The organism is Afipia sp. GW823-FHT06G09 (assembly GCF_058794875.1).
On the sequence record NZ_JBXAHF010000003.1, the window covers coordinates 284,680 to 399,540 of the forward strand.

Genomic DNA, 114,861 nt, shown 5'->3' on the forward strand with positions numbered 1-114,861 from the left:
TGCGGGAAGCGGATCCAGCCGCCCGGCGAGAAACCGCGTGGCGGCGCGCTCGGCTTCGCGCGCGTTCTTGAACACGCGGCCGTCGAGCGGATTGAATTTATGCACAGCCGCGAAGAACCGGAAACCGGACTTCTCGCGAACGACAATACCTGCGGCTTCCGAGCTGACTTCGATGATGTAGGTGTCCGACATGTTTCTTATCCCGTGCCCCTTGGGGTTCCTCACGCGCAATAACTCCGAAGAGCTGAAAAGGTTTCAGCCCTGAATTGTCCAACACATCACTCGTCGTCCTCATCGCTATGCACATCCCGGGCCAACACCTGAAGCCGGTATTCGGCCCAAAATGACTCAAAAGCGAACCTCCAGTGACTCCGGTCTGTGCAGACCGCCGAACCTGTAGGCGCTTCGCGCGACAGTTTTATAACTGGAATGTAGAGGCCGGAAGATCGTCGGCCATGCCGCGACAAAATAGCAATGCCGGTTCCGTTCAACGCGTCGAAACGGGACGAACGAAGTCGTGCAACCGTCACAGTTGCGAAGAATTACCTAACACGTTGAGGAATCACCCGTCAGACGCTGACGGACTGCACTTGTTGCCGGATAAGCTGCGGACGGCCCGCGTCGTCGATCGCAACGTAGGTATAGTTCCCGTCAGTCACGAGAATCAGTTGCGATTCGTTTCGGCGTTGCACCCACGCCTCGATATGCACGGTGATCGAGGTGCGCCCGAGCCGGACCGTGGTGCAAAAAACCGACACGACGTCGCCGACATTGACCGGCTTGCGGAAGGTCATGGCTTCGATCGCGACCGTAACGGCACGGCTCTGCGAAACCTTTGATGCGAAGATGCCGCCCGCAATATCCATCTGGCTGAGCAGCCAGCCGCCGAAAATATCACCGTTCTGATTGGTGTCCGCCGGCATCGCCATGGTGCGAATGGACAGCTCGCCTTCCGGCGCGGCCGGTGCTGGCGCAGCGTGAACGGGCGTGTCTGCCATTGATGCAATCCATCAAATGATACCGAACGAGAGTCTACTCAGGCGAACGTATCCCACCCGGCATCCGGTTTAAAGCGGTCGCCGAACTTTGCCTCCAGGGCTTTCAGTGCAGCGGCGACGTTGGCACCGCCACGCGTGCGCGCATAATTGAGCGGCCCGCCGCGGAACGGTGCGTAGCCGGTGCCGAAGATCATCGCGCCGTCCACCACATCGCCGTTCTCGACAATGCCTTCGCGCAGACAGGCGACGCAGACGTTCGACATCGGCAGGATGAGGCGGTCGATCATCTCCTCGGTGGGCTGCACCGGCGACGGCAGCTTCACCGCCTTGCCGTCCTTCCACTCGTAGAATCCCTTGCCGGTCTTGCGGCCAAGCTCGCCCTTCTTGACCTTGTCGCGCAGCCAGTCCGGCGCTGGCGGGAGCGCGGCTTCGCCGAACTTCGAGCGCAGCATGTCGCCGACCGCCAGACAGATATCGAGCCCGACCTGATCGGCGAGTTCGATTGGCCCCATGGGCATGCCGAACTTCTCGGCGGCGGCGTCGATCACCGCCTTGTCCACCTTCTCGTCGAGCATCACCATCGCTTCCAGCATGTATGGCGTCAGCGCGCGGTTGACGAGGAAGCCCGGCGAACTCTTCACCGGCAGCGGCAGGCGGTCGATAGCGCCGACGAACTTCACGGCCGCCGCCAGTGCATGCGGATCGACCGAGTCGTGGCTCACCACCTCGACAAGCTGAAGGCGCGACACCGGATTGAAGAAATGCAGGCCCAGCAGCCGCTCGGGATTCTTCAGCGTGGTGCGCAGGTCCTGCAACGGAATGCTGGATGTGTTGGTCGCAAGGATTGCACCGGGTTTCATGACAGGCTCAAGCCCGGCATAGACCTTCTGTTTCAGTTCGAGCTTTTCCGGCACCGCCTCGATAATGAGATCGGCGTTGCGCACGCCCTCCCCGGTTATGTCCGGCATCAGCCGGTCGAGCGCATCGCGCAGATCGGTCTTCCTGCGGATGATCTTGCCGAACAGATCCGCCGCCCGCTTGATTGCCCCGGCAATAGGCTCGGCCTTCATGTCGGCCAGCGTCACGCGCAGGCCCTGATAGGCGCACCACGCGGCGATGTCGCCGCCCATCGCACCCGCGCCGATGACATGAACATGCTTCACGGTGTTGCGGCCATCGGCGAGCTTCTTCATCTGCTCGCGCAGGAAGAACACGCGGATCAGATTCTGCGCGGTCGGCGTCACCATCAGATTGGCGAACGAGACCTGCTCCGCCGCCAGCATCGCCTTGCGATCGCCGCCGTGCTTTTCCCACAGATCGATCAGCGCGTATGGCGCGGGATAATGATCCTTCGGCGCGGTCTTTGCCGCCTCGCCGCGCATCCTGTTGGCAAGAAGGCCGCGCACCGGGCCGAGATTCATCGCTCTCGCAAGCAGGCGCTGCCTGTGCGGCCGCAGCCGCCCGAAGATCGCGTCCTTCACCGCATTTCGGACATGCCGCTCCTGCGTCACCGCATCGGCCAGGCCGAGCGACTTCGCCTTGCGGGCATCGATGGTCTTGCCAGTCAGCATCATCGTCATCGCCTCGAGCGGACTGACGAGATGGGTGAACCGCGCGGTGCCGCCAAGCCCCGGATGCAGGCCGAGCATCACCTCGGGAAATCCGAAGCGTGCATTGTCGATGGCGACGCGCGTGTTGCACGCCAGCGCCACTTCAAGGCCGCCGCCGAGACAGAAGCCGTGGATCACCGCGACGCTCGGAACCTTGAGCGCTTCCAGCCGGTCGACCACCGCATGGGCACGCGCCATTTGGCTTTCGACCTCGCGCGGATCGGTCACACCGCGAAATTCGTTGACGTCTGCACCCGCGATAAAGCCCGACGGCTTCGCCGAGCGAATGACAATGCCTGCGGGGCGGTCCTGCTCCAGCGCGGCGATGACGGTCTCGAACTCTTCGAGCACGCTCGCAGACAGCGTGTTGGCGCTGGTGCCTTCGCGGTCGAACAGCAGCCAGGCGATACCGTCGCTGTCGCGCGTCAGTTTGAAGTTCCTGTACGGTCCAGCCTGCGGCTCAGGTCCGAGTTCGAGGACACGGTCCTTGAGAACATCCATGATGCGTGAGTCCATGTCCGTTCCCTTACACTGTCTCGATCAGCATCGCGCCGCCAAGACCACCGCCGATGCATTCGGTGGCGATGCCGCGCCGGGTGCCGAGCCGCTTCATCGCGTTGACCAGATGAAGCACGATGCGATTGCCGCTGGTGCCGACCGGATGCCCGAGGCTGATCGCGCCGCCATCGACGTTAAGCTTTGTGCGGTCGATCTCGCCCGCCGCGCCTTCGAGACCGAGCACCTGCCGGCAGAACTTGTCGTCGTTCCATGCCGCCAGACACGCCAGCACCTGTGAGGCGAACGCCTCGTTGATTTCCCAGGTCTCGATGTCCTGCAATTTGAGCTTGTTGCGTTTCATGAGTTCGGCCGACGACAGCACCGGGCCGAAACCCATGATGCTCGGATCGAGCCCCGCCCACTGGCTGTCGACGATGATCGCCTTCGGCTTGAGCCCGTATTTGTTGACGGCATCTTCGGACGCCAGGATGGTCCAGCATGCGCCGTCCGTGATCTGGGACGAATTGCCCGGCGTGACCTGCCCCCATGGACGCTCGAAGGCAGGCTTGAGCTTCGCCAGTTTGTCCATGGACGAATCCGGACGCACGCCGTCGTCATGGTCGTAGAACTTGCCGTCGCGCGCGAACGAGGTCTCGACCTCGCCTTTCAGGAATCCCTGCTCCTGCGCATTCGCCAGCCGCCGGTGACTTTCCACCGCATAGGCATCGGCCTGTTCGCGCGTCACGCCCATCAGATGCGCGACGACTTCGGCGGTCTGCCCCATGTTCAGATCGGTGATCGGATCGGTCAGCCCGCGCTCCAGCCCGATGATCGGCTTGAAATATGCCGGTCGTGCTTTCAGGAACGCGGTAATCCTCGAGAGGGTATCCTTCGCAGTTGCAAGCTTCGCGAACCAGCGTACGCCTGACTGCGGAAACACCAGCGGCGCGTAGCTCAGGGCCTCCGCGCCGCCTGCCAAGATCATGTCGGCCTTGCCAGCCTCGATATAGCGGTACGCCGTATCGATCGACTGCATGCCGGAGCCGCAGTTGATCTGCACCGTGAACGCCACCATGCGCTCACCCATGCCGAGACGCAGCGCGGCGACGCGCGCCGGATTCATCTCGTCGGCGATGACATTGACGCACCCGAGAATGACCTGATCGAACGCATTGGGTGCAAACGGCTGCCGGGCCAGCAGCGGCCGCCCGGCCTGAACTGCGAGATCAACCGGGGTGAATGGCCCCGGCCCGCCTTGTGCTTTCAGGAACGGCGTGCGTGCGCCGTCAACGATATAAACCGGACGCGCCATCAGCTTGCCGCCCGGTCCGGGGAGGTCTGCTTGAGATCTGGTTGTTTCAGGTCCTGCCGCTTCCTGTAGATCGGCGACAGCGCTTCGGGCGCGAAATCATCGACTTCGATCACCAGCGCAACCGCATCATGCGCCGCCTTGAGCTTGGCGCCCTCATCTGCGGTGATGACACCTTTCTTCACAGCTTCGCTCCAGTCGCGGATTTTTGCGGCATGCATCTTCTTCTCGATTGGCTCGTTGGCGGTGACCAGCAGGAACGCGCGCTCAAGCCGCGCCAGCGGACTATCGTCGTTGGCATGATAAAGTCCTGCCGTCAGCCGGTCACGTACCGCGCCCGGCGCGAGGATCAGTTGCGCGCAGCGGCTCACAACCTTGTCCGACGGGCCCAGCGGATTGGCGCCGAGCGGCTGAATCAGGAATTTCAGGATCACGCCGACGAAGCGGTTCGGCAGATTGGCAATCACTTCCGCAAGACGGTTCTCAATGGTGCGGATGCCGTTCGCCATCACCCATTCGAGCGCGGCGAAATCGGCGTCCTGACGGCCCTCGTCTTCCCAGCGCTTCAATGCCGCCGACAGCAGATACAGTTCGGAGAGAATGTCGCCGAGCCGTGCCGACAGCATTTCCTTGCGCTTGAGCGCACCGCCGAGCGTCAGCAGCGCCATGTCGGAGCACAGCGCAAACGCTGCCGAATAACGCGAGAGCTGGCGGTAGTAACCGGTCGCGGCGCCAGCCTCGGGCGCCGGAGCAAACGCGCCGCCGGTCCAGCTTCGGCCCCAGGCCCGGAATGTATTGGTGATGGCGTGGCCGACATGCTTCCAGAACGACGCGTCGAAATCGGCCAGACCCTTTTTCCGGTCGGGATCGCCGATCGCATTCATTTCGCTGAGCAGATAAGGGTGCGCGCGCACCGATCCCTGCCCGAACACAATGAGATTGCGGGTCAGGATGTTGGCGCCCTCCACCGTGATGGCGACCGGCACCGAGCGGTAGAGATTGCCCATGTAGTTCTGCGGCCCGTCGATCACGGCCTTGCCGCCATGAATATCCATCGCGTCATCCACCGTGATGCGCAGCCGCTCGGTGGCGTGCAGCTTCATGATGCCCGACACGACGGCCGGATGAATGCCCTGATTGAGCGCGGCGCAGGTCAGCCGGCGCGCGGCGTCGAGCTGATAGGCCGTGCCTGCGATGCGCGCCAGCGGCTCCTCGATGCCCTCGAACTTTCCAATCGGCACATGGAATTGCTCGCGGATGCGCGCATAGGCCCCGGTGGCGCGCGCGCAATACGCAGCGCCAGCGGAGGACTGCGACGGCAGCGAGATGCCGCGGCCTGCGGCTAGCGCCGTCATCAGCATCTTCCAGCCCTGACCGATGCGCTCCTGTCCGCCGATGATGAAGTCCATCGGAATGAAAACGTCCTTGCCCCAGTTCGGACCGTTCTGGAACACCTGCATCGCCGGAAGATGGCGATGACCGATGCTGACATCCGGCAAATCGGTCGGAATCAGCGCCACCGTGATGCCGAGTTCTTCCTCGCTGCCAATCAGGTGATCTGGATCGTAGGCCTTGAACGCAAGACCAAGCAGCGTCGCCACCGGCCCGAGCGTGATGTAGCGCTTGTGCCAGTTCAGCCGCAGGCCGAGCGTCTCCTTGCCGTTGAACGTGCCCTTACAGATGATGCCGGTGTCGATCATCGACGCGGCGTCGGAGCCGGCCTCCGGGCTGGTCAGCCCGAAGCAGGGAATCTCACGCCCCTCGGCAAGACCGGGCAGCCACTTGTCACGCTGCTCCTTGGTGCCGAAGTGCATCAGGAGTTCACCCGGCCCGAGCGAGTTGGGCACCATCACCGTGACCGCCGCGGTCACCGACCGCGACGAAATTTTCCGCACCACTTCCGAATGAGCATAGGGCGAGAAGCCGAGGCCGCCATAGTCCTTCGGGATAATCATGCCGAGGAATTTCTTGCGCTTGATGAACTCCCAGACTTCGGGCGGCAGATCGCGCCATTCCCAGTTCACCTTCCACTCGTCGACCATCTCGCAAAGCTGCTCGACCGGGCCGTTCAGGAAGGCCATCTCTTCGTCGGTGAGCTTTGCTGGCGCGAAGGCCAGGAACTTCGACCAGTCGGGATTGCCGGTGAACAGATCGGCGTCCCACCAGACGTCGCCGGCCTCGAGCGCCTCGCGCTCGGTGTCGGACATCGGCGGCAGCGCCTTGTGCGCCCACGCGAAGATCGGACGGGTGATGAGATCGCGGCGGAAGGAGAAGCTCATGGGACGATCCTTTTGCGGAAAGGCCAGCGTGACCACGGGGCTGAAATGCTAGGGCATGAACCCGAAATGCGGTAGGGGATTTCGTTTAGATCATGCCTCAACCTTAGTAATCCGGTTCTGACATTCGTATCGCATCTTTCGCAGGCACCTTTACGAATGTCAGAACCAAAGGATCACTAGAAATCATATTTTGCTAGTGTCCTTCGTATTCGACGTTTGCACGGGAGGCGCCGCAAGATGAAGCAAACGTCGGATACGGGGCACTAGCGGCGGCAATGCTGAAAACCAGCTTCGGCGGTGTGTCGCGTTTGAAGCGAAAGCCCCCCAAAAATACCTACGTTTCAATAACCTGCACGGCGGCGCAACGTTCCGCACCGGCCAGCTAAACAATCGGCAAGACTTAAAAAATCACCAAGACTTGAGCCAAAATGCCGCTACCGCGGCCGGATCATCTCGAACATCATGTCAGGCCGGATCTGGGCATAGTCGCCCATTCGCCCGGCGCGCAGGATCGGATAGGCCTCGGCGGTCTGGTAGACGCCGTCCCTGATCAGGCTCTTGTCGATATGGACTGCGACAACTTCACCGAAGGTGACCCAGGCGTCGGCCTTTTTACCGTCGGCGCCCTCGAGCTGGATCATCTGGGTCAATTTGCACTCGAACGAGACGAGACTCTCGCCGACTCGCGGCACGTCGACCTTGCGCGACGGGGCTTTGGTTAGTCCCGAAATCGTGAACTCGTCGGTCTCGTGCGGCACGCTCGCCGACGTCATGTTCATCTGCTCGGCGACGTGCTTGGTCACCAGATTCCAGGTGAACTCCCTGGTCTCCTGGATGTTGGCGACGCTGTCTTTCCAGCCGGTCGAGGAAAAGCCGATGATCGGCGGCACATAGCAGAAGGCATTGAAGAAGCTGTAGGGCGCGAGATTGACGTGTCCCTTGGCATCCTTCGATGAAATCCAACCGATCGGCCGGGGACCGACAATGGCATTGAAGGGATCGTGCCGGAGGCCGTGGCCCTGGGAAGGTTCGTAATAGTGAAAATCAGCCATGACCTGCTTTGCCTTGCCTGGTGGAGTGGATTTGACATTCGCGCCCCGCTGGCAGCGAGTCCCCAAAGCGAATGTCAAATCCTAAACTCCACCAGAAACTCATATTTTGCTAGTGGTTCTTTGATTCTAACATTCGCAGGAATGCCTGCTGAAACGCGATGCGAATGTTAGAATCGAACCACTAGCGCTGGCCACCCGAGAGGTCGGGGGTGCCCAGCGTAAGGCCAGCGATAATAAAGTCTATCATTTGATCGAGGCTCGGCCCCGGCTTTTTCGCGCTCTGCTCGATCATCTGCGGATGGAAGAACCGCAGCATCCCGGCGCAGACACACTTGGCGGCCAGCTCGACATCCTTGACGTTGAACGCGCCGCTTTTTGTGCCGTCCGCGATCACTGCGCCGATCGCCATGACGATGCGCTGGATATGCGCATCGCAGACGTCCCAGCTCTCCTCCATCGCGATGGCGACCATCTCGTGGATCTTAGAGTCGCCGACGAAGCGCTCGGCATTCATGATGCTGACCGTGGCGAGCAATTCCTTCATCCGCTCCCGCGGCGGCGTCGGTTTGGCGGCGATCGCATCCGCAGCGTCCTCGACCTCGGCCATCAGCCGCCGCGCCACGCCTTCATGGATCGACTTTTTGGAATCGAAGAAGCGATAGATGTTCGCCGGCGACATCTTGAGCGTCTTGGCGATATCCGCGACCGTGGTCTTGAGATAGCCGACATCGCGAAACAGGCGCTCCGCAGTCGCGAGAATGCACGCCTTCTTTTCGGAATCGGTATCGTTGTCGTGAAGCAGAGTCATGTCAGTGTCATACTCAAGGTTCGATTATTCGGCAGCGGTCGCCAGCGGCGGCGCGTGCCGGATCTGGTCCGGCTGCGCGGGCGCCGGAACCACGCCCTCACCCCGTTCGTCCAGACTCTTCCTGAACCATAGCGCATAGAGGCCGGGCAGGAACAGCAGGGTCAGGAATGTTGCAACGAACAATCCCCCCATGATGGTGATGGCCATCGGGCCCCAGAAGGCCGACCGCGACAGCGGAATCATCGCCAGAATCGCAGCCAGCGCCGTCAACACCACCGGCCGCGCGCGGCGAACCGTCGCTTCGACGATGGCTTCGCGGCGGGTCAGGCCATGCTCGACGTCGGTTTCGATCTGATCCACCAGAATCACCGAGTTGCGCATGATCATGCCGGCCAGCGCGATCAGGCCGAGCAGCGCCACGAAGCCGAACGGACTGCCCGCGACGTTGAGGCCCAGCGAGGCACCGACGATACCAAGTGGCGCGGTCAGGAACACCAGCACCAGCCGCGAGAAGCTCTGCAGCTGGATCATCAGCAGCGTCAGCATGCCGATCACCATCAGCGGGAACAGCTTGTTGATCGACGCATTGCCCTTTTCGGACTCCTCGATCGCGCCGCCGATCTCGATGCGGTAAGCCGGTTGCAGGCTCTTGCGGATGCCTTCAAGCTTCGGCCAGATCGCATTGGTGACGTCCGGTGCCTGTACGCCGTCAACGATGTCGGCGCGCACGGTGATCGCCATGTCGCGGTTACGCCGCCACAGGATCGGCTCCTCGTGGGCGTATTCGATCTTGGCGATCTGCGACAGCGGCACGGCAACGCCGCCCCGCGAATAGATCGTTAGATCGCCGACACGGCCGAGATCGAGCCGCTCCGACGGCACGGCGCGGGCGACCACACCGACCTTCTCGATGCCGTCGCGCAGCGTCGTCACCTGCACGCCGGAAATCAGCATCGCCAGCGACTGCGAAATGTCCTGCGGCGTCAGGCCGAGCGCACGGGCGCGATCCTGATCGACGGCAAGCTTGAGGTATGGGGTCTGTTCGTTCCAGTCGAGATGCGGATCGACCACCTTGTCGTTGCCGCGCATGACCTCGCGCACCTTGTAGGCGATGTCGCGCACAGTCGTTGTGTCCGGGCCAACGACACGGAACTGAACCGGGAAGCCGACCGGCGGGCCGAAATTGAAGCGGTCGACGCGCACACGCGCTTCAGACAGCGCGCCATCGGCCACGGCCTTCTCCAGCCGCGCCTTGATGCGCTCGCGCGCCGCGACGTCCTTCGAAACGATCACCGTTTCCGAGAACGCCTCGTTCGGAAGCTGCGGATTGAGGCCGAGCCAGAAACGCGGCGAACCCTGACCGACATAGGTCGTGTAGGTGGCGATGTCCTTGTCGTCCTTGAGCAGCGCTTCCGCCTTCTTCACGCTCTCCTTGGTGACGTTGAACGCGGTGCCTTCCGGCAACCGCAGTTGGAGGAACAGCTCCGGCCGCTCCGACAGCGGGAAGAACTGCTGCTGCACATGACCGAAGCCGACGATCGACAGCGCGAACACACCGACCGTCGCCAGCACCACGGTGCCGCGGCGACGCACACACCATTCGATCACGCGGCGCAGGCCGCGATACATCCGCGTCTCATAGATCGCGTGCGGATCATGGTTATGCTTGCCATGATTGAAGTTCGGCAGCAGCTTGACGCCGATATAGGGCGTGAAGATCACCGCGACGAACCATGACGCAATCAGCGCAATCGCCACCACCCAGAAGATGCCGCCGGCATATTCGCCGACCGACGAATTGGCAAAGCCGATGGGGAGGAAGCCAACGGCCGTGACCAGCGTTCCCGTGAGCATCGGAAACGCGGTAGATTCCCAGGCAAAGGATGCCGCCTTCACGCGGTCCCATCCCTGCTCCATCTTCACCACCATCATCTCGACCGCGATGATCGCGTCGTCGACCAGAAGGCCGAGCGCGATGATCAGAGCGCCGAGCGTGATGCGATGCAGGTCCATGCCCATCGCATTCATCACGATGAAGACGATCGCCAGCACCAGCGGCACCGACAATGCAACGACGATACCGGTGCGCCAGCCGAGTGCGAGGAAGCTGACGAACAGCACGATCGCCAGCGCCTCCACGAACGAATGCACGAACTCGCTGACCGCGTGCTCGACCACCTTCGGCTGATCGGCGATCTGCTCGATCTCGATGCCCTGCGGCACGGCCGCCATGAATTCCGCGGTCGCCTTCTTGATGCTCTCGCCGAGCTCGAGAATGTTGGCGCCCTTCGCCATCACCACGCCGACGCCGATCGCGGGCTTGCCTTCCTGGCGCACCTGATAGGTCGGCGGATCGACGAATCCGTGGGTGACCATGGCGATGTCGCCAAGGCGGAACACGCGGCCATTGCCCTCGACCGGAGTCTCGGCCACGGCCTTGACGCTGTCATAGGCGCCGGTGACGCGCAGCGGCACGCGCTGCGACGACGTTTCAACCGTGCCCGCCGGAACCACTGCGTTCTGCTTGGCCAGCGAATCGAACAGCGCCTGCGTCGTGATGCCGAGCGTCGCCAGCTTGGCGTGGGAGAATTCAACGAACACGCGCTCGTCCTGCGTGCCGTACAAATTGACCTTGGTGACGTTCTCCGTCTTGAGAAGGCGCTGGCGCAGGCCTTCGGCCACTTTCTTGAGCTGGGCATAGTCCGTGCCCTCGCCCGTCAGCATATAGAGAATCGAATCGACGTCGCCGTATTCGTCGTTGATGTTCGGACCGATCAGGTTCGGCGGAAGATCGTTCCTGATGTCACTAAGCTTCTTGCGGAGCTGATAGAAAAGCTGCGGCACTTCCTTCGCAGGCGTGTAATCCTTGAAGGTCAGGGTCATCGCGGTGAACGAGGGCTTGGTGTAGGTCTGCACCTTTTCGAAGTACGGCAGTTCCTGAAGCTTCTTCTCGATCGGATCGGCGACCTGCTCCTGCATTTCCTTGGCCGTCGCGCCGGGCCACATCGCGTTGACGATGACCACCTTGATGGTGAACGACGGATCTTCCGCGCGGCCGAGCCGCTCATACGAGAAGAAGCCCGCGATGCCGAGCATCACGATGAAGAACAGGATCAGCGTCGGGTGCGCCACGGCCCAGGCGGAAAGATTGAATCGCTTCATCGGACCCTCGGTATGTCTGTGCGTTAAATCAGAACGACAGCGACGAAACGACACGGACCTTCTGGGCCGGATCGAGCTTTTGCACGCCGAGCACCACGACCTTGGCGCCTTCCTCGACACCGCTGGTGATGATGACGTCGTTGGTCTCATAGGCCTTCACCGCCACCGGCTTCAGCGAGACAGCGCCGGTCTTGGCGTCGGCGACATAGAGTGAGGGTCCGTCGCCTTGACTGAAAAGCGCCGACAGCGGAAGCCGCGCCACGCGCTCGGTCGCGGGATCGGCCAGCGTCAGTGTCGCCGTCATGCCGAGCGAAACCGCATCATCCGCGCCGGGCAGCGAGAACTTCGCCAGATAGGTGCGCGTCGCAGGATCGGCGTTTGGCGCGATCTCGCGCAGCTTGGCGACATATTTCTTGTTCGGCTCGGACCACAGCGTCACGCTGGCCTCGCCGGTCTTGGCAAAGCTGACCATGGTTTCCGGAATCGCGACAACCGCTTCCTTCTCGGCGGAGCGCGCCACGCGGATCGCGGTCTGACCCGACGCCACCACCTGACCCGGCTCGATCAGCGTCGCGGTGACGACACCGCGCGTATCGGCGACCAGATGGGCATAGGACAGGCTGTTCTTGGTGAGTTCGACCGAACGCTCGGCGCGGTTGAGACGCGCCCGCGCCTCGTCGGCTGCCGCCTTCACCTGATCGAGTTGCGCTTCGGTGGACCAGCCCCTGGCGCGCAATTCCTTGGCGCGGCCCTCGGCGGCGCTTGCCTGCGCCAGCACACCGGTCGCGGCGCGGAATTCAGCCTCGGCCTGTTCGGCCTGCAATTTGAGATCGACCTCGTCGAGGGTCGCCAGCGGCTGGCCGACATCGACCATCTGCCCGACCTCGACGAGGCGCTTGGCGACCTTGCCGGGGACGCGGAAGCCCATGTCGGTTTCGATGCGGGGGCGGATGGTGCCGACGAAGCTGCGCTCCGGCGACTGCGACTGATAGTGGACCGTCGCCACCAGAACCGGGCGCCCCTTCTCGCCCTCCTGGGCCTGCTCCTTGCTGCAAGCGCCGAGCGCCAGAGCTGGAATAATCAAGGCGAGAATGGCCAAGCCATTGCGTTGGCTTGCGAATTCGGAGATGCGGCGCATCGGAAGCTCCCTTGGGATTATCCTGAGAGCTTCTAGTAACGACTGACGATTGTCAATATTCGTCAGTAGTCAGAATGTCGCACTGCAAACGTCTGGCCTCAAAGGCGTTTTCGGGACCGCCACGGAACCGCCTTTTTTGTCCATCCCCTGATACCGGTGATTTCAAGCCCTTTCCGCAGGGTCGCGGTGAATCGGATCGACCCACAGAACGGTCTCCGGCTTTTCGACCGGCTCGATGTCGAGATTGATCGCGACAGCCTCGCCGTCGCTGCGCACCAGCACGCATTCGAGCACTTCATCCGAGCTCGCATTGATCTCCTGATGCGGCACGTAAGGCGGCACGAAGATGAAATCGCCCGGCCCGGCTTCCGCAGTGAACTGCAGATGCTCGCCCCAGCGCATGCGCGCCTTGCCCTTCACGACATAAATGACGCTTTCCAGATGACCGTGATGGTGCGCGCCGGTCTTTGCATCCGGCCTGATCGTCACGGTTCCCGCCCACAGCTTCTGCGCTCCGACGCGCGCGAAATTGATCGCGGCCTTGCGGTCCATTCCGGTGGTGGATGGGACATTCGTGTCGAGCTGATTGCCCGGAATGACGCGCACGCCATCATGCTTCCAGCGCTCGTCGTCGTGCGCGTGGGAGTGATCGTGCGGATGATGATGATCGTGCGATCCGGACATGTCTTTCCTCTGGTCTTTATGCTGTGAGCACTGGCGCGCGATGTTGCCGGCACGTCACCAGATATGTCAGGTGTCGTCAACGTATCGGTGCGTCTTGCCAAGTCCCGCCCCGTGCATGGCACGAACGCTCAATATGACTTGGGCAACCCAAGCACTTTCTCGCCAATGAAGCTGAGAATGAGCTGCGGGCTGATCGGCGCGATACGCGGGATCATCACTTCGCGCAGATAACGCTCGACATGATATTCCTTGGCGTAGCCGAAGCCGCCATGGGTCATCACCGCCTGCTGGCAGGCGTCGAAACCCGCCTCGCCCGCGAGATATTTCGCGGCATTCGCGGCGGGGCCGCACGGCAATCCCTGATCGTATTGCCACGCCGCCGACATCGTCATCAGCCATGCCGCTTCGAGATCGATCCAGTTTTTCGCCAGCGGATGCTGGATCGCCTGGTTCTGCCCGATCGGCCGGTTGAACACGACGCGCTGCTTCGCGTAAGCCGCCGCACGATCCAGCGCGAGCTTGCCGAGACCGACTGCTTCGGCCGCGATCAGCACCCGCTCGGGATTCATGCCGTGCAGGATGTATTCGAACCCGCGGCCTTCCTCGCCGATGCGGTCCTCGACCGGGATCTCGAAATCGGCAAAGAAGAGCTCGTTGGAGTCGATCGCCTTGCGGCCCATCTTCTCGATCTCGTGCACCTTCACCCGCTCGCGATCGAAGTCCGCATAAAACAGACTGAGGCCGTGGGTCGGATTCTTCACTTCCTCCAGCGGCGTGGTGCGCGCAAGCAGAAGAATCTTGTTTGCGACCTGCGCGGTGGAGATCCAGACCTTCTGGCCGTTGACGACATACTTGTCGCCCTTCCGAACCGCGCGGGTTTTAAGCTGCGTGGTGTTGAGGCCGGTGTTCGGCTCGGTCACGCCGAAGCAGGCTTTCTCGCGGCCCTCGACAATGCCCGGCAGCATGCGTGCCCGCTGCTCATCGTTGCCGAACACCACCACCGGATTGAGACCGAACACATTCATATGGATCGCGGACGCGCCCGACATGCCGGCGCCGGATTCCGAGATCGCGCGCATCATGATCGCAGCTTCCATGATGCCGAGACCCGCACCGCCGAATTCCTCGGGAATGCAGATGCCGAGCCAGCCCGCCTGCGCCATCGCCTCATAGAATTCGTGCGGGAAGCCGCCCTTGCGGTCTTTCTCCAGCCAGTAGATGTCGTCGAAGCGGGCGCAGATTTTCAGGATCGCATCGCGAATGGATTCCTGTTGCTGGCTAAGGGCAAAGTCCATTGTGATTGATCCTCCCGATTGCTAGAAATCCTTACGGCCTAAGCAGCCCTCCGGACAATCCCAAAAAGAACAGGCGAGCCGTGCGTATCGACATCTCGAAATTTTCCGCAACCATGTTTGGCATGGTGCTCGGCATCGGCGGGCTCGGCGCAGGCTGGCGCGCTGCATCCCATGTCTGGGGGGTGCCCGGCATCATTGGCGAAACACTTGCCCTGACGGCCTCCGCCATCTGGCTGATCTGGTTTTCGGCATACGTCCTGAAATGGATTCAGACGCCCGAAGCCGCGATGGCCGAGATCGTTCATCCCATCCAATCCTTCTTTGTCGTGCTCATTCCCATGACGACGATGATCGCCGCTTGGTCGATCGCGCCTTATCTGCCGCGCATTGCATTCGGCTTGTTTATCTGCGGCGTGGCCGGACAGCTTGCGTTTACTGTCTGGGGTGTCGGCGGGCTGTGGATCGGAGGCCGGACCACCGAGACCACAACGCCGGTGCTTTACATGCCGACCGTTGGCGGCAGTTTCGTCAGCGCCATTGCCTGTGGTCTGTTCGGTTATCCCGATGCAGGATTGCTGTTCTTTGGCGTCGGCTTCTTTTCCATCATCGTGATGGAATCGGTCATCCTCACGCGGCTGCTCGCACACGGGATTCCGGTCGCATTGCGGGCCACGATGGGAATTCACCTCGCTCCGCCCGCGGTTGGCTCGGTCGCCTATCTCACCGTGACCAGCGGACCGCCGGACCATCTCGCGCACATGCTGTTCGGCTACGCACTGTTTCAGGCCCTGGTGATGCTGCGGCTGATTCCATGGCTACGCGAACAGCCGTTTTCGCTGGCGGCCTGGGCCTACAGCTTCGGCGTCTCGGCCTTGCCGCTCGCCGCGCTGCGCTTTGTCGAACGCGGAGAAACCGGTATCATCGCGAACCTAGCGCTGCCGATCTTCGCTCTCTCCAACCTGATCATCGGCTGGCTTGCGCTCCGCAGCCTGCTGATCGGATGGCGCTATGTCTTCACACTGGCGGGATCGAAAGCGAAGCCGGAAAAGGAGGTTTTGCCATGAATTCGGATCACGACATCCTCACCGCGCTCAACCGCGATTATATCAACTCGGTGCAGACCTGCGACGTCAAACGCTTCGATGAAATTCTGGCGCCGGACTTTTACTGCTCGAATCCCGATCGCTCGCTGGTCGATCGCGCTGGATTCCTGGAGCAGACGGCCAGGGCGATCGCGATCAGGAATCTCAAGGCCGAGGACGTGCTGATCCGGATCATCGGCGACGCGGCCATCATCCACGCGCGTACGAGCTATGTAATGCCGGACGGCAGCGCGGGCGGCGGGCGCTACACTGATGTGTGGGCAAAGATCGGCGGCCAGTGGCTCGCCGTCTCAGCGCATGTGACGCGGTAGCGCCTCGAGATAGATTCTACGCCCTCACCCCAACCCTCTCCCCACGGGAGAGGGAGTCAGATCGCATTTGCAGCGCTTCAACAGGAGGGCTCTGCTAGTGAGAGAACTTTGCTTCCATCGCGCGGCGGAAAGCGACGGCATCGTCCTTCACGTCGATTTCCACGTCGGCCCATCGGACCACCGCGCCGTGCGCGACATCGTTGGTGAGCTTGACGCGATGCGCGAGGCCGATCGGCAGTGCGCCGGTCTTGAGGCTTTCAGCCGCCGGCATCAACTTGCCCCAGACGGTGTAGCCGCCCTCGCCGTCGAGCATTTCGCCAGCGCTCAGATTTTTCTTGGCGACAGCCGCGACGTCACCACGGAAACCTTGCGGCTGGCCGGTCGGTTCATTGCGCAGCGCCGCTGACAGCACCGAGATGTTCAGCTCAAGCCCGATCAGATGATACGGCTTGTACATCGCGGCATAGCGCCCCGAGGAATCGGTCTTCAATCCATACTGCCGGAAGCAGTCGGCGGCGTAATCGTTCGGCGCTTCCAGCACCACATAGACGCCCCAGCGCAGATCGCGGAACACGGGACGGCCATCCCGCTCCAGTGATGAAACGACTTCGACCACGCCGGACTTTTCCAGCACACCGCCCTTGTCCTTCGGGCGCATCACATGCGGCAGATCGTCGACACCGCAGGGCGGAAACAAAAGGCCCGTTGAGGGCACATCAAGTCCGGTGGCGTTTGCAATCGCCGCCATTTCAATGGCCGACTTGGTGCCGTCCAGAAACGAGTTGAACATCTGCGGATTCATGCCGGCCGACTGCGCCTCGGCAGCGGTCAAACCATAGTGACCCCACACCCCGGCGGGCGTCACGTCGTGATAGATCGGCAGGTACTTGGTGCCCTTGCCCGCAGCGACAACCTTGAAACCGGTGGCGCGCGCCCAGTCCACCATCTCGGCGGTGAGCGCCGGCTGATCGCCATAGGCGAGCGAATAGACCACGCCCGCCTTGCGCGCTTCGTCCGCCAGCAGCGGACCCGCGAGCACGTCGGCTTCGACATTGACCATCACGATGTGCTTGCCCGCCGCAATCGCCGCGCGGGCATGGCGGATGCCGACGGACGGATTGCCGGTCGCCTCGACGATCACTTCCACATTGCCTGCGATCGCTGCGGCGCCATCTTTGGTGAAGGTGGTGGCGGCGATCCGCGCATCATCCCAGCCCACCGTGCGGCAGGCGTCCCGCGCGCGCTCCGGATCGAGATCGACAATCACCGGCACTTCGAGGCCCGGCGTATGCGGCACCTGAGAGAGAAACATCGAGCCGAATTTTCCGGCGCCGATCAGCGCGACACGCACGGGCTTTCCCGCCACGCGGCGCTTTTCGAGAAGGTGATGCAGATTCATGGAGACGAACTCTCGGAAGAAAGATGGCCGTCACCTTGTCATTGCGAGCGAAGCGAAGCAATCCACTCTCGAATTGACTGGATTGCTTCGTCGCAAATGCTCCTCGCAATGACGAGGAGTGCTATTCCGCCGCCTGACGATGGCTGCGCGCGTAGCGAACCAGCGCGTCGTCATCAACGGTCTGGATCGGCGTGAAATCGCGATGCGCGATGAACTCCGGCCGCGTCGGCGTGCGGATGTAGTTCGAAACCGAGTTCAGCGTCAGGTACACGATCTTGCGCGGATACGGCGTGATATTACCCGCCGAGCCGTGCACCAGATTGCCGTGGAACATCAGCATGCCGCCCGGCTTGCCGGTCGGCGCGACAATGCCGCCCTCCTTGACGAGGCGGGTCACGGTCTCCTCATCAAGAGTCCACAGCGGATAGGACGTGGTCGCAAGATCGTGCGAGGCCTTGAGATCGCCGGCGTTCTGGCTTCTCGGCACCAGCATCAAGGGGCCGTTGATCGGCATCACTTCATCGAGGAAGACCGCGATGTTCATCGCAAGCGGCTGTGGCATGCCGTCGTCGCGCTTCCAGGTGCCGTAATCCTGATGCCATTGCCAGACGTCGCCGGTGAACGCGGACTTCGCGTTGATCTTGTACTGATGCATGTAGACCTTCTCGCCGAAGATCTGCTCGACCGGCTCGATCATGCGCGGATGCGCGCCGAGCAGGCGAAACGCCTCGTTGTAAAGATGCGCGGCAAAGGCGGTGCGCGGCGCGCCGCTCTTCTCGCGCCAGACCTCGGGGCGCTGTTCGTCATAGATCGACACGGCTTCGCGCCGCAAGACATCGACTTCCTCGGCGTTGAACAGCTCAGGCAGAAACAGCCAGCCTTCGGTACGGAATTGCTCGAGCTGCTCGGGGGTCAGTTTCATGACGATCCTCCTTGTTTGTTTTCAGTTCGTTTCCCGGATCTTGTTTTTCGTCCCGGAGCGCTTGCTGCGCCCTCGGCCGTCGGCGGTGCGAACCACCCCACGGTAAGTCAGTATTGCATTCTGAATTCAGTATTCTAAACTCAGGATGCGGCTTGCATCCATCTCTGTCAAGCGGCCACCATGGTGCCGCGCAGCGATGATTCCATCGGAGGAGAAGTGCTCGAGTCCCTGGCCCCGCCGAAAAGTCTGGTCGATCAGGTCTATGAGGTGATCCTCGATGCCCTGTGCGACGGCACGTTCAAGCCGGGCGAGCGCCTCACCCAGGAGAACATCGCCGCGCGCCTGAATGTCTCACGGCAGCCGGTGACGCACGCGCTGGCGGTGTTGAAGGCGCAGGGATTTCTTGCGCAGGGGCGTCAGGGATTGACCGTCACCGCGGTCGATCCGGATTTCTTCGAGGCGATCTACCAGATCCGCTCGGCGGTCGAACCGCTTGCGGTCAAGCTGGCGACGCCGCGCCTGACCAGGGAATCCATCGCGCGCGGGCGTGCACTGGTTGAAAACGGCCGCAAGCTGGTGGCCGCCGGCGACAGCCGCGCCAGCCTTCAGGCCGATATGGACTTCCACTCATTCATCTACGATCTCTCCGGCAATCCCCTGATCGCCGAAACGATGCGGCTGCACTGGCGGCACCTGCGCCGCGCGATGGGCGAAGTGCTGCGCCATCCGGGCATGTCGATCAGCGTCTGGAAAGAACACGGCCGCATTCTCGAAGAGATGATCCGCGGCGACGGCGACGCCGCCGCCGAACTGATGCGCCGTCATCTGGTCGAAGCCTATGAACGCGTCGGAAAGACCGGCCGGTAGCGGGATCGTCCGCATCGGCGTGAACTGTCATCTCAACTGAAGCGAGTTCACGCTTCCTGATCGGCTTTCAGAAGCGAGCATCCGGTAATCTTGATGGTCCCGTCCGGCTGCTGCTCCAGTGTATAGAGCGCCTCCCACGCCACCCCGTCGCTGTCGACGATGTGCACATGCTGCGCGATCTTTCCGTCGGACCCGGCCGACTTGCCGAACTCGACGCGTTTCGGACGAACGAGCGGCGCATAGCTTTGCCGGACCATGCTCATGAAAATGTCCGGCCCGGTGAAAAGTCCCTGAATCGCCGGTGCCGCGTGGGAATAGGCCGCCACAGCGTCGCCACGGCCGATCGCCTCGAGCTGGGAACTGATGACCGCTTGCGCGGACCCGGCATCGTCCGCCGCCCGCACGCCCGGCACGCCGTTGAACAGAAGTGCGATCGCAAAAATAAACGCGCGCATGAGAACGATCCTGACCGGCGGCTATCCTCGCAGGGATCGCACACCGTGAACAGGATACGCGTCAGCGGCGTTCAGGTTTCAGGAACAATCCTCGCCTAGACGGGCTCCAGGCCGAGCGCCTTGGCGCTTTCCATCCAGATCGGCAATTCCTGCTGATACAAAGCGTTGGTTTCCTTGAAGCCCAGCGCCGGCTCCAGCACGAAAGTCGCGAGAACTTCCTTCACCTTCGGATCGCTGTTGGCCGCCACGCAGAGCTGCGCCAGCGGATCGACGATCGGTTGCGGCGTGGCCTTCGGAAGCGCCCAGCCGGTGAAGCCACTGACGGTGAAAAACTTCGAGGTTGCACCCTGTTCAGGCAACGTCTTGACGTTCGGAAGCGCGTCGACCTTCTTCGAATGCACTGCGAATACAGTGCCGCGATCGCTTTGCAGGACGGGTTGCGCGGCCGTGAAGCTGCCCATCGCGACATCAAGCGTGCCCTCCATCAGCCCGGTCCACATCGGCGCTTCGCCGCGATAGTGAATCGGCTCGATGTTGAGGCCATACTGTTGGTTGAGTTCGTTGATCGTCATGTGCGGGGCAGAGCCCGCGCTGTAGGTGCCGAAGTTCACCTTTCCGTTCTTGCGCGCGAAGGCGACGAAATCACCCAGCGTCTTGACACCGGACTTCTGGCTCGCGATCAGGAGCAGCCCGGCACCCGGAATAACACTGACAAGCGTCAGGTCCTTGTCCATGTCGTAGCCCGGGGTCTTCATCATCACCCGGTTCATCACATAGGTGGTCGAGATCGAGCAGAGGATGGTGTGGCCATCGGGCGCCGCGCGCGCCACCTCCGCTGCGCCAATAGAGCCTGAAGCGCCTGCCTTGTTCTCGACAACGACGGTCTGCCCCACCTGCTTGCCGATGAACTCGCCGAATGCACGGGCGAGCAGATCGGTCTGGCCTCCGGCCGGGTAACTGCAGATCATGCGGATCTGCCGCGACGGCCAGGCGGTCTGCGCCGAAGCCCCGCGCAAGATGAAAGGCGTCGCGGCGGTTGCCGCACCTGCTGCTATGAAATGACGACGGCTGAATTTCTTCTCTGACATGATCCCCTCCCTAAAATCTTTTAGGAGGGCATCTCATTGGTCCCTCCTGAATTTTTCCAGAAGGCTATCCCATCGCCGCGGCTTGTCCACGGCGAAAGACGGGACAGATTGGCGCATTGCCGCGCGATATCATCCCGCGCTCAATCTGCATGCTAAAGTTCAACCCGTCTCTTCTCACATCGCCCCAATCAATAACCACGCTGGCGATCGACAACGTTTTGCAGCGGTCGTCCTGCCTCAAAGCCCAGTATCTGCGCGGCAACATATGAGGCGATAGAATCTGGATCGGTATCCGCGGCATTGTGCGGAGAAATAGTAACTGCGGAGTGCGCCCAAAGAGGACTGGCGGATGGCAACGGCTCCCGTTCGAACACATCAAGCGTCACGGCTTTCAGCGTCCCGTCGTCAAGACAGGCGATGATGTCGCTCTCGTTCTGGAGTCCGCCACGGCCCGCATTGATGACGACGGGGCCTCCAAGAGGGCCGTCACTTGCAAGCTGCACGAAAAGCTCGCGCGCCAGAAAGCCTCGCGTTTCGGAGGTCAGCGGCAGAAGAACCACAAGAATATGGGTTCTCGCCAGAAAAGCGGCGAGCTGACTTGATCCCGCATAGCACTGAATGCCATCGATCGACTTTTCGCTTTTGCTCCAGCCTGCGACCTGAAAACCCAGGTCGCGAAGCGCAAACGCGGCGTGCCGGCCCAGCACTCCCATCCCGAGGATGCCGACGCGAACGGCCCGGGCCGGCCATTGAAAGCGGGGAGCCCAGACACGCCTTGCCTGGCAGTCGGCGAGATAAGCCTGCTGCCGATGATGCATCAGCGTATGCATGACGATGTACTCTGTCATGCGAGACGTCAGATCGTCATCCGCGACGCGGACGAGGGGAACGGCGGGAAGCCGGGGATCTTGCAGGACCGCATCCACGCCCGCTCCCAGATTGAAGATCGCTTTGAGATGCGGGAAAGTTTGAAGAAGACCCGGCTCCGGCTGCCATACAGCCGCATAATGCACCGAGCCGGGGTCAACTGCGTCAGCCGGAAACAGGGCAACATCCCGGTCCTTGAGCTGCTGACTGAACCGTAACTTCCAGCGATCGGGAGCCCAGTTATCAGTCCCGCCGCTGATCAACAGCGCTAACGCACCTTTCGACATCTGAAACTCCAAACAGCGCTGTGAGACATTCAGCTACACGCGAAGCGCTGCCTGAGATCGATATCTCAAGCTTCTGGAACGCCCGGCATCCGGGTTATAAGGAGCTAATTGATTTTATCATAGCTTTCGGCGAAGCCGGAAAGCACGAAAGCAAGGTTCACATTTTCCTTGTTGAGGTTCTGAAAAATCACGGAAAGCCGTTTTCCTGCTTTCATCGCGCTCAACAATTCAGCCGAGATCGTCGTCGCGGCGTAACACCCCTTCAGATCGCACGTCTGGATCACGAGCGCCTGCGGCTTGCTCTCGTCGATCTGCAGATTGACGCCGCCCGGAAGAAACAATCCTACCGGCAGCTGAATCATCATCACGGGCTGGCGGGTTTCGGGAGGCAGCTTCACATTGACGGAAGCCACCAGTTGTCCGGTTTTTGTAATGAACAGACTCTGCTCGACCTCGCAGAGCAGAGCTGTTTTCCTGCCATCGCTGGAGCAGCGCGACGTCCAGACCGGTTGAGGCGGCGCATTGCCATCGGCAGGAACTGCCTGCGCCGTCGTGCCCGATGCGGCGGGTGCCGCCGATGACTTCGACGGTGCGGCTGGCTTCGTTGGCTTTTGTTGGGGTTGCTGGGCTTCAGCCGAATTCATCAGGGCAATACTGAAGATGCTCGCAATCAGAAGAAACGCTCGCATTATCTTGCTCACCATCTCACCGCCGGACTCTCTTCTCGCAATCATCGTGCAGGCTACCACGCAACCTTCATACCGGCCATGCCGGAGTAAGCCAGACTTTGCGATGCCACCTGAGTTGCCAGCGAACTGAACAGCGACACCTTGCTGTCGACGGCAAGTTCACTTCCCACAACGATTTGAGCCGAGTCCGCCAATGCGGACGTTCCCACCGTGTTGAACAGAAAGCCCGGCGCGACAACAAACGACGCGGTGATGTGCCGGTCAGGTATAAACTCGTGGACCCAGGCAGCCCGCAGATAGGGCGTCCATGTCATGCCGTTTTCAAGCGTGAGCTTGCTGTCGAACTGGACACCAAGAGAAGACGGCAGGGACGTCGTCGACTGCGGCTGATAGGTCAGCCCCAAAAGGCCGGCAGGGCCGCCGTAGGTGGGTGTTTCGGTGTAGCCGCGTTGCCATATATTCGCGAACTGTATCGCTCCGAAGGGTGTCACAGCTACGCGCCCGACCGTCTGCCGCCATCCGAGTTCGAAGCGTCCGGAGATCTGATCGCTGGCAAACCGTCCCGAGACGAATTCGCTCGGCAACCCCGCCGCACTGATCGAGCGCGTTGCGCGATTGTCGAACCGGCCGTAGCCCAGGCTGCCGCTGAAATACAGCGGACCGTCGCGGTATGCGCCATAAACACCCAGATGCCCGCCTTCGATGCGGCCGGTCGTCGAGCGATCGGGTACGGAATAGGTCGAGCCGCTGCCGCCGACGCTGAATCCGAAAACCGCATTGTCGCCGAGCTGCCGTTCAACGCCGAAGCCGCCGCCGACGCTGGTCACCGCAGCGCCGGGCGTTCCCAGCGCCGCGTTGCTGTCTATCGTCTGCCGCGAACCAAAAGGCGCAGCCCAGGCCCGCCAGCGGTCCGAGAATGCCAGAGGCGCGGGCTTGCGGAAGGCGGAGTTTGCAATCACGTCAGCGGGCGACATAGCAGCGTAGGCCAATGTCCTGTCATCGAAGACAACGCCATTGCTGCTTGCAGACCCCGCAACCCACGCGCTCATCTGATCGAACATCAGGGATGTGAAAGCCGTGCCTGCACTGAACGAAGCCTGTTGGGTGGCTGCCGTACCGCCTCCGCCCACGGCATTGTAGAAGGCCGACAGCGCCTGCTGATCCGGCAGATCAAACAACGCGGATGCAATCGGAGCGAATCCCGGCGAGTTGCGCGCGGTCTGGATGGCGTTGATGGCGTTGCCGATCGACGCAAATTGCGATGGAAGACCGACAGGATTGAACGAGACGCTGTAACCCAGCACGATGTCGTTCGGATTGGGATAGAGCAGCCCGTACGTAACAATCGCCGACGACGCCACATTGAGGCTCAAGCCCGGATGAGAGACGCCTCCGCCCGTGGAGACAATCGTCATCTGGTGATCGCCGGGCAGAACGAGATACTTGTTGAGGAAGTTGATCGCGACCTTTCCGGAAATCGATCCGGTGCCCGTTGCATTGATCCGGTCGGCCGTATTCGGTCCAAAATCAAGATCGAGCTGATAGGTCGCGCCTGACGACTGAACGATGTTTCCGGTCACTGCGCTCGTGAACACATTGTTGATCGCACCCGGAGACATCGTACCGTCGTTAGTGAAGAAGTTTCCGGTGCCGACCATGACATTGGCGCCCATATTGAAAAGCGCGGCCGCCTTGTTGTTGAACGCATTGAGGCCGGTGCCGAGATCCACCGAGCCGGTCATGATGCCGAAGTTATCGACCGTGTCGTTGCCGGTCGTCGCCGTCATCGCGTTGCCCGCTATCTGATTGATCGATGTGATCCTGCCGTAGTTGGTCAGAGTGTTTGTCGCGCCGTCGAGGAAGCCGACACCCGCACCCGTCCCACTGCCGCCGGTGATCGTCGTCCCGGCTGTGACAGTTAGCTCGATATTGCCGTTGCCCGTGCCACCGGCACTCTGGAGCAGCAAAGCGACCGAGTTCAGGCCAATGGCAGCCACGTCGCGGTCCTGTATCAGCGAGACGCTTGCGCCGGTGCCGGTGCCTCCCGCCGTGCCCTGGAACATGGGATCGAGGCCGAGCAGATCGCCGGACTTGCCGACAACGCCGCCGCCGCCGCCGACGCTCTGCACGAAGACACCGGCGGCATTGTCGCCGGTCATGATGATGGAGCCGTGGTTTTCCACGGTGACTGTGCCGCCGTTGCCATTGCCCTGCGCCTGAAGGGCGAACGTCGCCGCTCCGTCAGCCGTCGCGATGCCGCCGCCGCCGCCGACACTCTGTGCGAAGAGGCCGACCGACCCCGCGCCCGTCATGATGATGGTTCCGGTCGACGTGTTGGTGATGGTCACGTCGCCACCGCGGCCAACCGACCCTGTCCCGCCGCCGATCGGCACGACCGCACCGATCGTTGCCGCGATCGCCGAGCCGCCCGAACCGCCGCCGCCGCCGACACTCTGCGCAAAGATCGCGACCGAGTTGATCCCTGTTGTGGTGATGGCGCCGTTATTGGTGACAGTGACGGTGCCGCCGTTACCGCCGTTGCCGCCCGTACCGCCTACGGCAACCGTGCCGCCACCCACATTGCCTGAGACCGTCAGCGCAGCACCGCCGTTGCCGCCGCCGCCACCGACGCTCTGCGCGAAGATCGCGGTCGAGCCCGCGCCTGTTGTCGTGATCGTTCCGGTCGCGCGATTGGTGATCGTGATGTCGCCGCCATCGCCGCTCGAACCGCCGCCGCCGCCAACGCCGATACCCACCGGCGCAACGGCGCCGTAGCTTCCGGACGTGCCGCCATTGCCGCCGCCACCGCCGATGCTTTGCGCGAAAATGCCGAGGGAGATCGCGCCGTTGGTGCGGATCGATCCATTGTTATCGATGGTGATGGCGCCGCCATTACCTGACGATGCACCGTTGCCGCCGACCGAAATCGAGAGTCCGATACCGCCCGACACGACATTGCCGCCACCACCGCCGCCACCGCCGACGCTCTGTGCGTAGATGCCGTAAGCCATGTCGCCCGATGTCGTGATGGTTCCTGTCGCGGAGTTGGTGATGGAGACCGCGCCGCCATCGCCGCTCGAACCACCCGATCCGCCAAATGCCATCAAACCGTTGGCCGCTGCACCGCTGCCACCGCCCCCGCCGACGCTCATGGCCATGATGCCGTTCGCGCCCGCTCCGGTTGTTGTAATGGCGCCGGTGTTGGACACGGTGACAAGACCGCCCGAACCGGAATTTCCACCGGTGCCGCCGATGGCAAGCAAACCAGATGAGGCACGTGCCGAACCGCCGCCGCCGCCGATGCTTTCCGCCATGATGGCGTGCGACTGTGCGCCGCTGGTCGTGATGGATGCGTGACTGGTCACAGTCACCGCGCCGCCATCACCGCTGCCGCCGCCATCGCCACCGACCGTGATGATGCCGAGCAGATCGCCGCCACCGCTGCCACCGCCGCCGCCAATGCTCGATGCATAGACGCCGCGCGAATTGCGTCCGGTGGTGACGATGTTGCCGGACTCAACAGTGACGGTGACCGTTCCGCCGCTGCCGCTGGAGCCGCCTGCACCGCCAATGCCAAGCAGACCGACGATGCCGGGCGATGCATTGCCGCCGCTGCCGCCGCCGCCGCCGATGCTTTGCGCCATGATGGCGTCGGAGTTGACGCCGCTCGTCGTGATCGCGCCCGAACTCGTGACGGTGACTGTGTTGCCAGCGCCGGAGTTTGCGCCGGTGCCGCCGATGGCGATCTTCGGGCTGAGCGGCGTCGCATTGCTGATCGGAATGAGGATTGTGCTCGGATCGACAGGAAGCGGCGTGAGGCCACCACCGAGGCCTACCGATCCATTGCCGCCCTCGCCGCCGCCGCCGCCGATGCTCTGTGCGAGAATGCCGACGGAGTCATCGCCGGTGGTGGTGATCGCGCTGTGATTGTTCACATTCACAGTGCCGGCATCGTTGCCCGTGCCACCGTTGCCGCCCACCGAAATCGCGATATTGACGTTGGTGCCGCCACCGGGCGACGGACACACGGGAAGTCCGCAGGCCGCGCCTAGAGCGAATGCCAGCGAATTCGCCCGCCCGCCAACACCGCCGCCACCGCCGATGCTCTGCGCAAGAATGCCGTGCGCCCCATCGCCGGTTGTCGATATCCCACCGGTCTGCTCAATCGTAACGTTGCCACCGACATTGCCAGACCCGCCATTGCCGCCGACCGCAACCGATGCGTTGACCGTGTTGCCCGGGCTGCCTGCGGCAAATCCGACAACGGCGCTGATCGTTCCGCCGCCATTGCCACCGCCACCGCCGATGCTCTGCGCCTGGATGCCGTAGGCACCATCACCCTGTGTGCTGAGCAAACCGTTGTTGGTGACATTGACCGTGCCGCCAATGCCGCCCGTGCCGCCCGATCCACCGATCGAGACGCCCATGTTGACGCTCGTCGCCGTGCCACCCACGCCGATCGCTGTGGCGACGGAAAATCCGCCGTTGCCGCCACCCCCGCCAATGCTCTGTGCGAGAATGGCCGTGGAGTCCGCTCCACGCGTCGAAATCTGGCCGGTGTTGTTGACGGTGACAGCCTGGCCGATGCCGCCGAGGCCACCCGTACCGCCGAGCGCGAAGTTCACGTTGAAAGAATTGCGCTGGGCGAAGCCGCCTGCAAATGCGAACCCGCCGCCGCCGCCGCCGCCACCGATGCTCTGTGCGAGAATTCCGAAGGATAGAGCACCTGACGTCGAGATGTTGCCATTGCGGGTGACGCTCACGATGCCGCCGTCGCCGCCCGCACCGCCCGTGCCTCCAATGCCCAATGCGAGGCTCAGATTGGTGTTGCAACCGCAGTCTGGCGCAGCGGTCAAGGAAGCCGCAGCGCCAAAGCCGCCTGTGCCGCCACCGCCGCCAACACTTTGTGCAAAGACCGCTGCCGAGGTGTCGCCAACGGTCGTGAGCGCGCCGGTGCTGTTGACCGAGACGGTGTTGCCGTCGCCGCCGCCACCACCCTTTCCGCCGACGGACGCCGTAAGCGCTCCCGACATCGCGGCGGTGTTGAACGCAAGGGCCATGCTCTGACCGCCGTCACCGCCACCGCCACCAATGCTTTGGGCCATGATCGCGTTCGAGCCCTTGCCGCTGGTGTAGATGTTGTCCACGCTGGTGATGCTGACCGTACCCGCCTGCCCCGCCGTGCCAGCCGAGCCGCCAACGCTGACGCCGACATTGACAAACGTTCCACTCGTGCCCGCCGACAGCGCTCCGCTGAAGCCGCCGCTACCGCCGCCGCCACCGACGCTTTGCGCATAGATCGCGGACGCATCATTGCCTGCGGTGCGCATGGTCAGGGTCGTGCCGAGCGTCGCTCCGACATTGCTGTTGACCACGACACTGCTCGCGTCCTGGCCGCCGCTGCCGCTGCCGCCCACACTGACACTCCCGGCACCGGGACCGGTCGTCATCGTTCCGGAAACACTGAATCCGCCATCACCGCCGCCACCGCCGATGCTCTGGGCCTGAATGGCGCGCGCACGATCTCCATCCGTCGAGACCGTTCCGGTATTGGTCACCGTCACCGAACCCGCTGTTCCGCCGAGACCGCCCGAACCGCCGACACTGACACCCACCGCGCCGGTTTGCGCACCGGCGGCGGAGATGCTGAATCCGCCATTGCCGCCACCGCCGCCAATGCTTTGCGCGAGGATCGCGGTCGATCCGGCGCCGTGTGTCACAACGTGGCCGTTGCTCGACACGCTGACATTGCCGGCGTTGCCACCGCCCGCGCCACTACCGCCGACACTGACGGCCGCCGCGCCGGTGACACCGGCTCCCGCGGAGAATGCACCGGATGCGCTAAAGCCACCGTTGCCGCCGCCACCGCCGATACTTTGCGCGATGATCGCCTGCGCGTTCTCGCCATTGGTCGTGATGTTGCCGGTGCTCGAAACCGACACCGCAGCGCTTGTCTGCCCGGCGCCGCCACTGCCGCCAAGACTGATGCCCACCGAAGCAGCGCCCGGCAGGCCCGGCGGCGCAAAGCTGAATGCGCCGGTCACGGAGAAGCCGCCGTTGCCGCCGCCGCCACCGATGCTCTGGGCCACGATGCCGCGCGACTGCGAACCAAACGTCGTAATCGCTCCGTTACTTGTCACCGACACGATGCCAGCGGTACCGCCGCCGCCGCCACTGCCGCCAAGACCCACCGCCGCCGAGATGAGACCGCCGCTGCCTGCAACCGAGAAACCGCCGTCGCCACCGCCGCCGCCAATACTCTGCGCGATGATGCCGTTAGAATCTCTGGCCGATGTTGTGATCGATCCGGTGTTGCTCACCGTTACATTGCTGGCTGCACCGCCGCTGCCGCCCTTGCCACCCAGTCCGACTGAAACGCTGACGCCTGACAAACTGGCTGCAACGGCGAACCCTCCATTGCCGCCCCCTCCGCCGATACTTTGTGCGGAAATGCCACTCGATTGCCGGCCACTTGTGGAGATGGTTGCAGCGGTCGTGACGGTCACAGCCGCACCTGCGCCGCCGCTTCCGCCGGTGCCACCAAGAGCAACTGCGGCCGAGAAATCCGTCGGTCCGGACGCACTGACGGCGAATCCGCCATTGCCGCCGCCGCCGCCAACGCTTTGCGCGAGAATGCCGGATGCGTAGTTGCCAGACGTGTTGATGTTGTAGGCCGGACTGCCGCTCGTGCCTTGCACGATCACAGTGCCGCCGGCACCGCCAGATCCGCCACTGCCGCCCATTGAAAGACTGAGCACGCTTGTCGTGAACGCGACGGAGTTGCCGCCATTGCCGCCGCCGCCGCCAACGCTCTGCGCCTGAATGCCGACCGAATTGACGCCCTGCGTGGTGATCGAGCCGCCGTTGCTGACGGTGACATTGCCGCCAATGCCGCCGCCGCCACCCGTGCCGCCGAAGGAGAACGAGCCACCGGCTGTGCCGCCATTGCCGCCGCCGCCGCCAATGCTCTGGGCAAGAATGCCTTGCGAGTCCGCGCCCTGGGTGCTGAGCGTTCCCGTATTGCTGACGGTGACTGTGCCGCCCGGCGTGGTCGAGGCGCCGTTGCCGCCAAGCGATACGAGGCCGCCGGAGTTGCCGCCGTCGCCACCGCTGCCGCCGACGCTCTGGGCAAAGATCGCGATCGAATTCGCAGCGCTGGTGGTGATGGCGCCGCTGTTGGTCACCGAGACGTTGCCGCCGTTACCGCCGCTCGATCCGCTGCCGCCGAGCGACACGAGGCCGCCGGAGCTTCCGCCACCTCCGCCACCACCGCCAATGCTCTGCGCGAAGATGCCGTAGGATCGCGCCGAATGCGTTGTGATCGAGCCTGCGTTATTGACCGTGACCGTGCCGCCATCGCCGGCGCTCGCACCGCTGCTGCCAAACGCGACGACGCCGTAGGAACTTCCGCCGCTTCCTGCGAAGCCGCCGATGCTGGCGGCGTAGATGCCGTTGGAATAGGTGCCGAAAGTTTCGATGGCGGAGCCCGCAAGGGTCGTCACGTTGACAGTGGAGCCGTAAGCTGCGCCGCCACCGCTGCTCGATCCGCAATAGATTCCGGAGCAGTCCCCCGCTGAGCCACCCGCGCCACCGCGGCTTACCGCGCTGATGCCGTTTGCATCCGAGCCGCTGGTCCGTATCGATCCATTGAGCGTCACCGACACCGCGCTGGCATGGCCGCCTTCGCCGCCGTTACCCCCGCTTCCGCCGACGCCGGCAGAGTCCCCGCCATTGCCGCCGTCTCCGCCGACACTGGCAGCAACAATGCCCGCTGCACCGTTGCCGGTGGTCGAGATCGCGCCGGTCGCCGAAACCGTAACGGTGCCACCCGCACCACCATCGCCACCGCCACGCCCATTGCCTGCGACGTAAGCATCGCCGCCGCTGCCACCATTGCCACCGCGCGATGTGACGACAATGCCCGCTGCATTGGTGGTGACAACCGCGCCGGAACTTCCCACCGACGGATTCGCGCCCGGCTGCGAATAGGTCAGGGTCAGATTATTGGCGTCATTGCCATTGTCGCCGGGATCGGTCCCAATCCCGACACCGCCATCGCGACCGTTACTGCCGTCATCAGCACGCGCGGTCAGGCTCAACCCGGATACGCCACTCGACGGCGCAACGTTCGTTGTCAGGGAATTAACGTTGAGCGTGGTAACGGAGTTGCCGTCATAGCTGACTCCGCCCGAGATGTTCCCGGTGCAGTTGACGACGCCATCACAGGCGGCTGAGGCCGGGGCGACCGGCACGCACAGAAAGGCGCAGCCGAAAAAAGCCGCCAGCAGCCCCCGTGCTGATCCGCCGCCCAAGCCCAAAATGTCCCCAACGTCGCGTGACGTCCCTGTGTTGACAGGTAGGCCCCGTCAAGCAGTGTGATTCTAGTCATTTCAACGGATTCTGTCGTCTCAACGCGCGCACGCTGCGATTATTTTGATCCCGCGTCGCACGATGATTCCCCGCGCCGGATTTGATGAGATGCCTCGAAAATCCGCGGCGCAGTCGCGGCCCTACACCACGGCATCATGCAAGAAGGCTATCGAGCGGATGACGGCAAAGAGCGAACGCCCGACCCGAACGAATCCGTGATGCATCCTCGTTCCACAACGATGGATGTCGAATTCGGGGGCTCTGCGGGAATTTGGTAGCGAGAGAGGGACTCGCTGCTCCAATCCGAATTGGAATAATGCCCTTTGAAATCAAATAAATAGCTGGAATGGAGGAGCGATACGCCCCGTGATACATCTCACTGAGGTGTATCACGGGGAGCCGTTCGCCCAGTCAGGCATGGTCCATGGCTCGTCCCGGCTATCTAAGCCCCCGCGACAGGGTTTATGCGACACTTGGTCCCCCAATCACCGAGCGTAGCGTTACCGAACGCACCTCCTACGCGCGCGGACCTCACGTTTTACGGGACACGTCACTTAATGGCTGACTGGCGTGACAATGGGACGGTCGCGCAAAGAACGCGGGATAGAATTCTTGGACATGTGAGCGATGTTCGTGGTCGTTACGGCCGAAAGGGATCGCTTAGCTCCGAACAATCGGCAGCAATCGAGGCTTTCGAACCGGAAGTGATCAAGAAAATGCGCAGGCTTCTGATGGAGGCGAAAGATAAAGCCGACCACCGAGAGCTGGTGATTCTAAAGCCTTGGATTGCGCCGCAACGTTAAACAGTTCGACAGGACACAAATCTTTGCCCCCAGATTCGTAGTCTGGGCTGAACCACTGAATCTATTGAGATCCGTTACTGTAACAACCACTCGTTCCTGCGATAACTCTGGAAATGCGCATAGCCAAGCTCGCGAGTCAGGTGATCGTCCACCATCAGATGTGTCACGATGGCTTTGAGCAACAATGACCGTGCAAACACGAAATCAGACAGTCTAAGGCGGAAGAAGGGAGTTTGGTCTGCTCGCTAAGTTGGTCTCCTAGACTTAGCAGGAGACCAACATGATCAAGGCGGAACTGACGAGCGAATTGAACAAGAGTGCGAACCTGGATATTCCCGCATCTCTTCGGGCCTTACTCGACGAAGCAACAAGGTTTGTTCAAACACAGTTTGATGCAAAGACTCATCAACCTGCAGTTTCCTTTTCAGGAAAGGGGCTCGATCGCCGCCGACTGATCCGGGTGCTGGACTACATCGAGACAAATCTTGAAAACGATCTTGATCTTGATCGTATGGCTTCGGTTGCATGCCTTAGCCGGTTCCACTTCTCCCGAAAGTTCAAGCAGGCTGTCGGGTGTTCTCCCCTTCGCTATGTCAGCAAGCGGCGTTTCGAGCGGGCCAAGGCCTTGCTCAGCCAGGGCGATCGATCCTTGATCGATATTGCGCTTTCGTTCAGATTTTCCAGTCAGGCCAATTTCACGCGCGCGTTCAAGCGCGCGACGGGACTGGCTCCCGGCCAGTATCGTCAGCAATTCGGCTGGCGGCAGGGACTTTCGATTGCCGAAGCTGTGGTGTGGTAACGGCAAACCTGTTCGCGAGATGCGGACGGAGAACATCGCAACGGCTGGTTTCTCGGAAATTTATCCGACAGACCTAACTGCGGCCTGACTTTCTAAATCATCTCGAAGATCACATCTGATTTCGAAAGTCAGCGACGAGACAGCGGTAAATGACTGGACAGATCGAACTTACTGGGACCGCTGTGGATGCCCGTCCGCCAATGCGTCTTCCAGACACCGTATGATTTCATCACCGCTCGCAGGCTTGCTGAGATAGCAATAGGCGCCTGCCTCCATAACGCGCTTCCGCACGGACTCCGTCGGAAAGGCAGTCATGAAGATGATCGGAAACCGCCGGCCGGCCGCTATGAGCAGCGCCTGCATCTCATCGCCCGTCATCACACGCATCTGAATATCGGCAATCATGCAGTCTGGATCGAGCGAATCTCGCAGGAAATGAACGCCGGATTGATACGTCCGCGCATGATAGCCAAGCGAGCGCACCAGGCTCGCCAGGGAAGTACGAACTCCTTCGTCATCGTCCACAATCGCAATTGTCGGGGCTTTGGGCATGGCAAGCATCCTGACCACCATACAATGCACGAGCGGACCATCGTGCGGCGGGTCTCTCCCTTCCTTTATGCATGGATGCCTGATGCGCCGAAACTATACTCAGGTTTGGTCTTCGGTTCCGCCCTTGCGAGACAACCCCAGCGCTTCCGCCTTTCGCACAAGATCCGCCAACGATTTGACGTTCATCTTGCGCATCACGTTGCCGCGATGGATTTTAACCGTGATCTCGCTAAGCCCCATGAGGCCGGCGACCTGCTTGTTCATCAATCCGGACGTAACATGCCCCATGACCTCGCGTTCGCGAGCTGTCAGCGCTGCATATTCTGCGAGGAGTTCCCCCCTTGCCGTGGCGATACTACGGCGTTGAACATCGCGTTCCAGTGCCGCTGTGACGGCATCCAGAATGTCCTGATCTCTAAACGGCTTTGCAAGAAAGTCTATCGCGCCGGCCTTCATGGCCCGTACCGACATCGGGATGTCACCGTGCCCGGTCATGAAGATGATCGGAAAATCGAGTCCCTGACGGGCCAGTTGGCCCTGGAGATCAAGCCCGCTCACGCCGGGAAGCCGGACGTCCAGAACAATGCAGCCCGGGCCGGCCGGCATTGCACCAGCCAGCAGTTCGGCCGGAGAGCCGAACAGGCGGGTCGAGAGGCCCACGGAGCGAAACAGGCTGTCCAGTGACGCGCGAATGGCCTCGTCATCGTCCACGATGATAACCGTGGTCGGTGAAGACCACGTCTCCGTATTCTTGCTGTCGATCGGTAGCTTCATTGCGGAGTTGGAGGTTGGATGGCTGGCAGCCTCAAACGAAAGGTCGCCCCAAGACCGGATGAACTCTCGGCAGTCATCTGTCCCCCATGAGCTTCCATCGTCGTGCGACAGATCGCAAGCCCCATTCCCATGCCTCCGTGCTTCGTCGTGAAGAAAGGCTCAAACAGCCGCGTGAGATCGTTCATCGCGATGCCAGGACCGGTGTCCGTTATTGCAATGACGATGTCATCGCCATCTGTCGTGTCCGCGGCAACAGAGATGTGGCGAGTCGTATTCTGTCCAGCCATCGCCTGGGCCGCATTGATAAACAGGTTCACAAAAACCTGCTGGAGCTGAACTCGATCGCCGCGGATTTGAGGCAATTCCTGCGATGCAGTGAATGACAGGGCAACCTCGCTCTTCGCAAGCTCACGCTCAACCAGTAAGGCCGCGTCCGCGATGACGTCGCATATCTTCAACGTATCATTCCGCGCCGGGACCTTCTCAACAAAGCCTCGGATACGGGTCACGATCGCTCCGGCGCGCCTGCCCTCATCTACAACTCTGGATATCGCAGCGGACACTTCTTCCAGATCGGGCGTATCCCGTTGAAGCCACCGTAAGCCGGCTTCGCCGCTCGTCACAATTGCTGCGAGCGGTTGATTAACCTCATGAGCGATGGATGCACTGAGTTCACCCAGGGTTGCGGCGCGTGCAGCGCGGGCAAGCTCCGATTGAGCCGCCAAAAGAGCGTCCTGCGCCCGTCTGCGCTCGGTCACATCGACGACGAAAATCAGCACGTTGCGGTCATCGTCGGGCGGGAAGGTGATCGTAAAAATCGCCGGGATGCGATGACCGTCGGCGCCGATCATCTCGGTTTCCCCTTCAAAGAAAGGTTCTTTCCTTGCAAAGGACAGCAATGCGTGAATAAAAGTCCGGTCGCAGTTCGGCAGGATCCGATCAACGCACCCCACATAATCTGAAGAGCTCTCAGCTCCTACCATCGCTTCGAGCGCCGGATTGACCTTCCTGTTTCTCGCCAGCAGTCTGGCTTGCTGAACGAAGCCGGGATGCCGCGTCAAATAATCGGCCAACCCAGCGCCATCGACCTCCAGAGAGTTCAGTGCCTGCCGAACCTCGGTCCAGTCCTCTTCCGCGACACCGACACGGCTGGCATCGAACATCCGCCGATAACGCCGCTCGCTTTGCACCAGGGCGTCATGCGCCGCGATACTCTCCGTGATATCGGTATAGCTCTCCAGCACGCCGATCGCCTCACCGTAACGGTCGCGCTGCAAGACCCATCGAGCGTCCACTGTCAGTGTCTCACCCGCTCTCGTTCTTTGCTTGACCTTGCCCTCCCAACGCCCTGCATAGAGGAGCACGGCCTCAATCGCACTCCTCTCGGCGGAATAGGCCGTCTGCAGCAGATCGTCCGCCACCCGGCCTATCGCGAGTTCGCCGGACCAGCCGTAGGTCTCTTCCGACGCCCTGTTCCAGAAAGTGATGATCCCTTCCCGGTTTCTGACAAAGATCATGTCATGTGAAAGATCGAGCAGGCGCGCTTGATCAGAAAGCCGCTTGGTTGCCGTCTGGTTCTGCAAGACGAGCGCCAGCGTAATGCCGATGGCGGCGAAGCTCATGAGCAACCGTAACGCAGCAGAATCGAGAGCAAGGTTGTGGGCCGACAGATAGGCTGAGATCGTGAGGATGACAGAGCCTAATGCCGCAACGAGAACATCTGCGCGTTGCATCGTTCTCGCCGCCAGGAGGATGACGACGACGTAACCAACAGCAACGGCGCCCTCCAGCGGAGTGAGAACATCGATAAGGAAAACCACGCCCGCAAGGACGGCCGCAGATATCCGGTACGCTGCACGGCTCATCGAGAAATCCCTCGCCTGGCGGCCTCACCGAGATGCGCAATTTGACATCGCAATTGATAACAATATAGCAGCCGCCCCAGGTCGCATGAAGGTTCGCCCCCCAAGAAAGCTCGGCCGCATACCAAGGTATGATGCGGCCAAACCTACAACCTAAACCCATCAACCACCCGTAGAATGGCGGCTGGTGGACGATGAAATATCCTTGCAAGCGCGGCTTTTGAACAGCCCTGAGGTAAGGAAATTCATCATGGTGCTGCAATCGCTTCCTGCGACGCAACAGGCAACCAGGGTTGACCCGCGGTCGATCGAGATCCTCCAGATCAGTCGCACGCCGGCGAAAGATCACACCAGTCGGCCAACGTCCGGCGACGTCATTCTTGCCCTTCAGAATCTGGATATTGCGCTCTCGATCAAGGCAGACCAGCTTATTGGAACCGAGACGGGCGAAGCATCCCGGGACAATGTGATCAAGCGCCTCACCGAAGCGCTCGTCGCAGCGGAAGCCGCGCACGACACCTATTCCGGCATATGCGCTGATGCGCTGCGTCTTGCAATCGTTACTTACCAGGCGACCCGGCAGGCAGAACAGCCGTCCAATCGGGGACGCAACGCGCGATCACTTCAGAAATGGCGGCTCAAGCGCGTGCTCGAATTCATCGACCACAATCTTGCGAAAAAGATCGGCCTGGAGGACCTGGCCGCCGTCGCCGGTCTGAGCAGGATGCACTTCGCTGCCCAGTTCCGGGTCGCGACCGGGCAGCGCCCCCATGAACTCCTGCTGAGACGGCGGATTGAGCGGGCCGAAGATTTGCTGAGGCAAGGTGACATGCCGCTGGCGGAGATCGCGCTGGAGGTCGGCTTCCAGACGCAGGCGCATTTTACGACGACGTTCAAACGTTTTACCGGCGACACGCCTCATCAATGGCGCTGTGCTCATCTCGCGATGTGCGGCCCCCTGCCTGCCAAGCGCGCAGGACTCTCGTAACCGGCTGCAATAGGCAGACATCAAGCGCACGGAGCGACCCCGCAGAGACCTCCGATGGGACGCGGGCGCTTCGCGCGCCGCACGAAACTCCGCCTGGTTGACACGGATGCCGCTGACCAAGGTCAGAGCATCCGATTGGCACCAAGAAATTCATGGACGGAACGGCAACTCAGACAAGGGAATGGCTGTTGGCGGCCCGCCCCGAGAATCTTGAAAGACAGGCGCCTTTGGAGCCGGTCATTTTGCCGGCTCCGCCTAGGTTCGGTATTTTCCGCCGGTCTCGGCAGGCGACCACTAAGCCTGCTTGAGCTTGGTCACCGTTGACTGCGGCACGCCGGCGAAGTTGTTGCCCAACAGGTAGCGCGGGCTGGATTGCACCCACTTGTTGAGTTCAATCTCCTCGAACTTGCCGTTGTCCCAGGTCTGCACGATCTCGAGATCCTCGTTGCCGATGTTCCTGATGGCGTGCCCATAGCCCTGCGGGATGTAGGCCACGTCTCCCGGGTTGAACTCGGCGATCTTGCTGCGTCCGCCCGAGCCGAACATCACCACTTGCGCCTTACCGCGCAGATAGTAGTGCCATTCGTTGGCGTTCACGTTCCAGTGCAGCTTCTTCATGCCACCGGGCTTGATGGTCATCACGCCGCCAGACATGGTCTTGGAGACCGGCCATTCATCGACCGTTGCGAGCCTGAATGTTCCGCCATCGAAATCGCGCACGGCCCGGTTGTCGTGCAGCAGACTGAATTTGTGCGTCGACTCCTTGGGCCAGGGCGCGTCGAGCGCGTCCGAGATCGGCACTACCGGCCCTGCCTGAATGTAAACCTCACCCTTTGGGAAGGCGTCGAAAACGTCTTTCGGCAGGCCGAAGTCGAGGGCCAGGAGATCCTTCGGCGTCACGTCGATCCAGTCAGTGATGGAAAACGTGCCGTGTTCGGAGAACGCGCCGTTATCAAAGGACAGGATGAAGTGGCAGGGCTTGTCGCCGATGGTCTGAATCGAGTGACCATGGCCCTTCGGGAAGTACCAGAGATCGCCCGGCCCGTAATTGTTGATCTCGCTTGCCCCCGACGGATCGAGAACCACCGTCTGGCAGCGGCCCTCGATCACGAAGGCCCATTCCGCTGCGATCGCATGCCAGTGCAGTTCGCGCGACGCACCGGGATCGAGGAACATGTGGACGCCCGCGATCCCCTTGCTGATGGGGAACTGGTGGACGGTGGCTTCCTTCGCCCAGCCGCCCGAGGTCACCTTCGGAACGTTGCCGTCGAGGGAGAAGCGGAAATCGGGAAGCGCTGCCACATCCTTCGGATCATGGTAGGTGACTTTTTCGCCCGGCGGCAGTTCGACCGCTTGCCGTGCAGTTCCCCCATCACCCGGCTTGAACTGCGACGAGGCGGCTTGTGCATTTGTCAGTGCAGACGCCGTCAAAAGACCTCCGGCGCCGGCAGCAAGGACATGGCGGCGTGACATCGGATTCATGACATTCTCCTTCAATCGTGGGACCGCAACTGCGGCATCTTTTCCATCAGGAGACCATAGGCGGTTGAGCGATCAACGCCTTTGCTCGGCATGCTGTCGCTTTGTCATTTCTTGCCGGCCTGATCGCTGACGGCGCGAGAGCGGACCTCGAGAGCGTATCAGGATCCACCGCCAGCCCAGTCACAATAATCCTCGACAGCAATTGGCGACAACGGCCCGGCAATTTGTGCAAAGCCGCGGCAGAAAAGACCTCACATATACGAACGACCGAACCATTCGATCGCCGGCCGATCATGCCAGGAGATAGTCGTGTCGTTCCGAGCCAAACACGAGCGCGCCGATCGAATTCGCATCTTCACGCGCTGCATGCAGAGCGACCTGATCTGTTCGATCAACGCAGTCTTGGTTGCCATCCAAATGAGGGATGTCGCCAGCTTGCTCGTTCTCGCAGCCCGCGTGATGAGGCTTGCAACATCCCTGGCGATGCCGCGCCGGAACCCCACTGGGCAGGATCGCTCTGCGTCCATGCAGCCTGCTCTCGCTCATTCGCCAGTTTTGCTCACAGCCAGTTCCGGACCAGGAGATATCCATGACTACGAACTCGAACAATGAAGTTATCAATCACGATCGCCGCCGGCTTTTAGGGACCGCAGCAATCGGCATCGCATCCCTCAGCGCCTCAAGCCTGCTTTCGTCCGGAAAATCTGCCGTCGCGGCCGAAGCCAGTGAAACCGTCCGCCCGTTCCGCATTGACATTCCGGAAGAACAGATTGCCGGCCTTCGGCGGCGTATCGCAGCCACACGATGGCCGGACAAGGAGACGGTCGCTGACGATTCCCAAGGTGTGCAGCTGAAGACCATTCAACAGCTCGCACAATACTGGTACGCTCACCATGACTGGAGGAAGGTCGAGGCGCGGCTCAACAGCCTGCCGCAGTTCGTCACCGAAATCGACGGGCTCGATATCCACTTCATCCACGTTCGCTCGAAGCATTCGAATGCGCTGCCGATGATCGTCACCCATGGCTGGCCGGGCTCGATCATCGAACAGATGAAGATTATCGAACCGCTGACCAACCCGACGGCCCATGGCGGGACCGCGGCGGATGCGTTCGACCTCGTCATCCCCTCACTCCCCGGACACGGCTTCTCCGGGAAGCCAACCGAACCTGGATGGACTCCCGTTCGCATTGCGCGTGCGTGGACAACTCTGATGCGGCGTCTCGGCTACAAGCAATTCGTGGCGCAGGGCGGGGACTGGGGCAATGCCGTCTCGGAAACGATGGCCTTGCAGGAGCCGGTCGGGTTGCTCGGCATTCACACTAACATGCCGGCGACGGTGCCGCCCGCGGTCTCAAGAGCCCTGTCGTTCAACCAGGCGCCGCCTGCCGACCTTACCGGCGAGGAGAAACGGGCATGGGATCAGCTCGACTTCTTCTACAAGAACGGGCTGGGTTACGCCATCGAGATGTCAAACCGCCCGCAGACCCTTTATGGCCTAGTCGATTCACCGATCGGCCTGGCAGCCTGGATGCTCGATCATGATGCCCGCAGCGAGGAAATGATCACCCGCGTTTTCGACGGACAAAAGGAAGGGCTCTCGCGCGACGACATCCTCGACAACATCACGCTCTACTGGCTCACCAACACCGCCGTCTCTTCGGCGCGCCTTTACTGGGACACGCATCGGGTATCGACTGGCGGCTTCTTCGATATCAGAGGCGTCAAGATTCCCGTCGCCGTCAGCGCATTCCCGGACGAAATCTACACCGCGCCCCATAGCTGGTCCAGGGAGGCCTATTCCACGCTCATTCACTACAACAGGATGAGCAAGGGCGGGCACTTTGCCGCGTGGGAGCAACCCGAACTCTTCGTCGCCGAAATGCGTACGTCGTTCCGTTCGCTCCGAAATGCTTCGTAGTTCAACCGGCGGCGCGAGAAAATTTCGCCGCCATTTCACACGTGTTCCGTCATGAACCGGATTTCAGCATTCTGCGCCCGACATGCAGCGCTCGCTTTCGCGCTGAGAACATTTGCGGCTGCAATGCTGGCATTCTCTCTGGCGCTTCTGCTGGAAATGCCGCGCCCCTACTGGGCGATGGCCTCCGTCTACATCACATCGAACCAGCTCGTCGGAGCGACGTGGTCCAAGGCCGTCTATCGCATGCTGGGGACACTGATCGGCGCAGCAGGGACGATCCTGCTGATTCCGAACCTCGTGAATGCCCCTGAACTGCTCAGCGCAGCCATCGCGCTCTGGGTCGGCGTCTTCCTCTACCTGTCGCTGATCGACGGGACACCGCGCAGCTACATCTTCATGCTGGCGGGCTACACGGTCGCGCTTCTTGGATTTCCCATCCTTTCCACACCACAACTGGCTTTCGACATCGTGTCCGCCCGCGTGCAGGAAATCCTGCTCGGCATCATCTGCGCCAGCGTTTTCTCGATACTAGTGCTGCCGCGAACCGTCGCCGCCACGATTACAACGCAGGCGGACGCGTGGCTCGATAGCGCACGTCGGCTTGCCATCGATACGCTAACTCGCCGCGACAACAATCAGGAACGCGATAGCCAGCGGGTGAGGCTCGCGGCATCCGCTTCAGAAATCGATCAGCTCAGTCGGCACCTAGGCTACGAGGTTTCCACATCCGCAAACATCGCGCGCGGCTTGCAACGGCTTCAGCAACATATGCTGTGGCTTCTGCCGCTGCTGGCGGCCATCGAGGATCGCCAGGCCGGGATCGCCGCTCACGCGGAAGCCTCCGCTCGCATGGCTGCGCTCAGCGCGAGAGTCGCGGACTGGCTCGTCAACGGCGGTCAGGCAGGAGATGAAGCAACGGAGTTACGCAGCTCGCTTGATAAGGAGCATTCGCAACTCGATACGGACGCCACATGGGTCAACGCCATGACAGCGGCATACGCTCTGCGGCTGCTTAATCTCATGGACATCACACTGGATTGCCAGCTTCTGCGCAATGCGATTGCCAATGGCGGCGATCCGGACTTCCTGCCGCTCGCCTTCATTCCCGACACATGGACCGCTTCCGTCCAACACCGCGACTACGGACTTGCGCTGTGGAGCGCCGCCACGGCCACATTTTCGATCCTCGCCTGTTGCACATTCTGGATCGCCACCGGCTGGAGCGACGGCGCATCCGCAGCGATATTCGCCGCCGTCCTCGGCAGCCTGTTTGCCGGCATCGACGATCCTCTTCCGGCATACCGCAACTTCTGCAAGATCATCTTTCTGGTCATCGCGGTCAACGGAATCTACATGTTCGGCATCTTGCCGCGGATCACAACTCTCGAGATGCTGATCGCCGCGCTGATGCCGACATTCGTCCTGTTCGGCTGGATGTCGGCACGCCCGGCCACTGCACGCGCCGGCTCTTTTCTTGCCATCTTCACGTCGGTGCAACTGGCGCTGAGTTCATCGTATACCAGCGATTTCGCCTCTTTTGCGAACGGCAGCGTGTCTCTGTTTCTGGGCGTCGTGCTCACCGCCATTGTCAGCGGAGTTATTCGTCTGTCCGTTGCGGAGTGGGTTGCAGAGCGTCTGCTCTCAAGCAACTGGAAGACGCTGGCCACGGTCACCGAGGGCCGGACATGGCAGCAGGGCGTGGCCATCGCCAGCCTTATGCAACATCGTCTGGCCCTGCTGGCCTCGCGGATCGCGGTGGTTCCTGCCGAGGCAAGAAGCAACGCCGCCCACCTTCGTCAGCTTCGCACTGCGTTGAACATCATGGATCTCCGGCGAGCGAATCCTGACCTGTCATATCACGCAAGGCGGATGGTCGATGCCCTCCTGGATCACCTCGGATCCGTTTTCCGGACTCAAACCGCCGGGCGGCTTTCGATTGAACTGGTTGGTCCGCTCGATGACACGATTGCGATCACTTTGCAGGAAGCCGCGAGTCCGGCGCGCGATGAAGCGCTCATCGCTCTCACCGGCATGCGTTTCGGACTATTCCCCGAAACGCCGGAGTATGAGCCGCATAAACCCCACGACAGGAGACTGGTCGCATGAAGTACGAACTTGATCTCTTCGGCGTCGTCGTTCCCAGCCTGCTTTTCTGGGGTATCGTTGCCGGCATTCTCACACGCTTCATCAGCAAGGCACTCATGCGGGCCGGTGTCTACCGAATGGTCTGGCATTCCGCGCTGTTCGATTTCGCACTCTATGTCTGCTTGGTCACCGGTCTTGTGTTCGTTTCCAAGGAGTTTCTGTCATGAACGTCCTTATGACTCTGCTGCGCCGCTTCGCACTGACGGGGGCGATGATGGCTCTCGCGCTCTGGTCCGGCTACAAGCTGTGGGATTACTATTTCGACGAGCCCTGGACCCGCGACGGTCATGTTCGCGCCGACGTGGTGCCCATTGCTCCCGATGTCTCGGGCTTCGTCACCGACGTCCTTGTCAAGGACAACCAGAGGGTCCGGCGGGGCGATGTGCTCTTCCGGATAGATCGGGCGCGGTACGCCATTGCACAGGCCCAGGCAGAAGCCGTGCTGGAAGGCCGGCGCGCAATGCTCGAACAGGCCAATGCCGATCTGAAGCGCTACAGCGCGCTCACGCCCGACGTCGCCGTCACCAAGCAGAAGCTGGATCAGGTCGTCGCCACACAGGGTTCGGCAAAAGCAGCCTACGACCAGGCCGTTGCGGACCTCAACCTTGCCAAACTCAACCTTGAGCGCAGTGAGGTACGGGCGTCCGTCAATGGCGTCGTCACCAACATGGAATTGAGGCCGGGCACTTATCTTGCTTCCGGAAAAGGTGTGATGGCATTGCTCGACTCGGACACGCTGCACGTCGAGGGCTATTTTGAAGAAACCAAGCTGGCGCGAATCCGCGCCGGCGACGCCGCCAATGTGCGGCTGATGGGCAGCGACCATACCCTGCGCGGAAGCGTGGAAAGCATCGCCGCAGGCATCGAAGACAGGGATCGCACCGAAGGCAGCACCCTCCTTGCCAACGTCAATCCCACGTTCAACTGGGTGCGGCTCGCGCAACGTGTTCCGGTCCGGATCGCGCTCGATGACGTCGCGCGCAAGGAGTTGGTGTCCGGAGCGACCGCGACAGTGGAAGTGCTCGGATCGAGCGACGGCGGCCTAAAGCCCGTCAAGGTTCGCGCCGACCGGTGCGAACCGCATTCGGGCCACAGCCGGATTGTACCCGTGCGGCTGGATCAGGTCATGAGCACCGACCAGGAGCGCTAAGCCAACGGAACGCCGAACAGTTCATTCGTCCTGCACACAGGACATGTGGACCGCCGCATCGCGTCAGAGACCCAGAGGAACCAGCCATGACACGCACAGTTGCAGATCAGTTCGCCGAAACGCTTGCCGCAGCAGGGGTCAAGCGCATCTACGGCATTGTCGGTGACAGCCTGAACGGCCTCACCGATTCGATTCGCCGCCAGGGAAAGATCGAGTGGATTCACGTCCGGCATGAAGAGGTCGCGGCCTTCGCCGCCGGCGCGGAAGCCCATCTGACCGGAGAAATCGCCGTCTGCGCCGGAAGTTGCGGACCAGGCAACCTCCATCTCATCAACGGCCTGTTCGATTGCCATCGCTCGCGCGTGCCGGTGCTGGCGATCGCCGCGCACATTCCATCCGCGGAGATCGGTGCATCCTATTTTCAGGAAACCCATCCCGAGTCCCTGTTCAAGGAATGCAGCCATTATTGCGAGCTGGTCTCCGGCGCCAATCAGATGCCGCGCACGCTCGAAGTCGCGATCCGCGAGGCGGTCGGCAAGCGCGGCGTTTCTGTTGTGGTGATTCCGGGCGACATCGCGCTGCAGCCCGCCACCGACGTGCCGCTGTCCAAGGCCGCAGCACTTCTCCCGCCGCAGCCGTTGACGGTGCCGCCGGCCGCCGATCTCGATCGTCTGGCAACCATGCTGAATGACGGCGCGCGGGTGACAATTCTCGGCGGCTCCGGTTGCGCCGGCGCGCATGACGAATTGCTGGCGGTTGCCGAAAGGCTGCAGGCTCCCGTCGTCCATGCCCTGCGCGGCAAGGAGCATATCGAATGGGATAATCCATACGATGTCGGCATGACCGGCCTGATCGGCTTTTCCTCGGGCTACTATGCCATCCGCGACTGCGACGTCCTTCTAATGCTCGGCACGGACTTTCCATATCGGCAGTTCTATCCGGAAGGAGACAACGTCCAGATCGCGCAGGTTGACATTCGCCCCGAGAATCTCGGCCGCCGCGCGGCGGTCGACCTTCCCGTGGCCGGCGACATTCGCACGACCCTGCAAGCATTGCTGCCGCGTCTCGACCAGAACTCGGACCAACACCATCTCAAACAGGCTCAAAAGCACTACGCCAAGTCGCGTCGGCAGCTTGATGAATTGGCCGACGTGAAATCGGGGCGACGACCGATCCATCCACAGCAGATCGCAAAGGCCATCAGCGACCATGCAACGGAAGATGCAATCTTCACTTGCGATGTCGGCCTGCCTACCGTCTGGGCGGCTCGCTATCTGACAATGAATGGCAAGCGCCGGCTGCTCGGCTCGTTCTGGCATGGCTCGATGGCCAACGCCATGGCGCAGGCCATCGGCGCGCAAGCTGCATTTTCCGGCCGACAGGTGATCTCGCTGTCCGGCGACGGCGGCTTTTCCATGCTGATGGGTGATTTCCTGACCCTCGCGCAGCTCGGATTGCCGGTGAAGGTTGTGGTCTTCAACAACAGCGCGCTCGGCTTTATCGAACTGGAGCAGAAGTCGACCGGCTTCCTGAATTTTGGTACCGATTTCAAGAATCCGAATTTCGCCGTCATGGCGGAAGCGATCGGCATACGCGGCATTCGCCTCGAAGATCCATCGGAGGTCGAGCAAGGTATCGCCGAAGCGCTCGCATATGATGGGCCTGTTCTGATCGATGCCGTGGTCAGCCGAACTGAACTCGCCATGCCGCCCTCCATTACGATCGAAATGGCAAAAGGCTTCTCGCTGTACATGGCCAAGGCGATCATCAGCGGCCGCGCCGACGAAGTCATCGACCTCGCCAAGACAAATCTGTGGCGCTGAGAATTTGACTATGGGTCGCGAGGCCGCGAAGCAAGCGCCGCGAATTTAAACCGCCGCCAGCTACAGTAACGTGATGGACGCCGGCAGTTGCTCTCCTGCCGGCGTTTTCAATAGCTCGCTCCAAAATAAAGAACCCGCCCAGCAGGAGCTGAGCGGGCCAAGTCTAGGGAGGGACGCCAGTTGGGGACTGGCGGGAGTTAAAATACCGACTCTATTGCTTCTGCCAAGTCCAGCGCGAGATAGTGAGCAATTCGTGCAAACGAAGCTGACGCCTGAGCAAACAAGGACAACGGCCATTATCGATATCTCAACTTTAAGGACCGGAGCAATGCCATGGAGCTGACGATTGTCACGATCTTGGTCGCCTTGGCCGGCATATTCCTGATCGCGTTCATGCGCGGCGCATTCGGCGGCGGCTTCGCCATCATCGGCATTCCACTGCTGTCGCTGGTCATGGACCCGGTCACCGCCGGCGGTCTGCTCGCGCCGCTCTTTATCGCAATGGATCTGTTCGCACTGCGCTACTGGAAGCCCTCGACCTGGTCGAAGCCGGATCTGATGATCCTCGTGCCGGCGCTCGTGATCGGCATCGGGTTTGGCTATCTGCTGTTTCGCATCCTTGACCATCGTGCCATCGCAATCATGATGGCCATCATTACGCTGGTCTTCGTCGCTCTCTGGCTACTGCGGGGGGCGGACGTGACAACGCAGCCGCGGTCGACGCCAAAGGCGATCGCGGCCGGCTTTACATCCGGAATCACAACCATGGTGGCCCATTCGGGCGGACCGCCGCTTGCGATGTATTTGCTGCCGCTGGGCCTCAGCAAGGCCATATACGCCGGCACTACAAGCATGTTCTTCACCGTCGGCAACGCGATCAAGGCGGTGCCGTGGCTGCTGATCGTGAAGCCGACGGAAAACGTCTGGATCCTGATGGGAATCTGCCTGTTTGCGATTCCACCAGGAATCTGGGTCGGATGGCGGCTACATGGTGCGCTGGATCAGCGGCAGATCTATCGGGCCTGTTATGGATTATTGACCGTTACGGCGCTGAAGCTGCTATGGGACGGCGTGTCGGGTTATCTCGTGTGATGGCCCGTGTCCTGCTCGCGTCACATGTGCGCTCGCGCCGCGAAAGGCCATCGGGCCGGACGATCGGGTCGTCATTCAGATAGCTAAGCTACCGTAAGTTCCCGTTCGTCGGCCCAGGACGTACCGATCATCACGCGCCGTGTATGAAAAGCGCTGAGTTCCGCACGATGAGCGACGCTAATGATTGTTGCCTTGCCCATCTCCGCATGAAGAAGCTGCATCATCCGTCCCTGGGTTCGAACATCCAGAGCCGATGTCGCCTCGTCCAGAACAATGATATCCGGCTGATGCAGGAGAAGTCTTGCAAAAGCCAGACGCTGCCTCTCGCCTCCCGACAGGATCTGATCCCAGGGCAAATCAGAATCAAGCTGGGACTGCAGATGCCCCAACTCGACCTTGTGCAACACATTGCCTAGCTGCGATGCCGACCATTTGTCCTGCGCCGCCGGATAGGTCACGGCCCGTCTGAGTGTGCCGTAAGGCAAATAGGATTTTTGCGGGAGCAGCAGCAAACGCCCGGGGCCGACGCCGACATGTCCGCGTCCCCAAGGCCACAGTCCCGCGATCGCGCGAACCAGGGTGCTCTTGCCGACACCCGATTCACCCTCGATCAGAACGCGCTCGCCATGGCCGACCGAAATGCTGAAATCGTCCAGGACTGTCTTGCCGTCATCCAGGGCGACCGACACATTTTCCAGACTGACCGCCGCGGGACCGGTTGTGGTTTCGTGGCGAATGCGATTGTCGGCCTCCTGGCCCGCCGCTTCGAGGCGGTCCATCGACATCATGAGCGACGCCACGCGCGACGCATTGGCCGTCCAGTCCGCAAATCTCGGATAATTGTCCACCAGCCAGCCGAATGCGCTTTGAACAAACGCGAACGCGGACGCCGCCTGCATCATCTGCCCCAGCGTCATGCTGCCCTCGAGATATTTCGGAGCGCACAGCAACAAGGGTACGATCGGGACGATGAGACTGGAGCCCTGAGAGACGACTGTTGCACGAACATGCTGACCGGCAAGCAGCGACCAATGACGGATGACAGCAGAGAGCGAACGATCCAGCGCCTGGCGCTCCTCTTCTTCCCCGCCGAGAAGCGCAATGCTTTCGCTGTTCTCCCGCACCCGCGTCAAGGCATAGCGATATTCGGCCTCGACCTGATTCTTCCGCTCGACAATGGATACGAATCTTCGGCCGATAAAGATCATGACGCTGCTGGCCACCACCGCATACAGAAGCGCGGCAACCACAAGAAAACCGTGAACTGTGATTTCCACGCCGATATTGAACGTCACTTGTCCGCCGATCGTCCACAGAACCGCAATGAATGTCGTCGCGGAAAGAAACGCGGAGATAATGCCGGCGACGAAATCAATCGGCGCGTCGGTCGCAATCCGCAGATCGTCGGCGATACGATATTCGGGGTTCTGGTGATTTCCGCGTGCAAAATTGAGCTGATAGTGACGCCGGTCAGCCAGCCATCGGGCGGTCAGCCGCGATGTCATCCACGCCCGCCATCGCCGCTGGAGACCCATGCGGATCGCCACCTGGGTCACGCCAAACAACAATGCGCCGCTGACAAGCGGAACGAATATCAAGGTCAGCTGCACGACTGACGCGTGATCCTTCCGCTCGACCGCATCGAACAGCGACCGGTTCCAGATGTTTATTCCGTAGTTGAAGCCGAGTTGAACGAGAATAAGAATGACCAGGCCCGCGCTCATCCATAGCGCGTGGCGGTCGCCCTCGCGGAGATCCCAGAATCCCCGGGCACTCCGCCAGAAGCGGAGAAGAAGCTCTTTGCGATCGGCCGTATTGTTACTTGAATCAGGCATCGGTCTCACCTCAGCCAGAGAACGCAATCTGCGGCTTTGAAGCCGCAGGTCAAATCTCACCTCAGAAACTTGCCGTTGAGCAATTCAGCATCGGCCTGGGGCACGAACATGTAGTCGCACTCATTCGCGTTCTCCCAGGTCCAGATCTTGTTGGGAATCTCCGGCATGGTGGCCAGTCCCGCAAATCGCTGATCGTCCGCGCTCTTCAGCACATTCAGGCAGGAATAGCCGACGCGGGAGAGCCACGAAGCAAGAGCATCAAGACGCTGCTGATGATCCACCGCCCCAACCTTATGGTCTCTATGCAGCACCTCACACAGAACCCACGGCTGATCTGTCTTGATGCTTGCTTCCATGCCCTGGAGCGCCGGAATCTCCGCACCTTCGACATCCATCTTGATCAGTCCGATCTTCCGGATTTCCAAGGCGGCGCGAATATCATCGAACCGGTAACACGCTGCAAACTGCTCCTTCCAGCTTCGGCCGGGGCGCAGATGCATATCGAGGCTTGCGGACGTATCCAGCTTTTCCTCTGGATCAAGCAGAAGTTTTTGAAGGACATTTCTGTCGGAGAGACCGGCCGGCACAATTCGACAGTCCTGCCTCCGTGTCGAGGCGATGATGTCACTCACCAGACTGGCGCAATAATAATTGGGCTCGAAGCCCACATAGCCCGACGTGCGAGGCACGGAAAGATAATCCAACAGGGTTTGGCCTCGATTGGCCCCCACATCAATGAAGGCCTCGTTGCGCAGCACCAGCAACCTTGAAATGAGGTCCGTTTTCCAGTCTGGCCGCCAGTCGGCCATGGCGGCGGTCGCGGAAAGCCCGGAGAATGAAAGAAATTCACCCTCGACCGGGTCGAGCACGTTCTTCCCAATACCGTTCGTATTCACCAAACGCTCCTCGCCAGAGTTGTCCGGTGCCTTGATCGTCGCATACCTGCGCCGGCATCAGGGTCGATGCATTCCAGCATGTGAACGCCGAAAAAACTACAGCAATTCTGGAGAAATCGCAGCGCAGGCATCCGGCACCATCCGTGAAAATGCCGCTCGATCCAGTCGATCGAACGGAATACGTCTCGCAATCGCCCATCCATGCGCCGCTACCTTTATTTGCTGCGGTCTCCTTACTGTCCTGCAATTGGACAAGTCGTCTTTCGGAAAGCATTGCCGCTTTTCAACTTTGCACGCCACGCCATTGACCCGCCCTTCAACGAACGACGAAATCTGGCTCCCCGGCGGGCATTGGCAGCAATTTGCGCCGGCGACCGGCGCCTTCGATTCTCAAAACTGTTGCGTGGTAACTACGGCAATCCGCTCGAAAGATGCTGATGGAAATATCGCAACCGCTGCGGCAAGGATTCCATGATGAAGGCAAGCGCAAGCGAAGCAATGAGTCAGCATAGGTCAGGGGCTGATCGTGCCGTTGGTCCAGCCGCCCTCGCCACAACCGAGGAACTGCGAGGCCCTTCGTCCTGAAGCGCATCCCAGTGCTCGGCGGGCTTGCCGTTCTCCATGCGGGCGACGTCAGCCGCAATCCATGCCGCAGGGCAGCCATGGCCGGAGAACCGTGCCGGCACGCGCCGCTCGAATTACCAGAAGCCGTTCCGCTTTGTCAGATACTCGCTCGCGAGTTCCCCATGTTTGACGCGATGTTGGACGTTATCGTCGCAATCGGAGCTCGGAATGTTAATGAAACGAAAGAAACGCCAGATTTATGAGGGTTTCTTGCGCAAAACTGTCGTGCGCCCAAGTTATCGACGGTTTCTTCCTGACCAATAACGTCCCCATTGATTCCTCATGGGTTAGGTCTGCTTCAACAACGCAGGATCGACCGGCATCTTGCGCAGCCGCTTGCCCGTCGCCGCGAAGACGGCGTTCGCGATGGCGGGCACAACTCCCGACGTCCCCGTTTCGCCCATTCCGCCGGGCGGTTCGGAGCTTTGCACGATATGGACCTCGACGGCCGGCGCCTCGTTGATTCGCAGCATCTGATAGGTGTCGAAATTGCCTTGCTCGACACGTCCATCCTTGAGCGTGATTTCGCCGAAAAGCGCCGCAGTCGCACCGAAGATGGCTCCGCTCTGCACCTGCGCCCGCACGGTGTCGGGATTGACAACCGAGCCGCAGTCCATCGCACAGACGATCCGCTGGATACGGACGGTGCCATCCTTGGCCACTTCCACTTCGGCAACCTGTGCGAGATAGCTGCCGAAAACGAACTGCAACGATACGCCGCGTCCGCGTCCTTTCGGCAACGGTCCTCCCCACCCGGCCTTCGCCGCGGCAAGATCCAGCACGGCTCTGGCGCGCGGTGACTTGGCGAGCAGCGCGCGCCGATACTCGACCGGATCCTGCTTGGCGGCCGCGGCCAGTTCATCGATGACGCTCTCCGTCACGAAGACGTTGTGAGAGGGGCCGACGCTGCGCCAGAACGCGGTGGGAATGCCGGGCGGTTCGACCTGGACATACTCAACATGGAAATTCGGGATATCGTAGACGAGTTCGATCGCGCCTTCGGTCGTATCGGGATCGAGGCCTTTGTTGAATGCCGGAGGCAGCCATCGCGCGATCACCGAAGAGCCGGCGAAGCGATTGTTCCAGGCGACCGGCTTGCCCGTCTTGTCGAGGCCCACCGAGATCCGATCGAACCAATAGGGGCGGTACATGTCGTGCTGGATGTCTTCCTCGCGCGTCCAGACCACCTTCACCGGCGACGCGACCTGCTTCGCGATTTCAACCGCGCGAATCACGCCATCGACTTCCAGTCTACGTCCGAACCCCCCACCGAGCAGATGATTGTGCACCACCACCTTCTCTAGCGGCATGCCCAACGCGTTCGCAGCCACGGCCTGCGCACGTCCCATCACCTGACTGCCGACCCAGATTTCGCAACCGTCCGGCCGGACATGAACCGTGCAGTTCATCGGCTCCATGGTTGCGTGTGCCAGGAACGGCACCTGATAGGTCGCTTCGACCTTGGTCGCCGCGCCCGCCATCGCCTTGCCAACGTCGCCAATATTCTGCGCGACAGCACCGGACTTGGTGGTAGCGCTTTCGAGCTCGCGTGCGATATCAGCCGTCGCGAGCTTCGCATGCGGCCCCTCGTCCCATTCGATCACGAGCGCCGCCAAGCCCTTCTTGGCGGCCCCCATGTGGTCTGCCACGACGGCAACGGCGTCATCGAGCCGGACAATCTGCCGAACGCCCTTGACCGCCTTGGCCGCGGTGTCATCGACACGCTTTACCCGCCCGCCGAATACAGGTGACTGCGCAAGCGTTGCAACTTTCACACCGGGCGGCCGTGCGTCGATGCCATACAGCGCCGTGCCGTTAATCTTGGAGGGCGTGTCGAGCCGTTTCGCGGGCGTTCCGATCAGCTTGAAATCGGCCGGCTTCTTCAACGCTACATTCTCGGGCACAGGCACCTTCGCCGCATCGGCGGCCAGCGTGCCGTAACCAAGGCGACGTCCTGATGCCTGATGATGTACTTCGCCGTTTTCAGCCCGGCAGGAAGCCGGATCAACATTCCAGCGCTTCGCCGCCGCCGCGATGAGCATTGTTCTCGCGGTCGCGCCGGCCTTTCGCATCGGCTCCCAGGCGCCTCGGATCGCATTCGAGTTGCCGGTCGCCTGAACACCGAGCAGCGGATTCATGTAGATCTTGTCGTTTGCCGGAGCATGTTCCAGACGCACCTGATCGAGCCCTATCTCAAGTTCTTCGGCGATCAGCATCGGAATCGAGGTGTAGGTGCCCTGTCCCATTTCGACATAGGGCATGGTCAGGATGATTTTTCCGTCGCCGCCAATCCGGATGAAAGCATTTGGCTCAAAGCTGTTGGCGTCCGACGCCTCGCTTTCGCCAATTGCGCACGGCAAGCTCACGCTGAGCAGCAAACCGCCGCTCGCGAGTGCGCTGGCACGGAGAAAATGACGCCGCGACAGGTCGGCTGCTGAACGTTCGAACATCATCGACTTGAGCATGATTAGCCTCCCGATTGCGCGGCTTGCTTGATGGCTTCGCGAATGCGGCTATAGGTGCCGCAGCGGCAGATATTGCCGGACATCGCGTCATCAATATCGGCATCGGTCGGCTTCGGCGTACTCATCAGCAAGGCTGAGGCCGACATGATTTGCCCAGACTGGCAATAGCCACATTGCGGGACTTCGTGATCGAGCCAGGCCTTCTGAATTTTCTGACCCGCCAGCGTCTTGCCGATCGCTTCGATGGTCGTGATCTTCGAGTCCCCAACACTGTCAACCGACGTGATGCAGGAACGGACGGCGGAGCCGTCGACATGAACAGTACAGGCGCCGCATAGCGCCATGCCGCAACCGAACTTCGTGCCGGTCATGCCGAGCACATCGCGCAGCACCCATAGCAGCGGCGTGTCCCCGTCGACATCGACGGATTGGCGGTTTCCGTTAATCGTGAGTTCGAAAGCCATCAGGACCTCCTCGATAACTACGTTGATTCAGTTTTGACCCGCTGCGCAAACTGCGCGTCATTCCAGTCGTTGAGCGCAATCGGCGGCATTTCGAAGCGATCGCGCGTTTTGGTATACCAGGGGCCTTCCATGCGGCCGATCAGGTCCAACTTGTTGGCATCGACATATAGGCGTTCCGCATCGATGACCGCCTCATCGCGGACGTGAACCATCACGATCTGGCCAAGCTCAGTCCGTAGCTACCGAGCGCGATCTCCTGCATGAACAAACATTCCATCGAAACCGGGGCCTGCGCAAGGCCCGGAACGGCAATACGTTCGGATGGTGCGAGGGACAGCCCCGTCTCGGCTGGCTTTTCAACGCCTCTCGGAAAAGCGATGGACGCAACACGCATCTGCTGCGCGAGGCGAGAACGGCACCAGATTGACAACAAACTGCTCGGCTTCCCGGATGTTGGTGCGGGTGTCCGGGCGGACTATGGATTGCTGACGCTGACGGCGCTGAAAAAATTGTGGGACGGCGTTTCCGGTTATCTCGGATGATGCGATCACATCGCTTGGCCCTTCACGCCGTTCGGCATCCAGGTCACCAGGCCGATAACTAAAGTTCATCACCAGGAGTGTAGCGGTCGCTTAACGTGCGCATCCCTTCAGGAAAAGCCGGGCGACGGTCCGCGCGCGCCGTTCGATCTCCTTGTGGCCGGGAACGGCCGCATGACCGAACATCGCCGCGCGCTGCGGCTGGAACGCGAACATGCCGAGCAGCATACCGGCGGTATCCGCGGCATTGCCGATCTCGATCCGGCCGCGTTCGGCTTGCGTCTTCAGCCAGCCGGCAAGCGTGTTCTCGGTACGCTTGATCGCTTTGTTGTAAAACGTCTCTGCGATCTCGGGAAATTGTTCGCTCTCGCTCAGGACCATTCTTTGCAACGCGATCACGGTGTCGTCGAGAACCAGTTCGCCGAAAATGACCAGCGCTTCGGTCAACGCGGCCTCGATGTCGCTGCCGTCGCACGCGCGCAACCGGATTCGCGCGGTGAACTGATCGAGGCCATCGGTGATGATCGCCTCGAACAGGGCGGCCTTGTTGGGAATGAGCCGGTAAAGTGTTTTGGTGGACACGCCGGCGCCACGCGCCACGCTCTCCATGCTGGTGGAGGCATATCCGCTGGTATCGAATTCTTCCCGGGCCGCGGCGATGATCACGGCGCGCGTTTCGTCGTCGGAACGCACCTGCGGCCGTCCGCGGCCGCGCCGCACTCTCCCCGTTTCTCCCGGTCTTGTGATCGCCATCGCAAGCCATGCCTTTAAATGATGACTGTCATTCCATTGACAGTCCCAACATGGCCCCTATTTAAGAAAATATCAAGTTTCCTAATTGTGAGGCTCGCCATGAGCACCCAGACAACCGCATTGAAGGCCGTTGAAAATCTTCCCCCGGAACCCACTCAAAAGGCCGTTTCAGCTCCGGAAACAGCCAACCCCGCGGACGCCTCAGCCGCAAAGTCCGGGACAAGGGGCCGGGTCCGGCGCGCCCTGATCGCCGGGGCTGCGGTCGCCCTGCTCGCCACCGCCTCCTGGTACGGCTGGGACTGCTGGACTGTCGGCCGCTTCCTGGTCTCGACCGATGACGCTTATGTGAAGGCTGACAACACCACGATCGCCCCGAAGGTGTCCGGCTATCTCGATCTGGTTCCGGTCCGTGACAATCAGCAGGTAAAGGCCGGGGATGTCTTGGCGCGGATCGACGACCGCGACTTCAGGGTCGCGCTCGATCAGGCCAAGGCCGATGTCGCTGCCGCGGATGCTGCGGTGGAAAGCAAGCGCGCGCAGCTCGACGTGCAGCAGGCGGTGATCGACGCGGCAGAAGCGACGCTCAATGTCGACATCGCGACGCGGACCTTCACCGCTCAGGAAAACAAGCGATACAGCGATCTCGCGGCAACAGGCTTTGGCAGCGTGCAGAATGCACAGAACGCGCAGGCCCGGGACGGCACAGCCATTGCGACCATCGCGCGTGACAAGGCGAACCTGACCTCGGCACAAAAGCAGGTCGAACTGCTCAAGGCCGAACTCGCGCAGGCGATTGCAGCCAATGCACGCGCCAAGGCGCAACAGCGGCAGGCCGAACTCAACCTGTCCTATACAACGATCACCGCTCCGATCAGCGGCGTCGTCGGCAATCGGACCCTTCGTGTCGGACAGTTCGTGCAGGCCGGCACGCAACTGATGTCGCTGGTACCTTCGCACGGCGCTTACATCATCGCGAACTACAAGGAAACGCAGCTCGGCAATGTGCAAGCCGGCCAGCCGGTCGACGTCGAAGTCGACATGTTCCCCGGCAAGGCTGTGCATGGCCATGTCGACAGCCTCGCTCCGGCCAGCGGCCAGGAATTCGCACTGCTGCCGCCCGACAACGCCACCGGCAACTTCACCAAGATCGTGCAGCGCATCCCTGTGAAGATCGTCCTCGACAGCGTCGATGTCGACCTGAGGCCCGGCATGTCGGTGATCCCGAGCATCCAGACCAAGGCCACGATCGAGGCCGGCCTGAAGCCCGCGACCCGTCAGTCCGCCAAGTCAGAGCTGGTTTTGAACAGGTGACGTCATGTCCAGCCTCACCCTCTCCGGCTCTGCGCCCCAAGCAACTCCCGCACCGGCTGTCCTAGCCGAACGGGCCAGCGCCACCGTTTGGGTTGCCATCCTCGCCGCCATGATCGGCGCGTTCATGGCGATTCTCAATATCCAGATCACGAATGCCTCGCTGCTGAATATCGAAGGCGGCATCGGCACCGGCGTCGATAACGGATCCTGGATCTCGACGTCCTATCTGATCGGCGAGATCGTCGTGATCCCGCTCACCGACTATCTCAGCCGCGTATTCTCCTTCCGCAACATCATGCTGGGTTTTGCCAGCCTGTTTGCGGTTTTCTCCGTGGCCTGTGCGTTCGCCACCGACCTGCCGACGATGATCGCGTTTCGCGCGTTTCAAGGCTTCTTCGGCGGCGTGCTGATTCCCATGGCCTTCACGCTCGTGTTCACCAGGCTGCCGAAGGGACAGCAGCCGATCGGCCTTGCGATGTTCTCGCTCGCGGTAACCTTTGCACCGGCGATCGGCCCCACCATCGGCGGCTATCTCACCGAGAACTACGGCTGGCAAACCATCTTCTTCGTCAATGTCATCCCCACAGCGGTGATGGTGACGACGCTGTATCTCACGCTCGAACCGCAGCCGATGAATCTCGGACTGCTGCGCGAAGGCGACTGGTTCGGCATTGTCACCATGGCCGTCGGCCTCTCGGCGCTGCAATCGGTGCTGGAAGAAGGCAACAAGGACGACTGGTTCGGCTCGCCCTTCATCGTCAAGCTGGCCGTTGTAGCCGCCGTCAGCCTGTCGCTGTTCGTCGCCAACGAATTGCTGGTGGAAAAGCCGCTCATCCGTCTGCGCCTGCTCAAGATCCGCAGCTTCGGGCTTGGCACACTTGCCGCGGTCTTCATCGGCTTCGCGCTGTTCGGTTCGATCTATCTGTTGCCGGCCTATCTCGGCCAGGTACAGCGTTACAACGCAGAGCAGATCGGCACGGTGCTGGCATGGACCGGATTGCCGCAACTGCTGCTCATTCCGCTGGTGCCGAAGCTGATGCAGCGCTACGACATCCGCTTCATCGCCTTTGCCGGCACCGCCATCTTCGCCGCGAGTTCTTTCATGAACACGGCGATGTCGCTGGACTATTCGGGCGATCAGCTCTTCGGACCGAACGTCGTTCGCGCCGTCGGTCAGGCACTGCTGCTGACGCCACTCAGCGCGATTTCGCTAGGAAGCGTGGCGCCGCAGGATGCGCCCGCGGCTTCCGGCATTGCCAACATGATGCGCAATCTCGGCGGCGCGGTCGGCACCGCAATGCTTTCGACCATCGTCACCAAGCGCGAGCAGTTTCACTCCAACATTATCGGCCAGTCCGTCGATCTCGGCCGTGAGGAGGTTCGCCAGCGGATCGCAACGATGACCGACTATTTCATGGCGCACGGCATGACCGATCCCGCCGGTGCGCGCCATCAGGCGATCATCGCGCTCGGCAAGACCGTCAAGCAGCAGGCGCTGATCATGGGCTTCAGCGACACATTCGCCGTTGTCGGCCTGGTGCTGGTGCTGGCCGGAATCGCTCTTCTCCTGACCGGCAAGCCGAAGGGCGCCGCTGCCGCCGGCGGGGCTCATTGAGGCTGACTGTAATCCTGAAAGTGATCCATCCAACCAGGTAACACGGAGCATACAATGTCCACGATCCATCTCCACCGCACCACCCGTTTGACGCCCGAGCAGTATGTCGCTGGCCTGACCGATTTCGGACCGGGCCGGTCAAAACTCTTTGGCAACAGCGCCGACGAGTATCTCAAGGTTCATCATCATGGACGCACCACAGCCGACGTTACCGAAGGTTCAGGCGGTGTCTGGGAACGCCTGCACTATGACTGGTCCGACCCCAACCGCGCGGTCCTGGTAACGACCGACTCCAATGTCTGGGGCGGCGCATCCGGTCATACCTATACCTTCACACGCCGCATCGACGGCGCGACCGACATCGACGTTGTGGTCGTCCGCCAGGGCAAGAACCTCAAAGGCCACCTGCTCGGCTTCGTGCTCGGAACCATCGGAAAGCGCGTCCTGAGCACCGCGTTTGAAAATTCCGTCAAGGCGATCGAAGAGAGAGATCATGCCGATAGGCTACTCGACAGGGCTCATTCAAACCTTGATGCATAAGGAATCGCAGTCGCATCAACACATCACGATGCTGAAGCAAATGGTTGGAAAGGCCGCGCGAACGAACTGGAAGGGGCAATGTCGAAAAAGGACGCGATCATTGCGGCACAGGCTGCTGAACTCGAAGCAGCCACGGTCGTACTGCGGGAGAACGGTCTCGCGCAAAATCTCGGAATCTGACGGGCAAGAATTTGCCATGCATCCGCGGATGTATCCGTGATACATCCCTCGTTCCGCAACAACGATTAGCTAAATGTATGATTTCAAGGAGTTATGCGGGAATTTGGTAGCGAGAGAGGGACTCGAACCCCCGACCCCAGGATTATGATTCCCGTGCTCTAACCAGCTGAGCTACCTCGCCACATGTCCAGACCGCCTTCGCGGTCGCGAACGGCGGCATATAAGAAGTCACCCAAATGCCTGTCAAGCAACGATGGCTGAAAGCGCCATCTGATTGGCCTTGCATGCGCATTCTCCGGGAAACAGCACGCGCGAAAGCGGAAAAACCTTACTTTGGCCGCACCGATGGATCGCCTCCGGGGCTCCCGGGCGGCGGAATCACCGGCATGGTCCCGCCCTGAGGGGTCGGCACGTGCATCTCGGGGTCGACACCCGGCGGAGGGCACAGCACGCCATCAGATTTCGCCAGCCTGTCGCCAAGGGATTCGGGGGCGCGCCCCGTCGTGGTCCCGCGCGGCGCGACGGTCCCTTCGTGCGGAACAGCCTCGGTCGGCGTGCAGTTCGACGCTGCGCGATCGGGGTTTGGCGGCGCAGTTTGCGCCGGCGGCGTCGCTGGCGCGGGCGGCGCCTGCGCAAAGGCCACAGCAGGCAACACCACCAGCGCGGCGCTTATGGCAATCGGAAGTTTCATCGTCATGGATCGGAAACGGCGTCGCGGCGCGGATGTTCCGGGCATGATCCCGAAAAGCGGGAACCGGTTTTCGGATCAGATCATGCCCGAAAAATAGAAAGCGACCGATATCAGGTCGGGTGCCGATCAGCCCTTGCGATAGCGGATCAGCGAAAAGTGCCCCATCGGCGCCATCGGACGGCGCTCGACCAGTGTCACGCCGCCATGTTTCGCAGCCCAGTTCACCAGCCGTGCCCACGGAAATTCTGGCCGCCAGCCAAGCCGCCGCGCCAGCGGCGCGAACGCAAGTTCGAAGATCTTGCGCGGGCCGCTTTCCGCGCCGATGTGATTGACCAGAATAAGTTCACCGCCCGGCTTCAGCACGCGCATGAAATCGTCCAGCGTCGCTTCCGGGTCCGGCACCGCCGTGATGACATATTGCGCCACGACCGCATCGAACGTGCCGTCCGGGAATGCGAGGTTCTTCGCATCCATCACCGACAGCGTTTCGACATTGGTGAGGTTTTGTGCGCGCACGCGCTCCTGCGCCTTGCGCAGCATCGGTTCGGAAATATCGACGCCATGGAGCTTTGTGGTGCGCGAATAATCCGACAGCGACAATCCTGTTCCGACGCCGACATCGAGCACGCGGCCGCCGATCGCATCGGCCACCGCGATGGTCGACTTGCGGCCCTCGTCGAACACCTTGCCGAACACCATGTCGTAAACCGGCGCCCACGCGGCGTAGGCCTTCGCCACTCCGGCACGATCGATGTCGTTGGTCATGTCCCCGCCCCGTTAGGCAACACTTGTTCTTGTCCGGCACGATCAGCCGGAAGTCCCTTATTCTTGAAGGACCAGACGTTATCCGGCAAGGGCTTCGCGCTGACGCGGCACTGACACAAGGTCGCGCGGCGCGGCGCTGATGAAACCGCCGCCGAGCACGCGCGCCTGTCCCGCAGGCGCATCGTAGAACACGCAGGCCTGCCCCGGCGACACGCCTTCCTCGCCGTCCACGAGTTCGACTTCATAAACCCCGCCGACGCGGCGCAGCCAGGCCGGCTGCGCCGGACGGGTGGAGCGCACCTTCACGAACATCTCGAGGCCGTCGCCGATCGCAGAATTCAGATCGCCGCCGCCGATCCAGTTGACATCACGCAACAGGATGCGCCGCACGTTCAGCGCCTCGCGCGGACCGACCACGACACGGCGCGTCTCCGCATCAAGCTGCACAACATACAGCGGCGCATGCGCCGCGATACCGAGGCCGCGGCGCTGGCCGATGGTGAAACCGACGATGCCCTGATGGCGGCCGAGTACACGGCCTTCGAGATCGACGATATCGCCCGGCTCCATCGCCTTCGGCTTCAGCCGCTCGATCACATCGGTGTAACGGCCGGTCGGCACAAAACAGATATCCTGGCTGTCGTGCTTGTCGGCAACCGACAATCCGAAGCGGCGCGCCAGTTCGCGGGTTTGCGCCTTCGTCATGTCGCCGAGCGGAAAGCGAACGTCGGCAAGTTGATCCTGCGTGGTCGCGAACAGGAAGTAGCTCTGGTCACGGTCGGCATCGGCCGCGCAGACCAGCGCGCGCGATCCATCCGCCAGACGGCGCGACGCGACATAGTGTCCGGTGGCGAGCGCCTTGGCGCCGAGTTCGCGGGCGGTGCTCAGCAAATCGCGAAACTTGATCGAGCGGTTGCACTCGATGCAGGGCACCGGTGTCTCGCCGTGCACATAGCTCTCGGCGAAGCTCTCGATAACCGACTCGCGGAAACGGCTCTCGTAATCCAGCACGTAATGCGGAATGCCGAGACGCGCGGCGACATCACGCGCGTCGTGAATGTCCTGGCCCGCGCAGCAGGCGCCCTTGCGGTGGGTCGCGGCGCCATGATCGTAAAGCTGCAAGGTGATGCCGACCACGTCGTAGCCTTCGGCCTTCAGCAGCGCAGCGGTCGCCGACGAATCGACACCGCCGGACATGGCGACGACGACCCGGGTGTCTTCCGGGCGACCTTCGAGGTCGAGGCTGTTGAGCATGGCAGGGCCAATCTTGCTGTTGCCGGAACCGCTTGGGCAGCCCGCAACCGGTCATTTCAGAGTTTGCACTTTACTTATAGTCCGACCCTAGCCGAGGCAATCACGGTCGGCCTTGATCCATTGCAATTAAACCCGGCTCTTTTGGGGGGAAAATCTTGCCGCCGGGCAGAAAGCCCCCGGTTCCGCACTCGCCAGCCGTCGCCCCGCAACCTCATAACCCGTTGAAATATATCATATTTACAATCTACTGCCGGTGGCCCGGTCCTTGCTCAACAAAGACCGCGTAGCAACGTGAAAGGCCACCCGTGTTCAGCGTCACTCCGGAACCTCTCGTCTCCAAGCCCGCTTACGATCCGCAGGCAAAGCAGACCCGCGCCGAACAGCCATCGTCGGACGGCTTCGCCGCTCTGGTGGACAGCAACGCCGCTGCAAGCTCCGATTCCCGCCCGGCGCCAGACAGGCCGGTCTCGCCGCGCCGCGATACCCGCGATGCGCGGCAGGCCGATGCGCCCCCGAAAGGCAGGGACCGGCCGCAGACCGATGGCTCCACCGGTTCAGCGAACAACGAATCCAGCGCCGCGCAGCAGGAAGCCGATCCATCGGCGTCCCCCGACGCAAAGGCCGCCAGTGGCAAGACCGGCGGCAAAGACAAAACCGCGTCCGACGCCACGAAGACCGACGACAAATCCGGCGGCGATGACACAGCCGCGAGTACCGCGACGCCGGTTGTCCCGGCTATCGTTACCGACCCTGTCGCTGTGGTGATCGCTGCGGCGACCGATCCCGCCACCGTGACGGGTGACACTCCAACAGCAGGAACAGCCGCGACGGCAACCGTTGCCATTGCGGGCGCTACCACCGTCACACCAGCGGATGCGTCGGCTGCGCAAACACCCGGGATCGCAGACGCCAAAACCGCGGTAGCAGCCGTCACCACGGACGCGGCGGCCCCGGTTGAAACCTCCGCGCCCGAAACATCCGCTGCGGCGGTCACAGCCGCTGCAACCGTCATCAAGTCCGATGGCGGCAAGACTGAAATCCCTGTGAAGGATGCAGAGACGGCGCCTGCGAAAGACAGCAAGGACGGCAAGCATGCCGCCGACACGTCCGCGGCAAAGGCCTCTACCGATCAGGCCATCAAGCCCGAGACCGCCGCATCGAATCCGGATGACAAGCCGGCGGAGCATGACAAGGCAGCCTCGGAGTCGGGCAAGACCGATGCCGAGTCATCGAAACACGCTGCCAAGGCGGCGCCGCAGGCTGAGCATCGCGCTGCGTCGGCTCCGCAGCCCGCGTTGCAGACCGATCCCGGCTTGCAGGTTCCCACCGGCATTCAGCCGCAACCGGTCCAGGCCCATGCCGCCAATCTGACCGCAGTCCCGGTGCCGGCAGCGAATACAACGCTCGCCGACAGCGCGCCGGTGCCGCTGAACGGCCTTGCCGCAGACATCGCGCTGCGCGCGGCGGGCGGCAACAGCCGCTTCGAGATTCGCCTCGACCCGGCGGAGCTTGGCCGCATCGACGTGCGCCTCGATGTCGACAAGCACGGCAATGTCACCTCGCACCTGACGGTGGAACGGCCGGCAACGCTCGACATGCTGCGCAACGACGCGCCGAGGCTCCAGCAGGCGCTGGAAGACGCCGGCCTGAAGACCGGCGACTCGGGATTGCAGTTCAGCCTGCGCGACCAGTCGTCCTCAGGCCGCGATGGCGATAACGGCTCCGGCCGCAATTCGCAGCGCGTTGTCATTACCGAAGAAGACACCGTCCCCGCAGAGGTCGCGGGACGAACCTACGGCCGCATGCTCGGAGCGAGCAGCGGCGTCGACATCAGGATTTGAGGAGACCATCATGGCGGTCGATGCAGCAACCATGCCGACGATACCGACGTCGGCGCCCGCGACAAACAATTCATCCGGTTCGAATTCGAGCAACTCCAACAGCAGTTCGACCGGCATTGCGGATAATTTTCAATCCTTTCTGATGCTGCTGACCACGCAGTTGCAGAACCAGAACCCGCTCGATCCGCTGGACACCAACCAGTTCACCCAGCAGCTCGTGCAGTTCGCACAGGTCGAACAGCAGTTGAAGTCGAACAGCCAGCTTGAATCGCTGGTCAAGATCGAACAGAGCGCACAGTCGACGCAGGCGCTGGTGTTCGTCGGCCAGACCGTGGCCGTCGACGGCAGCACCGCGCATTTCGACGGCAACGCGACCTGGAATTTCAGCGCGCCGCAGAATTCGAGCGCGACCATCACCATCACCAACTCAGCGGGCCAGACCGCCTACACCGGCAGCTTCGCCATCGGCTCCGGAAATTCCAGCTTCGTCTGGGATGGCAAGGGCAACGACGGCACCAAGTGGCCGGTCGGTGACTACAAGATGACGGTCACGGCCAAGGACAGCAACGGCAAGGACGTCGCGATCTCGACCGAGGTTCAAGGTACCGTTGATTCCGTCGACCTCACCGCAAGCCCGGCGCTGCTGTCGATCGGCGGCAAGAACTACACGGTCGATCAGATCAAGCGTGTCGTGAAGGGCACCGCATCGAGCTGACGATATGACGATCCGCTGACACGGCGCGATCCCGACCCAGACATTTCACGTCCCGCAGGCTGGTTCTTCACGGAACCGGCCTGTCCCGTTTTGGGCAGATCGAAGGAGAATCGTATTGGAGGCTTGGGTTTAGGTAAATTTTAAGCCGCCGGGGGTAGCGTGTTCCCACGAGTTCAGTTGTTTCGAGTTTGTGAGTACACCATGACAGAACCCCACCGCCCGAGGGTGAAGTACGTCATCGGGCCCGATGGCAGTCCGCTGACGATCGCGGATCTTCCCGCGCCCGGTACCAAACGGTGGGTTATCCGCCGTAAGGCCGAGGTTGTGGCCGCGGTTCGCGGGGGCCTCCTCTCCCTCGAGGAAGCCTGCAGCCGTTATACCCTGACGGTTGACGAATTCCTGTCCTGGCAGTTCTCGATCGATCAGCACGGTCTGGCCGGATTGCGCACCACCCGCATCCAGCAATACCGCCAGTAAGCTTCCTACACCATTTCATCGCAATTTTCTGAAAACCGGCCTCCTCGTGGGAAGCCGGTTTTTGGCATTTCCGCTTTTTCTCCTCACCCGTTAACCCTCGTTAACCATATGGAAACCATAGATAGGCAAATTCTGCCCAGTCGGTGAGTGGCACCGAATCTGTGGGGCTGGTTCGTTGCAGGGTCTGTTCTCCTTCCTGAAAGGTCTGGGCGCGGCGCGGATGGCGGCAATGGCCGCCGTAACGCTGGCTCTGGTCGGTTTCTTCGGCTTTGTCATCATGCGCGTCACCACGCCGCCGATGGCCACCCTCTTCACCGACCTCACCTATGAAGACTCCTCGGCGATCATCAAGGATCTGGAACGCCAGGGCATTCCCTACGAGATGAAGAACGACGGCGCCGTGATTCAGGTGCCGAAGGACAAGATCACCCGGCTGCGCATGAAGCTGGCCGAAGGCGGCCTGCCCAAGGGCGGCGGCATAGGTTACGAGATTTTCGACAAGTCCGACGCCCTCGGGTCCACCAGCTTCGTCCAGAACATCAACCACCTGCGCGCACTCGAGGGCGAACTGGCCCGCACCATCAAGGCGATCGACCGGATCCAGGCCGCGCGCGTGCATCTGGTGCTGCCTGAGCGGCCGCTGTTCTCCCGCGAAACCCCCGAGCCGTCGGCCTCGATCGTGCTGCGGGTCCGCGGCGCGCTCGAACCGCAACAGGTCCGCGCCATCCGCCATATCGTCGCCTCCGCGGTCAACGGCATGAAGGCGCAGCGCGTTTCCATTGTCGACGAATCCGGTCAGTTGCTGGCCAACGGCGCCGCCGGCGACGGCGCGGCCGATGGCGGCGGCGACGAGCGCCGCGCCTCGTTCGAGAAGCGCATGCGCGACCAGGTCGAGGCCATCGTTTCCTCGGTGGTCGGCTCAGGACGGGCCCGTGTCCAGCTCACCGCGGACTTCGACTACAACAAGGTCACCCAGACCTCAGACAAGTTCGACCCCGAGGGCCGGGTGCTGCGCTCCAGCCAGTCCCGCGAAGAATCCTCCGCAACCGCCAATGCCAATGACAGCCAGGTCACCGTCAACAACGAACTGCCCGGTGCACAGGGACAGGGCGGCGGCGCCACCCCGAAGGACCAAAGCAAGAAGAGCGAGGAAATCAACAACTACGAGATTTCCCGCGTCACCAAGACCGAAGTGACCGAAGCCGGCCGCGTCAACCGCATCTCGGTCGCGGTGCTGGTCGATGGCAGCTACACCAAGAACGACAAGGGCGAGATCGTCTATGCCGCCCGCGCCAAGGAAGACCTCGACCGCATCGCCGCACTGGTCCGCTCCGCGATCGGCTTCGACCAGAAGCGCGGCGACCAGGTCGAGATCGTGAACCTGCGCTTTGCCGAAGTGCCGTCGGTGATCCCGGCCGAGACGCCGAAGGGCCTGCTCGGCATGTTCCAGTTCACCAAGGACGACATCATGTACTTCGTCGAACTGGGCGTGATGTTCGTGCTCGGCATCATCGTGGTGTTCATGGTGGTGCGCCCGCTGCTCAAGCGCGTGCTCGCGGCAGATGCCGCAGCCAACCCCGCTCCGCTTCCGGCCCTGCCTGAAACCACGCCGGCCCCGACCCATCCGCAGCCGCAGATCGCCAACAATGCGACCGCGCAGATGATCGACGTCGCGCAGGTCCAGGGCCAGGTGCACGCCCAGTCCGTGCACCGCGTCGGCGAACTCGCCGACCGCAACCCGAACGAAACAGCTTCGATCATTCGTCAGTGGCTTTCAGAACCGGCCTGATCCGACATGGCAAACGCACCCGCGCTCACCAACAACAACGCCCAGAACACCAACGACATCGCTGGCGTCGTCGCCACCCTGGCCAGCCGCCAGAAAGGCCGCGCCAAGACCACGCCGATGTCCGGGCCGAAGCGCGCCGCCATCATGATGCTGGCGCTGGGCGAACAGTACGGCGGCAAGATCTGGTCGATGCTGGATGACGACGAGGTGCGCGAGCTGTCCCTGGTGATGTCCTCGCTGGGCACCGTCGAAGCCGACGTGGTCGAAGACCTGATGCTGGAATTCGTCTCGCGGATGTCGGCCTCCGGCGCGCTGATGGGCAATTTTGACGCCACCGAGCGGTTGTTGCAGCAGTACCTGCCTTCCGACCGGGTCAACGGCATCATGGATGAAATCCGCGGTCCCGCCGGCCGCAACATGTGGGAGAAGCTCTCCAACGTGCAGGAAGAGGTTCTCGCCAACTACCTCAAGAACGAATACCCGCAGACCATCGCCGTCGTGCTGTCCAAGCTGAAGCCCGAGCATGCTGCGCGCGTGCTGGCGATCCTGCCCGAGGACATGGCGCTCGACGTCGTCAACCGCATGCTGAAGATGGAAGCGGTACAGAAGGAAGTCATCGAGCGCGTCGAGCAGACCCTGCGTGTCGAGTTCATGTCGAACCTGTCGCAGACCCGCCGCCGCGACGCCCATGAGGTGATGGCGGAAATCTTCAACAATTTCGACCGCCAGACCGAGACCCGCTTCATCACCTCGCTCGAAGAGGACAATCGCGAGGCCGCCGAGCGCATCAAGGCGCTGATGTTCACATTCGACGACCTCGTCAAGCTCGATGCCGGATCGGCCCAGACCCTGATGCGCCATGTCGACAAGGACAAGCTCGGTATCGCGCTGAAGGGCGCCAACGAGACCGTGCGCGACTTCTTCATGGGCAACATGTCGAGCCGCGCCGCCAAGATGCTGCAGGACGACATGGCCGCGGCCGGTCCGGTGCGGCTGCGCGATGTCGACGAGGCGCAGGCGCTACTGGTCAATCTCGCCAAGGACCTCGCGGCCAAGGGCGAAATCATGCTGCAGAAAAACCGTGCTGACGACGAGTTGGTGTACTGATGGGCGCACCCGCAAAATTCCTGTTCGATCTCGACTTCGCGGCGCCGGACGTCGCCAAGGAGCGCGCCGCAACCGCCGTCGAGGTTGCACAGCAGATCGCGGAAGCGGAAGCACGGGCCTATCGCGCCGGTTTCGACGCCGCGCGGAATGAAGCCAAGGCGGAGAGCGACCGGCGCGCGGCGCTGGCGCTCGAGGAAATCGGAATTTCGATCAGGGCCATCGCCGGCCGCTTCTCGACCATCGAGGAGCGGATGGAGACCGAAGCTGTCGATGTCGCGCTCTCGGTCGCCCGCAAGCTGTGCGCGGAGATGATCGCTGCCGAGCCGCTCACCGAGGTCATGGCGCTGGTCAGCGACTGCTTCCGTCATCTGACCGCAACCCCTCATATCGTGGTGAGGATCAACGACTCGCTGTATGACGCCGCGCGCGCGCAGATCGAACAACTGGCGAAGCGCAACGGCTTCGAAGGAAAGCTCGTGATCCTGGCCGAGCCGGACATCGCCAGCGGCGACTGCAAGATCGAATGGGCCGACGGCGGCGTGACCCTAGATCGCGCCACCATCGATGCGAAGATCAATGAACTCGTGGGGCGCTATCTCGCGTCCCGCAATCAGGCCGGGCTTCCCGGCCATGAGGACCGACCATGAGCGACACAGACAGCACCGTCCCGCTTCCCGATCTCAACGCCGCCGATACGCCGGTCGCCAATGATCAGAACTATTACGACGACGACGATCATGTCGGGCGAATTGCCGCCGATCTCGAGGCGGTGTTCGACGTTCCGGTTCAGGTCTCGGCGGTCCTCGGCCGCTCCAAGATGGACGTCGCCGATCTGCTGCGGCTCGGCCCCGGCACCGTGCTCGAACTGGACCGCCGCGTCGGCGAATCCATCGACATCTACGTCAACAACCGGCTGGTCGCGCGCGGCGAAGTCGTTCTCGTCGAGGACAAGCTCGGCGTCACCATGACTGAAATCATCAAGGCGGAACGCGCCTGACCGTTTGAACAAGTCGAGGCCGAAAATGGCCCGAACCACTTGCAAGGTTTAATAACAGGAGACCACCATGCGGCTTCTCATCGTTGGCACACTCAAGGGCCAGCTTACCACCGCCACCAAGATCGCCATGGACAATGGCGCGACGGTGACCCACGCCGAGGACAGTGAACAGGCGATGCGTGTGGTGCGCGGCGGCAAGGGCGCCGACCTGCTGCTGGTCGATGTCGCCCTCGACATCCGCGATCTCGTGATCCGGCTGGAAGCCGAACACATCCATGTTCCGATCGTCGCCTGCGGCATCACCACCGATGCGCGGGCCGCGGTCGCCGCCATCCATGCCGGCGCGAAGGAATACATCCCGCTGCCGCCCGATCCGGAGCTGATCGCCGCCGTGCTCGCCGCCGTCGCCAACGACTCGCGCGACCTGATCTATCGCGACGACGCCATGGCCAAAGTTGTAAAGCTGGCACAGCAGATCGCAGGCTCTGATGCATCAGTGATGATCACCGGCGAATCCGGCACCGGCAAGGAAGTGCTGGCACGCTATGTTCACACCCGCTCCAACCGCGCCAAGAAGCCGTTCATCTCGATCAACTGCGCCGCGATCCCGGAGCATCTTCTCGAATCCGAACTGTTCGGCCACGAGAAGGGCTCGTTCACCGGCGCCATCGCACGGCGCATCGGCAAGTTCGAGGAAGCCACCGGCGGCACGCTGCTGCTCGACGAAGTCTCGGAAATGGACGTCCGCCTGCAGTCGAAGCTGCTGCGTGCGATTCAGGAGCGCGTCATTGACCGCGTTGGCGGCACCCGTCCGGTGCCGGTGGACATCCGCATCATCGCAACCTCGAACCGCAATCTCGCCGACGCCGTCAAGGAAGGCAAATTCCGCGAGGACCTGCTGTTCCGGCTCAACGTCGTGAACCTGAAAATTCCGGCGCTGCGTGACCGCCCCGCCGACATTCTCGAACTGGCGCAACATTTCGCCAAGAAGTATGCCGACGCCAATGGCGTGCCGCTGCGGCCGATTTCGGCGGAAGCGCGCCGCGTGCTGACCACCAATCGCTGGCAAGGCAACGTCCGTGAGCTGGAAAACACCATGCACCGCGCGGTGCTGATGGCCAGCGGCGACGAGATCGGACCGGACGCGATCATTTCGCCGGACGGCGACCGTCTCGACACGGCGAAGACGCCGCCCGCGGTGGCGCATGCAACCTTCGCCGCCGAACAGGTGACCCGCGCGCTGGTCGGCCGCACCGTGGCCGATGTCGAACGCGACCTGATCCTCGAGACGCTGAAGCACTGCCTCGGAAACCGCACCCATGCCGCGAACATTCTCGGCATCTCGATCCGCACGCTGCGCAACAAGCTCAACGAGTACGCCGACGACGGTCAGCCGATTCCACCGCCGGGCTCCGGCGAACTGCGCGGCGTGGCCGCAGCCTGATCACAACTGAAAGAATTGAGCCGGCGCGGGCCTATTTCTGCGTCGGCTTTTTTGTGTCCGCTTCCACCAGTTGCTTCATGCTGGCCAGTCCCTTTTCCATCTCACCGCCCAACACCTTGTCCATGCTGACGAACATGCAAATCGCCTTGGCGATGAAATCGTTCTGGCCGGAGATCGTCCAGGACACGGACGTAGCACCACCTTCCGGCTTCAATGAAAAGTCCGAATAGCTGGTGCCGACGAACGGTTTCACGAAATCCGTCTTGATCTTCACATGCTCGCCGGACTGACTTTCCGTCAGCGTCATGCGGCCCTCGCCCACCTCGTTGTTGCCCGACCATGCGAACATCGCGCCCTTGCCACTGGCGGGTCCGTCGAACGACACTTTCGCCTTCGGATCACGCTTGGCCCAGGGCGACCACGCCTGCCAGCGGCGCAGGTCGTCGATCTGCGCGAAAACATCCGGCGCGGGCGCGGACATGACCGTGGTGCGCGAGACCCGATATTCGGACGGCTGCAACAGGATCAACGCGAGAAATGAGCCGATGGTGGCGATCAGGCCGATCAGGACCTTCTGCATCATGATGGCTAGCCTCTGTCCCGTTCCACGTTCGCGCTGCGGCTGGGCACGCCGAACTCCTTGCGGCAGACCTCGGCCAGCGCGGCAACGCCGTCGCGGATGTCCTGCACCGACGGACTGGCGAAACACAGCCGCAGCCGGCTTCTGCTGTGACCGGCATTGACCGACCACTCGGTGCCGGGATTGATCGCGATGCCCGACGCCAGCGCGGCCTGATAAAGCTTCATGGTATCAACGTTATCGGGCAGCTTGACCCAGAGAAAGATTCCGCCCGGCGGATCGTCGAACTCGGCAGCGGTGCCGAACTGCTCGGCCAGCGCCTCCATCATCGCTTCCAGCTTGACGCGCAGGCCCCGCGCCAGTTTCGGCACATGGTCGTTGAAATGCGCGGTGCAGAATTCCGCCAGCACCATCTGCTCCAGCGCGCCGGAGCCCGCGTCGGTCTTGATCGGCAGGATACGCGACAGCACTTCCCATGGCGCCACGATGTAGCCGACGCGCAGCGCAGGCGCGACCGACTTGGAAAACGACCCGATGTAAATGACTCCTCCAGCGTTGCTCATGGCGTACAGCGCAGGCGGACGCTGGCCGCTCCAGATCAGGTCAGCGTAGCAATCGTCCTCAAAGATCGGCACGCCATACTCTTCCGACAATTTGAGCAGCTCGGCGCGGCGCTGCTGGCTCATGATGGTGCCGGTGGGATTCTGCACCGTCGGGATGGTGTAGATGTATTTCGGCCGGATGCCTTTGCTCTTGAGGTCTGCGAGCGCGGATGCGACCGCATCAATCCGCATGCCGCCGTCATCGAGCGGAATGCCCACGATGTTGACGCCGCGCCGGACCAGCCGCGTGATCGATCCCTGGTAACACTCCTGCTCGATCAGCACAGTGTCGCCCGGCGATGTGAGAAGCGCGTTGACCAGATCGAGACCTTGCAGCGAGCCCGACGTGATGAGGATTTCATCGGCGGTGCAGGTAATGCCCGCATCGCGCTTCAGCTTGCCGACAAGGAATTCACGCAGCGGACGATAGCCGAGCGGGCCGCTGTTGAGACCGTAGGTGGCGAGCGTTGCGCCTTCCCGCGTCAGCACGGCCGTCGATGCCGCCAGCAGCCGGTCTACCGGCACCTGATCGGCGTCATTGTTGCCGCCGACGAAATTGTATCGGGGGAAGCCGTTCCATTTCGCCGCCGCAGGCGGCAGTCCCTTGGCCAGCAGCGGCGTGAAATCGAACGAACCTGAACTCATGACGGCGTCTCCCCGTTTGTTGTTGTTTTGCATGAGGGGCACCCTCATGGCCGGATTTGCACCGGTCATATGACGCCAACTTACAGAAACGATCCGCGATGAGGCAACCGGCATCGCCGACGCACGGTCAGGCGCGCGACGGCCGGTTGGAGCGCTCATAGATCACCGGCGGCGCAGGATCGTCACCCGCCGTCGAGCGGAGATAGAAATTGTAGGCGAACAGGCCCAACACGATCGCGACAAAGGCGACAACGAGTCCGACAAACACGCGCTTGAGGATTTTCACCATCGCTGGGCGGCTGTCAGTGTGCATCCAGAGTGGCGCGTTTGGCGACGTGCCGTTGCAGCAGCCACAGCAGCGGCGCGTAGATGAGTGTCATGAACATGCCGAACATCGTCCCGATGCTCGGAATACCGTGAAGCACCACCGAGTAGAGTTCCGCCAGACCACCCAGGACGATCATCAGCGTCAGAATCCCGAACCGTTCGCGGTAGCGCTCGACATGAGGGATCGAGGCCAGAAGCACGAGGCCCATTCCGGCCATCATGCCCGAGAGCAGCCTGAAGTAATTGTCGACGGTGATGGTGCCTACACCGTGCATGAACTGCACGCCGAGGATCACCCCGCACAGACCCAGCCCGAGCAACACCAGTGCGCTGAAAGCGGTGGCAATCTGAAGAAAAAGCCGTTCCATGGCGCACCGGGTTGATTGGGATTGTCAGGCCGAACCATATATGGGAAGCGGCTGCGATGGCGACGGATGTTTCGTCACGAAACGCCTTATTATTTATCATCATAAATGCCGCGAGTCAGGTATGCACCTAGGCCCCGCTTGCGGCAGCTTATCCGCTTGCGGTTCATCTTATTTGAAGTATCCAGCACATCACGATGACCTCCTTCACGCCGCATCAGGATCAGGCGCTTCGCGCCGTCGCCGACTGGCTCAAGGCCAGGCCGGGCAAGAACGGCACGCCGCCGGTGTTCCGGCTGTTCGGCTTTGCCGGCACCGGCAAGACCACCCTGGCGCGGCATATCGCCGACGGCGTCAACGGCAATGTGAAATACGCAGCGTTCACCGGGAAAGCCGCGCTGGTGATGCGCAACAAGGGTTGCGACAATGCCTCCACCATTCATTCGCTGATCTACCGCACCCGCGAATCCGGCGAGGAGCAGCCGAGCTTTGAATTGTGGGATGATGCGCCCGCCTCCAAGGCCAAGCTGATCGTGATCGACGAATGCTCGATGGTCGACGCAGAACTCGGCCGCGACCTGATGTCGTTCGATTGCCCGCTGCTGGTGCTGGGCGATCCGGCGCAGTTGCCGCCGATCCAGGGCGGCGGCTTTTTCACCGATGCCGAGCCGGACGCAATGCTGACCGAAGTTCACCGTCAGGCGCAGGACGACCCGATCGTGCGGATGTCGATGGCGGTCCGCGAAGGGCGTCAGCTCGACCTCGGCACCTTCGGCGAAAGCGAAGTGGTACGGCGCGACGCACTCGATCCGGATCGCGTGATGGCGGCGGATCAGGTTCTGGTCGGGCGCAACAACACCCGCCGTGCCTACAATATGCGCGTCCGTCAGAAACAAGGCATCGAGGATCCGTTGCCGGTGGCCGGCGACAAGCTGGTCTGCCTGCGCAACAACCGCAAGAAGGCGCTGTTCAACGGCGGGCTGTGGCGGGTGAAGTCGCGCACGCCGTCAAAGTCGAAAATCCTCACCATGCGGCTGTCGCCGGACGAGGAATTCGGCGCGAAGGTCACAAAGGTGTCGGTGCGGCAGGACTGTTTCAGCGGCGGCATCGAGGACATTCCATGGGAGCAGCGCCGGCCCTACGACGAGTTCGATTACGGCTATGTGCTGACCGTGCACAAATCCCAAGGCTCGCAGTGGAACGATGTTGTGCTGTTCGACGAAAGCTTCGCCTTCCAGGACAGCCGCGCCCGCTGGCTCTACACCGGCATCACCCGCGCCGCGAAACGGTTAACGGTGGTTGTCTGATACTTTTTGCCGACGCCGGTTTCCGCATCGCAAAACGCAATTTTCTTGAGCCGTCCTATCATTAGCACCTATGGTCAACCCCAAGCTGGCCGCAGATGCCGGCTTCGCCGTGGGGGCACGGCGCGCGCAGGCTGAGGACCGCAGGGGGATGACCGATTCCGTAAGTGGCGAGCTGGAAATCTCCGGCCGCAATCTCGCGGGTTCCGCCTCCGGCAACCTGCTGACGCGGTGCGTCCGCTGGCTCAGCCAGTGCAATCCCTACGATCTCGCCTCCTGCGTCTCGCTGGCCGCGCTTGTCGTCATCGCGCTGTGGACCTTCCAGGATTACGCGATCTCCAATGACGAGGGCGTCCAGCATCGCTACGGCGAACTGATCATCGCCTATTACAAGAGCGGCTTCACCGATCTGTCGCTGTTCAAGCTCGACAACCTTTATCTCTACGGCGGGCTGTTCGACATTCTCAGCCTTGGCCTGAGCTACATCATTCCCGTCGATCAGTACGAACTGCGTCACCTGTTGTGCGCGCTGATCGGGATTGGCGGAATCGGCGCCGCCGCTGCCACCGCGCGGCTGATCGCGAACCCGCGCGCCGCCTTCTTCACCATCGTGGTGCTGGCGCTGTGCGGATCGTGGTACGGCGCGATGTACAACCACACCAAGGGCATTCCGCTCGCCGCCTTCATGGCCGGTGCGCTGTATTTCCTGATCCGCGCCAGCCGAAACCTGCCGACACCGCGCATGCGCGATGTGATCGGGTTCGGCGTGATGACCGGCGCCGCGCTCGGCATCAGGTCGCTCAGCCTGCTGCTGATCGGATATCTCGCCCTCGCGGTCCTGATCAATCTGCCGCGTCCGGTGATCGGGCACTGGCATGAGCGCGCACGGTTCGCGATGCGCTCGGCACTGTGGTTCCTGCCGGCGCTGGTGATTGCATATCTCATCATGATCGCGGCATGGCCGTGGGCGGCGCTGTCGCCGCTTAATCCGGTGCGCGGACTGCTTTCATTCAGCGAGTTTCACTATCACATCCGCACGATCCTGTTCGGCAAGGTCTACGAGATGGCCGACGTGCCGCGCGCCTACGTGCCGACCTATATCGCGATCCGGCTGCCGCTGCTGACGCTCGGCGCAACGCTGCTCTCGCTGGTGCTGATCGCCCTGCCGGCGCGCCTTGGCGGCATCAGCGGCGTACCGCGCCGCGAACTTGGCCTGATCGCATTCGCCGCGATCTTCCCGGTGGCGTGTCAGGTCGTCGTCGAAGGACCCGCATTCGACGGCTGCCGCCATTTCCTGTTCGTGTTTCCGCCGATCGCAATTCTTGCTGGCGTCGGCCTCAGCGCCTCGATCGGCGCACTTGCGCGCCTGCATCGCAATGTCCTGATCGTCTGGCTCGCGGTTGTCGCCACCTGCTACACGTGGACGGCGGGCAAGCTCTATCACCTGCATCCCTACGAGTATCTCTATTACAACCAGCTTGTGGGCGGGCTCGAAGGCGCCTCCCGGCGCTTCGTCACCGATTACTGGGTCAACAGCATGCCGGAGGCTGTCGAGGAACTGCACGATTTCCTCGACCGCACCGAGCCCGCGACCGCTCAGACCAAACCGTATCGTGTCGCCGTCTGCGGCGAGCGTGTCTCTTATGAAGAATACGCGCGGCCCAATCTGCAATGGATCAAGATGTATGACTGGCGGCTGGCGGATTTCTACATTGCACCAACGCACATGAATTGCGACCGCATTCTGGCGGGGAAAGTGATCGCGAAGGTCGAACGCATGGGCGTGACCATCGGCGTGGTGAAAGACCGCCGCCGGATTCGCGAACAGGAAGAATAATCGCGTCCGCGCAGAGCACACGGACTTTTGTCCGGCAATCGCGGTTGAGGTGCAATGATACGGAACCTTTTGCTCCGCAAGGGGTTACCTTTGACATGCCCAGCGACACTCCGCCTCGCGACGTCGCATTTCAAACCTCCACCTCACCTCCTTACGCGCATTGAAGGAAAATACATGCGAACAACAAAACTTCTCGCAGCCGCACTTCTTGCCGGTTCAGCAGCCCTCGCCGCCGCGCAGCCCGCAACCGCGGCGCCGCTGATGAACAACACGATGCTGTCCGGCGCGGCCTCAGGCCACGTTGAGAACGTTCAGTACTATCCGATTCGCCGTGGCTACGGCCCGCGTTACGGCTACGGTCCCCGTTATGGCTATCGCGGCGGCTACTATCGGCGCGGCTACGGCAGCACGGCGGCAGGCGTCGGCATCGGCCTCGCCGCGGGTGCGATCATCGGCGGCGCCATTGCCTCGTCGCAGGCGCAGGCCCAGCAGAATGCGGCCTACTGCGCGCAGCGCTACCGCTCCTACGATCCCGCATCGGGCACCTATCTGAACAACGACGGCAACCGCTATCCCTGCCCGTAAGTTTTTCGTCCGAGCGATCACGACCAACCGCGAGACATTCGTCTCGCGGTTTTTTTGTTGCATAAACTCCTGCAATAGATGTGGTTTGCGATCGGGCGCTCGGTTAGGCTTCGCCGCCAACAAGAATAACTGCCGGGGAAACGCCATGACCATCTGCACGCATGCCGCACGATATGCCGCCGCCCTGCTCGCGCTCACGGGAGCAGGCACGCTGTCTTCGACGGCACTGAACGCGCAAACCGCCCAGCCGCTTCCGACGGCGGCGCAGACCGATCCAAAAACGCTCGGCCTGATGCAGGGCTTTCCGCCCCCGCCAGACAAGACCATCCGCTTCATCGATGGCTCGTCGTCACGTTTCCCGAACACACGCTGGTCGTTCAGTCACTTCCGCGAACTGGTGCCGACCGCCGCCGTCTCGCGCGGCGAAGGACCCGTCGTGCCGCTGCCGCGCGCCGAAAAGGATCTCGGCGCCGTCGCCATCACGACGATGGACGGCAAGGCGATCACCTTTAACGACGCGATGCAACTGACCTATACCGACGGCATCGTCGTGCTGCACAAGGGCAAGATCATCTATGAAAAATATTTCGGTGAAGGCAGCCCGCAACTGCCGCATATCGCCTTCTCGGTGACGAAGTCGTTCGTCGGCACGCTGGCGGCGGTGCTCGCGGCCAACGGCAAGCTCGATCCCGCGGCCCCCGTCACGAAGTATGTGCCCGAATTGAAGGACACGGCCTATGGCGATGCCACCGTGCGCCAGGTGATGGACATGACCATTGGCGTGAAGTTCTCGGAGAACTATTCCGATCCGAACGCCGAGGTGTTCGACTACGCCCGCGCCGGCGGCATGATGCCGATTGCGCCCGGTTATCAGGGGCCGCGCAGTTTCTACGACTTCCTCGTCAAGCTGAACAAGGAAGGCGAGCACGGACAGGCCTTCGCTTACAAGACGGCGAACGCCGAAGTTCTTGCCTGGATCGTCAAGCGTGCCTCCGGGCAGTCGCTGGCCGCACTGCTGTCCTCGGAGATCTGGTCGAAGCTCGGGGCGGAGCAGGACGGTTACTTCATGGTCGACAGCATCGGCACCGAATCCGGCGGCGGCGGCTACAACACCGCGCTGCGCGATCTCGCGCGCTTTGGCGAGATGATGCGCAACAAGGGCAAGTTCAACGGCCAGCAGGTCATTCCGGAAGCCGCCGTCGCCGACATCACCCAGGGCGGCAAGAAGGACGACTTTGCCAAGGCCGGTTACACGCTGCTGAAAGGCTGGTCCTATCGCGACATGTGGTGGATCACCCACAACGAGCATAACGCCTATACCGCGCGCGGTATCTACGGCCAGAGCATCTATGTCGATCCGACCGCGGAGATGGTGATCGCCCGCTACGCCTCGCACCCGATGGCAGCCAACGCCGCCAACGATCCGGTCTCGCTGCCGATGTACATGGCGCTGGCGAAGGAGCTGATGAAGTAGGCGCGTCTCGCGCGCACATGCGCGGTACCCGTATGCCAAATCAGACCTTGATGCGCGAGGCCTGACCAATTTTCGGTGTCGTCCCCGCGAAAGCGGGGACCCATAACCATCAAATGCCGAGATGATGGCGGGATGATCGCTCAGGCATCTCTCGCAAATGGAAAGCTCAGTGATTATGGCTCCCCGCTTTCGCGGGGACGACATCATAATCTTGGATAGCTCCCTCGTTGTCTGCCGGAGCCTTACTAAGCCACATCCCTACGCGGCATCGCGGTCACGGCGTGCGCAGACACCGCATCCAGCACCTGCCGTAACTCCTCCTCCAGATATTCATTGGCGATGATCAGCGCCTTGAGCGCGCCGCGCAGATCGCCGCCGCAGGTCGCGATCGCACTGTCGACGGCGCGATCGTAGCGCTCGATGTCGGTCTGTGTGGCCGGTGTGAACATGATGGCTCTCCGATGCTGGCAGAGATTCCGCCACACCGGACACATCGCCCGGCGAGTCGCGGTCTGATTTTATGTTCTCTATTTGTTCTTTGTCTGTTGAAACTGTCAAGAGCGCGGCCGGTTTACACACTGCTTGATTGAGCAAGGCCCAGGCGCGTCACGCAACGCGCGACAGGTGCCCTCGGGGCGCGGGCACGGACTGATTGCGCCCGCGCGACTTGGCCTCATAAAGCGCCTTATCTGCAGCCTCAATCAGATCCGCCGGCTGCAGCGATGCGCTCGGCACGAGACTGGTGACCCCGATGCTGACGGTGGTGGCCCATTTGTCGGCGGACAGCATTTCCACCTTGGTGCGGATACTTTCCCCGACGGCAAACGCCGCGTCCGTGGAAAGGCCCGGCAGCAACACCGCGAATTCCTCGCCGCCGTAGCGCGCAGCGCAATCCCCCGTACGCCGGACCGCGCCGGCGATGCTGGCCGCAATCCGGACCAGCACCTGATCGCCGGCCTGATGGCCGAACATGTCGTTGTAGGTCTTGAAGTGATCGGCATCGATCATGAGAAGTGCGAGCGGCTCCTGACGCCGCTGCGCCCGGGACCACTCCCGTTCGATGACCTGATTGAACTTGCGGCGGTTCCTGAGGCCGGTCAGCGCATCGGTGATCGCAAGTTCTGCCAGCCTGTCCTCGGCGCGCCCGCGCCGCTTGATTTCACGCACGAGGATCATCGTCGCACCGGCAACAAACGCAATCAGCGCCAGCATGATCCCGCCGACCCGCAGCGCCTGGCTGCGCCAGATGGCGAAGATGTCAGTCCAGGATTTGCCGACGATAACGATCAATGGATGGCTGCTGTCGCGCCACACATAGAGACGCTTGATCGGATCGATCGCGCCGGACCCTTCAAACGATCCGCTCTGTTCCACAAGGACGCGTTTGACACCGGGACTCTGGCTCAGGTCCCTGCCGATCACATCCAGATCGAATGGCGTCCTCATGATCACCACGCCATCCCGCCGGATCACGCTGATAACATCGTCCGCTGCAAGGCTGAGGCGCTCGAACAGGTCGTGGAAGTAGCTGAACCGCAAGGAGCCCACAACCACGCCGAGAAAGGCACCGTCCTTGCCTATGATCCGGCGGCTGAGAACGATTGCGTAAGCACCGCGATGCAGACCTGGCCGGCCGATGAACAGACCGGCGTTGGGATTGTCCCGGTGCACCGTAAAATAGTCCTCGTCGGCGCGATTTTCCGGCTTCGGATCGTAGGTCGCCGAATCGTGGATAAGTTTCCCCGCGGCGTCGAACACCTGGATGGCGCCAAAGTGTTTCGCGGTGGCCGCGTGGTCGAACAGAATAAGATTGAGCAACCGCTTGCTGACACCGGCAAGCTCCGGTTCGATCATGTTGCTCGCGACATTGCGGAGCGACAGATCGTAGAGTTCGATGTTGCGGCTGATGTCAGAATCGATCGTTGTGGCGAGGTTTTCCATGGACCGCAGCGCCAGCGCCTGTTCGCCGCGGCGCATGTCCAGCATGACGCTGCCGCAAACCGCGGAAAAGCCGGCGATCGTCGCAACCGAGCACAGTATCAGCAGCTTTGCCGATATCCGCCCCGGTCGGGTCGCCTGATCTTTTGGCCGTCGAAACCACATCGCACACTTGTCCCCAAGCGTGCCTGAATGCGCCCAATTCGTTGCGGCGGTCTTTAAATGATCGGTTTCATATCGTTCGGAGTTAACGACATATTTCCGGATTGGATACGATTGGACCGGGCAGTATGCGATGGCGCGTGTCGCTATCGCTGCACGCGGATACCGAGCATCACGACGGTCGCGGCGGAGCTTGCACCGTTAGCCGAACTGTTCAGCCAGTCGTGCCGCACCTGTCCCTTGATCTGGAACGTACGCGACAGCTTGTAGACCAGATCGCCTTCCACGAAGTAGCGCCGGTCGAAGCGCGTGCCATCGTAGTCCGACGTACCGGTGCCAACCTTGGCGGTGCCGATCAGCCAGCGGCGAAACGCGTGATCGACCTGGAGCGAGTAATCGCGGGAAATTACGCCGGAGACGCCAGGCAGCGTGGTCTCATCGATCGAGGATGTCGCATCGAAACGCACCGTGGTCAGCCCGGTCGCGGTCCAGATCAGCGATGCGCTGGTCAGCAGGCCCTTCATGTCGCTGAGGCGCGGATCCTGATAGCTGCGCCGTGAATAGCCGATGGCGGCTTCGCCGGTCAGCAGCCGCGAAAACTCGAATGATGTGCCGGCCTTCACGTAACCGCCGGTGGAATCGCGCTGATAGCCGGAGCGATCGGACTTCACGTCGTGAAGACGCGTGTCGGCGGAGAACTCGCCGAACGGCTTGAGGCCCGGCATCAGATCGTAGCTGACGCGCCCGAGTCCGCCGAACTGGTTGAAGTTGCGGTCGTCGTTGGTGAAGGTCGAGCCGTCGGTGAGCTTCGACTGCTGATAGATCGTTCGGTCCGCGAGGCCGGCGACCGAAACCGTCAACCGGTTGAAATCGTGTTCGACACCTGCGGTGCCGCCGATATTCGTGGCCAGCGGATATTGCGCAAGACCGGCCTGAATGTTCGGCGAGCCGGGATTGTCTGTGAAAACCCGCATGCGCAGTTCGGTATTGATGCGCGTATCGCGCGCCGCGTCGATGCGGCCCGCGACCTTGCCATTGAACGTCGGGGCGTCGATGTTGGTCGGCACCGGCGACGGGCCGGTGGCGAGCGGCGGAAACGTCGTGCCGTAACCGGTGAACGATCCGCGCAGATCGGCGATCAGCGAATGACGCTCCCAGTCGGACGCAATCAGCAGTTCAGGAGCGACCGTGTAGAACCCCGACCCCTTCGGCGTATTCATGCGGCCGGGATTGGTGTTGTAGCCGCCCCACAGTTCGACTGCGGCCTTGGTGAGAAACGTACCGGTGTGGAAGCCGACATTGGCGAACGGATCGTCATCGACCTTGAGGCGGCGGCGCTGCGGCTGGCCGGGAAACGTGCCGGCAACCGACTGCGAAACCGGCGCCGCGACCTTTGCAGCTTTCGGGGCGGCGGCCGGCGGATTGCCGGGACCGACAATCTTCGGCTTCGGTGCGCCGGGATAAAGTTTCTGTTTCTTGCGGGTGCGGTTGAGCGAGTCGAATCCGACGTCAGACGCGCCCGACGCAGGTGGAACACCGTAGGTCGGGATTGCGCCGATCCGCGACGGCGCCCTGACACTGGGCTTTGGCGCGCCGTCGTTGGCCCCGTTGTCGGCGGTCTTGCGAAGCAGCGACTTGTCCGGCGGCGCGAAACCGCCCTGCGCCGGGTTCATCATGTCAGGGGTCAGCGCCTGCGCCAAGGCCGTTGCAGGGTTCCACAGCATCAGCACGCAGCACGTCGGCAGCACGCGCCATCCAGACGCGCGCCAGCGACGATCCCACAACCGGACAGGTTGCTGCGAGCCCTGCACTTTTCACTCTTCTCCCGGCCCCGAAAGTCACTTGGGGCCGCGCCGGAAAACGAAACAACTTCAAGCAATTGCCGGCCAAAACGCCGCCGTCCGGCGTTGCTGAACGCCGTTAACAGAGTTAAAACAATTATGGTTAACGGAGCGTTGAGGGCGGCCCTGGCGCGTCGCCTCAGCAGCTTGAATGTGCTAGGAAATGTCCCGGATTGCGCGCGCGTCGCGCTGCCGTCCCTTCAACCGGAATCACGCATGGCCACTTCAAAACCGCGGACGGCGACCCCTTCCGCGACTCGCGCGGCATCTGCCGCCATCGAGTCCGCACTGCGCACCCTGGACGCCGAGGCGAGCGGCATCACCGCACTCGTGAACGCCCTGCAGTCGGATCTCGGAGCGGCTTTCGATGCCGCCATCGCGCGCGTCCGCGAGGCCAAGGGCCGTCTGATCGTGACGGGCCTCGGCAAATCCGGCCACATCGGCAAGAAAATGGCGGCGACCTTCGCCTCCACCGGCACGCCCTCATTCTTCGTCCATGCAGCAGAGGCCAGCCACGGCGATCTCGGCATGATTACGCCCGACGACGTCATCATGGCGCTGTCATGGTCCGGCGAAACCGCCGAACTGAAGAACCTCATCAACTATTCGCGCCGCTTCCGCATCGGACTGATCGCGGTCACATCGGAAGCGGATTCGACGCTGGGCGCGGCTGCCGACATCGTCCTGACGCTGCCGAAGGCACGGGAAGCCTGCCCGCACAATCTCGCCCCGACCACATCGTCGCTGATGCAACTCGCGCTTGGCGATGCGCTCGCCGTGGCGCTGCTGGAAAGCCGTGGCTTCACGGCGCTCGATTTCAGCGCGCTGCATCCCTCCGGCAAGCTCGGTGCCATGCTGAAATTCGTGCGTGACCTGATGCACAAGGCCGAAGCGGTGCCGGTGAAGCCGCTCGGCACCAAGATGTCCGAGGCGCTGGTGGAGATGACCTCCAAGGGCTTCGGCTGTGTCGGCATCGTCGATGCGCGCGGCGAGATCACAGGCATCGTCACCGACGGCGACTTGCGCCGTCACATGCGTCCTGACCTGATGACGGCCAGCGTCGACGAGGTAATGACGAGAAATCCGAAGACCATCAGCCCGGATCTGCTGGCCAGCGAGGCGCTGGAGATTCTCAACGCATCGAAGATCACCGCGCTGATCGTGACGGAGGGCAAGACGCCGGTCGGCATCGTGCACCTGCACGACATCCTGCGTGCAGGCGTCGCGTAACATCCCTTCCCATCATTGCGAGCGAAGCGAAGCAATCCATCTTGTGGATAAAACTGGATTACTTCACCGCCATGTTCCTCGCAATGACGGCAATTGAACCTAGGCTGCATCGACTTTCAGGCTTGCCCCATCGGCGCTGACGATCTTCACACGGCTGCCGGAAGGCGCATCCGGGCCCGAAACGCGCCAGACCGTATCGTCGATCCTCACCGTGCCGATGCCGTCCACGATCGGTTTTTCGAGCGTGAAGACGCGGCCGATCAGGCCTTCCGCGCGCCTGTTGAGAAACGGCTTGTCGGTCGGCCTGGCATTTCGTCCCGAGTAGTATCGCCACAGCGGCACCATCGCGATCGACAGCGCGGCAAACGCAATGACCTGCGCCTGCCACGACCACGCGATGCCAAATGACAGCAGCCCGACAATCAGGGCTGCGAGGCCGAGCCACAGCATGAACACGCCGGGCGCGAACGTCTCGATTGCCATCAGCACCACGCCGATGATCAGCCAGTTCCAGTTCCCGAGTTTCGACAGAAGCTCGACCATATCGATCAGGCCTTCGGATTGGTGTTCGGCACTGTCGGCGGGCGGCGGGCCGCCGCGGTGGCTGACGCTGCACTTTCGCCGAAGGTCGCCTTTGCGATCTCTCCGATGCCAGCAAGCGACCCGAGCATGCCGGTCGCTTCGATCGGCAGCATGATGATCTTCTGGTTCGGCGACTCCGCGAGCTGACCGAACGCCTTGATGTATTTGTCCGCGATGAAATAGTTGAGCGAAGCGACATCGCCGCTGGCGATGGCATTGCTGACCATCTCCGTTGCTTTCGCTTCGGCTTCCGCCGCGCGTTCGCGGGCCTCGGCATCACGGAATGCAGCCTCTCGGCGGCCTTCGGCCTGAAGAATCTGCGACTGCTTGGCACCTTCCGCGCGCAGGATTTCGGACTGGCGCTGACCCTCAGCCTGAAGAATGTCAGCGCGCTTGACGCGCTCGGCCTTCATTTGCCGGCCCATCGCCTCGACCAGATCGTGCGGCGGCACAATGTCCTTGATCTCGATGCGGTTGACCTTGACGCCCCACGGCGAAACGGCGGCATCGACCACGCGCAGCAGCCGCTCGTTGATTTCATCGCGATGCGACAGCACCTGATCGAGATCCATTGAACCCATCACCGAGCGGATGTTGGTCATGGTCAGCGTCACGATGGCCTGATTGAGATTGGATACCTCGTAGCTCGCCTTGGCAGCATCAAACACCTGATAGAAGGTGACGCCGTCCACCGTGACGGTCGCGTTGTCCTTGGTGATGACCTCCTGCTGCGGAATCTCGATCACCTGCTCCATCATGTTTACCTTGCGCCCGACGCGGTCGAAGTAGGGAATGATGATGTTGAGGCCAGGACCCAGCGTGCGCGTGTATTTGCCGAACCGTTCGATGGTCCAGTCGTAGCCCTGCGACACCGTTTTCACACCGGCAAACAGCGTGAAGATCACGAGCAGAACGAACGCGATCGCAAAAATATCGAAGCCGGACATTTAAAACTCCCTGCAATTAAACCCGAAGCGCAAGACCTGAGATGCGGGCAGCCTAGCACGGGCACGCGACAGCCGCTCCGTCGCTTGGTCGATTTAAGCGGGGATACGGTTCGAAAGAGAGGACAAGTCGCGCCTTGAAACGGGCGGGCCGGGCGATTAAATCGCGGCCGCTCGGATCCAGCCTCTTAAATCCAGCCTTGCAGCTCGCGCAGCACGATCTGGCGGATCACATCCATGCCCTCGTCGCTGTCGTTGAGGCAAGGAATGGCCGAGAATTCCTCGCCGCCGGCATGGCGGAAGATTTCGGCATTTTCCATCACGATCTCTTCAAGCGTTTCAATGCAATCGGCCGCGAAGCCCGGCGTTACAACGGCAATCCGCCGCACACCATCCTTCGCAAGCTGCTCGACAGTCTGGGCGGTATAGGGCTGCAGCCATTTCTCATAACCGAACCGCGACTGGAAGGTGAGCATTAGACTCTTCTCGTCGAGACCCATACGCGTGCGCAGCGCATTCACCGTCGCAACGCACTGCGCCTGATAGGGGTCGCCCTTGTCGATGTACGACTGTGGCATGCCGTGGAACGACGCCACGATGGTCTCAGGCTTGTAAGATAACGTCGCCAGATGACGCTCGATCGAGACCGCAAGGGCATCGATGTAACCCGGGTCGTCATAATATGGCGGCGTGAACCGCACCGTCGGCTGAGCACGCATGTCCTTGAGTGCGGCGGCAACCTTGTCCACCACCGTCGCCGACGTCGACGCAGAATATTGCGGATAGAGCGGCATCACCAGAATCCGGTCACAGCCCTGCGCCATCAGCGCATCGATCCGCGACTTGATCGACGGATTGCCGTAGCGCATGCCCCAGTCGACAACGACATGCTTCTGATCGGCGATCGACGCGGCCAGCTTCTCGGCCTGGGCGCGCGTAATGGTCTTGAGCGGAGACTCGTTTTTTTCGGTGTTCCAGATCTTCAGATAATCCTTGGCCTTCTTGGCCGGACGAATCTGCAACACAATGCCGTTGAGAATGATTTGCCAGATCAATCCGTTGTTCTCGATCACGCGCGGATCGGACAGGAACTCGCGCAGATAAACGCGGACACCCTTCGCATCGGCTGTGTCAGGTGTTCCGAGATTGACCAGCAGCACGCCGACGCGTGACAGCGCCGGTTGCGCGGCGGGCCGATGTGCATCGAGGGGAATGACGGCTGTCATGACGGGTCTGGCATCGCGCGTTGCAGAAATGTTGTCAAGGCGACCGGGATCAGAAACAGGTGACCCGTTCCGCGCCAATGTATCCCAGCAGCAGGCCGGTGCCGAACAGCAGCACCAAGGCCGCGGCGCCAAACTCGATTCCGCGCAGCAGGATCGCGCCGCCGCCATCGCGGCCCGCGGCCATGCGGCTGGCGAGACCCTTGGCCGACACCGCGATGATCGCAATGGCCGAGACGGTGATCGCGGTGCCGAGCCCCATCAGCAGCGTTGCCGCTACGCCCGCCCAGAACAGGCCCTGCGCCAACGCAAACACCAACACGAGGATAGCGCCGGAGCACGGCCGGATGCCGACCGTCAGTATGGCGCTCAATCCGCGCGACCAGCCGCCGGGACCGGCGAGCGCACTCGGCTCCGGGCCATGGGAATGACCGCAGTGCTCATCGTGAACATGATCCGGATGGTTGTGATCATGGTGGTGGGCATGTGCGTGATCGTGGGGAACTCGCTCATGCGTATCGTGAGAATGCCCATGATCGTGATGGGCATGATCGTGACCGTGCGCATGCGCCATCGCAGGAACGAGCGGCGACGGCGCACCGCGCCATGACCGCAGCGCGCGGAAAAACCCGCCGCCTTTGCTCCAGACCAGCCGCGCGCCGAACGCCGCGATCAGACCGTAGCTGGCGATTTCGATGACCCGCTCGGCCCCGCACATCTGACCGGCTGTCACATTCAAGACGGCTGCGCCGATACCGACGATGGCAATCGCCATCAACGCCTGCATCAGGGCGGAGGCGAATGACAGCACGATGCCACGCCTGGCTGTCTCCTCGTTGGCGACGAGGTAGGACGAGATCACGGCCTTGCCGTGACCCGGACCGGCCGCGTGAAAGACACCGTAGGCGAAGGAAATGCCGAGCAGCGCCCATACCGCGCTGCCATCGGTCTTGGCGGCACGAATGGTCTTCGACATCTGGAGATAAAATTCGGATTGCTTGGCCAGCAGCCAGCCAATGATGCCGCTGACCTGCGGCTCGGCAACGGCTCCCTTCGGAGCGCCGAAGGGATTTTGCGCCCACGCGGCATGCAACAGCACATCGGCAAGACCCGCGACGGCGAGCGTGACCGCACCCGCAATCGCGAGCCGCTTCAGCATGGGACGAGAGATATCCATCAGGGGCAATCCACCGTGATCTTGTTGGCGAACATCGCGCCATAATTCGAATTGTCGCCGTTCAGGAACGTCTGCTCGTTCATGGTCTGCGCCTGCGCGCTGCCGTCGGTCGGACGCTGGACCGACAGCTTGCAGGTCGCCGGGGCGCCGACGAGCGTTACCGGGTCCTTTTCGTTCAACTGAAAATCAATGAAGTAGGACGGATCGAACACCTCTAGCGCCAGTGCCGGGGTCTTGACCGGCGCCTTGAATGGCAACGTGAAGTGCAGCGTCAGCGCCGAGTCCTTGTATTCGAGATAGTAGTCGATCGGATCGTTGAATTTTTCCTTCTTCTGGCTGCCCGCGCCGCCTGCCTTGGCGAAGGTAAAGAAGGCGTATTCCTTCAGCGACTCCACATTGGTCTGCGCCAGCGGTTTCAGCTCGTCGCGGGTGTAAACGCCCTTGGTCTTGCTCTCGATGCCCTGCAAGGCATAGGTCGAGAACATGTCGTCGAAGGTCCATGCGTGACGTATGCCGGTGATCGATCCGTCGGGGGCGTAGATCAACTCGCTCTTGGCTACGATCCAGACATGCGGATGCGCCTGCGCCGCACCGGCGGTGACTGCCAGCATAGCCACAGCGAAGAAACACTGAATGAGACGGCGCATCGTTATCAGGTCCTATGCGGCTTCAGGTTCGTTGAGCAGACCGCGGCGGCGCAGCAGCGCGTCGGGTTCGGGCTTACGTCCGCGGAAGGCAATGTAGGCATCTTCCGGATCGCGCGAGCCGCCCGACGAATAAATGTCGTCATGTAGCCGCTTCGCGACCGCCGGATCGAAGATGTCGTGCGCTTCCTCGAAGGCGCCGAACGCATCCGCATCCATCACCTCCGACCACATGTAGCTGTAGTAGCCCGACGCATAATGATCGCCGGAGAAGATATGCCCGAACTGCTGCGGCCGGTGCCGCAACGCGATTTCGGCAGGCATGCCGATCTTCTCCAGCTCCTGCTTCTCGAAGGCGCGCACGTCAGTGATCGAAGCCGCCGGCTGGGTATGGAATTCGAGATCGATCAGCGCCGACGAGACGAATTCCACCGTGGCGAAGCCCTGGTTGAACTTGCGCGCGGCAATGAAGCGCTTGAGCAGATCCTCCGGCAGCGGCTCGCCGGTCTGGTAGTGCCGCGCGAACTTTTGCAGCACCTCCGGCTGCTCCTGCCAGTGTTCGTAAAGCTGGGACGGCAACTCGACGAAATCGGTGAACACGCTGGTCCCGGACAGCGAGGGATACATCACATTCGACAGCATGCCGTGCAGGCCATGCCCGAATTCGTGGAACAATGTGCGGGCATCGTCCGGCGACAGCAGCGACGGCTGGCCGTCGGTCCCCTTGGAGAAGTTACAGACATTGATGACCAGCGGCGCGACATCGCCATCGAGCTTCTGCTGGTCGCGCAGCGACGTCATCCAGGCGCCGGAACGCTTGGAGGGACGCGCGAAGTAATCGCCATAGAACAGCGCCTTGTGGTTGCCCTTGGCGTCCTTGACCTCCCAGACCCGCACATCCGGATGCCAGACAGGAATATCCTTGCGCTCGCTGAAGGTCACCCCGAACAGCCGGGTCGCGACGTCGAAGGCGGCGTCGATCATGTTGTCCAGCGCGAGATAAGGCTTGATCGCGGCATCGTCGAAATTAGCGCGGCGCTGGCGCAGCTTCTCGGCGTAGTAGCGCCAGTCCCAGGCGGCGAGCCTGAAGTTGCCGCCCTCCTCTGCGATCAGCGCCTGCAGGGCGTCGCGGTCGGCCATGGCGCGGGCGCGGGCCGGCTTCCAGACCCGCTCCAAGAGGCCGCGTACGGCCTCCGGAGTCTTGGCCATGGAATCTTCCAGGCGGTAGGCGGCGAAGCTCGGATAGCCGAGGATTTTCGCCCGCTCCTCGCGCAGCTTCAAAACCTCGAGGATGGTGGCGCTGTTGTCGTTGTCGTTGCCGTTATCGCCGCGGGCAGTGAAGGCCTTGAACACCTTCTCGCGCAGGTCGCGGCGGCTGGAGTCCTTCAGGAACGGCTCGACCGACGACCGCGACAGCGTCACCACCATCTTGCCAGGCATGCCGCGCTCTTCTGCCGCGGCCTTGGCAGATGCGACGAAGCTGGCCGGCAGGCCCGCCAGATCGCCCTCGCCAAGCTCCATGGTCCAGTCCTGCTCGTCGCCGAGCAGATGATGGCTGAACGATGTCGCCAGATGCGCCAGCCGCTCGTTGATCTCCGCGGTCCGGGCCTTGGCGGCCTCGCTGAGCCCGGCGCCGGAGCGATGGAAGCTGGTCCAGGTCCGCTCCAGCAGCCGCGCCTGCTCGCCCGTCAGATTGAGCGAGGCGGCCTTGTCGCGCAGCTTGGAGACGCGGCCAAACAGCACAGCGTCCATGCTGATCGGATTCCAGTGCCGCGCCTGCTTCAGCGCCACCTCGGACTCAATCTTGAGAAGCTCGGGATTGGAGTGCGCGCCCACGAGGTCATAGAACACCGCCGAGACTTTCGAGAGCAGCTTGCCGGCCCGCTCCAGCGCCGTGACGGTGTTCTCGAAGGTCGGCTCGGCCGGGTTCGCCTTGATCGCCTCGATCTCGGCGGAGTGAGCCGCAAAGGCCTTGTCGAAGGCCGGCAGGAAATGCTCAGGACGGATGTCGGCGAAGGGCGGCGTCTCGAACGGTGTCTGCCAGGCTGTCAGTAGCGGGTTGGTGTTGGGGACGGCAGCCGTTGCGGACGCTTCTGACATGGTAAGGCCTTATTTCCAGCAATTTCCAAGGCACCCTCTATATCATCCGGTGGGGCTTTTTTGCGCCCTAACCCTTGATCGGGACCGCGATTTCGCAGAGATTGCGGCCCGAAACGGGATCACAAAGTCATGAACGCCAAGAAGCTCGAAGCCAACGCCCGCGAAATCGCGTGGCCCAGCGTCATCACCGTCATCAGCGCAGCGATCCTGATCGGCGCCGAGGTGTTCGGCGCGGCATTCGCCGGAGGCTGGGCGCTCGCGATCCTGTTCGGCCTCAGCGACACCGCCGCTCACATCGTCCAGATCGTGCTCTTCCTGATCGGCGTCGTCATCATGATCGCGTTTGTGCGCGGCGCGCAGCGCGTCGAGCCGTTTACCCGGAAGATCTGAGATTCCGGCTGCGCCGCAGGCGCTTTTCACACGCCGAAAAATTAACGCGCATTCATCTTTCTCTCAGTTCGTTAACTCACGCGCGACATTTCGATCACGCTATCGGGAAAGTTATCCCGTGGCGTAGAAAATACTTGCGAACCAGACTCAAAACTCATATTTCCACCCTTGCCCAATTTCGCACGTGCCTGTGGTCGTGTGTCAGTCGGTAGGTATCCGGACAAGAGGCCGGACAGCCGCCAAGGGACGAAGAAGCCGAGGGTCGCTTAGCTCAAACTAAGAGGCCAGCATCTCTCTCCAGGGATGCCGTTGAAGGCGACTTTGCTCCTTGCAACCGTGACTGGCAGCCGGAGGCGAACCGGCGCACCCCGCTCTCAACGGGGGACGCGACTTAAAGCAACGACGGATCGGGCTTTTTTGGTCTCTACCGGCATTCCACCGCCGGCGCGGGCTACTGAAAAGGCTTGTCCTTCATTGCCAGGTGTGCGGGCGGGAAAATCCCAACCAATCCACGGCAGCACAGTTTGGTTTGAGTTTTAGGCTCTGTCGCGTCTCCACAGTGCGGCACAGGTCTATCGCTCATCCGACATCATTTTTGGACGTCCCGTCGCTGGGCGTTTGGGAGGGTGCTATGACCGACCGTATCCAGGAATTCCTGCGCAACCGCCGCAGCGAGGGCCTCGACACCGAGCCATGCCTCGTCGTCGACCTCGAAGTCGTGCGCGACAACTACCAGACCTTCGCGAAGGCGCTGCCTGACTCGCGCGTGTTCTATGCCGTCAAGGCGAACCCGGCGCCGGAAGTGCTGTCGCTGCTGGCTTCGCTCGGCTCGTGCTTCGACACCGCAACCGTTGCGGAGATCGAAATGGCACTGGCTGCCGGTGCGACCCCGGACCGCATCTCCTTCGGCAATACGATCAAGAAGGAGCGCGACATCGCGCGCGCCTTCGCGCTCGGCATCCGCCTGTTTGCGGTGGACTGCGCCGCCGAAGTCGAGAAGATCTCCCGTGCCGCTCCCGGCGCGAAGGTCTTCTGCCGCATCCTGTACGACTGCGCCGGCGCCGAGTGGCCGCTGTCGCGGAAGTTCGGCTGCGACCCGGAGATGGCTGTCGACGTCCTCGACCTCGCCAAGAAGCTGGGCCTCGAGCCGGTGGGCATTTCGTTCCACGTCGGTTCGCAGCAGCGTAAGGTGAAGGCGTGGGATCGCGCACTGGCGATGGCTTCGACGGTGTTCCGTGACTGTGCCGAGCGTGGAATCAACCTGTCCCTGGTCAACATGGGCGGCGGATTCCCGACGAAGTACCTCAAGGACGTTCCTCCGGTCGTGCAGTACGGCCGGTCGATCTTCCGCGCGCTTCGCAAGCACTTCGGCAACCAGATCCCGGAGACCATCATCGAGCCGGGCCGCGGCATGGTCGGCAATGCGGGTATCATCGAGACCGAAGTCGTTCTGATCTCGAAGAAGAGCGACGACGATGAGAACCGCTGGGTCTACCTCGACATCGGCAAGTTCGGCGGCCTCGCCGAGACGATGGACGAGTCGATCCGCTACCAAATCCGCACGCCGCACGACGGCGCGGACATGGCTCCGTGCATTCTCGCGGGCCCGACCTGCGACTCCGCAGACGTGCTGTACGAGAAGGTGCCGTACCCGCTGCCCGTCACGCTCGAGATCGGCGACAAGCTGCTGATCGAAGGCACCGGTGCGTATACGTCGACGTATTCGGCGGTGGCTTTCAACGGCATCCCGCCGCTGAAAACCTACCACATCTGAACTGCCTCATCTGAGGCCTGAAATAACCGGGAGCCGGTCCGCCGGCTCCCATCCCGTCACATCGCTATTTGCTGACAACGCTCCGCGGTCGCCTTGCCGCTGGAGTGGGGACTGACGTGCCATGACTGCTGTTTGGAAAAAGACCACCGCCCTCACCCTCGAAGCCGCTCCGTTCGCGATCCGTGCGGAACGAGCCTCGGACGTCGCCGCGCGTGAAGCGCTGCTGGATGCGAGCTTCGGCGAAGGCCGTCATGCGCGCACCTGCCAGCGCCTGCGCGACGGACGCATGCCCGCCGAAGGCCTCGCCTTCTCGGCTGTGCATCAGGGCCGCGTGGTCGGCACCGTGCGGTTGTGGCACGTCAGCGCCGGGGGCATCCCCGCGCTGGTGCTCGGCCCGCTGGCGGTCGAAGCCTCGTGCCGTTCGCTCGGCGTCGGCGCGGCGCTGATGAATCACGCGCTGGCGGCGGCGAAGGCCCGCGGCCATGGCGCTGTGATCCTGCGCGGGGACGCTGGCTACTACGCGCGCTTCGGCTTCTCGGCGGCCAAGACCGGCGAGCTGGCGCTGCCCGGCCCGTTCGAGCGCGAGCGGCTTCTGGCAGTTGAGCTGCGCCCCGGCGCCCTGGACGAGGCCTTCGGCATGATCGTGGCGACCGGCGACAAATTGCGCCGTGCGGCGGTCCGCGCAGGCGGCAAGGCTCGAAAGCTTCTCATCCAGGCTGCTTGATTTGAACGCCAAGACCCGGCATTGCGGGGCCTGAAAATGAGCCCCGCAATTCGTTGTCACAAGGAAGAGACTGATGTCCCGCCGCCTGATTTCATCCGGATCGCCGTTCGAAAAGATTGCCGGCTACAGCCGCGCCGTTGTCGATGGTGACCTTTGCTTCGTCGCCGGCACCACCGGCTACGATCCCGTCACGAAAGTCCTGCCGGAAGACGTGGCCGAGCAGACCCGCAACTGCTTCAAGACCATCGGCATCGCATTGAAGGAAGGCGGCTTCGAGATGGCCGACCTCGTGCGCGCGACTTACTACGTCACTGATGCCAAGGACTTCGATGCAGTGTTCGCCGTGTGCGGCGAGACGCTCGGCGATATCCGCCCCGCAGCAACGATCGTCGCCGTCTCCGCCCTTTATAAGCCGGAGATGAAAGTCGAGATCGAAGTCACGGCGAAGCGCCGGAGCTGACATCCAGACCAGTGCCCGACATGTTGGCCTGCAAGCGAGCCAACATGTCGCAGCTGATGCGTTGACTTTCCTGCCGCAGGCCATAGCTTAAGATCATCATGTCGAACGTGTGTAACAACCGATTGCTGCTTCACGCAGGTCGCCTTCAAACCCGAAGGTGACCCGGGCGGACGCGCGTCAGCGCCGTCCCGGGTCGTTTATCGTTCGTATCTCCCCCTATTCGTAAAACTGAATCACGGGCATCGCTCGGCACATCCGTGCCGCGCGATTTCATTGTGAGGCACATCATGATGTCGGCACCGATTCCTCCGATCAGTATTGCGTCGGAGGACTTCCATATTCTGAGGCAGATCGCCGTGCGGGCGCTCGAAGAGCGCCATCCGGTGAGCGGCTTTCTGGTTTCGGAACTGAACCGCGCGGACGTCCACGACGCAGCGGCGCCATTGCGTTGCGTGCGTCTCGACGACTGGGTGACGTTTCGCGCCGACGAAGGAATGCCGCTGGACAGCCGCATGCTCGTTCTGCCCGCGAAATTCCGCAGCAGCCACCTCCATGTCTCGGTGCTGTCGCCCGTTGGCGCAGCGCTGATCGGTCTGCACGCCGGATCGAGCATGCCTTACGTGGGAATCGACGGAGTTCGCCACGTCGTCACAGTCGAAAATCTCGACCCACCAGCCGGCGTCGTTTCGCTGCAACACCACCGCGCCATGAAATTCGCAGCGCGCCACAGCGGCAACGATCCCGACCGGCCCGGTCCAACAGCAGCTTGAAGGAGAACATCATGGCCAGCCACTTGCAGCCCGCGCTGCCTCCCATTTCCCTGCGCATGTGCGACGCCGACCGGCTCCGCAACATCGCGGAGGCCGCCTCGGAAAAATATCCGCAGACCACCGACTTCCTGGCGCGGGAGATCGAACGCGCCGAGATTCTGCCGGACACCCGGTTGCTGCCCGGTCTTGTCACCATGGATTCGGACGTGACCTTCCGTGATGACATCAGCATGCAGGAACGCGAGGTAACGCTGGTTTATCCCGAGTCGGCGGATGTGGACGCGGGGAAAATCTCGATCCTGACCCCGATCGGCGCGGCCCTCATCGGCCTTTCGGTGGGACAGACCATCGAGTTCCAGACACCCGGCGGCCGCTGGCGCTCCCTGACCGTGCTCAAGGTTCAGCAGCCCCGATAACACGGCGTCACAAGACACCTTTATGAAAACCCGGCGGCAAAGCACCGTTGCCGTCACCCCCAAGTTGCCGTAGTTCTTCGCTGCTGCAGCATGTCCCCGCCTATCCGGAGTTCTGATTTTGAGCAAATTTCCCGTCTACGCGCGTATCACCGGCCCGATCGTCATGATCGGCTTCGGCTCGATCGGCAAAGGCACGCTGCCGATGATCGAGCGGCATCTCGACTACGACAAGTCGCGCATCACGGTGATCGATCCCAAGGACGAGGGCCGCAAGGCTCATTGCGAAAAGCACAATGTGCGCTTCATCCAGCAGGGCGTGACCAAAGACAATTACCGCGAACTGCTGACGCCGCTGCTCACCGAGGGCGGCGGGCAGGGTTTCTGCGTCAACCTCTCGGTCGATACCGGCTCTACCGACATCATGGAGCTCTGCAACGAACTCGGCGCGCTCTACATCGACACGGTCAACGAGCCGTGGCTCGGTTTCTATTTCGATGCGTCGAAGGGACCGGAAGCGCGCTCGAACTATGCCCTGCGCGAAAACACGCTGGCGGCCAAGAGGGCCCGTCCCGCGGGCTCGACGACGGCGGTCTCCTGCTGCGGCGCCAATCCCGGCATGGTCTCGTTCTTCGTCAAGCAGGCGCTGCTGAATGTCGCCTCCGACCTTAAGCTTAATGCACCACGCCCGAAGACCAAGGCCGAATGGGCGGACCTGATGCGCCAGGCCGGCATCAAGGGCATCCACATCGCCGAACGCGACACCCAGCGCTCGAAGAAGCCGAAGGAGCCGGACGTGTTCGTCAACACGTGGTCGGTGGAAGGCTTTCTGTCGGAAGGCGTTCAGCCATCCGAACTCGGCTGGGGCACCCACGAAAAGTGGATGCCCGAAAACGCACACACCCACGAAGCCGGATGCGGCGCGGCGATCTATCTGATGCAGCCCGGCGCCAATACGCGCGTGCGCACGTGGTGCCCGACGCGCGGCGCGCAATACGGTTTCCTCGTCACTCACAACGAGTCGATTTCGATCTCCGACTATTTCACGGCGCGCGACGCATCGGGCAAGGTCATCTATAGGCCGACCTGCCACTATGCCTATCACCCTGCGGACGACGCCGTGCTCTCGCTGCACGAAATGTTCGGACGTGCGGCGAAGATGCAGGAGAAGCATCACATCCTCGATGAAAACGAGATCGTCGATGGCATCGACGAGCTCGGCGTGCTGCTGTTCGGCCACGACAACAATGCCTACTGGTACGGCTCGCAGCTCTCCATCGAGGAGACGCGGAAACTCGCGCCCTATCAGAACGCCACCGGTCTGCAGGTGACGTCCGCCGTCCTCGGCGGCATGGTGTGGGCGCTGGAAAATCCGAACGAAGGCATCGTCGAAGCCGACGAGATGGATTTCGATCGCCTGCTGGAAATCCAGACGCCATATCTCGGGCCGGTGAAGGGCTACTACACCGACTGGACGCCGCTGACGGATCGTCCGGGTCTCTTTCCCGAAGACATCGACACCAGCGATCCCTGGCAGTTCAAGAATGTTCTGGTGCGCTGATCACGTCAGCATCCCATCACGCAGAAGGGCCGGGCAAATGTCCGGCCTTTTTGTTTTCGATTGGCGCTAGTTCCTGATCGGCTCGCCGGTCTTCTCCGCCGGCGCAGGCGGCAACGCAGGCTTTGCACCCGCCTTCTGCGCATCGGCATCAGGCCGTGCCGGCTCCGGCGCGGGTGTCGTAGGTCTCGTGCCGCCGGGTTTCGATTCTGCCGGTCCATCACTCTTTCCGGCCGGTACTGAAGGCTGCGTGTCCGGCGGCTGCGTGGTTTGCGCAAAATGAATCTCGCCCCGCGATGCCAGTTGCATCAGCGAAATTCCGGACAGTGTCAGGCCGCCCGCAATCAAGACCGCTGACAGAATAAGATCGGTTCGATTGGCTCGCTTTTCGTTCGGAGTCATCTCCGCACCCATTGATATTCTTTCCAAAGGAGCCAACGGATGCTCGAAGCGATGGTTCCGACAAATGCCTGAACGCGCGTTGTCGCGCTCAATGAATTGTGAAGGAAAATGCGGAACCGGCCGGGACCAAACCGCGCGGGTCAGTCCTTGGTGCTGACGTCCCATGTCGCATGGCGGACACCCGGCCTGCGCGCGAGATCAGCCGTGACGGCGTCGAGCTCTTTCGCGTCGACTGCCGTGCTCACCAGCGTAGCCACGATCTCCACGACATCTTCCGCACGTTCGATGACATTGACGTCGCTGACCGGATACTTCGCCGCTTCCAGCTTCTCGACCAGAAGATCGCGCACGGCGTCCATCGATGCGGTATCGACCGTGAGCCTGATTTCGTAGGTGGCTTCCGACGCGCGCTCGTCCAGCGGGCTTCGGTTGATGGCGTTGACCAGCGGCCGCAGCAGCGTGTTGCCAGCGAGAACAAATGCCGTCAGGGTGACCGCCTGCGCCAGCATGTCGGCGCCCGCGCAGCATCCAACCGCCGCAGACCCCCACAATGTCGCCGCCGTATTCAGGCCGCGGACATTCATGCCTTCCTTCATGATGACACCGGCGCCGAGAAAGCCGATGCCCGACACCACATAGGCGATTACGCGCACGGCGCCATCGGCATCGGCAAGCTGCATGGCCAGATCGACAAATGCCGCGGCGCTGACCGCAACCAGCACGTTGGTCCGCAGCCCCGCCGTGCGCAGGCGATACTGGCGCTCGGCCCCGATCAGGGTGCCGAGCACGAACGCAGCCGTCAGACTGACGAGCGTGTCGAGAAAATCATAAAACTGAAATGTCGTCAGGAAGCGCATGACGACTGCTTACCCATTAGAGGGTAAGCAGTCCAGCGTCGCCGTCCTCTGTCGCGAAAGCAAGCAGCGATCCCTTCGCATTCCATGCCAGCGCGGCTACCGGCTCCCCCGCGTTCCTGCGCACCAGGATTTCCGCGCCGTCCTCGATGCGCACCATCAGGATGGTGCCGTCGCTGTAGCCGACCGCGAAAATATCGTCCTTGGGATGGCAAGCGACCACCGTCGCCTTGGCGTGTAACGGCGCAAGCATTCCCGGCTCCTTGCCCATCGGTCCGTCCTTGCTCGCAAACGGCCACAGGATCACGCTGTCCGAGCCGGAGGTGGCAAGGAATTTCCCGCCCGCGCTCCATGACATCGAGCGCACCCGCGCCGGGTATCCGGTCATCCGCATGTGCCGTGAATCGGCCAGCCGCCAGCCGTGCAGCGCCGCTTCATGCATCGATGTGACGAGGAAGCGGTTGTCGGCGCTGAAGGTGACGCCGAGATGCGAGCCTTTCCACTCCAGAAACTCTGGCTTCGCGCCCATATTGGGAAACCACAGCGTCACACCATTGTAATGCGCCACCGCGAGCCGCACGCCTTTCGGCGCGAAGGCCAGACCTCCCACCGTGGACGGCACGTCGAGCGATTTCGCCTCGCCCTTTGGAGCTTTGACATAGGCCGTTTTGCCCGCCGACCACGCAACGGCGCCGTCGGAATGCAACGCGACATTGTCAATCCAGCGGCGCTTGGCGTCGGTGGCGAGCGTCACGATGTTCGACTTGGCATCGAGAGAGATCAGCTTGCCGTCATCGCAGCCCATGACGATGCGCTTGCTGTCTGACGCCGAGCACAGGATGCCGCCGCCATGCACTGCGACCGGCTTTGCCTCGCCGTCGCTGCCCGCGAAGGTGACGCTCTCTTCCGCGCCGACAAACGCCGTAACGTCGCCGAGGAAATGCACAGCGGTCGCAGGCGCGTCGAGCTTCACGCTGGCGACGCGATCAGTGACGGAAACGATAGAGGCCGTCTCCGGAGCCCGATTGAAGTCCTTCATCACGCGATGGTCTTCTCAAAACCTTCACGGATCGCCTGTTCGGGAAGTTCGCGGCCGATAAACACCAGGCGGCTCTCGCGCTTCTCGTCATTGCGCCATTTACGCTGATGGTCGCCCTCCAGCATCATGTGGACGCCCTGGAAGACGTAACGGTCGTCGTCGCCCTTGAACGAAAGGATGCCCTTCGAACGCAGGATCTTCTCCCCGTCCTTGGCGACCAGTTCCTGCAGCCACGGCATGAACTTGGTCGGGTCGATCGGCCTGTCGGTCCGCAGCGACAACGACTGCATGTCCTCGTCATGATAGTGCTTCATGCCGCCGTGGGAATGACCATGGTCGTGATGATGGTCGTGGCCATCATGATCATGGTGGTGATGATCGTGGTCATGGTCATGACCGCCATCGTCAAGGAATTCCGGCTCGATTTCGAGAATGCGGTCGAGATCGAATGCGCCGCGCTCCAGCACATCCGACAGCTTCACCTGTGCGCGCTCGGTCCGGTGCAGCGTCGCATAGGGATTGATCGCACGGATACGCGCCTCGACCTCGGCCAGTTCCGGCTTGGTGACGAGATCGGTCTTGTTCAGCACGATGACGTCGGCGAAGGCGATCTGGTTCTTGGCTTCCGGTGCATCCTTGAGGCGATCGCTCAGCCACTTGGCGTCGGCCACCGTCACCACCGCATCGAGCGCGGTCTTCTCGCGCACATCTTCGTCGACGAAGAAAGTCTGCGCCACCGGAGCGGGGTCGGCGAGACCCGTGGTCTCCAGAATGATGGCGTCGAACTTGCCCTTTCGCTTCATCAGGCCGTCGATGATGCGCACGAGGTCGCCGCGCACGGTGCAGCAGACGCAGCCGTTGTTCATTTCGAACACTTCCTCGTCCGCACCGACGATCAAGTCGTTGTCGATGCCGATCTCGCCGAACTCATTGACGATTACGGCGTACTTCTTGCCGTGGTTCTCGGACAGGATGCGATTGAGCAGCGTGGTCTTTCCGGCACCGAGGTAGCCGGTCAGAACGGTCACGGGAATTTTGTTGGCAGCGGCTTCAGACATGAAATCTCCAGGCAATCAAAACGCGCCCGGCGGCGGGGTGGCCCCTGCCCTAGCTCGACAGCGCGCTGGTCAGGGCCTTTATATTGTGCCGGACCATATCAATGTAAGTGGGGGCCGGGCCCTTTTCGTCGGTCAGACTGTCCGAATACAGCGTTCCACCGATATTCGCCCCGGTCTCGGCGGCGATCCGCCGGATCAGGCGCGGATCGCTGACATTTTCCAGAAAAACAGCCGGAATTTTCTGTCTTTTGATCTGGGAAATGATGGCTGCAATGTCGCGGGCGCTGGGCTCGGACTCGGTCGAGACGCCCTGCGGGGCGATAAATTTGATCCCATAGGCGGCGGCAAAATAGCCGAAGGCATCGTGGGTCGAGATCACACTGCGGCGCTCGGGCGGAATTTTCGCCACCGCCTCCCGGACGTCGCGATCCAGCGCGTCGAGCTTGCCGAGGTAGGCGCTCGCATTGGCCTTGTAGGCATCCGCACCCGCCGGGTCCGCCGCCATCAGCGCATCGCGGATGTTGGCGACATAGATTTTCGCATTGAGCACCGATTGCCAGGCATGTGGATCGGCATCCGTGGGACCATGGTCGTGGCCGTCCTCGATCTTGCGCGCGGCAATGCTCTTGGTGGCGACCACCGTCACCGCCTTGCTGCCGGATGACTTGACCAGACGCTGCAACCAGCCCTCAAGGCCGAGACCGTTGATGATCACAAGCCTTGCATCGGTGATCTTTTTCGCGTCCGAAGGCGTCGGCGTGTAGACATGGGTGTCGCTGTTGGGTCCGACCAGTGTTGTCACATTGACCCGGTCACCACCGACATTCTTCGCGAAATCGCCAAGAATCGAGAATGTCGCGACAACGTTGAGGCGTCCGGGATCAACTGACTGTGCGGAGGCGCGACTTGCAAGCGCAGCCACTGCAACAACGATGATGGATAAGAATCGAAGCACAGCTTCTCCTCACGCTTCGAGATGGCGGCCGGGGAAGAGCTGCCGGACGAGGCCGCTGACGCTCCCGAACAGGACAGAGATCACATACAGCGCCGCGCAGACCAGAATAATTGCAGGTCCCGAAGGGACCTTGGTGTGGAACGACAGCAGCAATCCCGCAAAGCCCGACAGCGCGGCGCTCGCCACCGCGATGCCGATCATGCCGGTGATATCGCGCGACCAGAATCGCGCAATGCCCGCGGGCAGGATCATCAACCCCACCGCCAGCAGCGTGCCGAGCGCATGAAAGCCGTTGACCAGATTGATAACGACCAACGCCAGGAAGGCGAGATGCGCGGGTGCGCCGGCGCGGCTCACCGTGCGCAAAAATACCGGATCGACGCACTCGATCACCAGCGGGCGATAGATCACCGCCAGCACAAGCAGCGTGATGGTGGCGTTGAACGCGATCACCAGCAGGGTCTGGTCGTCCATCGCCAGAATATTGCCGAACAGCACATGCAGCAGATCGATGTTGGTGCCCTTGACCGAGACGATAGTGACGCCGAGCGCCAACGACACCAGATAGAACGCCGCCAGCGAGGCATCTTCTTTCAGCTCGGTGCTGCGCGCGACCAGCCCCGACAGCAACGCCACCGTAAAACCCGCAACAAGTCCGCCGAACGTCATCGCGAACAGGTTCAGGCCGGACAGCAGAAAGCCGATCGCGGCACCCGGCAGGATGGCATGCGCCATTGCGTCGCCCACAAGGCTCATCCGGCGCAGCATGAGGAACACGCCGATCGGCGCACCGCCGAGCGACAATGCGATCACGCCGGCCAGCGCGCGGCGCATGAACTCGAATTCGATGAAAGGCGCGATCAGCGCGTCGTAGATCATGATCGTTTCACGCTGCTTGCGATGATGTGTCGACGCACGGCGCAGCACTGTCGTCGAAGGCTTCGCACATGTGGCGTGCCGCCAGCAGGTTTTCCTGTGTCAGCACTTCCGATGTTTTGCCCCACGCCACTTTTGAGCGCGCGAGCAACAAGGTTTCCGGGAAATTCGCGCGCACCAGATCCATATCGTGCAATGCGGCGAGCACCGTGCGTTGCTCGGCATGCCAGCGCCGCACCAGCGCAACCAGATCGGCGGACGTCTTTGCATCGATGGCGTTGAAGGGTTCGTCCAGCACGATCATGCGGGCATCCTGCAGCAGCACGCGGGCAAACAGCATGCGCTGCATCTGTCCGCCGGACAGCGTCCCGATCGGGCGATTTTCAAATCCGCTCAAACCGACCGCAGCCAGCGCCTCGGTGATCCGTGCCTGCTCCACCTTGCCAAGGCCGCCGAAAATCCCTCTGCGGCGCCACAGACCGGTGCCGACGAAATCGTAGACCGAAATCGGAAAGCTGCGGTCGATGTCCGCGGTCTGCGGCAGATAGGCGATATCGCGCGGATTGAGATTGCCGAGGCCGATGACGCCGGCCAGCGGCTTGAGGATACCGACGATGCCGCGAAACAACGTCGACTTGCCGGCGCCGTTCGGGCCGACCACAGCGACCAGTGCGCCAGGGACCACCTCGCCGCTCAGGTGATGCACCGCCGGATGACGGTCGTAGCCGAGTGTGACGTCGCGGAATTGAAGTTGCGCGGTCGCGGTCATGCTCACCTCATCGCCAGCAGGACGATGGCCCACAGACCCGCGCTGATCGCCACCGCGGCAGTCAGCCGCGCCGCCAGCGTCATCCGCAGGATCGACCAATGGACCGGTTGGGCCGGATGAGGCGATGCCGGGCCATGGCTGTGCGCGTGAGGGCCGTGTGAATGACCGTGGCTGTGGGAATGCCCGTGCGAATGGGCCATGCGGTACGCTTTCCAGGTCCGGTGAGGCTGAGAGGCCGCAGCCGCTCCAAATACTCAGAAATGTTATATTATAACATCACTCGCGTCCATGGTTCCGCAAGGCCGTTCCGGGCTCAAGGTTTACCGATCACCATGACGATAGCGGCAGCCAGGAACGGGAACGGGACCGAAACGGCGCAGCGGAACCAGACAAACCGGGCCGGCATGAAGGGGATTTCCCACAAAATCACCCGCTGGAACGCAAACAGGGCCCAGGCGACCACATAGGCGACCACCTGCGGGGTTCCTCCGCCGCTCTTGAGCGCGACCGCCCCGATTGAAAAGCCGACCACCGGCCCGCCAGGGGTCGCTGCACCGGCAACCACCGCGGTCGCGACGCCGAGCCACCCGGTATCCGGCCCCAGCCCGCCGACAATGACCTCGGAGGGAATGATCGCGGCAATGAACCCTGACCCGATCACGCCAAGCGCGATGCGCGGCACAATGTTGATGAAGTCCATCCCGCCATTGCGCAGCGCCGTGCCCAGCACCGCCTTGTCCTGCCGCCATGCGATCACGCTCACGCCGATCAGCGAGCCCCACAGCAGGATGTCGATGATCAGCGCGGTCACAGCTTGAACCTGTTCCGCACGCGGACATAGACGAAACGCCCGAGCGCGCCGGCGAGGATCGGCATCGGCAGCGAAATGACGATGCGCCAGAGCGTGAAATCGGCGCCCATGATCGGCATCTCCCAAGCGACCGCGCGGCCGTAACCGATCAGCGTCCAGCTCACCACCATGGCGATGGTCGCGCCGAAATCCGCGCCCACCGCGAGCAAGGCGCTCGCGACCGGATAAGCGGTAAATGGCCCGCCGGGCAGGATCGCGCCGAACGCGGTGCCGATCAGCAAGCCCTTGAGGCCGGACTCCGGCCCGAGCGATCTCGACACCTTGTCGTGCGGCAGCACGGCGGCGAGCAATCCGCCAAGCAGGCAGCCGGCGAGGACGCGCGGCATGATCTCGCCGAACAGCGAAACATCGTGGGAAAGGATGGTCCATACGCCGTCGAGGCCGTCACGCCGCCACACCAGCGCGGCGCTGATCGCCACAAGCGCGGCAATGATGAACGTCGACCAGCCGAACGGTTTGCGCTTGCTGCGCGAGACGGTTTCAGCGCCCTCTTCGTCGTTGGGAGGTTCGGTTTTCGGGAGTTTGGACAAGAAGAACTTTCGCTCAGGCGAAATGCCGGACCAGCGCGAGACCGCCGATGAGTCCCGCAATCGACAGCGCCACCGATCCGACCACGTAGAACAATGCCAGTCCCATCTCGCCGCGCTCATAAAGCGTGACCGCGTCCAGCGAGAACGCGGAGAAGGTGGTGTAGCCGCCGAGAACGCCAGTCATGACGAACAGACGCCACGGCTGCGATGCCTCACCCTTAAAGGCGAGATAGCCGGCGATGAGCCCCATCACCAGCGAGCCGGTGATGTTGATCACGAACGTGCCATAGGGAAAATTGAAGCCGCACGCACGGGCGCAGCCGACATTGATCGCATGGCGAAGCGACGCGCCCAGACCACCGCCGACAAAGACAAGAAGATAGTTCATGGAAATCTTAGATTGCGGAACGTCGTTTTGAAAAAGGGGCCGCAAATTGCGGCCCCTTGAGTTGAATGCGCTGGTTACGCCTTCTCGAACAGGGACTCGACGTATTCCCAGTTCACGAGGTGATCGACGAACGCCTTGAGATAGTCCGGACGGCGATTGCGGTAATCGATGTAGTAGGAATGCTCCCACACGTCGACGCCAAGGATCGGCGTCGCGCCATGGACCAGCGGGCTTTCGCCGTTCAGCGTCTTGGAAATTTCGAGCTTGCCGTTCTTCACCGACAGCCACGCCCAGCCCGAGCCGAACTGGCCGACACCGGCCGCGATGAAGTCGGTCTTGAACTTCTCGAGACCGCCGAGATCCTCATCGATCTTCTTGGCGAGCTTGCCGGGAAGCTTGTCGCCGCCGCCGTTGGGCTTCATCCAGTTCCAAAAATGGTTGTGGTTGTAGTCCTGCCCTGCGTTGTTGAAGATCGGCGCGTTCTTGCCGAACGAGCCCTTCACGATGTCTTCAAGGGACTTGCCCTCGAACTCGGTGCCCTTGATCAGGTTATTGAGGTTGGTCACGTAAGCCTGGTGATGCTTGTCGTGGTGATATTCGAGCGTCTCCTTCGACATGTACGGCTGGAGCGCATCATGAGCGTAAGGCAAATTCGCGAGCGTGAAGGTCATGGGTCAACTTCCGGAAATTGTGGGTGACGAGGTGTCAACGCGGCGCACTATAGAAGGTTTCCCGGAGAGGGAAACAGGGTTGCCGCACTGAATCGCGATGATGGCCGGATCGCCCCGCAGAGCGGGTTATTGCCGGACCATCGTTTTTACAAATCGCCTTATTCGGACAGCCTCTTAAGCGGCCTTCTCAAGCAGCCTCGGGCAGCGCTCCGGCCAGTTCATTCTTGGCTTTCGGCGGACGCACATTCATCAGCATCTGGAACGAACCCGCGATCAGACCGATGATAACCGCGCCCTTCCAGGCCAGATCATAGCTACCGAGACGATCGAAAATCAGGCCGCTGCCCCAGGCGCCGATAAACGATCCCACCTGATGGCTGAGGAAGGCGATACCGGTCAGGGTCGCCATGTAGCGCAGTCCGAACAATTGCGCGACGAGACCGTTCACCAGCGGCACGACGCCGAGCCAGAGCGAGCCCATCACCGCCGCGAAAATCAGCGTCGATGTCGGCGTGGCGGGCAGGAGGAAATACACCGCGATCGCCAGCGAACGCACAATGTAAATGCCGCCGAGCAGCAGTTGTTTGGGATAACGTCCTCCCAGCCAGCCGAACGCATAGGACCCGAACACATTGAACAGCCCGACCAGCGCCAGCGCCGTCGCGCCGAGCGATGGATCAAGGCCGCAGATCGCAAGATAATTCGGCAGATGTGTCGTGATGAAGACGAGCTGCAGCCCGCACACGAAGAACGCGAGCGCCATGATGACGTAGCCGGAATGTCCGAGCGCCGACTGGACCACCGCACCAAGCGACTGGTTCACATCGTCCGCCTTGTCGATCTCGATCTTGTCGGCCTTGCCCGCGCTGAACGCTGACGGAAGCATGACACAGGCCAGACCGATGAAACCAACTAGCGCGATCTGCCAGCCGGACGTCGAAATCAGGGTCTGGGCCAGGGGCGAGGCGATCACCAGACCGATCGAACCAGCGGCGGAAATCGCGCCCATGGTGACGCTGCGCTTGGCCGCGGACACGGCCCGCGCCGAGACGGTCATGCTCATGCTCGACGCTGTACACGACAGCGCGATGCCGACGCAGATGCCGCAGCCGAACGTGAAGGCCAGCGCCGTGGTCGCGAAGATCATGGTGACGAGGCCGAGAATGTAGACAAGGACACCGATAAGCATCACGTAACGGGAGCCGTAGCGGTCGGCGAACATGCCGACGAAGGGCTGGGTGATGCCCCACATGATATTCTGGATCGCGGTGGCCAGCGAGAAATCGGCGCTGGTGATCTGGGTATCATGCAGGATCGAGGGCTGGAAAAGCCCGAAGCTCTGCCGCATACCCATCGACAGGCTCAACATGACGGATGCGCCGATCAGAATCGACCACTTCTGGTAGGAGCTGAGCTGAGAGGCCTGCATTGTAGAAAATTCTCCCGATATGACGTTCATAATCGCATCGGAATCGGCATTTTACCATCTGCGCAAAGAACAAGGCTGATGTGCGCGCCCCAAGGACAGGCGATCGGATGAGCATCGAAATCGATATCGCGACCGGTAATACGGCCTGGCCCGCGGTCAAACCGCTGTTGTCGGCGGTCTGGCCGCCCGAGGTTGTGAAAGCAGCACCGTGGGGCCACATCGTCTTCGCCCATGCCGACCTGCGGGTGATGATCGAACTCGACGGCGATGTCGTCTGCCATGCCGGGATTTATCGCCGCACCGGCACCTGGAACGGGCGCAAGGTGATCATCGGCGGAATCGGCGGCGTGGCGACGCGCGAAGATTGCCGCGGGCGGGGCTACGCGACGCTCGCCATCAACGCGGCGATCCACACCCTGACCGAGGAGCGCGCCACCGATTTCGGAATGCTGTTCTGCGAACCGCACAACACTGCATTTTACGAAAAACTCGGCTGGCAGACTTTCAACGGCACCGTGTACGCAGAGCAGCCCGGCGGACGTGCGCCGTTCACTGCGATGGCGCCCTACGTGTTCAAGATCAAGCGCCTGCTGCGCGAAGGCACCATCGATCTTTGCGGCCTGCCGTGGTGAGCGCCGGCTGATAGCGCTCGTGCTGCACTGCTCGTTGCCAGCCGCGGCGCGAACGGACTAGCCTCCCTGCATAACAAGAAAAGCAAGGGAGAGAACCAACGTGAAGAAAATCAAAACTGCTCTGACGATCGCCGGATGCGCCGCCGCTGCGATGATGCTTCAGCATCCGGCAGCTAGGGCCGAGACGGACGGCGACGGCTTTATCCGAATCAAGCAAGGCGACGAGCAGTACAAGAATCCGTTCGGCGTCGGCGTCGAGGTGGCTACGCTGTTCGGCGATCCATCGAAACCCGGCATCTACGTGCTGCGCATCAAGTGGCCGCCGGGCATCATGAGCAAGCCGCACAAGCATCCCGAGGACCGGCATGTCGTGGTGCTGTCGGGCACCTGGTACACCGGCACGGGCGAGGCATTCGAGCCGGAAAAGGCGATCCCTCTCAAGACCGGCGCCTACATGATGCATCCGAACGGCAAGGTGCACTGGGACGGCACGCGCGAAGAAGGCGCGATCATTCAGATCACGGGATACGGGCCAAGCGGAAACGCCTTCAGCAAACCGGACGAGCCTCAGTTCGGGAAAACAAACTGAGAGGTCGCCCCCGGCGAAAGCCGCCTGTTTCAGGCGGCTTTTTGCTGCTGCAAAGGGCGTCGGAAAGGCCCAAAATCGGCTGGTATATGATTGTTATGTATACCAACTTACGTTAGATACGGGCGCCCTTCGACCCGAAGGGCTATTTCCCCTGCGATGTTAAGGATCCGGCCTGCGCCGTTCTTTGCCCCGGCAGGATTTCTGATGTGACAGACACTCTCAGCCCGGTTTGTGTTGAGACATGACGGCGTAATTTTGAGGACGAGCAAGCATGGCGCGCAACATTCTGATTCTTGGAGCCTCGTACGGCTCGCTGCTGGGAACAAAGCTGCTGATGGCCGGTCACAACGTGACGCTGGTTTGCCGCAAGAACACCGCAGAACTCATCAACCGTGACGGCACCGAAGTCCGCATCCAGCTTCGCGGCGAACCGGCACACCGCTCGATCTTTTCGCGCGACCTGCCCGGGAAACTGGACGCCACATCGCCCGACAAGGTCGATCTGTCGCGTTATGATCTCGTCGCTCTTGCAATGCAGGAGCCGCAGTACACCAACCACACGATCCGCGTTCTGATGATCAAGATCGCCGCGGCGAAGCTGCCGTGCCTGTCGATCATGAACATGCCGCCGCTGCCCTATCTGAAGCGGATCGAAGGCCTGTCGAACATGGATCTCGAAGAGGCCTATACCAATGCGCAGGTATGGGAACGGTTTGAGCCGGGCCTTGTGACGCTGTGCTCGCCCGATCCGCAGGCTTTCCGTCCGCCGGAGGAAAGCGCGAACGTGCTTCACGTCGGCCTGCCGACAAATTTCAAGGCTGCGACATTTGCAGATGACGCGCACAACAAGCTGCTGCGCGAGCTTGAAGCCGATATCGACGCAGTGACGCTCGACGGCAAGGACGTTCCGGTTAAGCTGAAGGTGTTCGACTCGCTGTTCGTCCCGCTGGCGAAGTGGTCGATGCTGCTGACCGGAAACTATCGCTGCATCACGCCGAACGATCCCCAGCCGATCCGCGAGGCCGTGCATGGCGATCTGAATCTCTCGAAGTCGATCTACAACCATGTCGATGCGGTCGCGCGAAAGCTTGGCGCGGACCCGGAAGACCAGGTGCCGTTCGAGAAATACGCCAAGGCCGCGGAAAGCCTGCTCAAGCCGTCGTCAGCCGCACGCGCGGTGGCCAGCGGCGCGCCGTTCATTGAGCGCGTCGATCTCTTGGTGAAGCTGATCTCGCATCAGCTTGGAATGCCCAATGCCGATATCGATCGCACGGTCGAAGTCGTCGATATGAAACTGGGCGAGAAGATCGTGCCGGGTGGATCCGCAGGATAGCGGCCGCTGCCGTAACCCGGCCAAAGAAAAACCCTTCCAGATCATTGATCTGGAAGGGTTTTTTGTTTGGTTGCGGGGATAGGATTTGAACCTATGACCTTCAGGTTATGAGCCTGACGAGCTACCGGGCTGCTCCACCCCGCGATAAATCGGTGCACACCTTCAATTGCAGACAGACGACAGTTCAACGCCAAAAGCGTCGTCCCAACCCGTCCGGAGGCGAGAGAAGGCAACCAGGGCAAAGCCCGTGGTGCGAGGGGTATGTACCAACGACACCCCGCTTTGGAAAGGCCTGCGGACGATCTTTTTCACGATTTTATGACGCCCGCCCAAGCAACTGATGCCATGGCGTTTCTGCGCCTGCGCCCCAATCGGGCTTGCCAACAGGGCCGCGACATATCAGCCTTCGGTCAATCCAAATAAGGCATGGCATCCAAAAGCCAGCCATGAGGAAACCCGGGGAGACCAATGAATCAGGCCGTCAGGACTCCCGCCGCAGGCGGCATCGAGGATGTGTTCCGCCGCGCCGTGGCGCTGTCGCGTGCGGCAGAACCTTCCCTTGCCGAGCGCCGCGACCGGCTCGCCCGGCTGCGCGCCCTCGTGGTGGAGAATGAAACCCAATTCGATGAAGTCATCTCTGCCGACTTCGGCAACCGCTCCAGGACCGAGACGCTGATCGCCGAAACGCTGTTCGTGCTCGCGGAGATCAAGCACGCGACCAAAAATCTCGGCCGCTGGATGGCCCAGAAGCATGTCGTGACCAAACTGCAATACTTCCCGGCGAAGAACAAACTGCTGCCGCAGCCGCTCGGCGTGGTCGGCATCATCGCGCCATGGAATTATCCGCTGCAGCTCACACTCGCACCCGCCGTCGCGGCCATCGCCGCCGGCAACCGGGTGATGATCAAGCCGAGCGAACTGGTGCCGCGATTTTCCGCGCTGCTGCAGAAGCTGATCGCCGAAAAATTCGACGATACCGAAGTCATGGTCACCGGCATCGACGGCGACATTTCGCAGCGGTTCGCGGCGCTGCCGTTCGATCATCTGATTTTCACCGGCTCGACCCACGTCGGCCGGCTGGTCGCCGAGGCCGCGGGCCGCAACCTGACGCCGGTGACGCTCGAGCTCGGCGGCAAGTCGCCGGCGATCATCGACCGCTCTGCCGATATTGCCGAGGCAGCCGAGCGCATCGTCTACGGCAAGCTGATGAATGCCGGACAGACCTGCATCGCGCCGGATTATGTCTTGATCGCAGGTGACCGCGCAGATGAATTCGTGACCAAGGCAAACAGCGCAGTCGTGCGGATGTTCGGCACGAGCCCGGACAACAAGGACTACACGTCCATCGTCTCGGACCGGCATTACGCCCGGCTGGAGAGCCTGGTGCAGGACGCGACCGCGCACGGCGCGAAAATCGTGCAGCCGGCACGCGCGGACGATCCGGCATGGAAATCGAAGCGAAAGTTTCCGCCGACCTTCGTCAGCGGCGCGACGACCGACATGAAGGTGATGCAGGAGGAAATCTTCGGGCCGATCCTGCCGGTGTTCGCCTGCGACAGCACCGATGCAGCCATCGCGCATATCAACGCCAACGATCGCCCGCTGGCGCTGTACTGGTTCGGCAAGGACAATGCGGCCCGCGATCAGGTTCTGGCGCGCACCGTGTCCGGCGGCGTCACGATCAACGATTGCCTGTTTCACTTCGTGCAGGCCAATCAGCCGATGGGCGGCGTCGGCGCGTCCGGCATCGGCGCCTATCACGGCGAATGGGGCTTCCGAACCTTGAGCAAGATGAAGCCGGTGTTCTATCGCTCGCCGCTCAATCGTCTCGCCGACCTTTATCCGCCTTATGGCAGCAGGATCGCGCGCCTGATCAAGCTGCTGCGTTTCATGTCGTAATCATTTTGGATCAACACGACCGGCAGCAAATGCCGGCGTTAAAAATGCTGTCTGGGGGAATACGATGGCCGATACGTTCGATTATGTGGTTGTGGGCGCGGGTTCTGGAGGCTGCGCTGTCGCGAGCCGACTGTCGGAAGATCCCAATGTCTCGGTCGCGCTGCTGGAAGCGGGCGGCAAGGATGACAACTGGGTCGTCACCACACCCGGCGCGCTGATTTTCATGGTGTCCGGCCCGGTCAACAACTGGGCGTTCGAGACCGTGCCGCAGCCCGGCCTCAACGGCCGCAAAGGCTACCAGCCGCGCGGCAAGGGCCTCGGCGGATCGTCATCGATCAACGCGATGTGCTACATCCGCGGCCACAAAGCCGATTACGATCGCTGGGCCTCGCTGGGCAACACGGGATGGTCCTATGCGGAAGTCCTGCCCTACTTCAAGCGCTCCGAGGACAACAGCGAACTCGACGGCTTCTATCACGGCAAGGGCGGACCGCTCAGCGTCACCAAGCTGCAAACCGACAATCCGGTTCAGGACATTTACCTGCAAGCCGCGCGCGAAGCACAGTTCCGGATCAACGAAGATTTCAACGGCGAGGAGCAGGAAGGCCTCGGCGTCTATCAGGTCACACAGAAGAACGGCGAGCGCTGGAGCGCGGCACGCGGCTACATCCATCCCTTCATGGGGACACGCAAAAACCTGCATGTGATCACCGGCGCACATGCCACGCGCATCCTGTTCGACGGCAAGCGTGCGACCGGTATCGAGTATCGCCGGGGCAAGGAGACGAAGCAGATCAAGGCGCGGGGCGAAATCGTCCTAGGTCTCGGCGCATTCCAGACCCCGCAACTGCTGATGCTCTCCGGCGTCGGCGATCAATCCGAACTCGCCAGACACGGGATCGCGCCGGTGCATCACCTGCCGGGCGTGGGTAAAAACCTGCACGATCATCCGGATTTCGTATTCGGCTTCCGCTCCCATAATCCGAACTTCACCGGATTGACGCTTCCCGGCATCAAGCGCATCGTCAAATCGATCTTCCAGTATCGCCGCGAGCGCCGCGGCCCGATGACATCGAACATCGCCGAATGCGGCGGGTTTCTCAAAACCCGGCCCGATCTGGATTTGCCGGACATTCAACTGCACTTCTGCATGGCGGTGGTGAACAACCACGGCCGCACGCCATTCTTCGGCAGCGGCTTTTCGTGTCACGTCTGCCTGCTGCGGCCGAAAAGCCGCGGCAGCGTCTGGCTGCAAAGCGCCGACCCGATGCAGCCGCCGGCCATCGACCCGAATTTCTTCGGCGATCCCGATGACCTCGAGGCAATGGTTGCGGGCTTCAAGACAACGAAGCGCTTGCTCGACGCGCCCGCGCTGAAAGCCCTTCAAACGTCCGATCCGTTCACCGCCGGTGTGGAATCCGACGACCAGATTCGCGAGGCTTTGCGTGCGCGGACCGACACGGTCTATCACCCGGTCGGCACCTGCAAGATGGGCGTCAACGATCCGATGGCCGTGGTCGACCCACAGCTCAAGGTCTACGGCGTCGAGGGCCTGCGCATCGCGGATGCGTCGATCATGCCCGAGGTGATCGGCGGCAACACCAACGCACCGACCATCATGATCGGCGAAAAGGCCGCCGACATGATCAAGGCAGAGATGCGCGTTCATTGATTGCGCCTGATGCCCGGATGAGGCATGACCCTATCGGAACTTTAAAGGTCTGATGTTTGACCTTAAGCGACAACAAACACCACAAAAACGGGAGTAATCAGTGGATCTCGGAATTTCAGGACGGCGCGCGATCGTGTGCGCAGCGAGCAAGGGTCTGGGCCGCGCCTGCGCGATCGCGCTGGCCAATGAGGGCGTTCATGTCACCATCACGGCGCGCGGCGCGGAAGCGCTGGCGAAGACCGCAGCGGACATTCGCAAAGCCAGCCCTAAGGTGACGGTGACGGAAGTCGTCGGCGACATCACCACGCCCGAGGGCCGCGAAGCCGCGCTCAAGGCCTGCCCCGATCCGGATATCCTGATCAACAACGCCGGTGGCCCGCCGCCCGGCGATTTCCGCGACTGGTCCCGCGACGACTGGATCAAGGCGCTCGACGCCAACATGCTGACGCCGATCGAACTGATCAAGGCGACGGTCGACGGCATGATGGCGCGCAAGTTCGGCCGCATCGTCAATATCACGTCCGCCGCGGTGAAGGCGCCGATCGACGTGCTGGGATTGTCGAACGGCGCGCGCAGCGGTCTCACAGGTTTCGTCGCCGGCATCGCGCGCAAGACCGTGATCGCCAATGTCACCATCAACGGCCTGCTGCCGGGACCGTTCGACACCGACCGCATTCGCGGGCCGATCGCGCAGAAGGCGGCGGATGCGCAAGGCATTTCCGTCGAGGATCTGCTGAAGCAGCGCGCCAAGCAGAACCCTGCCGGACGCTTCGGCGATCCGGAGGAGTTCGGCCTCGCCTGCGCGTTCCTGTGCGGCGCCAAGTCCGGCTTCATCACCGGCCAGAACATCCTGCTCGATGGCGGCGCCTATCCAGGCACGATGTAAGCGTCACGGGCTATCAACGCAAAACAAACCCTCGGGTTCAAAACCCGAGGGTGAAAACAACACGTCGAAGCGACCGGGAGCAGGCTTGATGCAATGGACCGTGGGCCGCGTCAAAATCACCAACGTCGTGGAAATCGGAGCGACGGGCGGCACGCGATTCATTCTTCCGCAGGCCACCCCCGAAGAGGCGCGGAAGTTGCCCTGGCTGGTGCCGCACTATGCCAACGCCGAAGGCCGCTTGAGGCTCAACGTGCAATCGTGGATCGTGGAGACGCCGACAAACAGGATTATCGTCGATACCTGCATCGGCAACGGCAAGGCGAACCGCTCCGTCCCGATATGGAATAATCTCGACAAGCCGTTCCTGAACGACCTGGCATCGGCGGGCTATCCTGCTGACACAATCGATACGGTTTTCTGCACCCATCTTCATGTCGATCATGTCGGCTGGAACACAAAGCTGGTTGACGGCAAGTGGGTGCCGACATTCACCAATGCCCGCTATCTGTTCGGCAAGACCGAATATGACTATTGGGCCGCGCATAGTCCTGCTGGCGAACACCAGGCGGTCTTCGAGGATTCGGTGCAGCCGATTGTCGATGCCGGACGTGCCGACCTGATCGGCAGCGATCATCGCATCGGCGACGAGGTGTCGCTGATCGCAACCCCCGGACACAGTCCGGGCCATATGAGCGTTCTCGTCTCATCCGATGGCCAGCAGGCGCTGCTCACCGGCGACGTCGCCCATCACCCCTGCCAGATGGCTCACCTCGACTGGTCATCGACGGCGGATTCCGATCCGGTCCAGTCCATCGAGGCCCGAAAGATGCTGTTTTCGCGCTTTGCGGACACCCCGACGCTGGTATTCGGCGGTCACTACGACCCCGGACACATCGTGCGCGATGGCAACGCATTCAGGCTGATTGCGGCCAAAAAGCCCCCTGAAAATGAGGGCGCTGCACAACGCGGGTGAAGGTTGAATTTCCCCCCGCTGTGTCGCATGAAACATCCGACGAATGAAATAACCGGACAAGAACGAAAAGGAACTACCTATGAAACTGGTTCGTTATGGCGCTGTGGGACAGGAAAAGCCCGGACTGCTCGACCGCTCCGGCCGCATTCGCGACCTCTCGGCTCTGGTGAAGGACATCAACGGCGACGCGCTGTCGCCCGCCGCTCTTGCCAAGATCGCCGCCGTCGATCCGGCTTCGCTGCCGCTGGTGGACGGCAACCCGCGCCTCGGATCGCCGGTCACGGGCATCACCAAGTTCGTCGCCATCGGCCTGAACTACGCGGACCATGCCGCAGAGGCCGGCATGGCGATCCCTTCGGAGCCGATCGTTTTCATCAAGGCCAACACCAGCCTGTGCGGCCCGAACGACAATGTCGAAAAGCCGCGCGAATCCACCAAGCTCGATTGGGAAGTCGAACTCGCGATCATCATCGGCACCAAGGCCAAGTACGTCACCGAGGCCGATGCGCTGAAGCATGTCGCAGGCTACGCGGTCTGCAACGACGTGTCGGAACGTTACTTCCAGATCGAGCGCGGCGGACAGTGGACCAAGGGCAAGTCGCACGACACCTTCGGACCGGTCGGCCCGTGGCTGGTGACCACTGATGAAATCGCGGACGTGCACAAGCTCGGCATGTGGCTCGACGTCAATGGCACGCGTTGCCAGACCGGCTCGACAGCGACCATGATCTTCAATGTGCCGAAGATCATCTCCTATGTCTCCGGGCTGATGACGCTGTATCCCGGCGACATCATTACCACCGGCACGCCGCCCGGCGTCGGCATGGGCATGAAGCCGCAGAAATTCCTCAATGTCGGCGACGTCGTCACCCTCGGCATCGACGGCCTCGGCGCTCAGCGTCAGGAAATCGTCGCAGCCTAGGCGGCATCCCACTTCAGGCTCCGGCGCTCGCGCCGGCGCCTTCCATTCATTCGTTCACCCAGGGACATCCCATGAAGCTTGCCTATTCCCCGGCATCTCCGTTCGCACGCAAAATCCGCATCGCGGCCATGGAGCTTGGGCTGTTCGACAAGATCGAGTTTATCGTTCCGATCAAGGCGATCCCGGTCACCGAGAACGAAGAATACGCACGCAACGTCAGTCCGCTGCGCAAGATCCCGGCCCTGATCCTCGACAGCGGCCAGATCATCGTCGATTCCTACGTCATCGCGGAATATCTCGACGAACTCGGCGGCGGGAAGCTGATCCCCGCATCTGGTCCGGCGAAATGGCAGGCCAAGACCGAGCATTCCATCCTTCAGGGCATGCTCGATGCGCTGCTGCTGTGCCGCTACGAGAAGATGCTGCGGCCGAAGGAATTTCTCTGGTCCGGATGGGCCGACGACCAGTTCAAGCGCGCATGGGATGGTCTGGCGCGCTACGAGGCGCATCCCGACGTGCTGACCCGCCCGCTGGACATCGTGCAAATCGGCATTGTCTGCGTGCTTGGCTACCTCGACTTCCGATTTCCCGATTGCGGCTGGCGCAAGGCGTTTCCGAAGCTCGACGCGTTCCATGAAAAAATGATGCAGCGAGACTCGGTGAAGAGCACCGTTCCGCCGCCTGCCTGATCGAGGACGGACGATGAGCGATCGCGCAGAGGACACCGATTTCAAAGCCTGGCACGCGGTCGCCGATCTCTATCACGCCTATTTCACCGGCCTGATCATGTCGCTGGTGACGCGGCGCTCGACCGCCGATGCCGCAGAGTTCGTGTTTCGCGTCTTCCGCCGCCAGCACCACGAGCGCTTTCTCGCCGGCATCGAAAAGTTCGGGCTGACCAACGCGCCGCATGCGGTCGCCGCCGCGCAGTATCACTATCTCAGCAACCAGATCGGCGGCGTGAACGTCGAATACATGCGCGAGTCCGACCGCAAGGCCTGGATCCGCTATCCGCCGCCGCGCTGGGTCTGGCGCGGCACCGCGATCTGCGCGATTCCCGGTGAAGTTTCGGCCGCGATGCTGCGCGGCTGGCACGCCCATAACGGCGTCTCGTTCAAAAATCCGCGGATGGGTTTCGTCTGCACCAAGCAGACCGTCGACGGCCAGAACGGCCTCGAAGGCTTCTATTACGAATACGACCGCGATCTTCTGCCAGACGAACGGCTGGTGTTCGCGCGGCATCTCGAGGCGCCGCTGTTCGATCCTGCCGCCGCGCCGAAGCTCGCGACCGACACATGGCCCCGCGCGCGGCTGGAAAAGGCCTACCGCAATTATGCGATGGAGTATGTACGCTCGTCGCTGCCGGTGATTGTCAACCAGTTCAGCCCTTCCGATGCGGGTCATTTGTTGTATCTGACCGGCAAGCTGGTCGGCATGCAGTTCTATCCCGACATTGCCGCGAGTTTTCCGGTTGCTCATGACAGTGGCCCGGAAGGCTTCGGCGCATTCCTGCTCGAATTTCTGCGCGCGGAGGGCGACGAGGCCGACCTGCGTCAAGCGAGCGGCCAGGTCACGATCTC

Annotated in this window: 104 protein-coding genes and 2 tRNA genes (2 of these 106 cut by a window edge); 47 read left to right on the plus strand and 59 right to left on the minus strand. The window is 61.9% G+C overall.

Going from position 1 to position 114,861, the window contains the following annotated elements; genetic code table 11:
* The 11 genes from AC1Q67_RS13790 to AC1Q67_RS13840 all read right to left on the minus strand — a co-directional run.
* Nucleotides 1-192: the 5' portion of a hypothetical protein gene (locus AC1Q67_RS13790; RefSeq protein WP_492235950.1), read on the minus strand. The gene continues 3 nt to the left of window position 1, outside the view; 192 of the gene's 195 nt are visible here — the first part of the coding sequence; its start codon is at nt 190-192; its stop codon lies off the left edge, out of view.
* Nucleotides 193-569: 377 nt separating this feature from the next.
* Nucleotides 570-998, minus strand: coding sequence for an acyl-CoA thioesterase (locus tag AC1Q67_RS13795; RefSeq protein ID WP_492235951.1), 429 nt, complete (start codon nt 996-998; stop codon nt 570-572).
* A 38-nt stretch (nt 999-1,036) separates the two neighbouring features.
* Complete coding sequence (locus AC1Q67_RS13800; RefSeq protein ID WP_492235953.1) at nt 1,037-3,124, minus strand: 3-hydroxyacyl-CoA dehydrogenase NAD-binding domain-containing protein; 2,088 nt, start codon at nt 3,122-3,124, stop codon at nt 1,037-1,039.
* A gap of 10 nt (nt 3,125-3,134) precedes the next feature.
* The gene (locus tag AC1Q67_RS13805; RefSeq protein WP_492235954.1) at nt 3,135-4,418 is read right to left on the minus strand and encodes an acetyl-CoA C-acetyltransferase; all 1,284 of its coding nucleotides are present in this window, start codon (nt 4,416-4,418) and stop codon (nt 3,135-3,137) included.
* Nucleotides 4,418-6,694: an acyl-CoA dehydrogenase gene (locus AC1Q67_RS13810; protein WP_492235955.1), complete on the minus strand. Its 2,277-nt coding sequence runs from the start codon at nt 6,692-6,694 to the stop codon at nt 4,418-4,420. Before AC1Q67_RS13810 ends, AC1Q67_RS13805 begins: the two co-directional genes overlap by 1 nt.
* A 434-nt stretch (nt 6,695-7,128) precedes the next feature.
* Entirely contained in the window at nt 7,129-7,746 is a 618-nt protein-coding gene (locus tag AC1Q67_RS13815; protein WP_492235957.1) for a flavin reductase family protein, read from the minus strand.
* A 181-nt stretch (nt 7,747-7,927) separates the two neighbouring features.
* The gene (locus AC1Q67_RS13820; protein ID WP_492235959.1) at nt 7,928-8,554 is read right to left on the minus strand and encodes a TetR/AcrR family transcriptional regulator; all 627 of its coding nucleotides are present in this window, start codon (nt 8,552-8,554) and stop codon (nt 7,928-7,930) included.
* 24 nt (nt 8,555-8,578) lie between these two features.
* On the minus strand, nt 8,579-11,716 hold the full coding sequence (locus AC1Q67_RS13825) for an efflux RND transporter permease subunit (RefSeq protein WP_492235960.1): 3,138 nt from the start codon (nt 11,714-11,716) through the stop codon (nt 8,579-8,581).
* A 28-nt stretch (nt 11,717-11,744) separates the two neighbouring features.
* Entirely contained in the window at nt 11,745-12,854 is a 1,110-nt protein-coding gene (locus tag AC1Q67_RS13830) for an efflux RND transporter periplasmic adaptor subunit (protein ID WP_492235962.1), read from the minus strand.
* 162 nt (nt 12,855-13,016) lie between these two features.
* Nucleotides 13,017-13,538 carry a cupin domain-containing protein gene (locus AC1Q67_RS13835; protein WP_492235964.1) on the minus strand — a complete coding sequence of 174 codons (522 nt, stop codon included), beginning with the start codon at nt 13,536-13,538 and terminating at the stop codon, nt 13,017-13,019.
* 128 nt (nt 13,539-13,666) lie between these two features.
* The gene (locus tag AC1Q67_RS13840; RefSeq protein ID WP_492235966.1) at nt 13,667-14,833 is read right to left on the minus strand and encodes an acyl-CoA dehydrogenase family protein; all 1,167 of its coding nucleotides are present in this window, start codon (nt 14,831-14,833) and stop codon (nt 13,667-13,669) included.
* Between the two features lie 80 nt (nt 14,834-14,913).
* Here AC1Q67_RS13840 and tehA point away from each other — a divergent pair, with 80 nt between their 5' ends.
* Together tehA and AC1Q67_RS13850 are read left to right on the plus strand one after the other, a co-directional pair.
* On the plus strand, nt 14,914-15,897 hold the full coding sequence (tehA, locus tag AC1Q67_RS13845; RefSeq protein WP_492235967.1) for a dicarboxylate transporter/tellurite-resistance protein TehA: 984 nt from the start codon (nt 14,914-14,916) through the stop codon (nt 15,895-15,897).
* Nucleotides 15,894-16,247, plus strand: a complete 354-nt coding sequence (locus tag AC1Q67_RS13850) for a nuclear transport factor 2 family protein (RefSeq protein WP_492235969.1) — start codon at nt 15,894-15,896, stop codon at nt 16,245-16,247. Before tehA ends, AC1Q67_RS13850 begins: the two co-directional genes overlap by 4 nt.
* A gap of 94 nt (nt 16,248-16,341) precedes the next feature.
* Here AC1Q67_RS13850 and AC1Q67_RS13855 read toward each other — a convergent pair whose 3' ends face one another.
* A complete protein-coding gene (locus AC1Q67_RS13855) occupies nt 16,342-17,646 on the minus strand; it encodes an NAD(P)H-dependent oxidoreductase (protein WP_492235971.1) in 1,305 nt (434 codons plus the stop codon).
* Between the two features lie 121 nt (nt 17,647-17,767).
* A complete protein-coding gene (locus tag AC1Q67_RS13860; protein ID WP_006018938.1) occupies nt 17,768-18,568 on the minus strand; it encodes a phytanoyl-CoA dioxygenase family protein in 801 nt (266 codons plus the stop codon).
* 216 nt (nt 18,569-18,784) lie between these two features.
* Here AC1Q67_RS13860 and AC1Q67_RS13865 point away from each other — a divergent pair, with 216 nt between their 5' ends.
* Entirely contained in the window at nt 18,785-19,435 is a 651-nt protein-coding gene (locus AC1Q67_RS13865; protein WP_492235973.1) for a GntR family transcriptional regulator, read from the plus strand.
* 47 nt (nt 19,436-19,482) lie between these two features.
* On the opposite strand, the gene AC1Q67_RS13870 is transcribed toward AC1Q67_RS13865, so the two are convergent.
* The 5 genes from AC1Q67_RS13870 to AC1Q67_RS13890 all read right to left on the minus strand — a co-directional run bounded on the left by AC1Q67_RS13870 (nt 19,483) and on the right by AC1Q67_RS13890 (nt 31,133).
* On the minus strand, nt 19,483-19,890 hold the full coding sequence (locus AC1Q67_RS13870) for a DUF4864 domain-containing protein (RefSeq protein WP_492235975.1): 408 nt from the start codon (nt 19,888-19,890) through the stop codon (nt 19,483-19,485).
* Nucleotides 19,891-19,985: 95 nt separating this feature from the next.
* Nucleotides 19,986-20,978 (minus strand): Bug family tripartite tricarboxylate transporter substrate binding protein, encoded by a 993-nt coding sequence (locus AC1Q67_RS13875; protein ID WP_492235977.1) that lies wholly within the window; start codon nt 20,976-20,978, stop codon nt 19,986-19,988.
* A 188-nt stretch (nt 20,979-21,166) separates the two neighbouring features.
* Nucleotides 21,167-22,132, minus strand: coding sequence for a 2-hydroxyacid dehydrogenase (locus AC1Q67_RS13880; protein WP_492235978.1), 966 nt, complete (start codon nt 22,130-22,132; stop codon nt 21,167-21,169).
* Nucleotides 22,133-22,236: 104 nt separating this feature from the next.
* Nucleotides 22,237-22,836: an invasion associated locus B family protein gene (locus AC1Q67_RS13885; protein ID WP_492235980.1), complete on the minus strand. Its 600-nt coding sequence runs from the start codon at nt 22,834-22,836 to the stop codon at nt 22,237-22,239.
* 38 nt (nt 22,837-22,874) lie between these two features.
* Nucleotides 22,875-31,133, minus strand: coding sequence for an autotransporter outer membrane beta-barrel domain-containing protein (locus AC1Q67_RS13890; RefSeq protein ID WP_492235981.1), 8,259 nt, complete (start codon nt 31,131-31,133; stop codon nt 22,875-22,877).
* Nucleotides 31,134-31,748: 615 nt separating this feature from the next.
* On the opposite strand from AC1Q67_RS13890, the gene AC1Q67_RS13895 reads away from it, so the two are divergent.
* Together AC1Q67_RS13895 and AC1Q67_RS13900 are read left to right on the plus strand one after the other, a co-directional pair.
* Nucleotides 31,749-31,994: a hypothetical protein gene (locus AC1Q67_RS13895; protein WP_492235983.1), complete on the plus strand. Its 246-nt coding sequence runs from the start codon at nt 31,749-31,751 to the stop codon at nt 31,992-31,994.
* A gap of 280 nt (nt 31,995-32,274) precedes the next feature.
* Nucleotides 32,275-32,793 (plus strand): helix-turn-helix domain-containing protein, encoded by a 519-nt coding sequence (locus AC1Q67_RS13900; protein WP_024575962.1) that lies wholly within the window; start codon nt 32,275-32,277, stop codon nt 32,791-32,793.
* Nucleotides 32,794-32,961: 168 nt separating this feature from the next.
* Here AC1Q67_RS13900 and AC1Q67_RS13905 read toward each other — a convergent pair whose 3' ends face one another.
* The 3 genes from AC1Q67_RS13905 to AC1Q67_RS13915 all read right to left on the minus strand — a co-directional run bounded on the left by AC1Q67_RS13905 (nt 32,962) and on the right by AC1Q67_RS13915 (nt 35,984).
* The gene (locus tag AC1Q67_RS13905; protein WP_492235985.1) at nt 32,962-33,345 is read right to left on the minus strand and encodes a response regulator transcription factor; all 384 of its coding nucleotides are present in this window, start codon (nt 33,343-33,345) and stop codon (nt 32,962-32,964) included.
* Nucleotides 33,346-33,444: 99 nt separating this feature from the next.
* Nucleotides 33,445-34,119 carry a response regulator transcription factor gene (locus AC1Q67_RS13910; protein WP_492235987.1) on the minus strand — a complete coding sequence of 225 codons (675 nt, stop codon included), beginning with the start codon at nt 34,117-34,119 and terminating at the stop codon, nt 33,445-33,447.
* Entirely contained in the window at nt 34,116-35,984 is a 1,869-nt protein-coding gene (locus AC1Q67_RS13915) for a PAS domain-containing sensor histidine kinase (RefSeq protein WP_492235988.1), read from the minus strand. Before AC1Q67_RS13915 ends, AC1Q67_RS13910 begins: the two co-directional genes overlap by 4 nt.
* 247 nt (nt 35,985-36,231) lie before the next feature.
* On the opposite strand from AC1Q67_RS13915, the gene AC1Q67_RS13920 reads away from it, so the two are divergent.
* The gene (locus tag AC1Q67_RS13920; RefSeq protein WP_492235990.1) at nt 36,232-36,969 is read left to right on the plus strand and encodes a helix-turn-helix domain-containing protein; all 738 of its coding nucleotides are present in this window, start codon (nt 36,232-36,234) and stop codon (nt 36,967-36,969) included.
* A gap of 294 nt (nt 36,970-37,263) precedes the next feature.
* Here AC1Q67_RS13920 and AC1Q67_RS13925 read toward each other — a convergent pair whose 3' ends face one another.
* Nucleotides 37,264-38,451, minus strand: coding sequence for a cupin domain-containing protein (locus AC1Q67_RS13925; protein ID WP_492235992.1), 1,188 nt, complete (start codon nt 38,449-38,451; stop codon nt 37,264-37,266).
* A 309-nt stretch (nt 38,452-38,760) separates the two neighbouring features.
* Between AC1Q67_RS13925 and AC1Q67_RS13930 the strand changes: the two genes are divergently transcribed.
* From AC1Q67_RS13930 to AC1Q67_RS13960, 7 genes are all read left to right on the plus strand, one after another.
* Nucleotides 38,761-39,063: a hypothetical protein gene (locus AC1Q67_RS13930; protein ID WP_492235993.1), complete on the plus strand. Its 303-nt coding sequence runs from the start codon at nt 38,761-38,763 to the stop codon at nt 39,061-39,063.
* A complete protein-coding gene (locus AC1Q67_RS13935; protein ID WP_492235995.1) occupies nt 39,041-40,372 on the plus strand; it encodes an epoxide hydrolase family protein in 1,332 nt (443 codons plus the stop codon). The genes AC1Q67_RS13930 and AC1Q67_RS13935 overlap by 23 nt, the downstream gene beginning before the upstream one ends.
* A 51-nt stretch (nt 40,373-40,423) precedes the next feature.
* Nucleotides 40,424-42,478: an FUSC family protein gene (locus AC1Q67_RS13940; protein ID WP_492235996.1), complete on the plus strand. Its 2,055-nt coding sequence runs from the start codon at nt 40,424-40,426 to the stop codon at nt 42,476-42,478.
* Entirely contained in the window at nt 42,475-42,684 is a 210-nt protein-coding gene (locus AC1Q67_RS13945; protein ID WP_492235998.1) for a DUF1656 domain-containing protein, read from the plus strand. The genes AC1Q67_RS13940 and AC1Q67_RS13945 overlap by 4 nt, the downstream gene beginning before the upstream one ends.
* Nucleotides 42,681-43,667 (plus strand): efflux RND transporter periplasmic adaptor subunit, encoded by a 987-nt coding sequence (locus tag AC1Q67_RS13950; RefSeq protein WP_492236000.1) that lies wholly within the window; start codon nt 42,681-42,683, stop codon nt 43,665-43,667. Before AC1Q67_RS13945 ends, AC1Q67_RS13950 begins: the two co-directional genes overlap by 4 nt.
* Nucleotides 43,668-43,753: 86 nt before the next feature.
* Entirely contained in the window at nt 43,754-45,490 is a 1,737-nt protein-coding gene (gene poxB, locus AC1Q67_RS13955) for a ubiquinone-dependent pyruvate dehydrogenase (protein ID WP_492236001.1), read from the plus strand.
* A gap of 333 nt (nt 45,491-45,823) precedes the next feature.
* Complete coding sequence (locus AC1Q67_RS13960) at nt 45,824-46,582, plus strand: sulfite exporter TauE/SafE family protein (protein ID WP_446071945.1); 759 nt, start codon at nt 45,824-45,826, stop codon at nt 46,580-46,582.
* Between the two features lie 83 nt (nt 46,583-46,665).
* Here AC1Q67_RS13960 and AC1Q67_RS13965 read toward each other — a convergent pair whose 3' ends face one another.
* The 5 genes from AC1Q67_RS13965 to AC1Q67_RS13985 all read right to left on the minus strand — a co-directional run bounded on the left by AC1Q67_RS13965 (nt 46,666) and on the right by AC1Q67_RS13985 (nt 53,081).
* The gene (locus AC1Q67_RS13965) at nt 46,666-48,417 is read right to left on the minus strand and encodes an ABC transporter ATP-binding protein/permease (protein WP_492236003.1); all 1,752 of its coding nucleotides are present in this window, start codon (nt 48,415-48,417) and stop codon (nt 46,666-46,668) included.
* Between the two features lie 56 nt (nt 48,418-48,473).
* Nucleotides 48,474-49,313 (minus strand): FkbM family methyltransferase, encoded by an 840-nt coding sequence (locus tag AC1Q67_RS13970; protein WP_492236005.1) that lies wholly within the window; start codon nt 49,311-49,313, stop codon nt 48,474-48,476.
* 911 nt (nt 49,314-50,224) lie between these two features.
* Nucleotides 50,225-52,402 carry a xanthine dehydrogenase family protein molybdopterin-binding subunit gene (locus tag AC1Q67_RS13975; protein WP_492236007.1) on the minus strand — a complete coding sequence of 726 codons (2,178 nt, stop codon included), beginning with the start codon at nt 52,400-52,402 and terminating at the stop codon, nt 50,225-50,227.
* A 2-nt stretch (nt 52,403-52,404) separates the two neighbouring features.
* Nucleotides 52,405-52,866 carry a (2Fe-2S)-binding protein gene (locus AC1Q67_RS13980; protein ID WP_492236008.1) on the minus strand — a complete coding sequence of 154 codons (462 nt, stop codon included), beginning with the start codon at nt 52,864-52,866 and terminating at the stop codon, nt 52,405-52,407.
* 17 nt (nt 52,867-52,883) lie between these two features.
* Nucleotides 52,884-53,081 carry a hypothetical protein gene (locus tag AC1Q67_RS13985; protein ID WP_492236010.1) on the minus strand — a complete coding sequence of 66 codons (198 nt, stop codon included), beginning with the start codon at nt 53,079-53,081 and terminating at the stop codon, nt 52,884-52,886.
* 162 nt (nt 53,082-53,243) lie between these two features.
* Between AC1Q67_RS13985 and AC1Q67_RS13990 the strand changes: the two genes are divergently transcribed.
* Nucleotides 53,244-53,408, plus strand: a complete 165-nt coding sequence (locus tag AC1Q67_RS13990; protein ID WP_492236012.1) for a hypothetical protein — start codon at nt 53,244-53,246, stop codon at nt 53,406-53,408.
* Nucleotides 53,409-53,498: 90 nt separating this feature from the next.
* On the opposite strand, the gene AC1Q67_RS13995 is transcribed toward AC1Q67_RS13990, so the two are convergent.
* Complete coding sequence (locus tag AC1Q67_RS13995) at nt 53,499-54,098, minus strand: TetR/AcrR family transcriptional regulator (protein WP_492236013.1); 600 nt, start codon at nt 54,096-54,098, stop codon at nt 53,499-53,501.
* A gap of 159 nt (nt 54,099-54,257) precedes the next feature.
* Between AC1Q67_RS13995 and AC1Q67_RS14000 the strand changes: the two genes are divergently transcribed.
* From AC1Q67_RS14000 to AC1Q67_RS14010, 3 genes are read left to right on the plus strand one after another with little or no spacing between them, the layout of a single operon-like run.
* Nucleotides 54,258-55,469: an HlyD family secretion protein gene (locus AC1Q67_RS14000; protein WP_492236015.1), complete on the plus strand. Its 1,212-nt coding sequence runs from the start codon at nt 54,258-54,260 to the stop codon at nt 55,467-55,469.
* A gap of 4 nt (nt 55,470-55,473) precedes the next feature.
* Entirely contained in the window at nt 55,474-57,084 is a 1,611-nt protein-coding gene (locus AC1Q67_RS14005; RefSeq protein WP_492236017.1) for an MDR family MFS transporter, read from the plus strand.
* 54 nt (nt 57,085-57,138) lie between these two features.
* Complete coding sequence (locus tag AC1Q67_RS14010) at nt 57,139-57,624, plus strand: hypothetical protein (protein WP_492236019.1); 486 nt, start codon at nt 57,139-57,141, stop codon at nt 57,622-57,624.
* 284 nt (nt 57,625-57,908) lie between these two features.
* On the opposite strand, the gene AC1Q67_RS14015 is transcribed toward AC1Q67_RS14010, so the two are convergent.
* The 4 genes from AC1Q67_RS14015 to mnmA form a co-directional block, all read right to left on the minus strand.
* Nucleotides 57,909-57,985 (minus strand) — tRNA-Met (locus tag AC1Q67_RS14015).
* Nucleotides 57,986-58,132: 147 nt separating this feature from the next.
* A complete protein-coding gene (locus tag AC1Q67_RS14020) occupies nt 58,133-58,501 on the minus strand; it encodes a hypothetical protein (protein WP_492236020.1) in 369 nt (122 codons plus the stop codon).
* Nucleotides 58,502-58,621: 120 nt separating this feature from the next.
* A complete protein-coding gene (locus AC1Q67_RS14025) occupies nt 58,622-59,260 on the minus strand; it encodes a class I SAM-dependent methyltransferase (RefSeq protein ID WP_006018900.1) in 639 nt (212 codons plus the stop codon).
* A 78-nt stretch (nt 59,261-59,338) separates the two neighbouring features.
* On the minus strand, nt 59,339-60,514 hold the full coding sequence (mnmA, locus tag AC1Q67_RS14030; RefSeq protein ID WP_492236022.1) for a tRNA 2-thiouridine(34) synthase MnmA: 1,176 nt from the start codon (nt 60,512-60,514) through the stop codon (nt 59,339-59,341).
* Nucleotides 60,515-60,819: 305 nt separating this feature from the next.
* Here mnmA and AC1Q67_RS14035 point away from each other — a divergent pair, with 305 nt between their 5' ends.
* The 8 genes from AC1Q67_RS14035 (at nt 60,820) to flbD (ending at nt 68,884) form a co-directional block, all read left to right on the plus strand.
* A complete protein-coding gene (locus AC1Q67_RS14035) occupies nt 60,820-62,355 on the plus strand; it encodes a flagellar hook-length control protein FliK (protein ID WP_492236023.1) in 1,536 nt (511 codons plus the stop codon).
* A gap of 10 nt (nt 62,356-62,365) precedes the next feature.
* Nucleotides 62,366-63,070, plus strand: coding sequence for a flagellar hook assembly protein FlgD (locus tag AC1Q67_RS14040; RefSeq protein ID WP_492236024.1), 705 nt, complete (start codon nt 62,366-62,368; stop codon nt 63,068-63,070).
* Nucleotides 63,071-63,271: 201 nt separating this feature from the next.
* Nucleotides 63,272-63,547, plus strand: coding sequence for a CtrA inhibitor SciP (sciP, locus tag AC1Q67_RS14045; RefSeq protein WP_002714638.1), 276 nt, complete (start codon nt 63,272-63,274; stop codon nt 63,545-63,547).
* 175 nt (nt 63,548-63,722) lie between these two features.
* Nucleotides 63,723-65,336 (plus strand): flagellar basal-body MS-ring/collar protein FliF, encoded by a 1,614-nt coding sequence (fliF, locus tag AC1Q67_RS14050; RefSeq protein WP_492236025.1) that lies wholly within the window; start codon nt 63,723-63,725, stop codon nt 65,334-65,336.
* 6 nt (nt 65,337-65,342) lie between these two features.
* Complete coding sequence (gene fliG / locus AC1Q67_RS14055; protein WP_024575923.1) at nt 65,343-66,443, plus strand: flagellar motor switch protein FliG; 1,101 nt, start codon at nt 65,343-65,345, stop codon at nt 66,441-66,443.
* Nucleotides 66,443-67,090, plus strand: a complete 648-nt coding sequence (locus tag AC1Q67_RS14060; protein ID WP_024575922.1) for a FliH/SctL family protein — start codon at nt 66,443-66,445, stop codon at nt 67,088-67,090. Before fliG ends, AC1Q67_RS14060 begins: the two co-directional genes overlap by 1 nt.
* Entirely contained in the window at nt 67,087-67,440 is a 354-nt protein-coding gene (gene fliN / locus AC1Q67_RS14065; RefSeq protein ID WP_492236026.1) for a flagellar motor switch protein FliN, read from the plus strand. The genes AC1Q67_RS14060 and fliN overlap by 4 nt, the downstream gene beginning before the upstream one ends.
* Before the next feature lie 67 nt (nt 67,441-67,507).
* A complete protein-coding gene (gene flbD / locus AC1Q67_RS14070; protein WP_492236027.1) occupies nt 67,508-68,884 on the plus strand; it encodes a sigma-54-dependent transcriptional regulator FlbD in 1,377 nt (458 codons plus the stop codon).
* Nucleotides 68,885-68,915: 31 nt separating this feature from the next.
* On the opposite strand, the gene AC1Q67_RS14075 is transcribed toward flbD, so the two are convergent.
* From AC1Q67_RS14075 to AC1Q67_RS14090, 4 genes are all read right to left on the minus strand, one after another.
* A complete protein-coding gene (locus AC1Q67_RS14075; protein ID WP_492236028.1) occupies nt 68,916-69,467 on the minus strand; it encodes an SRPBCC family protein in 552 nt (183 codons plus the stop codon).
* A gap of 5 nt (nt 69,468-69,472) precedes the next feature.
* On the minus strand, nt 69,473-70,711 hold the full coding sequence (locus AC1Q67_RS14080; protein ID WP_492236029.1) for an aminotransferase-like domain-containing protein: 1,239 nt from the start codon (nt 70,709-70,711) through the stop codon (nt 69,473-69,475).
* Nucleotides 70,712-70,838: 127 nt separating this feature from the next.
* Nucleotides 70,839-71,024: a hypothetical protein gene (locus AC1Q67_RS14085; RefSeq protein ID WP_492238157.1), complete on the minus strand. Its 186-nt coding sequence runs from the start codon at nt 71,022-71,024 to the stop codon at nt 70,839-70,841.
* Entirely contained in the window at nt 71,014-71,406 is a 393-nt protein-coding gene (locus AC1Q67_RS14090; protein WP_492236031.1) for a DUF4345 domain-containing protein, read from the minus strand. The genes AC1Q67_RS14085 and AC1Q67_RS14090 overlap by 11 nt, the downstream gene beginning before the upstream one ends.
* A 194-nt stretch (nt 71,407-71,600) precedes the next feature.
* On the opposite strand from AC1Q67_RS14090, the gene AC1Q67_RS14095 reads away from it, so the two are divergent.
* The 4 genes from AC1Q67_RS14095 to AC1Q67_RS14110 all read left to right on the plus strand — a co-directional run bounded on the left by AC1Q67_RS14095 (nt 71,601) and on the right by AC1Q67_RS14110 (nt 76,603).
* The gene (locus AC1Q67_RS14095; RefSeq protein ID WP_492236032.1) at nt 71,601-72,710 is read left to right on the plus strand and encodes an ATP-dependent DNA helicase; all 1,110 of its coding nucleotides are present in this window, start codon (nt 71,601-71,603) and stop codon (nt 72,708-72,710) included.
* A gap of 148 nt (nt 72,711-72,858) precedes the next feature.
* The gene (locus AC1Q67_RS14100; protein WP_492236033.1) at nt 72,859-74,544 is read left to right on the plus strand and encodes a glycosyltransferase family 39 protein; all 1,686 of its coding nucleotides are present in this window, start codon (nt 72,859-72,861) and stop codon (nt 74,542-74,544) included.
* A gap of 174 nt (nt 74,545-74,718) precedes the next feature.
* Nucleotides 74,719-75,129 carry a BA14K family protein gene (locus tag AC1Q67_RS14105; protein WP_492236034.1) on the plus strand — a complete coding sequence of 137 codons (411 nt, stop codon included), beginning with the start codon at nt 74,719-74,721 and terminating at the stop codon, nt 75,127-75,129.
* A gap of 145 nt (nt 75,130-75,274) precedes the next feature.
* Nucleotides 75,275-76,603 carry a serine hydrolase domain-containing protein gene (locus AC1Q67_RS14110; RefSeq protein WP_492236035.1) on the plus strand — a complete coding sequence of 443 codons (1,329 nt, stop codon included), beginning with the start codon at nt 75,275-75,277 and terminating at the stop codon, nt 76,601-76,603.
* A gap of 245 nt (nt 76,604-76,848) precedes the next feature.
* On the opposite strand, the gene AC1Q67_RS14115 is transcribed toward AC1Q67_RS14110, so the two are convergent.
* The 3 genes from AC1Q67_RS14115 to AC1Q67_RS14125 all read right to left on the minus strand — a co-directional run bounded on the left by AC1Q67_RS14115 (nt 76,849) and on the right by AC1Q67_RS14125 (nt 80,427).
* Complete coding sequence (locus AC1Q67_RS14115) at nt 76,849-77,052, minus strand: hypothetical protein (protein WP_492236036.1); 204 nt, start codon at nt 77,050-77,052, stop codon at nt 76,849-76,851.
* A gap of 157 nt (nt 77,053-77,209) precedes the next feature.
* Nucleotides 77,210-78,589, minus strand: coding sequence for a sensor domain-containing diguanylate cyclase (locus tag AC1Q67_RS14120; RefSeq protein WP_492236038.1), 1,380 nt, complete (start codon nt 78,587-78,589; stop codon nt 77,210-77,212).
* Between the two features lie 260 nt (nt 78,590-78,849).
* Nucleotides 78,850-80,427, minus strand: coding sequence for an outer membrane beta-barrel protein (locus AC1Q67_RS14125; protein WP_492236459.1), 1,578 nt, complete (start codon nt 80,425-80,427; stop codon nt 78,850-78,852).
* A 333-nt stretch (nt 80,428-80,760) separates the two neighbouring features.
* Between AC1Q67_RS14125 and AC1Q67_RS14130 the strand changes: the two genes are divergently transcribed.
* The gene (locus AC1Q67_RS14130) at nt 80,761-81,774 is read left to right on the plus strand and encodes a KpsF/GutQ family sugar-phosphate isomerase (RefSeq protein WP_492236039.1); all 1,014 of its coding nucleotides are present in this window, start codon (nt 80,761-80,763) and stop codon (nt 81,772-81,774) included.
* Between the two features lie 99 nt (nt 81,775-81,873).
* On the opposite strand, the gene AC1Q67_RS14135 is transcribed toward AC1Q67_RS14130, so the two are convergent.
* The 6 genes from AC1Q67_RS14135 to AC1Q67_RS14160 form a co-directional block, all read right to left on the minus strand.
* The gene (locus tag AC1Q67_RS14135; protein WP_492236040.1) at nt 81,874-82,317 is read right to left on the minus strand and encodes an NfeD family protein; all 444 of its coding nucleotides are present in this window, start codon (nt 82,315-82,317) and stop codon (nt 81,874-81,876) included.
* A 5-nt stretch (nt 82,318-82,322) separates the two neighbouring features.
* Nucleotides 82,323-83,303 carry an SPFH domain-containing protein gene (locus AC1Q67_RS14140; RefSeq protein WP_024575907.1) on the minus strand — a complete coding sequence of 327 codons (981 nt, stop codon included), beginning with the start codon at nt 83,301-83,303 and terminating at the stop codon, nt 82,323-82,325.
* Nucleotides 83,304-83,488: 185 nt separating this feature from the next.
* On the minus strand, nt 83,489-84,526 hold the full coding sequence (hemH, locus tag AC1Q67_RS14145; protein WP_492236042.1) for a ferrochelatase: 1,038 nt from the start codon (nt 84,524-84,526) through the stop codon (nt 83,489-83,491).
* Nucleotides 84,527-84,575: 49 nt separating this feature from the next.
* Nucleotides 84,576-85,700: a nickel/cobalt transporter gene (locus tag AC1Q67_RS14150; protein ID WP_492236043.1), complete on the minus strand. Its 1,125-nt coding sequence runs from the start codon at nt 85,698-85,700 to the stop codon at nt 84,576-84,578.
* Nucleotides 85,700-86,347, minus strand: coding sequence for a DUF1007 family protein (locus AC1Q67_RS14155; protein WP_492236044.1), 648 nt, complete (start codon nt 86,345-86,347; stop codon nt 85,700-85,702). The genes AC1Q67_RS14150 and AC1Q67_RS14155 overlap by 1 nt, the downstream gene beginning before the upstream one ends.
* Nucleotides 86,348-86,359: 12 nt before the next feature.
* Nucleotides 86,360-88,444 carry a M3 family metallopeptidase gene (locus tag AC1Q67_RS14160; RefSeq protein WP_492236045.1) on the minus strand — a complete coding sequence of 695 codons (2,085 nt, stop codon included), beginning with the start codon at nt 88,442-88,444 and terminating at the stop codon, nt 86,360-86,362.
* Between the two features lie 129 nt (nt 88,445-88,573).
* Here AC1Q67_RS14160 and AC1Q67_RS14165 point away from each other — a divergent pair, with 129 nt between their 5' ends.
* The 7 genes from AC1Q67_RS14165 to AC1Q67_RS14195 all read left to right on the plus strand — a co-directional run bounded on the left by AC1Q67_RS14165 (nt 88,574) and on the right by AC1Q67_RS14195 (nt 94,536).
* Nucleotides 88,574-88,834 carry a hypothetical protein gene (locus tag AC1Q67_RS14165; RefSeq protein ID WP_024575902.1) on the plus strand — a complete coding sequence of 87 codons (261 nt, stop codon included), beginning with the start codon at nt 88,574-88,576 and terminating at the stop codon, nt 88,832-88,834.
* Between the two features lie 631 nt (nt 88,835-89,465).
* Nucleotides 89,466-90,608, plus strand: coding sequence for a type III PLP-dependent enzyme (locus AC1Q67_RS14170; RefSeq protein WP_492236046.1), 1,143 nt, complete (start codon nt 89,466-89,468; stop codon nt 90,606-90,608).
* Between the two features lie 121 nt (nt 90,609-90,729).
* Nucleotides 90,730-91,332: a GNAT family N-acetyltransferase gene (locus AC1Q67_RS14175; RefSeq protein WP_492236047.1), complete on the plus strand. Its 603-nt coding sequence runs from the start codon at nt 90,730-90,732 to the stop codon at nt 91,330-91,332.
* Nucleotides 91,333-91,405: 73 nt separating this feature from the next.
* The gene (locus tag AC1Q67_RS14180; RefSeq protein WP_492236048.1) at nt 91,406-91,792 is read left to right on the plus strand and encodes a RidA family protein; all 387 of its coding nucleotides are present in this window, start codon (nt 91,406-91,408) and stop codon (nt 91,790-91,792) included.
* A 287-nt stretch (nt 91,793-92,079) separates the two neighbouring features.
* On the plus strand, nt 92,080-92,562 hold the full coding sequence (locus tag AC1Q67_RS14185; protein ID WP_492236049.1) for a GreA/GreB family elongation factor: 483 nt from the start codon (nt 92,080-92,082) through the stop codon (nt 92,560-92,562).
* Nucleotides 92,563-92,573: 11 nt separating this feature from the next.
* A complete protein-coding gene (rnk, locus tag AC1Q67_RS14190) occupies nt 92,574-92,978 on the plus strand; it encodes a nucleoside diphosphate kinase regulator (RefSeq protein ID WP_024575897.1) in 405 nt (134 codons plus the stop codon).
* 163 nt (nt 92,979-93,141) lie between these two features.
* Nucleotides 93,142-94,536: a homospermidine synthase gene (locus AC1Q67_RS14195; protein WP_492236460.1), complete on the plus strand. Its 1,395-nt coding sequence runs from the start codon at nt 93,142-93,144 to the stop codon at nt 94,534-94,536.
* Nucleotides 94,537-94,602: 66 nt separating this feature from the next.
* Here the strand turns inward: AC1Q67_RS14195 and AC1Q67_RS14200 are convergent, their stop codons facing one another.
* The 13 genes from AC1Q67_RS14200 to AC1Q67_RS14260 all read right to left on the minus strand — a co-directional run bounded on the left by AC1Q67_RS14200 (nt 94,603) and on the right by AC1Q67_RS14260 (nt 104,375).
* Nucleotides 94,603-94,935: a hypothetical protein gene (locus AC1Q67_RS14200; RefSeq protein ID WP_492236050.1), complete on the minus strand. Its 333-nt coding sequence runs from the start codon at nt 94,933-94,935 to the stop codon at nt 94,603-94,605.
* A gap of 140 nt (nt 94,936-95,075) precedes the next feature.
* Entirely contained in the window at nt 95,076-95,792 is a 717-nt protein-coding gene (locus AC1Q67_RS14205; protein WP_492236051.1) for an MgtC/SapB family protein, read from the minus strand.
* A gap of 16 nt (nt 95,793-95,808) precedes the next feature.
* The gene (locus AC1Q67_RS14210; protein ID WP_492236052.1) at nt 95,809-96,828 is read right to left on the minus strand and encodes a WD40 repeat domain-containing protein; all 1,020 of its coding nucleotides are present in this window, start codon (nt 96,826-96,828) and stop codon (nt 95,809-95,811) included.
* Nucleotides 96,828-97,886 carry a CobW family GTP-binding protein gene (locus AC1Q67_RS14215; protein WP_492236053.1) on the minus strand — a complete coding sequence of 353 codons (1,059 nt, stop codon included), beginning with the start codon at nt 97,884-97,886 and terminating at the stop codon, nt 96,828-96,830. The genes AC1Q67_RS14210 and AC1Q67_RS14215 overlap by 1 nt, the downstream gene beginning before the upstream one ends.
* Nucleotides 97,887-97,935: 49 nt before the next feature.
* Nucleotides 97,936-98,841: a metal ABC transporter substrate-binding protein gene (locus tag AC1Q67_RS14220; protein ID WP_492236054.1), complete on the minus strand. Its 906-nt coding sequence runs from the start codon at nt 98,839-98,841 to the stop codon at nt 97,936-97,938.
* A gap of 9 nt (nt 98,842-98,850) precedes the next feature.
* On the minus strand, nt 98,851-99,720 hold the full coding sequence (locus AC1Q67_RS14225; protein ID WP_492236055.1) for a metal ABC transporter permease: 870 nt from the start codon (nt 99,718-99,720) through the stop codon (nt 98,851-98,853).
* Nucleotides 99,721-99,727: 7 nt separating this feature from the next.
* A complete protein-coding gene (locus tag AC1Q67_RS14230; RefSeq protein ID WP_492236056.1) occupies nt 99,728-100,486 on the minus strand; it encodes a metal ABC transporter ATP-binding protein in 759 nt (252 codons plus the stop codon).
* Nucleotides 100,487-100,488: 2 nt separating this feature from the next.
* Nucleotides 100,489-100,686: a hypothetical protein gene (locus AC1Q67_RS14235; RefSeq protein ID WP_492236057.1), complete on the minus strand. Its 198-nt coding sequence runs from the start codon at nt 100,684-100,686 to the stop codon at nt 100,489-100,491.
* Between the two features lie 113 nt (nt 100,687-100,799).
* A complete protein-coding gene (locus tag AC1Q67_RS14240) occupies nt 100,800-101,297 on the minus strand; it encodes a hypothetical protein (protein ID WP_492236058.1) in 498 nt (165 codons plus the stop codon).
* Nucleotides 101,294-101,887: a permease gene (locus AC1Q67_RS14245; RefSeq protein ID WP_492236059.1), complete on the minus strand. Its 594-nt coding sequence runs from the start codon at nt 101,885-101,887 to the stop codon at nt 101,294-101,296. The genes AC1Q67_RS14240 and AC1Q67_RS14245 overlap by 4 nt, the downstream gene beginning before the upstream one ends.
* Before the next feature lie 13 nt (nt 101,888-101,900).
* Nucleotides 101,901-102,275: a fluoride efflux transporter CrcB gene (crcB, locus tag AC1Q67_RS14250; protein ID WP_492236060.1), complete on the minus strand. Its 375-nt coding sequence runs from the start codon at nt 102,273-102,275 to the stop codon at nt 101,901-101,903.
* Between the two features lie 74 nt (nt 102,276-102,349).
* Nucleotides 102,350-102,946 (minus strand): superoxide dismutase, encoded by a 597-nt coding sequence (locus AC1Q67_RS14255; protein WP_006018849.1) that lies wholly within the window; start codon nt 102,944-102,946, stop codon nt 102,350-102,352.
* Between the two features lie 187 nt (nt 102,947-103,133).
* A complete protein-coding gene (locus AC1Q67_RS14260; protein ID WP_006018848.1) occupies nt 103,134-104,375 on the minus strand; it encodes an MFS transporter in 1,242 nt (413 codons plus the stop codon).
* 107 nt (nt 104,376-104,482) lie between these two features.
* Here AC1Q67_RS14260 and AC1Q67_RS14265 point away from each other — a divergent pair, with 107 nt between their 5' ends.
* The 3 genes from AC1Q67_RS14265 to AC1Q67_RS14275 all read left to right on the plus strand — a co-directional run bounded on the left by AC1Q67_RS14265 (nt 104,483) and on the right by AC1Q67_RS14275 (nt 106,929).
* Nucleotides 104,483-105,007: a GNAT family N-acetyltransferase gene (locus tag AC1Q67_RS14265; protein WP_024919504.1), complete on the plus strand. Its 525-nt coding sequence runs from the start codon at nt 104,483-104,485 to the stop codon at nt 105,005-105,007.
* A gap of 100 nt (nt 105,008-105,107) precedes the next feature.
* Nucleotides 105,108-105,596 carry a cupin domain-containing protein gene (locus AC1Q67_RS14270; RefSeq protein WP_492236061.1) on the plus strand — a complete coding sequence of 163 codons (489 nt, stop codon included), beginning with the start codon at nt 105,108-105,110 and terminating at the stop codon, nt 105,594-105,596.
* Between the two features lie 271 nt (nt 105,597-105,867).
* Entirely contained in the window at nt 105,868-106,929 is a 1,062-nt protein-coding gene (locus tag AC1Q67_RS14275; protein ID WP_492236062.1) for a ketopantoate reductase family protein, read from the plus strand.
* Nucleotides 106,930-106,996: 67 nt separating this feature from the next.
* On the opposite strand, the gene AC1Q67_RS14280 is transcribed toward AC1Q67_RS14275, so the two are convergent.
* A tRNA-Met gene (locus AC1Q67_RS14280) sits at nt 106,997-107,073 on the minus strand.
* Between the two features lie 324 nt (nt 107,074-107,397).
* Between AC1Q67_RS14280 and AC1Q67_RS14285 the strand changes: the two genes are divergently transcribed.
* From AC1Q67_RS14285 to AC1Q67_RS14315, 7 genes are all read left to right on the plus strand, one after another.
* Entirely contained in the window at nt 107,398-108,828 is a 1,431-nt protein-coding gene (locus AC1Q67_RS14285) for a coniferyl aldehyde dehydrogenase (protein ID WP_492236063.1), read from the plus strand.
* 64 nt (nt 108,829-108,892) lie between these two features.
* The gene (locus tag AC1Q67_RS14290) at nt 108,893-110,500 is read left to right on the plus strand and encodes a GMC family oxidoreductase (RefSeq protein ID WP_492236064.1); all 1,608 of its coding nucleotides are present in this window, start codon (nt 108,893-108,895) and stop codon (nt 110,498-110,500) included.
* Between the two features lie 100 nt (nt 110,501-110,600).
* Nucleotides 110,601-111,386, plus strand: a complete 786-nt coding sequence (locus tag AC1Q67_RS14295) for an SDR family oxidoreductase (RefSeq protein ID WP_024574751.1) — start codon at nt 110,601-110,603, stop codon at nt 111,384-111,386.
* An 88-nt stretch (nt 111,387-111,474) separates the two neighbouring features.
* Nucleotides 111,475-112,359, plus strand: a complete 885-nt coding sequence (locus AC1Q67_RS14300; RefSeq protein WP_492236065.1) for an MBL fold metallo-hydrolase — start codon at nt 111,475-111,477, stop codon at nt 112,357-112,359.
* A 79-nt stretch (nt 112,360-112,438) separates the two neighbouring features.
* Entirely contained in the window at nt 112,439-113,281 is an 843-nt protein-coding gene (locus AC1Q67_RS14305; RefSeq protein ID WP_024574753.1) for a fumarylacetoacetate hydrolase family protein, read from the plus strand.
* A 71-nt stretch (nt 113,282-113,352) separates the two neighbouring features.
* Nucleotides 113,353-113,970 carry a glutathione S-transferase family protein gene (locus AC1Q67_RS14310; RefSeq protein ID WP_024574754.1) on the plus strand — a complete coding sequence of 206 codons (618 nt, stop codon included), beginning with the start codon at nt 113,353-113,355 and terminating at the stop codon, nt 113,968-113,970.
* Nucleotides 113,971-113,983: 13 nt separating this feature from the next.
* Nucleotides 113,984-114,861 carry the 5' portion of a hypothetical protein gene (locus AC1Q67_RS14315; RefSeq protein WP_492236066.1) on the plus strand. It continues 214 nt past the right edge of the window, so 878 of the gene's 1,092 nt are visible here — the first part of the coding sequence; it begins with the start codon at nt 113,984-113,986; the stop codon falls past the right edge of the window.

What these genes read in the sequence shown, in the direction of transcription:
- AC1Q67_RS13795 (WP_492235951.1), bottom strand. Translation starts at nt 998, where the DNA reads ATGGCAGACACGCCCGTTCACGCTGCGCCAGCACCGGCCGCGCCGGAA.
- AC1Q67_RS14170 (WP_492236046.1), top strand. Translation starts at nt 89,466, where the DNA reads ATGACCGACCGTATCCAGGAATTCCTGCGCAACCGCCGCAGCGAGGGC.
- AC1Q67_RS13925 (WP_492235992.1), bottom strand. Translation starts at nt 38,451, where the DNA reads ATGAATCCGATGTCACGCCGCCATGTCCTTGCTGCCGGCGCCGGAGGT.
- AC1Q67_RS13960 (WP_446071945.1), top strand. Translation starts at nt 45,824, where the DNA reads ATGGAGCTGACGATTGTCACGATCTTGGTCGCCTTGGCCGGCATATTC.
- AC1Q67_RS13920 (WP_492235990.1), top strand. Translation starts at nt 36,232, where the DNA reads ATGGTGCTGCAATCGCTTCCTGCGACGCAACAGGCAACCAGGGTTGAC.
- AC1Q67_RS13805 (WP_492235954.1), bottom strand. Translation starts at nt 4,418, where the DNA reads ATGGCGCGTCCGGTTTATATCGTTGACGGCGCACGCACGCCGTTCCTG.
- AC1Q67_RS14155 (WP_492236044.1), bottom strand. Translation starts at nt 86,347, where the DNA reads ATGCGCCGTCTCATTCAGTGTTTCTTCGCTGTGGCTATGCTGGCAGTC.
- AC1Q67_RS13860 (WP_006018938.1), bottom strand. Translation starts at nt 18,568, where the DNA reads ATGAAACTGACCCCCGAGCAGCTCGAGCAATTCCGTACCGAAGGCTGG.
- AC1Q67_RS14160 (WP_492236045.1), bottom strand. Translation starts at nt 88,444, where the DNA reads ATGTCAGAAGCGTCCGCAACGGCTGCCGTCCCCAACACCAACCCGCTA.
- AC1Q67_RS13810 (WP_492235955.1), bottom strand. Translation starts at nt 6,694, where the DNA reads ATGAGCTTCTCCTTCCGCCGCGATCTCATCACCCGTCCGATCTTCGCG.
- AC1Q67_RS14025 (WP_006018900.1), bottom strand. Translation starts at nt 59,260, where the DNA reads ATGACCAACGACATCGATCGTGCCGGAGTGGCGAAGGCCTACGCCGCG.
- AC1Q67_RS14255 (WP_006018849.1), bottom strand. Translation starts at nt 102,946, where the DNA reads ATGACCTTCACGCTCGCGAATTTGCCTTACGCTCATGATGCGCTCCAG.
- AC1Q67_RS14105 (WP_492236034.1), top strand. Translation starts at nt 74,719, where the DNA reads ATGCGAACAACAAAACTTCTCGCAGCCGCACTTCTTGCCGGTTCAGCA.
- AC1Q67_RS14235 (WP_492236057.1), bottom strand. Translation starts at nt 100,686, where the DNA reads ATGGCCCATTCGCACGGGCATTCCCACAGCCACGGTCATTCACACGGC.
- AC1Q67_RS14020 (WP_492236020.1), bottom strand. Translation starts at nt 58,501, where the DNA reads ATGACGATGAAACTTCCGATTGCCATAAGCGCCGCGCTGGTGGTGTTG.
- AC1Q67_RS14010 (WP_492236019.1), top strand. Translation starts at nt 57,139, where the DNA reads ATGTCCACGATCCATCTCCACCGCACCACCCGTTTGACGCCCGAGCAG.
- poxB (WP_492236001.1), top strand. Translation starts at nt 43,754, where the DNA reads ATGACACGCACAGTTGCAGATCAGTTCGCCGAAACGCTTGCCGCAGCA.
- AC1Q67_RS14285 (WP_492236063.1), top strand. Translation starts at nt 107,398, where the DNA reads ATGAATCAGGCCGTCAGGACTCCCGCCGCAGGCGGCATCGAGGATGTG.
- AC1Q67_RS14110 (WP_492236035.1), top strand. Translation starts at nt 75,275, where the DNA reads ATGACCATCTGCACGCATGCCGCACGATATGCCGCCGCCCTGCTCGCG.
- AC1Q67_RS14275 (WP_492236062.1), top strand. Translation starts at nt 105,868, where the DNA reads ATGGCGCGCAACATTCTGATTCTTGGAGCCTCGTACGGCTCGCTGCTG.
- AC1Q67_RS14005 (WP_492236017.1), top strand. Translation starts at nt 55,474, where the DNA reads ATGTCCAGCCTCACCCTCTCCGGCTCTGCGCCCCAAGCAACTCCCGCA.
- AC1Q67_RS14000 (WP_492236015.1), top strand. Translation starts at nt 54,258, where the DNA reads ATGAGCACCCAGACAACCGCATTGAAGGCCGTTGAAAATCTTCCCCCG.
- fliN (WP_492236026.1), top strand. Translation starts at nt 67,087, where the DNA reads ATGAGCGACACAGACAGCACCGTCCCGCTTCCCGATCTCAACGCCGCC.
- AC1Q67_RS14140 (WP_024575907.1), bottom strand. Translation starts at nt 83,303, where the DNA reads ATGTCCGGCTTCGATATTTTTGCGATCGCGTTCGTTCTGCTCGTGATC.
- AC1Q67_RS14115 (WP_492236036.1), bottom strand. Translation starts at nt 77,052, where the DNA reads ATGTTCACACCGGCCACACAGACCGACATCGAGCGCTACGATCGCGCC.
- AC1Q67_RS14305 (WP_024574753.1), top strand. Translation starts at nt 112,439, where the DNA reads ATGAAACTGGTTCGTTATGGCGCTGTGGGACAGGAAAAGCCCGGACTG.
- AC1Q67_RS13935 (WP_492235995.1), top strand. Translation starts at nt 39,041, where the DNA reads ATGACTACGAACTCGAACAATGAAGTTATCAATCACGATCGCCGCCGG.
- AC1Q67_RS14205 (WP_492236051.1), bottom strand. Translation starts at nt 95,792, where the DNA reads ATGCGCTTCCTGACGACATTTCAGTTTTATGATTTTCTCGACACGCTC.
- AC1Q67_RS14310 (WP_024574754.1), top strand. Translation starts at nt 113,353, where the DNA reads ATGAAGCTTGCCTATTCCCCGGCATCTCCGTTCGCACGCAAAATCCGC.
- AC1Q67_RS13855 (WP_492235971.1), bottom strand. Translation starts at nt 17,646, where the DNA reads ATGAATCTGCATCACCTTCTCGAAAAGCGCCGCGTGGCGGGAAAGCCC.
- AC1Q67_RS13840 (WP_492235966.1), bottom strand. Translation starts at nt 14,833, where the DNA reads ATGGACTTTGCCCTTAGCCAGCAACAGGAATCCATTCGCGATGCGATC.
- sciP (WP_002714638.1), top strand. Translation starts at nt 63,272, where the DNA reads ATGACAGAACCCCACCGCCCGAGGGTGAAGTACGTCATCGGGCCCGAT.
- AC1Q67_RS14215 (WP_492236053.1), bottom strand. Translation starts at nt 97,886, where the DNA reads ATGTCTGAAGCCGCTGCCAACAAAATTCCCGTGACCGTTCTGACCGGC.
- AC1Q67_RS14260 (WP_006018848.1), bottom strand. Translation starts at nt 104,375, where the DNA reads ATGCAGGCCTCTCAGCTCAGCTCCTACCAGAAGTGGTCGATTCTGATC.
- AC1Q67_RS14210 (WP_492236052.1), bottom strand. Translation starts at nt 96,828, where the DNA reads ATGAAGGACTTCAATCGGGCTCCGGAGACGGCCTCTATCGTTTCCGTC.
- AC1Q67_RS14135 (WP_492236040.1), bottom strand. Translation starts at nt 82,317, where the DNA reads ATGGTCGAGCTTCTGTCGAAACTCGGGAACTGGAACTGGCTGATCATC.
- fliG (WP_024575923.1), top strand. Translation starts at nt 65,343, where the DNA reads ATGGCAAACGCACCCGCGCTCACCAACAACAACGCCCAGAACACCAAC.
- AC1Q67_RS13800 (WP_492235953.1), bottom strand. Translation starts at nt 3,124, where the DNA reads ATGGACTCACGCATCATGGATGTTCTCAAGGACCGTGTCCTCGAACTC.
- AC1Q67_RS13990 (WP_492236012.1), top strand. Translation starts at nt 53,244, where the DNA reads ATGGACGCAACACGCATCTGCTGCGCGAGGCGAGAACGGCACCAGATT.
- AC1Q67_RS13895 (WP_492235983.1), top strand. Translation starts at nt 31,749, where the DNA reads ATGGCTGACTGGCGTGACAATGGGACGGTCGCGCAAAGAACGCGGGAT.
- AC1Q67_RS13945 (WP_492235998.1), top strand. Translation starts at nt 42,475, where the DNA reads ATGAAGTACGAACTTGATCTCTTCGGCGTCGTCGTTCCCAGCCTGCTT.
- AC1Q67_RS14175 (WP_492236047.1), top strand. Translation starts at nt 90,730, where the DNA reads ATGACTGCTGTTTGGAAAAAGACCACCGCCCTCACCCTCGAAGCCGCT.
- AC1Q67_RS14060 (WP_024575922.1), top strand. Translation starts at nt 66,443, where the DNA reads ATGGGCGCACCCGCAAAATTCCTGTTCGATCTCGACTTCGCGGCGCCG.
- AC1Q67_RS14085 (WP_492238157.1), bottom strand. Translation starts at nt 71,024, where the DNA reads ATGCACACTGACAGCCGCCCAGCGATGGTGAAAATCCTCAAGCGCGTG.
- AC1Q67_RS13835 (WP_492235964.1), bottom strand. Translation starts at nt 13,538, where the DNA reads ATGTCCGGATCGCACGATCATCATCATCCGCACGATCACTCCCACGCG.
- AC1Q67_RS13915 (WP_492235988.1), bottom strand. Translation starts at nt 35,984, where the DNA reads ATGAGCCGTGCAGCGTACCGGATATCTGCGGCCGTCCTTGCGGGCGTG.
- AC1Q67_RS14290 (WP_492236064.1), top strand. Translation starts at nt 108,893, where the DNA reads ATGGCCGATACGTTCGATTATGTGGTTGTGGGCGCGGGTTCTGGAGGC.
- AC1Q67_RS14265 (WP_024919504.1), top strand. Translation starts at nt 104,483, where the DNA reads ATGAGCATCGAAATCGATATCGCGACCGGTAATACGGCCTGGCCCGCG.
- AC1Q67_RS13950 (WP_492236000.1), top strand. Translation starts at nt 42,681, where the DNA reads ATGAACGTCCTTATGACTCTGCTGCGCCGCTTCGCACTGACGGGGGCG.
- AC1Q67_RS13885 (WP_492235980.1), bottom strand. Translation starts at nt 22,836, where the DNA reads ATGGTGAGCAAGATAATGCGAGCGTTTCTTCTGATTGCGAGCATCTTC.
- mnmA (WP_492236022.1), bottom strand. Translation starts at nt 60,514, where the DNA reads ATGCTCAACAGCCTCGACCTCGAAGGTCGCCCGGAAGACACCCGGGTC.
- crcB (WP_492236060.1), bottom strand. Translation starts at nt 102,275, where the DNA reads ATGAACTATCTTCTTGTCTTTGTCGGCGGTGGTCTGGGCGCGTCGCTT.
- AC1Q67_RS14040 (WP_492236024.1), top strand. Translation starts at nt 62,366, where the DNA reads ATGGCGGTCGATGCAGCAACCATGCCGACGATACCGACGTCGGCGCCC.
- AC1Q67_RS13850 (WP_492235969.1), top strand. Translation starts at nt 15,894, where the DNA reads ATGAATTCGGATCACGACATCCTCACCGCGCTCAACCGCGATTATATC.
- flbD (WP_492236027.1), top strand. Translation starts at nt 67,508, where the DNA reads ATGCGGCTTCTCATCGTTGGCACACTCAAGGGCCAGCTTACCACCGCC.
- AC1Q67_RS13880 (WP_492235978.1), bottom strand. Translation starts at nt 22,132, where the DNA reads ATGTCGAAAGGTGCGTTAGCGCTGTTGATCAGCGGCGGGACTGATAAC.
- AC1Q67_RS13900 (WP_024575962.1), top strand. Translation starts at nt 32,275, where the DNA reads ATGATCAAGGCGGAACTGACGAGCGAATTGAACAAGAGTGCGAACCTG.
- AC1Q67_RS14230 (WP_492236056.1), bottom strand. Translation starts at nt 100,486, where the DNA reads ATGACCGCGACCGCGCAACTTCAATTCCGCGACGTCACACTCGGCTAC.
- AC1Q67_RS13830 (WP_492235962.1), bottom strand. Translation starts at nt 12,854, where the DNA reads ATGCGCCGCATCTCCGAATTCGCAAGCCAACGCAATGGCTTGGCCATT.
- AC1Q67_RS13815 (WP_492235957.1), bottom strand. Translation starts at nt 7,746, where the DNA reads ATGGCTGATTTTCACTATTACGAACCTTCCCAGGGCCACGGCCTCCGG.
- rnk (WP_024575897.1), top strand. Translation starts at nt 92,574, where the DNA reads ATGGCCAGCCACTTGCAGCCCGCGCTGCCTCCCATTTCCCTGCGCATG.
- AC1Q67_RS14080 (WP_492236029.1), bottom strand. Translation starts at nt 70,711, where the DNA reads ATGAGTTCAGGTTCGTTCGATTTCACGCCGCTGCTGGCCAAGGGACTG.
- AC1Q67_RS14130 (WP_492236039.1), top strand. Translation starts at nt 80,761, where the DNA reads ATGGCCACTTCAAAACCGCGGACGGCGACCCCTTCCGCGACTCGCGCG.
- AC1Q67_RS14180 (WP_492236048.1), top strand. Translation starts at nt 91,406, where the DNA reads ATGTCCCGCCGCCTGATTTCATCCGGATCGCCGTTCGAAAAGATTGCC.
- AC1Q67_RS13905 (WP_492235985.1), bottom strand. Translation starts at nt 33,345, where the DNA reads ATGCCCAAAGCCCCGACAATTGCGATTGTGGACGATGACGAAGGAGTT.
- AC1Q67_RS14150 (WP_492236043.1), bottom strand. Translation starts at nt 85,700, where the DNA reads ATGGATATCTCTCGTCCCATGCTGAAGCGGCTCGCGATTGCGGGTGCG.
- hemH (WP_492236042.1), bottom strand. Translation starts at nt 84,526, where the DNA reads ATGACAGCCGTCATTCCCCTCGATGCACATCGGCCCGCCGCGCAACCG.
- AC1Q67_RS13980 (WP_492236008.1), bottom strand. Translation starts at nt 52,866, where the DNA reads ATGGCTTTCGAACTCACGATTAACGGAAACCGCCAATCCGTCGATGTC.
- AC1Q67_RS14075 (WP_492236028.1), bottom strand. Translation starts at nt 69,467, where the DNA reads ATGATGCAGAAGGTCCTGATCGGCCTGATCGCCACCATCGGCTCATTT.
- AC1Q67_RS13975 (WP_492236007.1), bottom strand. Translation starts at nt 52,402, where the DNA reads ATGCTCAAGTCGATGATGTTCGAACGTTCAGCAGCCGACCTGTCGCGG.
- AC1Q67_RS13870 (WP_492235975.1), bottom strand. Translation starts at nt 19,890, where the DNA reads ATGCGCGCGTTTATTTTTGCGATCGCACTTCTGTTCAACGGCGTGCCG.
- AC1Q67_RS14300 (WP_492236065.1), top strand. Translation starts at nt 111,475, where the DNA reads ATGCAATGGACCGTGGGCCGCGTCAAAATCACCAACGTCGTGGAAATC.
- AC1Q67_RS13940 (WP_492235996.1), top strand. Translation starts at nt 40,424, where the DNA reads ATGAACCGGATTTCAGCATTCTGCGCCCGACATGCAGCGCTCGCTTTC.
- AC1Q67_RS14195 (WP_492236460.1), top strand. Translation starts at nt 93,142, where the DNA reads ATGATCGGCTTCGGCTCGATCGGCAAAGGCACGCTGCCGATGATCGAG.
- AC1Q67_RS13820 (WP_492235959.1), bottom strand. Translation starts at nt 8,554, where the DNA reads ATGACTCTGCTTCACGACAACGATACCGATTCCGAAAAGAAGGCGTGC.
- AC1Q67_RS13910 (WP_492235987.1), bottom strand. Translation starts at nt 34,119, where the DNA reads ATGAAGCTACCGATCGACAGCAAGAATACGGAGACGTGGTCTTCACCG.
- AC1Q67_RS14095 (WP_492236032.1), top strand. Translation starts at nt 71,601, where the DNA reads ATGACCTCCTTCACGCCGCATCAGGATCAGGCGCTTCGCGCCGTCGCC.
- AC1Q67_RS13825 (WP_492235960.1), bottom strand. Translation starts at nt 11,716, where the DNA reads ATGAAGCGATTCAATCTTTCCGCCTGGGCCGTGGCGCACCCGACGCTG.
- AC1Q67_RS14225 (WP_492236055.1), bottom strand. Translation starts at nt 99,720, where the DNA reads ATGATCTACGACGCGCTGATCGCGCCTTTCATCGAATTCGAGTTCATG.
- AC1Q67_RS13965 (WP_492236003.1), bottom strand. Translation starts at nt 48,417, where the DNA reads ATGCCTGATTCAAGTAACAATACGGCCGATCGCAAAGAGCTTCTTCTC.
- AC1Q67_RS14125 (WP_492236459.1), bottom strand. Translation starts at nt 80,427, where the DNA reads ATGCTGTGGAACCCTGCAACGGCCTTGGCGCAGGCGCTGACCCCTGAC.
- AC1Q67_RS14120 (WP_492236038.1), bottom strand. Translation starts at nt 78,589, where the DNA reads ATGCTGGACATGCGCCGCGGCGAACAGGCGCTGGCGCTGCGGTCCATG.
- AC1Q67_RS14185 (WP_492236049.1), top strand. Translation starts at nt 92,080, where the DNA reads ATGATGTCGGCACCGATTCCTCCGATCAGTATTGCGTCGGAGGACTTC.
- AC1Q67_RS14200 (WP_492236050.1), bottom strand. Translation starts at nt 94,935, where the DNA reads ATGACTCCGAACGAAAAGCGAGCCAATCGAACCGATCTTATTCTGTCA.
- AC1Q67_RS14100 (WP_492236033.1), top strand. Translation starts at nt 72,859, where the DNA reads ATGACCGATTCCGTAAGTGGCGAGCTGGAAATCTCCGGCCGCAATCTC.
- AC1Q67_RS14165 (WP_024575902.1), top strand. Translation starts at nt 88,574, where the DNA reads ATGAACGCCAAGAAGCTCGAAGCCAACGCCCGCGAAATCGCGTGGCCC.
- AC1Q67_RS14090 (WP_492236031.1), bottom strand. Translation starts at nt 71,406, where the DNA reads ATGGAACGGCTTTTTCTTCAGATTGCCACCGCTTTCAGCGCACTGGTG.
- AC1Q67_RS13875 (WP_492235977.1), bottom strand. Translation starts at nt 20,978, where the DNA reads ATGTCAGAGAAGAAATTCAGCCGTCGTCATTTCATAGCAGCAGGTGCG.